Consider the following 110915-nt stretch of genomic DNA (forward strand, 5'->3'; position numbering starts at 1 on the left):
GGCGGCAACGACGGCGGCGGCGAGGGCGATGCGGGCGGCTTTCATGGTGCGACGAAGTTTACGGCAGCCCCCGCGGCAGCGGCCGGTCTGTGCCGGGGAAGCCCGGCTGTTCGTGCGGCCGCCGTGCCGCGTGGGCCCGGACAATGAACCGATCCGTTCCCGTGGGTGCCGTCCCGTCCTGCCATGTCCTGCGCCGTTCCTGCTGCTTCCCGCCCGCCCGTTTTCTCCTTGTCGTCCACCGGGCTGATGCTGTCGCTGTCCCTGCTGCTGTCGCTGCCATCGGTCGCGGCGGCGCCCGAGCCCCAGGGCCTGGTGGCGGTCTCGAAGGACGGCCAGACGGTGGTCGATGTCGAGAGCGGCCTGGCCTGGTCGCGCTGTGTCGAGGGCATGCGCTGGAGCGGCGGGCGCTGCGTCGGCCAGGCGCTGCGGGTGATGCAGTCGCAGGGGCCGGATCTGGCCGCAGCACGGCGCCAGGCCGACGGCCGGCCGTGGCGGGTGCCGCGTGCGATCGAGATGCGCCGGGTGCTGCAGCGCGCCGCAGGTTCGCCCGGCGGCATCGACAAGCTGTTTCCCGACACGCCCGAGGGCTGGCTGTGGAGCGCCTCGGCCACCATCGAGGCCGGTCCGGTCAACATTCACAGCTATGACAGCGTGATGCGCGGGCGCACCTCGGAGAACGAGGAGCGGCTCGACGGCCTGCACGGCTGGGTGATCGACGGCCACACCGGCCGGGCGCGCTCCGACATGAGCCGCGACACGCCGCTGCCGGTGCGGCTGGTGCGGCCGCGCGACTGAGGGCGGCGCAGGGCGGCCGGGGCGGCTGCGGCTTGCGGTTTTCCCGAGGGGCGCGGCGATGCCGTAGCATTTCCGCTTTGCGTCCGCGCTGCAGCAAACCGCCCGCCCCATGACCGCCTCCCTTCTCGTGCGTGGCTACGAAGTCGTCATCGGCTTCGAGACCCATGCCCAGCTCTCGACCCAGTCGAAGATCTTCTCCGGTGCCTCGACCCGTTTCGGCGCCGAGCCCAACACCCAGGCCTGCGCGGTCGATCTGGCGCTGCCCGGCGTGCTGCCGGTGATGAACCGCGGCGCGGTCGAGCGCGCGATCCAGTTCGGCCTGGCCGTCGACGCGACCATCGCGCCGATGTCGATCTTCGCCCGCAAGAACTACTTCTACCCGGATCTGCCCAAGGGCTACCAGATCAGCCAGTACGAGATCCCGGTGGTGCAGGGCGGTCACATCGACTTCCTGGTCGACGGCGTGAAGCACCGGGTCAACCTGACCCGCGCCCACCTCGAGGAGGACGCCGGCAAGTCGGTGCACGAGAACCTGCACGGCATGACCGGCATCGACCTGAACCGCGCCGGCACCCCGCTGCTGGAGATCGTCACCGAGCCGGAGCTGCGCTCGTCGAAGCAGGCGGTCGAGTACGCCCGCGCGCTGCACACGCTGGTGGTGTGGCTGGGCCTGTGCGACGGCAACATGCAGGAAGGCTCGTTCCGCTGCGACGCCAACGTCTCGGTGCGCCGCCCCGGCCAGCCCTTCGGCACCCGGCGCGAGATCAAGAACCTCAACAGCTTCCGCTTCCTGCAGCAGGCGATCGACTTCGAGGTCAACTGGCAGATCGACCAGATCGAGGACGGCTTCGACATCGTCCAGGCCACCGTGCTGTTCGATCCGGACACCGGCGAGACGCGCATGATGCGCACCAAGGAAGACGCGCACGACTACCGCTACTTTCCCGATCCGGACCTGCCGCCGCTGGTGATCGCGCCCGAGTGGGTCGAGCGGGTGCGCGGCGAGATGCCCGAGCTGCCCGCCGCGCTGGCCGAGCGCCTGCAGGCCGAGCACGGCCTGCCGGCCTACGACGCGGCCATGATGACCGCCAGCCGAGCCACCGCCGACTATTTCCTGGCCGCGGTCGCCGCCTGCGGCGCGCCCAAGCCGGTGGCCAACTGGGTGATGGGCGAGATCAGCAAGCGCCTGAACGCCGACGGCGGCGACATCGCCGACGCGCCGGTGGGCCCGGCGCTGCTGGGCGCGCTGATCCGCCGCATCCAGGACGGCACCATCTCGAACAACGCCGCCCGCCAGGTCTTCGAGGCGCTCTGGAGCGGCGAGGCCACCGAGGTCGACGCCGTCATCGAGGCCAAGGGCCTGAAGCAGATGAACGACACCAGCGCACTCGAGGCCATCCTCGACGAGGTGCTGGCCGCCAACGCCAAGTCGGTCGAGGACTACCGCGCCGGCAAGGAAAAGGCCTTCGGCGCGCTGGTCGGCCAGGCGATGAAGGCGACCAAGGGCAAGGCGAACCCGGCCCAGGTCAACGAGCTGCTGAAGAAGAAGCTGGCCGGCTGATCCGGCCGCGCCAGCGACATCCCCGGCCTGCGCCGCGACCCGGCGCAGGTCGTTTTTTCATTCATCCCACCAGGATCGAAAAATGACGAGTTCCCGCAGGATTCTGCTGAACGCGCTGGCGCTGGCCGGCCTCGGGCTGGCCGCCGCCGGCCCGCTGCACGCCCAGGAGCGTGTGCGCATCGGCTTCATGAGCCCGCTGACCGGCCCGCAGGCCGCCAGCGGCATCGACAACCGCGACGGCGCGCAGCTGGCGATCAAGGCGCTCAACGCGCGCGCGATCAAGGTCGGCGGCAAGCCGGTCCAGTTCGAGCTGGACGTCCAGGACGACGGCGCCGATCCGCGCCAGGGCGTGCAGGTCGCGCAGGCGCTGGTCGACAAGGGCCTGAAGTTCGTGCTCGGCCCCTACAACTCGGGCGTGACGCTGCCGGCCTCGCGCGTCTTCGCCGATGCCGGCGTGCTGGTGCTGACGGTGGCCTCGAACCCGAAGGTCACGCAGCCGGCCCAGGCCAACCTCTTTCGCATCGGCGCGACCGACAACCAGCTCGGTGCCAAGATGGCGACCTACGCGGCGCAGGACCTGAAGGTGGCCACGGTCGCGGTGATCGACGATCGCACCGCCTACGGCCAGGGTGTGGCGCAGGAGTTCATCGCGCAGGCGCAGAAGCTCGGCCTCAAGGTGGTCGCCAAGGAATTCACCAGCGACAAGGCGACCGACTTCAGCGCCATCCTGACCGGCATCCGCGGCCTCAAGCCCGATGCGGTCTTCTACGGCGGCTACTCGGCGCAGGCCGGCCCGATGCTGCGCCAGATGCGCTCGCTGGGGCTGAAGGCGCCGCTGCTGGGCGGTGACGGCATCTGCTCGTCGGAAACCGCGACGCTGGCGCAGATGAGCGCCGACCTGAATGTCTACTGCACCCAGGGCGGCGCGCTGATGGACCGCAGCGACAGGAGCCGCGCCTTCGTCGAGCGCTACCGCGCCGAGTACAAGCGCGATCCGCTGACCTATGCTGCCGCCTTCCACGACGGCGCCAACCTGCTGGCCGCGGCGATCGAGGCCACGCAGTCGCTGGATCCGAAGAAGCTCGCCGAGCACATCGCCAAGGGCAGCCATGCCGGCGTGGCCGGCGACTATGCCTACGACAGCCGCCACGACCTGCGCTCGTCGGCGGTGACCGTCTTCACCTTCAAGGGCAAGGATGTCGTGGCGCTGAAGAGCCTCTGAGGCGCTGCTGATCAGCGCGCGGCGGTGGGCGCGGTCAGGCTGCCTGGCGCCGCGCCGTTCCAGAGCTGGCGCAGCCGCGCCAGCTCCTGGTCGAAGCTGGCGTTGATGCGCCGGTTCTCGGCCTGGTGGCTCTGCATCGCGTCCTTCTGCGCCTGGGTCGCCACCTGGTTCTGCTCGATCTTGTGCTTGAGCGCACGCGGCAGCTCGCGGCCCTTGTAGAACTCGGCCTCCTCGCGCAGCTGGTGGCGCTCGCGCTCGAGCTCCTCCATGCGCTTGCCGGTGCTCTGCATGGCCGAGCGCACCGGCTCCAGCGCGGCCTCGCGGGCCTCGTTGTGGCGTTCGATGTCCGGATAGCGGCTCAGCAGGTTGCGGTCATGGCGGATCGCGTCGCGGCGGGTGCGCTCCTCGAGCTGCTCGCGCCGGCGTTTCTCCTCGGCGGCGGCGCGCTCCTCGGCGGTCATCGACGGCGGCAGGATGCGCCGCACCGAGCCGTCGGCGCCGCGCACCTGCTGCTCGCGGTCCATGCACTCGGCGATCGGGCGATCGGCGGTCAGGCGCTGGCCGCGGGCGTTGACGCAGGAATAGATGTCGGCCTGCGCCGGCAGCGCGACCGCGCCCAGCGCGGCGGCCAGCACCAGCCCGACGGGAACGCGAGCCGCCGCGCGGCTCACATCTGCACCCCGTAGCGGTCGCGGTAGGCCTGCACCGCCGGCAGGTTGCCGGCCAGGCGGGCATCCTGCTGCGCACGCAGGTAGGCCAGCAGGTCGGCCAGCGTGGCGATCGCCACCACCGACAGGCCCAGGTCGCGCTCGACGAACTGCACCGCCGAATGCTCGGCGTCGACGCCGTTCTCGCTGGCCTTCTCCTGGCGGTCCAGCGCGATGGTCACGCCGCAGGGCGTGGCGCCGGCGGCGCGGATCATCGCGATCGACTCGCGCACCGAGGTGCCGGCCGAGATCACGTCGTCGATGATCAGCACCCGGCCCTTGACCGGCGCGCCCACCAGCGTGCCGCCCTCGCCGTGGTCCTTGGCTTCCTTGCGGTTGTAGGCGTAGGGCACGTTGCGTCCCAGGCGCGCCAGCTCGATGGCCACCGCCGCCGCCAGCGTGATGCCCTTGTAGGCCGGGCCGAACAGCATGTCGAACTCCAGCCCCGAGTCGATCAGCCGGCGTGCATAGAATTCGGCCAGGCGGCCCAGCCGGGCGCCATCATCGAACAGGCCGGCGTTGAAGAAATAGGGCGACATCCGCCCCGCCTTGGTCTTGAACTCGCCGAAGCGCAGCACGCCGGCGTCGACTGCAAAAGCCACGAAATCCTGGGCGAGGGCATCGGTGCGGGGGGTGCTTGCGTCTGGGGTCGTCATCTCGGAAGGTCTTTGCACGTGCGTCTGGTCAGCCTCAATCTCAACGGCATCCGCTCAGCGGCCACCAAGGGCCTTCATGCGTGGGTCGAGTCGGTACGCGCCGATTGTATGGGGGTGCAGGAACTCAAGGCACAGGCTCCGGACCTGAGCCCGGCGCTGTCCGTCATCGACGGGATGCAGGGTTTCTTCCATCACGCGCAGAAAAAAGGCTACTCGGGCGTGGGCGTCTACAGCCGTGTCACGCCGAGCGAGGTCATCGTCGGGCTCGGCGACGAGGAGTTCGACGCCGAGGGCCGCTACCTGGAGGCGCGTTACGACTCGCCACATCGGCGGCTGTCCATCATCAGCTGTTACTTCCCGAGCGGCTCGTCCTCGGAGGAGCGCCAGCAGGCCAAGTACCGCTTCCTGGCCCGCATCGCGCCGCACCTGCGCGCGCTGCGCCAGAGCGGGCGCGAGTTCGTGCTGATGGGCGACGTCAACATCGCCCACCGCGAGGCCGACCTGAAGAACTGGAAGGGCAACCTGAAGAACTCCGGCTTCCTGCCCGAGGAGCGCGCCTGGATGACGACGCTGCTGACGCCGCTCGACCAGGGCGGCGGCGGCCTGGTCGACGTCTACCGCCATCTGCACCCCGACAGCACCGACGCCAGCTACACCTGGTGGAGCAACCGCGGCCAGGCCCGCGCGAAGAACGTCGGCTGGCGCATCGACTACCACCTGGCCACGCCCGGCCTGGCCGAGACCGCGCGCGCCGCCTCGATCTACAAGGACAGCTGGTTCAGCGACCACGCGCCGCTGACCATCGACTACGGATACGCGCTGTGAACCCCGGGCGCGATCGCGCCCGGCCATGCCGCTTCAGCGCCAGGCGTCGCCCGGCATCGTTCGCTTCATGAACTCGTCGAACATCGGGACCGTGAAGGCGGTGTCGCCGTGATTCGGGCTCCAGACCATGCCCTTGGTGATGAGCGCGCTTCGCACCGGCGCCAGCGACGTGACGATGGCGCCGTAGCAGGCCGCGATGTCGCCTGACCGGTGCGGGCCCGGGCCGATCTCGGCCATGGCGCGCAGGTATTTCTTCTCCTTCGGCGTCAGCCGATCGAAGCGGACCCGGAAGAAGCTCTCGTCCAGCGCGGCCACGGCCGTGGTCGACGCGGTGGCGACATCGTCCGCCGTGATGGGGGACACGCTGGCCGCACGCCAGGTATGGCTGCCCCACTGCTGCAGGAAATAGGCATAGCCCTGTGTCACCGCGAGGATCTGCTCCAGGGCCTCGGGCGCGATGCGGACGCCCTCGTCCGCAAGCGGCTTCTCGATGGCGCGCCGGGCGGCCTGCGGGGCCAGGGGGCCGATCGTCGGAAAGTCGAACAGGCGCTCGGCATAGGACTTGGCATTGCCCAGGCGGCCGCGCAGCTGAGGCAGCCCGGCGCCGACCAGGACCACGGGCAGCTGCCTCTGCTCGGTCCGGTGCATGGCCGTGATCAGGGCCGCCAGCTGGGCTTCCTCGACATACTGCAGTTCGTCGATGAAGACGGCCAGCGCCGTGCCGGCGGCCTTGGCCGCCAGTCCGACCTGCTCGAACAGGGCCTGCAGGTCATGTTCCAGATCGCCGTTGTCGGCCAGGCCGGGCTCCGGGGCGTAGTCCATGCCGACCTCGATGTCGCCGAAGGTGACCTTGAGCTTGCTGGCGAAGCCGGCCAGCGCCCGCAGGCCACGCACGGCGAGGTCTCGGGCGGCGGCCACCTGGCTCAGCCGCAGCAGGGCCTGGCGCAGCTGCGGGGCCAGCAGGGCGGGCAGGGAGCGCCCCTCCGGCGCCTCGATCCGGACCGTGTGGATGCCCGCGGCTTCCGCGTCGCCCCGGATCCGGTCCAGCAGCACGGTCTTGCCGACGCCACGCAGCCCGACCAGCATCGCGCTCTTTGCCGGCCGGCCGATCCGGGCTCGCTCAAGGGCCACCTGGATCGAGGTCCGCAGATCGTCGCGGCCCGCCAGTTCGGGTGGCGGTGTGCCCGCTCCGGGCGCGAAGGGGTTGCGTATGGCGTCCATGCCGATGAGTTTATTGCAATCTTTGAAAAGTTATCAAGATTGAATAAGATCTTGGGAGGGGCGCAAGCCAAGGTGGCGGCGCGGTGGTGATAGATTGCCGGCCCGGGTGCCTCTCGAGCGCAGCCCGACTCGCCTGATCTGGCCGCCTCTGCGGTGGCCGTGTCGCTTCCGAGAACACCGTGAGCCGTGCCGCATGGCGGCCGCAGCTCCTGCATGAAGAGCACCCCTGCACTGTGAAGGCCCTCCTTGACGCGATCGCCGCGATGCCCCGCCCGACCGGGGCGGTGCGGATCTTCCACGGCCGCGGCGGCCTGCATCCGGGCTGCGAGCCCTGGACGCTGGATGCCTGGCCGCCGGTCTGGGTGCTGACCTGCTTCCGCGCGCCCGCCGCCGATCCGGCCGAGGACGAGGCCGAGCTGGCCACGATCGGCGCCGCGCTGGCCGCGCGCTGGGCCGAGATCGCGCCGGGCGAGCCGCTGGACTGGGTCTTCCAGCGCCGCCACGAGGGCCGCAGCGAGACGCGCCTGATGGCCGGCGCGGTGCCCGAGCCGCATGTCGTCGAGGAAGACGGCCTGAAGTTCCTCGTCCATGTGCTGCGCGGCCAGAACCACGGCCTGTTCCTGGACATGGCCGAGGGCCGGCGCTGGGTGCGCGAGCAGGCGCGCCGGCAGCCCGGCCTGAGGGTGCTCAATCTCTTCGCCTACACCTGCGGCTTCTCGGTGGCGGCGCTGGCCGGTGGGGCAGGCCGGGTGGTCAATCTCGACATGAGCCGTGGCGCGATCTCGATCGGCCAGCAGAACCACCGCCTCAACGCGCTGGATGCGGGCGCCACCTTCCTGCCGCATGACCTCTTCACCACCTGGGGCAAGATCGGCCGCGGCGGCCCCTACGACCTGATCGTGGTCGATCCGCCCAGCTACCAGAAGGGCAGCTTCGTCGCCACCAAGGACTACGCGCGGCTGCTGCGCCGCCTGCCCGATCTGCTGATGCCCGGCGGCCAGGTGCTGCTGTGCCTGAACGCGCCCGAGCTGGGCAGCGCCTTCCTGCACGACGCGATGCGCGAGCACGCGCCCGAGCTGGCCTTCGTGCGCCGCCTGGACAACCCGCCGGTCTTCGCCGATGTCGATCCGGAGCGCGCGCTGAAGGTTCTTGTCTACGTCCTGCCCCGCCCATGAGCCTGCTGAGCATTCACCACGTCGCCATCATCTGCGCCGACTACGCCCGGTCGCGCCGCTTCTATGTCGAGCTGCTGGGCCTGCGGGTGCTGGCCGAGAACTTCCGCGAGGCACGCCAGTCCTGGAAGCTCGACCTGGCGCTGCCCGACGGCGGGCAGATCGAGCTGTTCTCGTTTCCCGCGCCGCCGCCGCGTCCCTCGCGGCCCGAGGCGCAGGGGCTGCGCCATCTGGCCTTCCGGGTCGAGGATGTGGCGGGCTGGAAGGCGCGGCTGGAGGCCGCCGGCATCGCGGTCGAGCCGATCCGCGTCGACGAGTACACCGGCCGGCGCTTCACCTTCTTCGCCGATCCGGACGGCTTGCCGCTCGAGCTGTACGAAAGTGGCGGGAAAGCAGCATGTACGCCGGAGAACCAGGGGAATGGCGCCTGAATGAGCGATCGATGTGCCCATTCGGTCACGACATCGGCCGTGTGGCCGATGCCGTGCCGGCCGGGCGGGCCTAGTCTGGAAACCAGAGGGCCGGCACAGGGCCGGTCCGGCAGACGACCCCACCCAGGAGTTCGCCATGAGCACCTCTCGTTCCACGCCGTTCCCGGTTTCCGTCCGTCCTCGGTCTGGCCGCCGCTTTGCCGCCGTGCTGGCGCTGGCGGCCACCGGTCTGCTGCCCCAGGCACAGGCCGGCGAGGTCTACGCCAATGTCGGCCTGCCCGGCATCGGCCTGGGCTATGCCCATCCGATCGACAGCCGCTTCACGGTGCGCGCCGACTTCATGACGCTGGGCAGCCGCTCGAAGTCGACCACCGAGGAGGGCATTCGCTACGACGGCCGCTACAAGCTGCAGCGTCTGGCGGTACTGGGCGACTGGTTTCCCTTCGGCGGCAGCTTCCGGCTGACCGGCGGCCTGAGCTCGAACCAGTACAAGGTCACGCTGGATGCCACCGGCGAGAACGGTTCGCTCACCATCGGCGATCGCACCTACACCACCACCGCCGCCGACGGCCTGAAGGTCGAGGTCAAGTTCCCCAGCGTCACGCCCTATCTGGGCATCGGCTGGGGCCACCAGAGCGCCTCGGGCTGGCGCTTCGGCGCCGACATCGGCGCGCTGGTCGGCCGCGCCAAGGTCAATGCGACGGTGCGCGGTGCGCTGGCCAGCGAGCCGGACATCCAGGCCAACCTCGACAAGGAACTGGCCGAGCTGCGCGACGGCGTCGGCAAGGTGCGCGCGATTCCGCAGCTGTCGGTGGCGATCGGCTACAGCTTCTGAGCTCAGGTGGTCGCCAGATCGGCCGAGCACTGCGCCAGCCGGGTGACCCGCAGCTTCAGCGGCAGCATCAGCCGCTCGGCCTCGTCGAGCCGGCCTTCGCGGGCCAGATGGCTGATGCGGCGTGACAGCCGCTCCAGCGCCTCGGCCGAGCAGTTGCCGGCCGCACCGGCGATCTGGTGGGCCAGCAGGTCGATGCGGGCGGTATCGCGCGCGAGGAAGGCCCGGTCCAGCTCGTCCAGGCGCGGCAGGGTGTCCTCCACCAGCATCGCGACCAGCTCGCCCATCAGCGCCTGATCGCCACCCAGGCGCTCCAGCAGTTCATTCGAATCGAGGTCGCGCCAGGCGCGGTTGTCGCCCTCGGCCGGCTCGAGCGTGGGGATGACCGCTGCGGTCGCGGACTCCGGCACGGCCGACGGGGCGCAGTCCGGCAGCCGCAGGCGCACATGGAAGAGGCTGCCCCGGCCGGGCTCGCTGTCGACCGCGATGCTGCCGCCCATCAGCCGGGCCAGCCGCGCGCAGATCGCCAGGCCCAGGCCGGTGCCGCCATGGCGGCGGGTGGCCGGATCGGCCGCCTGCGAAAAGGCCTCGAAGATGCGCTGCTGCTGGGCCGGCGCAATGCCCACGCCGCTGTCCTCGACCGACAGGTGCAGCTCGTGCACGCCTTCGGCCTGGGGCTGGCTGGACAGGCCGACCGCGATGCCGCCCTGCTCGGTGAACTTGATCGCATTGCCGAGCAGGTTGTCGACGATCTGCGCCAGCCGGGCCGCGTCGCCCAGCAGCCAGGACGGCACGCTGGCATCGATCGAGAGAGACAGCGCCAGCCCGCGCGCGCGGGCTGCCGGCCGGCGCATCTCCACCTCCTGCTCGAGAAGCTGCCGCGGCGAGAGCGGCGCGCTGTCGAAGCGCAGGTCGGCCGACTCGATGCGGCTGTAGTCGAGCACATCATTGATCACCAGCTCGAGCGCCCGGGCCGACTCGCGCAGCAGCTGCAGGTGTTCGCGCTGCTCTGCGTCCAGAGGGGACGATGCCTGGGCTTGCGCATCCATCAGCAGGTCGCTCATGCCCAGGATGCCGTTGAGCGGGGTGCGGATCTCATGGCTCATGACCGTCAGGAAGCGGGTCTTGGCCTCGGAGGCCGCCTCGGCACGACGGGCCTCGGCGGTGCGCTCCTCGACCAGCTGGTTCATCAGCGCCATGGTCTGCTCGACGGTGCAGTCGCGGCTGCGGATCTGGTCGAGCATCGACTGGAAGGCGGCCACGGTGCGGCCGATCTCGTCGCTGCCGGGCTCGGGCAGCCGGGCCTGCTCGATGCGGCCTTCGGCGATCGCGGTGGCTGCCGCGGAGAGTTCGTCCAGCGGCTGGCTGATGCGCTGCGCCAGCGGCCGGGCCAGCCGGCGCAGCAGCAGCCCGGACAGCAGCGCGGCCAGCACCATCGCGCCGCTCTGGGCCAGCAGGCTGCCGAGCAGGTCGTGCTGGTCGATCTGCACCGTCACGCTGCCGACCCGCTCGCGCAGGTGGTCGACCACCGGCACGCTGCGCACCAGCCGGCCGCTGAGCAGCTGGCCCTCGCGGCTCCACAGCCCCGGCGTCGGTGCGCTGCCCCAGGAGGCCAGCGGCGTGGTCTGCCCTGCGGCATAGACCCAGATGCCGCTGATGCGTGGCTGGGATTCCGCGATCGAAAGATGCCGGGAAATGCTCGCCGGGTCACCCGCAGCCAGCGGCTCGGCGATCAGCGCGGCCAGAGCGCGGGTCACGTCGGCGGCTTCCGTCTCGGCATGATGGAGCGCGAAGCGCCAGCCCACCAGCAGCGTGACCAGCACCGACAGCAGCAGCGTCAGCGCGGTGCACAGGCCGATGAGCCGGCGCAGCTGCTGGCGCAGCGGCCGGCGCTGCGCGCCCAGGCCGACCTGCCGGATCCATCGCTCGATCATGGCTTCAGACGGCGGTCGGCGCCGGGGTCGTGGCCTGGCCGGGTTCTTCCGGCAAGGTGTCCTGATGGCGATCATGGATCGCGGTGACTTCGTCCCAGGCCGACAGCAGCGCCTCGACGCAGTCCGGGTCGAAATGGCTGCCGGCGTTGTCGACCAGGAAGCTGCGCGCCTGCTCGAGCGGCCAGGCCTTCTTGTAGGGCCGCTTGGAGGTCAGCGCGTCGAAGACATCGGCCACCGCGACGATGCGCCCGACCAGCGGAATCGCCTCGCCGCGCAGGCCCTGCGGATAGCCGCTGCCGTCGAACTTCTCGTGATGGCTGTGCGCGATGACCGCGGCCATGCGCAGCAGCGGCGAGGGGCTGTCGCGCAGGATCTGGTAGCCGATGGCGGCGTGCTCGCGCATGATGGCCATTTCCCGCTCGTCGAGCCGGCCGGGTTTGAGCAGGATGTGGTCGGGCGTGCCGACCTTGCCGATGTCGTGCATCGGCGCGGCGCGGTGCAGCATGTCGAGCATGGCCTCGGGCAGGCCGAGCTGATGCCCGATCAGCCGCGAGTACAGCGCCATGCGCACCAGATGCAGGCCGGTCTCGGGGTCGCGGTATTCGGCCGCGCGCGACAGCCGCAGGATGGTGTCGTACTCGCGCTCGGCGATGACGCGGGTGGCGCGCTCGACCTCCTCGGCCAGCGTCGCGGCCCGCTCGGCCAGCGCCTTCTGGCTGCGCCGCAGCGCAAGCATGTTCTTGGCCCGCGCCAGGAACTCGGGCCGGTCGACCGGCTTGGTCAGGAAGTCGCTGGCCCCGCGCGCCAGCGCGTCGTAGCGCACCTGGGCCTCGTGGCTGGCGGTGATCATCAGGATCGGCACGTCGGCCTTGCCCGGATGCAGGCGCAGCTGCTCGATGAAGGACAGGCCGTCGACCACCGGCATCATGTAGTCGAGCAGCAGCAGGTCGAAGTCGTGGGTCAGGCACCACTGCAGCGCCGGCACCGGGTCGGTGAAATCGACGCTGGGCACCTCCGAGAGCTGGCGTGCCAGCGCCTTCAGCAGCGCGACGTTGACCCGGTTGTCATCGACGATGACGATCTGCATGCTTCCTCCGGCGGACGACGCCGGCGGGACGACACGATCCGCCGGACCGGAGAAAGATCGGTCGCCGCGGGCGCCGACTTGAGCGTCACTGCGGCTGGAAGCCGCTGGCGCGGATGATGCGCGCCCAGGTCGCGCGGTAGGCCTGCTCGCGCGCGGCCAGCTTCGCGCCGTCGCTGAAGCCCACGCTCAGGCCCATCGCGGTCAGCCGCGCATGCACCTCGCGCTGCGAGATCACCCGCGCCAGCGCCGCGGCGAAGCGCTCGCGCACGTCCGCGGGCGTGCCCGCCGGCGCGAACACGCCGTAGTAGGGCATGTCCTCGAAGCCCGCCAGGCCGAGCTCGGCGAAGGTCGGCACCTCCGGCATCGCCGCCTGGCGCCGCCCGCCCAGCACCGCGACCACCTTCAGCCGGCCGGCGCGGTGGTTCTCGATGAAGTCGGGAATCGAGCCGACACCGGCGGCGATCTGGCGGCCGAGCAGGTCGGTGATCATCGGCGCGCTGCCGCGGTAGGGCGCGGCCACCAGATCCAGGCCGTGCTTGTCGCCGATCACCTTGACCAGGAATTCCGGCACCGAGGCCGGCGCCGGCACGCCGATCGCGCCCTTGCCCTGGCCGGCGCCGCGCACCCAGTCGACATACTCGCGCAGGCTTCTGGCCGGCGTGGCGTCCGACAGCGCCAGCGCGTTGACGAAGTCGGCAAAGCCGGCCACCGGCACGAAGTCCCTGGCCGGATCGAAGCCGGGCTGGCGCGCGACCAGCGGCAGGATCGAGATGGTGTGGTCGTGGCTGATGAAGAAGGTGGTGCCGTCGGGCGCGGCGGCCTTGAGCGCCTGCGCGGCGAGCTGGCCGCCGGCGCCGGGCTTGTTCTCGACGATGACCGGCTGGCCGAGCACCTCGCGCAGCCGCTCGGCCAGCAGCCGGGCGATGGCATCGGTGCCGCCGCCGGCGGGGAAGCCGACCAGCAGCCGGATCGTGCGGCTGTCGGCGCGGGCCGCCGGCAAGGCGGTGGCGGCCAGTGCGGCGGCCCCGGTGGCCAGGACGGCGCGGCGGGAAAGGCGGACTTGCGGGTCGGTCATGGGGTCGGGATCCTTGGCAGAGGGTGAAAGGACAGGCTGGTCGTCATGGTAGTCCCGTGCCCCGGTCGAGGGTCTGACGCCGCGCACACGCTAAAGTCACCCGCCATGGACGAGACGAACGCCCGCCAGGTGCTGCTGCTGCGCGCCTTCGAGACCGCCCGCCCCGCGCATCCGCTGTGGGGCGAGGATGACCGCCGCTGGGCCTCGCGCGTCGCGCTCGAGGAGGCGCCCGCCGACGACACGCCCGAGCGCTTCCTGGCGCGCCGTGCCGCGGCGGCGCTGCGCCGCCTCGGGCCGCGCGAATCGCATGTGCGCGACTGGCTGGCGCATCCGCTGTGGCATGGGCGCTGGATGCCGGCCGCGCTCGGTCTGGGTCTGATGCTCGGGCTGGTGGCCGACGCGCTCGGGCCCGCGCACCGCATCAGCCTGCTGGCGCCGCCGGTCTGGGCGCTGGTGCTGTGGAATCTCGGGGTGATCGTGCTGGTGCTGCTGCGCGGGCTGCTGGCGCTGCGGCCCTCGGCCTCGCCGCAGCCGGGCGGCCTGCGCGGCTGGCTGGCCCGGCGCACGCTCGACCTGCGCAGCCTGCGGCGCACCCGCCGCGATGAACGCCGCCCGCCGCCGGACGCCCCCGATGCGCCCAGCCTGGCCAGCCTGCTCGACACGCTGGCCGTCCAGTGGCTGAGCCTGAGCGCCCCGCTGGCCGGCGCACGCGCCGCGCTGCTGCTGCATCTGGGTGCGATCGGGGTGGCGCTGGGCGTGATCGCCTCGCTCTATCTGCGCGGGCTGGTGCTCGACTACCGCGTCGGCTGGTCCAGCACTTTCCTGGACACCGGCACGGTGCACCAGGCGCTGTCGCTGCTGCTCGAGCCGGCGGCGCGGCTGTCCGGCCTGAGCCTGCCGGATGCCGCGACGCTGGCGGCGCTGCGCCTCACCGAAGGTGCACCGGTGCTGCCCGCGCCCGGCGGCATCGACACCGCCGCGCCGTGGATCCATCTGTGGTCGATCACGCTGGTCCTGGCGGTGGTGCTGCCGCGCGCGCTGCTGGCGCTGCTGGCGGCGCTGCAGGCCGGCTGGCTGGCGCGGCGCTTTCCGCTGCCGCTGACCGAGCCCTATTTCCGCGAACTGCTCGGCCAGCAGCGCCGCGAGGCCGCGCGGCCGGTGCTGCTGCCCTACGCGCAGCCGGCCGAGCCGGCCCGGGTCGCGGCGCTGACCGACCTGCTGCGCCGGCAGCTGGGCGAGACGCTGGCGCTGCAGGTCGCGCCGGTGCGCGCCTACGGCAGCGAGGACGAGACGGCGCTGCAGGCTTCGGTGGCGGGATCGCCCTCGCTGCTGCTGCCGCTGTTCGATCTGTCGGCCACGCCCGAGGCGGAGATCCACGGCCGCTGGCTGCGGGCGCTGATGAATGCCTCGGCGCCAGGCGGGCGGCCGGGGCCGCGCATCGTCATGCTGGTCGAGGACAGCAGCTTCGCGGCCCGCTTCGCCGCCAGCGCGCCCGAGCGGCTGGCGCAGCGGCTGCAGGCCTGGCAGGCGCTGGCCGACAGCCTGGGGCTGGGCTGCGTGCGCCTGCATGAGGGCCGACCGGCGGCGGACGACACGGCGGCCCAGGCGGTGCTGGCCGGTCTGCAGCCTGCGGGAGCTGGCGCATGAAGGTCAGTCTGGATCTGGACATGGGCGCCGCACCCGGCACGCCGCCCGGCGCGCGCGCCGACACGCTGGCGCTGACCCTGGTCTCGCACACCAACATCGGCAAGACCACGCTGGCGCGCACGCTGCTCGGCCGCGATGTCGGCGTGGTGCGCGACGCCACCCATGTGACCGAGTTCGCCGATGCGCATCCGATGATCGAGACGCCCGACGGCGCGCGGCTGATGCTGTGGGACACGCCCGGCTTCGGCGACAGCGTGCGGCTGGTGCGGCGCATGCGCCAGTCCGGCACGCCGCTGGGCTGGGTGCTCAGCCAGGTCTGGGACCGCTGGCGCGACCGCGCCTTCTGGGCCAGCCAGCAGGCGCTGCGCAATGTGCGCGACGAGGCCGATGTCGCGCTCTATCTGGTCAGCGCCGCCGAGTCGCCCGAGGCGGCCGGCTATGTCGATCCGGAAATGGAGCTGCTGGCCTGGACCGGCCTGCCGGTGATCGTGCTGCTCAACCAGCTCGGCGGCCCGGACGCGCCCGAGCGCCTGCAGGCCGAGCTCGACCGCTGGCGCACCCGGCTGCAGGGCGTCGCCGCGGTGCGGGCGGTGCTGCCGCTGGACGCCTTCTCGCGCTGCTGGGTGCAGGAGCTGGTGCTGCTGCGCGAGATCGAGCAGGTGCTGCCTGAGGCGCGCCGGCCGCTGATGGCGCGGCTGCGCGCGGCCGGCCGCCAGGAGCGGCTCGAGCGGCTGGGTCGCGCCGCGCAGCTGCTGGCCGCCAGTCTGGCGCGGGTGGCGGCGATGGTGCAGCCGGTCGAGGACAGTGGCGCGCTGCGCGGGCTGGTACGCCAGGTCGGCAGCGCGCTGGGCCTGGCTCGCGACGAGGAAACGCCGCTGGCGCGCGCCGGGCGCGAGCTGCTGGCGCGGCTCGACGGCGAGATCCGCTCCAGCACCTCGGACCTGCTGCATTTGCATGCGCTCGAAGGGCAGGCCGGCGCCGACGAGATTCTCGAGCAGGTGGGCGCCGCCTTCGATCACCAGGCGCGGGTGGCGCCCGCGCCGGCGGCGATCGTCGGCGGGCTGGTCTCGGGCGCGCTGGCCGGGCTGGGCGCCGATCTGGCCAGCGGCGGGCTGACGCTGGGCGGCGGCCTGATCGCCGGCAGCGTGCTGGGCGCGCTCGGCGCGGCTGGCCTGGCGCACGGACTGAACCTGGTGCGCGGACGCGACGGCAGCCGGCTGCTGCTGCAGGACAGCGCGCTGGAGGCGCTGCTGACGCATGCGCTGCTGCGCTATCTGGCGATCGCGCATTTCGGGCGCGGGCGCGGCGAGTGGAGCGGCAGCGCCTCGCCGGCGCACTGGCGCGAACGCATCGAGGCGGCGCTGCAGGCGCGGCGCGCCCTGCTGGACGAGGCCTGGAGCGAGCGCGCCGACCTGCCGGCCACCGAGGCCCGGCTGCGCGAGCTGATCGAGGCCCTGCTGCGCGAGGTGCTGGCCGCGCTGCATCCTGCCGCCGCCGCCGAACTGGCGGTGCCGATCCGGCCTTCTTGACGCTTCGGTCCGGGCCGGCCGCGGGCACGATGCGCCGTCGTGTCGCGCGTCACGGTCGGCCGCTGCCTGTCGCGCTCCTTCCAACCCGTTCGTGGCGGCCGCTGTCCTGGAGCCAAGATGAATCCCAGCCGACTCGGCCTGTCGCGACGCCTCGCGCTGGCTTTTGCGGTGCTGACCGCCCTGATGCTGGCCATCGCCGCCACCGCGGTGGTGCAGATGCGTGCGATGGACGGCCGTCGCGCTGACATCACCGACAACTGGCTGCCCAGTGTCGAGAGCGTCAACCAGATGCGGGCGCTGCTGGCCGAGCTGCGCATCGTCGACACCCTGCATGTGCTCAATACCGACGAGGTGGCGATGCAGGCGCTCGAGAAGCGCATGGCCGATCTCCAGCAGCGTTTCGAGCGCACCCATGTCAGCTACGAGGCGCTGATCAGCAGCGACGAGGAGCGGCGCCTGCACGACGGCTTCCAGTCCGATCTGGCGCAAAACATGGGCGGACGCCAGCGCATGCTCGAGCTGTCGCGTCGCAATGCCAATGACGAGGCCCGCCAGCTGCTCGAAGGCGAGGGCCAGAAGAGCTTTTCGGCCAGCATGGCCTCGCTCGAGAAGCTGATCGCGCTCAACAGCCAGGGCGCGGCGACCGCGGCACGGGCCAGCGACGAGGCCAAGCAGCAGGGCCTGCTGATCGTCGGCGTCGGGGCGCTGCTGGCGCTGATCGCCTCGGTGGCGATGGCCTGGCGCCTGACCCTTTCGATCACCGCGCCGCTGCGCGAGGCGGTCGAGATCGCCGATCGGGTCGCCTCGGGCGATCTGACGGTGCCGATCCGCACCGGATCGGATGACGAGACCGGCCAGCTGCTGGCCTCGCTGTCGCGCATGCAGGCCCGCCTGGTCGAGATCGTCGGCTCGGTGCGCGGCAATGCCGAGCTGGTCTCCTCGGCCAGCCAGGAGATCGCCCAGGGCAACCAGGACCTGAGCCGCCGCACCGAGGACCAGGCCAGCGCGCTGGAGCAGACCGCCGCGACCATGGAGCAGCTCGGCTCGACGGTGCGCCACAACGCCGAGAATGCCCGCGAGGCCAGCGTGCTGGCCAGCCAGGCCAACCAGGCCGCGCAGCGCGGCGGCGAGGTCACCACCCAGGTGGTCGACACGATGCGCGCGATCAACGAGAGTTCGCGCAAGATCGCCGACATCATCGGCGTGATCGACGGCATCGCCTTCCAGACCAACATCCTGGCGCTGAACGCGGCGGTGGAAGCCGCACGCGCCGGCGAGCAGGGCCGGGGCTTCGCGGTGGTGGCCACCGAGGTGCGCAACCTGGCGCAGCGCTCGGCCTCGGCCGCCCGCGAGATCAAGACGCTGATCACCGACAGCGTCGCCCGTGTCGACCAGGGCTCGCAGCTGGTCGACCAGGCCGGCGCGACGATGACCCAGATCGTCGACCACATCCGCCATGTCGGCGAGATGATCGAGCGGGTCAGCCTGGCCAGCCAGGAGCAGAGCACCGGTGTCGGCCAGGTCGGTCAGGCGGTGACGCAGATGGACCAGACCACGCAGCAGAACGCCGCGCTGGTCGAGCAGTCGGCCGCGGCCGCCGACAGCCTGCGCCAGCAGGCGCAGCAGATGGTGCAGGCGATGGCGGTGTTCCGCCTGGCCCGCGACGGTCTGCACGCCTGACCGGCGACCCGGCCGGCGGGCTCAGCCCGGCGACACAGGCACGCCGGGCACCGCCGGGGCTGCATGGCCGGCCTCGTGGCGCAGCACCGGCAGCGGCGACAGCCCGTGCGCCAGTAGCAGCGAGGCGCGGAAGCGGTGATGGCCGTGCTGATGGCGCGCGCGCAGCCGCGCCGCGCGGCCCATCGCCAGACGCAGCGCATCCGACTCGAGCAGCCGGGCCAGCGACTGCAGCAGATCGGCGCGGCGCGCATGCAGCTCGCCCGACAGCGCATCGATGATCTGCAGCCGGTAGGACGGTGCCGGCGCAGCCACGCAGGCCAGCCCGACCGCCATCGCCTCGGCCAGCCGGTCCGCACCGCGACCGGCCCCATCCGGCGCCAGATAGATCCAGGCCTGGGCCAGCGCCCGGGCACGTGCCGGCGCCTCCGCCAGTGCAATCTCCTGAAGCTTCACCTGCGCGGCCAGCAGCAGCGCACGCACCGAGCCGGGAACCGGGCCGATCCAGGCGAAGGCCGGCTGGCGTGCAGCCTGAATGCCCGACAGCATGACCGCCAGTTCGGCGAAGGCCTGCGCGATCTCCTCGTCGGCCTGCGGGTCGCCGGTGGCCGCGGTCACGATGCGCGGCGCGGTGTCCGCCATGAGCGGCTGGCTGAAGAAGACCGCATCGACCGCGCCGGGCAGCGGCGCCGCGGCCAGCGGATCGACCCGGTCCGGACCGACGAGAAAGACGCTGCGCTCCGGCATGCCCTGCAGCAGCCTCTGGGCCAGCACCCGGCTGCACTGGTGCAGGAACAGCGGCATGTGTGCCCGGGGTCGGCCCTGCAGCACATGGCGAGCGCTCAGCAGCGCCGGCAGGCCGTGCAGATGCAGCGCCTGCGGCGGCGCCGGCGCATCGAGCGCGCGCCTCAGCGCGGTGGCCACCGCCCGCATCGCAGGCACCGGCAGCAGCTGCACCGATTCCGGACTCAGCAGCCGTGCCGCCTGCAGCGCGCCGGCGCCGGCCGCCAGCGGCAGCACCTGCTGCATCAGCTGGCCGTCGGCCAGCGCCATCAGCGTGGGCCACAGCGTGCCGCCGTGGCCGCCCGGCCGCAGCCGGGTCACCAGATGCAGGATCGCGCTCATCGGGCGCCGCTGCCCCGGATGACCACCCGCAGCGTGCGCAGCAGGATGCTCAGCCGCAGCCTCAGGCTGTGCTGCTCGACGAACTCGCGGTCGAGCTCGACGCGCTCGTCGTAGGTGGTGTCGTTGCGGCCGCTGACCTGCCACAGGCCGGTCATGCCCGGGCGCACGCTCAGGTAGTGCCAGCGCACCTGGCCGTAGCGCGGCAGCTCGGCCAGCGTGATCGGGCGCGGGCCCACCAGGCTCATCTCGCCGCGCAGCACGTTGAAGAGCTGCGGCAGCTCGTCGAGGCTGGTGCGGCGCAGGAAATGGCCGATCGGGGTGATGCGCGGATCGTCGGTCAGCTTGTGGTCGCGTTCCCATTCGGCGCGCGCGGCCGGGTCGCGCTCGAGCAGCTCGCGCAGCATCGCCTCCGAGTCGAGGTACATGCTGCGGAACTTCAGGCAGCGAAAGGGGCGGCCGTGCTGGCCGATGCGGTAGTGGCCGAACAGCACCGGCGCGCCGTCGCGGCGCCACACCAGCAGCGCGATCACCGCCATCAGCGGCGCGAACAGCAGCAGCAGCAGCAGTGCGGCGAACTGGTCGAGCCGGAGCTGCAGCCGGGCCAGCCGGCTGCCCGATCGGGCCTGGCTGCGGCGCCTGAAGCGGCGGGCGCCGCCGACGAATTCCTGCAGCGTCCGGTCCGATCGCGGGTCTGCCGATTGTTTCGATTTCATACAAAAATCTCTCGGAGACGGTGGGATTGGAGGGCTTGACGTTGTTTTCGTGCATTATTGACCCGAAATCTTGAGCGGCAGATGAATGGCCCTTGGGGGTCCTCCAGTCATGTGGCGATCCCCTCCGGAAGTCGGGGCCGGAAATGTGAAAGTCAAAAGATCGATGCGTTCGCGCCATGAAGTGCAAAAGATGGGCGCAGATGTGCTGAATTGACCCGTGCTGACCCGTGCCTGCAGGATGGCATCGACGCGCCTGATCGGGTCCATTCGCTGATGCAGATCATCTGAAGCCAATGGTCTGAATGAGCTCATGAGTTTCAATTCGTAATACAGACACTGCTCCTCCATGTCGCTTGCCCGTTTCCTGATGGCCCTGCGTGCGCGCTGGCGCCTCGCGCTGTCGGTCCTGCTGGCCGTGCTCGGACTGACCCTCGCGGTCAGCCTGCTGCTGCCCACCCGCTACACCGCGACGGCCATGGTGCTGGTCGATGCCCGGGCGGCCGATCCGGTGGCGCCGGGTGGCGCCCAGCCGCCACAGGCCAGCACCTACATGGCGATGCAGGTCGACCTGATCCAGAGCGAGCGGGTGGCGCGGGCGGTCATCGCCGCCACCGGCCTGGGCCGCGCGGACGGTCCGGCGCGGGCGAAGTGGCAGGAAGAGACCGGCGGCGCCGGCGACTTCGAGGCCTGGCTGGCCGCCGCGATGCGCAAGCGCCTGGAGGTGCGGCCGGCCAAGGAGTCCGGCGTGATCTCGATCGCCTACACCGCCGACAGCCGCGAGGAGGCCGCGCGCATCGCCAATGCCTTCGTGCAGGCCTTCGTCGACACCAGCCTGGCGCTGCGGCTCGATCCGGCGCGCGGCAGCAGCGAGTTCTTCGACGAGCGCGCGCGCCAGCTGCGGGCGGCGCTGGAAGAGGCGCAGCAGCGCCTGTCGGCCTTTCAGCGCGAGCACGGCCTGCTGGCGGTCGGCAGCGACGAGCGGGTCGACATCGAGACCGCACGCCTGTCCGAGCTCTCCAGCCAGCTGGTGGCGCTGCAGGCGCAGGCCGGCGAGTCCGGCAGCCGCCGGGCGCAGGCCGCGGCCAGCCCGGACCGCGCGCCGGAGGTGCTGGCGCATCCGGTGGTCGCCGGCCTGTCGGCCGATCTGGCGCGCCAGGAGGCCCGGCTCGACGAGATGGGCGCCCGGCTGGGCGAGCAGCATCCGCAGATGCTCGAGCAGCGCGCCACCGTCGAGCGGCTGCGCCGGCAGCTGGCCACCGAGTCGCGCCGCATCGCCTCCAGCCTGGGGCTGAGCGACAACGTCAACCAGCAGCGCCTGGCGCAGGCGCGGGCCGCGCTGGACGAGCAGCGTGCCCGGGTGCTGGAGCTGACCACCCGCCGCGACGAGGCCCGGGTGCTGCTGCGCGACGTGCAGAACGCCCAGCAGGCCTATGACGCGGTGGCCGGCCGCGCCACCCAGAGCGGCACCGAACGCCAGGCGCGCCTGAGCAATGTCTCGGTGCTGAAGCAGGCCACCGCACCGGCGCAGGCCTCCTCGCCGCTGCTGGGCGTGAACCTGGGCATCGCGGCGGTGCTGGGCAGCGTGCTGGCGCTGGGCGCGACGCTGCTGGCCGAGCTGCGCGACCGCCGGCTGCGCTGCGCCGACGATGTGCCCGAACTGCTCGGCCTGCCCCTGCTGGTCGAGATCCCGTCGCCGCGCCAGGGCGCCCGCACGCCGGTGGCGGCCTTTCCGGCCTTGCGCGGGCCGGGCCGGGCCGGCCGGACATGAGCACAGGTCAGCCGATGAGCCCGCGCGACGGACATGAGCAGCTGCTGCAGGTGGCGGTGCCGCCGGGCGAGCGGCCGCTGGGCGAGCTGCTGCGCGATGTCTGCGCGCTCGGCGATGCCGACATCGCCCGCATCGTCGCGCTGCAGGCCGAGCGCGAGCTGCGCTTCGGCGAGGCGGCGCTGCAGCTCGGTCTGGTGCAGCCCGCCCAGCTGCAGCAGGCGCTGGCGCGCCAGTTCGGCTATGCCTGCATCGATCCGGCCACGCATCCGCATCTGGCCGAGCTGAGCGTCGCCGCCGATCCGCAGGGCCTGGCCGCCGAGCTGTGGCGCGATCTGCGCGCGCAGCTGATGCTGCGGGTGCCGGCGCCGATGCCGGGGCCGGCACGTGCGCATCCGCCTGGCCGGGTGCTGGCGATCGTCAGCCCGCGCCGGGGCGATGGCCGCAGCCATGCCGCGGCCAATCTGGCGGCCGCCTTCAGCCAGCTGGGCGAGCGCACGGTGCTGGTCGATGCCGACCTGCGCGCGCCGCGGCTGCACCGGCTGTTCGACCTGGCCGACCGGCCGGACCGGCCCGGACTGAGCGTGCTGCTGGCCGACCCGACGCGGGTACCCGAACCGCAGCGCATCGATGCGCTGCCCTGCCTGGCGCTGCTGCCGGTCGGCGCGCCCCCGCCCAATCCGCTCGAGCTGCTCGAGCGCGGCCGCTTCGCCGCGCTGCTGCAGGATCTGGCGACCCGCTTCGATCGCGTCATCGTCGACACCCCGGCCTCGGCCGACGGCGCCGACGCCCGGGTGATCGCCGCGGCCTGCGGCGAGGCGCTGGTGCTGGCGCGGCGCCATCACGCCCGCGCCGCCGAGCTCGGCGTGCTGGTCGAGTCGCTGCGGCGCGAGTCGGTCGATCTGGCCGGCGTGGTGATGCGCGGGGACTGAGGGTGCCTGTGCCTGTGCCGGTGCGCCTGCAGCTGCTCGAGCTGACGCTGACCCAGATCGCCACCTTCGCCTTTCCGCTGGTGTTCGCGGTGGTGTGCGGGCGCACGCTGGGCATGCACGACTACGGCGTGGTGTCCTTCTACGCGGCGCTGGGCGGCTTCCTGGGCATGATCATCGAGTTCGGCTTCGACTGGTACGGCACCCGCGAGGTCGCGCGCCGCCGCGACGATGCCGACCATGCGCACCGCACGCTGTGGAACATCACCGCGGCCAAGCTGCTGCTGTGCGCGACGGTGGCCAGCGGCTGCGGTGCGCTGCTGCTGCTGCTGCGTCCGCCCGGCGAGGAGGCGCTGATGCTGGCCTCGCTGGCCTATCTGGTCGGCTTCGCGCTGGATGCCGGCTGGTATGCCCGCGCACTTGAGCAGACCCGGCTGCTGCTGCTGGTCACCACCGGCGTGCGGCTGCTGGGCATCGCGCTGCTGCTGGCGCTGGTGCCGCGCCTGGCGACGATGGAGAGCGCGCTGGCGGTCTACGCGCTGGTGTCGCTGGCCACCAGCGCGTTCACCTGGTGCCTGCTGCTGCGCCGGGGGCTGGCGCGCCGCGCTCGCCTGGACGCCGACCGCATCGGCCAGCTGTTGCGCGGCGCCTCGGCCATCGTCTCGGGCAATGTCAACGGCGCGATGCTGACCAATGGCGGCATCGCGCTGCTGGGCCTGCAGGCCGATGCCGCCACCGTCGGCGCGGCCAGCCTGGCGCTGCGGGTGCGCATGGCCGGGCAGGCGGTGCAGCTGCCGCTGCAGCAGTTCGGCTTCGTGCGCTTCGCGCGGCTGGCGGCCAGCGCGCCGGACGAGGCGCTGCGCTTCGGCCGGCGCCTGCTGGTGGCGATGCTGGCCATCGGCCTGACGGTGGGCACGCTGGCGATGCTGGCCGCGCCGCACATCGTCGGCTATGTGTTTCACCGCGAGGAGCCGCTGGCGGTGGCGCTGGTGCTGCTGCTGGCGCTGAGCGTGCCGCTGCAGGCGGTGGCGGCGCTGTTCGGCCAGCAGTCGCTGATCGCCTTCGGGCTGGAGCGTCACTATGCGCTGGTGCAGACCGCCGCGACGCTGCTGTTCTGCGCGCTGCTGGCGCTGCTGCCGGCGTGGGTGGGCGGCAGCGCCTACGGCTGGGCCCTGCTGGGTGCCGATCTGCTGGTGCTGCTGCTGTCGGGCACGGTGCTGGCGTGCTGCCGGCCGGGGCGGGCGCGATGAGGACCGCCCGCACCGCATCGATGCCGTGGTGGAGCTCGCCGGCGGGCATCGCCTGCGGCTTCCTGCTGCCGCTGATGTTCCTGATCGCCTGGGCCGGCGAGGTGCGCCATCCGGCGCTGACGATCCGTGGCGTGCAGGTGCTCGACCTGGGCTGGCTGATGCTCGGCGGCCTGCTGCTGGCGGCGTTGGCGCTGGGCGGCGCGCTGGGCGCGCAGCTGCAGCCGCGTGCCGGCGCACCGCGCCCGCTGGGCGTCGGCGCGGACCGCGCCGCGCTGGCCATCGGCCTGGTGGCGGTGCTGGCCTTCTCGGTCTGGTTCCGGGATTTCCTGCTCGACCCGGCGCTGCTGTGGGCCACGCTCAGCGGCGCCTACAAGCCCGAGCGCGACAGCATCGAGCTGACGCCGGGGCTGACCTCGCTGGCCAATGTCACGCCGGTGTTCTTCTCGCTCTACCTGTTCCGCCGGCTGGATCCGGGGGGGGCGGGCCGGGGCCCTGCGCTGCCGCTGCCGCGTGCGCTGCATGTGCTGGCGATCGTGCTGGCGCTGCTGACCGCCTTCCGGGTCTATGTCTGGTCGGAGCGGCTGGCGCTGATCGAGTCGCTGGTGCCGCTGGGCCTGGCGGTCGGCCGCTGGGCGGCGGCACGTCCGGGCGCGGCCGGCACGCTGCTGCGGGTGGCCGGGCCGTTCGCCGCCATTCCGCTGGTGATCCTCTACTTCGGCGCGGCCGAGTACGCGCGCTCCTGGGCGTCCGACACCTATCAGGGCCGGCTGGACTTCTGGGAGTTCGCGCTCGGGCGCTTCGCCAGCTACTACTACACCTCGCTGAACAATGGCGCGAGCCTGCTGGCGAACTCTGCCTGGCCGACCTGGACCTTCGAGTTCACGCTCGAGTGGCTGCACCGCGCGCCGCTCGGCCTGGGCCAGCCCTTCTCGACGCTGACCGGCTATGCCGGCCGCACCTTCGAGCAGCACCTGTTCACCTACCAGGACCCGGAGTTCAACAGCCCCTCCGGCCTGTACGCGGTGGTGTCGGACCTCGGCCTGACCGGCGCGGTGGTCTACATGTGCGCGGTCGGCCTGCTCAGCGGCATGGCCTTCCGTGCCTACCGCGAGGGCCGGCTTGCCGGGGTGCTGCTCTATCCGATCTTCTTCATCAGCTTCATGGAGATGTACCGCTATCCCTACCTCGGCACCGCGCGCGCCTTCACCTGGACCTGCGGCATCGTGCTGGCGCTGCTGCTGGCGCGGGTGCTGGCCCCTGCTCCAGCTCCCGCGTCCGCGTCTGCGTCTGCGTCTGCGTCCACGCTGGAAGGCCGCCAGCCATGAACGCGGTGCAGCGGCCGCGCCTGAGCATCGTCGTGCTGAACCGCCAGCGCGAGCGCTTCGTCGCGCATGCGATCGAGTCGGCCTGCGCGCAGACCCTCGAGCGCGAGCAGCCGGGCGCGGTCGAGGTCATCGTCGTCGACGACGGCTCGCGTGACGGCTCGCGCACCGTGATCCGGCGCGTCGCGCCGCAGCTGCGCTGCATCGAGCTCGACGAGGCGGGCCAGGCGGCGGCCATCAATGCCGGCTTCGCCGCTGCCCGCGGCGAGCTGCTGCTTTTCCTGGAGTCGGAAGACTGGCTCTATCCGCAGGCGGCCGCGCAGGTGCTGGCCGCCTGGACGCCGGGCGTGAGCAAGCTGCAGTTCCGTCTGGATCTGGTCGATGCGGATGACCGGCCGCTGGGCCGCCAGCTGCCGCGCCGGCTGCACGAGGGCGCGCAGGCGCTGGCGCTGCTGCGCGAGTTCGGCGCCTATGGCTCGCCGCCGTGCTCGGGCAATGTCTTCCACCGCGACTTCCTGGCACGGGTGCTGCCGCTGGACGAGTCGCCCTGGCAGGCCGGCGCCGATACCGTGCCGATCCTGCTGGCGCCGGCCTGCGGCGCGGTGCGCTCGCTGCCCCAGGCGCTGGGCGCCTACCGCGGCGCCGGGCCGGACGACTGGCTGCCTTCGGCCCGCCACGGCGCGCTGTCCGAGGCCTGCCGTCGCGTCCTGCAGGGCAAGCAGGCGCTGGCCGCCGCGCTGGACCATCTGGTGATCCCGCGCCGGCGCGAGCTGGCGCTGGCGCCCTGGGAGGCGCGCACGCTGGTCATGGGCCTGCGCCTGGGCCCGGCCGATCCGGCGCTGCCACGTGCGCGCACCGCCGGCCGCGCGCTGCGGGCGGTGCTGCGCTGGCCCGATCTGCGCCTGGGCGAGCGTCTGCTGATGCTCGGCTGGATGGCCGGCGTGCTGCTGCTGCCGCGCGCTCTGGCGGGCCGGCTGGCCCGCCAGCATCGCCGCCTGAGCGGCCGGGAAACACCGACATGCTGATCAACGCCCGCTTCCTGACCCGCCCGGCCACCGGCGTGGACCGCTTCGCCATCGAGCTGCTGGGCGCGGGCGCCCGGCTGGGTCTGCTGCCGCAGGCGCGCGCGATCGTGCCGCAGGCTGCCCGGCTGGTCACGCCGCTGCCGCCGGGCCTGGCGCTGGCGCGCGCCGGCCGCCATCAGGGCCACCGCTGGGAGCAGACCGAGCTGCCGGCGCTGGCCGGCGACGAGCCGCTGGTCAATCTGTGCAACACCGCGCCCTGGCGCCACCAGCGCCAGATGGTGGTGATCCACGACGCGGCGGCGGTGGCCAATCCGCGCAACTACGGCTTTGCCTTCCGCCACTGGTACCGGGTCATGCTGGACTCGGTGATGCACCGCGCGCGGGTGGTCACCACGGTGTCGCGCTTCAGCGCCGACGAGCTGGTGCGCCATTTCGGCCGGCCCTTTCTCGACATCGAGGTGCTGCCCGAGGGCGGCGAGCACATCCTGCGCCTGCCGGCCGATCCGACGGTGTTCGAGCGCCTGGACCTGCAGGGCCGGCGCTATGTGCTGGCGGTCGGCAGCCTGTCGCACAACAAGAACTTCGCCGCGGTGCTGAAGGCGATGGCGCTGCTGGACGATCCCGGCATCGTGCTGGTGGCCGCCGGCGGCGGCAATGCGCGCATCTATGCCGGTGCCGCAGGCCTGGATCTGGACGACCGCCGGCTGCAGCGCACCGGCTATGTCAGCGACCAGCAGCTGCGTGCGCTCTACGAGGGTGCGGCCTGCTTCGTCTTCCCGTCCTTCTACGAGGGCTTCGGTCTGCCGCCGCTGGAGGCGATGTGCTGCGGCTGCCCGGTGATCTCCTCCGACCGCGCCTCGCTGCCGGAGGTCTGCGGTGACGCCGCGCTCTACTGCGACCCGGACGATCCGGCCACGCTGGCGGCGCAGCTGCGCCGGCTGCTGGACTCCGACGCGCTGGCGGCCGAGCTGCGCCAGGCCGGCCGCCAGCGTGCCGCCGGCTTCACCTGGGACCGGGCCGCGCACGAGTTCGCCGACCTGATGGACCTGCATTTCGCCTGAGGGATTTCCGATGTTCTCCCCGCCCCGCCCCGAGCGCGTCGCCATCGTCCATGAGTGGCTGGTCAACCATGCCGGCAGCGAGAAGGTGGTCGAGCAGCTGCTGCAGATCTATCCGCAGGCCGACCTGTATGCGGTGGTCGACTTTCTCGGCCCCGGCGAGCGCGGCTTCCTGGGCGGGCGGGTGGCGCGCACCACCTTCATCCAGCGCCTGCCGGGCGCGCGCAGGCGCTTCCGCCACTACCTGCCGCTGATGCCGCTGGCGGTCGAGCAGCATGACCTGTCGGGCTATGACCTGATCGTCTCGTCGAGCCACGCGGTGGCCAAGGGCGTGCTGACCGGGCCGGACCAGCTCCATGTCTGCTACATCCATTCGCCGATCCGCTACGCCTGGGACATGCAGCACCAGTACCTGCGCGAGTCCGGCATGGCGCGTGGCCTGAAGGGCGCCTTCGCCCGCGCGATGCTGCACTACATGCGGCTGTGGGACAGCCGCACCGCCGCCGGCGTCGACCGCTTCGTCGCCAACTCGGCCTTCATCGGCCGGCGGGTGCGCAAGGTCTACCGGCGCGAGGCCGGCGTGGTGCATCCGCCGGTGGATGTGGCGCGCTTCGCGCTGCGCGCCGACAAGGAGGACTTCTACCTGACCGCCTCGCGCATGGTGCCGTACAAGCGCATGCCGATGATCGTCGAGGCCTTCGCGCGCATGCCGCAGCGCCGGCTGGTGGTCATCGGCGACGGTCCCGACATGGACAAGGTGCGCGCCGCCGCCGGCCCGAACGTGACGGTGCTCGGCTTCCAGGACGACGCCACGCTGATCGACCACATGCAGCGCGCGCGCGCCTTCGTCTTCGCCGCCGAGGAGGACTTCGGCATCACCCCGGTCGAGGCCCAGGCCTGCGGCACGCCGGTGATCGCCTACGGCCGCGGCGGCTCGCTGGAGACGGTGCGCGGCCGCGGCGACCCGGCACGGCGCACCGGCGTGTTCTTCGACGCGCAGACGCCCGAGGCGCTGATCGGCGCGGTCGAGGCCTTCGAGGCGCTGCCCGTGCCGATCGCGCCCGAGACCTGCCGCCGCCATGCCGAGGACTTCGCGCCGGAGCGCTTCCGCGAGCGCTTCGCCGCCGAGGTCGAGCGCGCCTGGGCCGCCTTTCACGGCGAGCCTGGCGCGACGACCGTGCCGGTGACCGCCCCGGAGCCCGTCCCGCGCGCGATCTCCCGCCCCGACCCGAACCTGATCTCGATGCCCGACGTTCCTGCCCCTTCTCCTGCCGCTGCCGCGGCCGCCCCCGCGTCGACACCGCCAGCGCCGACCGCACCCGCCGAGCCCGACATCGTGCCGGCGGTGCTGGCCGCCTGGCAGCCGCGGCCCGACCCGATGGCCTTGCCGCCGCAGCCCGCGCCGGCCGCGGCGGTGGTGCCGGCGCATCCGGCCCGGCCGATCGGCGAGCTGCTGCGCACGCTGCGGCCGCTGTCCGACGGCGACATCGCCCACATCCTGGTGGTGCAGCGGCGCATGGGGCTGCGCTTCGGCGAGGCGGCGGTCGCGCTCGATCTGGCCAGCCAGGCCGATGTGCTGCGGGCGCTGTCGATGCAGTTCAACTACCCGTGCGCGCTGGACCTGAGCCGCTTCGGCGCCGGCGGGCTGGTGGTGGCCACCGATCCGCACGGTGCACAGGCCGAGGCCTTTCGCGAGCTGCGCAGCCGCATCCTGGCGGGCCCTCGGGTGCCGCTGGCGGTGCTCAGCCCGGACCGGGGCGACGGCCGCACCCATGTTGCGGCCAATCTGGCCATCACCTTCAGCCAGCTCGGCGAGCGCACCGTGCTGGTCGACGGCAATCTGCGTGCGCCGGCGCTGCACCGCGTCTTCGGCCTGAAGGAGCGCGCCAGCCTGTCGGACCTGCTCAACGGCCGCCGGCCCGCCCGTCCCTTCGATCGCTCGGCCGAGCTGCCGGGGCTGTTCGTCATGCAGGTGGGCGCGCCGCCGCCCAATCCGCTCGAGCTGCTGCAGCAGCCGCTGTTCGCGGTGCTGCTGCGCGAGCTGCAGCGCGAGTTCGACCGCGTCATCGTCGACACCCCACCGGCGCGGGACAGCGCCGACGCGCGTGTCATCGCCGCGACCTGCGGCCAGGCGGTGCTGGTCGGTCGCAACGGCCGCACCGACGCCCGCGCGATGAACCTGCTGGTCGAGCGGCTGCGCCGCACCCGGGCCGACATCGCCGGCGTGGTGCTCAACGCGTACTGAGGGCCGGGCAGTCGAGCCGGGCGCCGCTGGCGCCGGCATCGAGGCGGCCGTCGCGCAGCCGCAGTGCCGGCACGCCGCTGTCCTCGACCGGGTTGTGCCCGATGTGCAGCCGGCCGATGCCGGCCGCGCCGGGCGGCGTCTCATGGCGATGCACCTCGATCGCCGCATGGCCGGTCGGCGCGCCCGCGGCCCGCGCCGCATCCTGCGGCCGGCCGATGCGCATCAGCCGGTTGCGCTCGATGCGCACCTGATCGACGCTCCGGGTGCGCCACGGGCCCTCCTGCGCCACCAGGATGCCGGCGGCGCGCAGCACATCGCTGACGGTGTTGTCCTCCAGCGTGATGCGCTCGCCGCCGACCACCGCCAGTCCGCGCCCCCATCGCCCGCCCGCGACCCGGTTGCCGCGCACCAGAATGTCCTGCACCGGCGCGGGATCGCGCTCGTAGGACACCACCGCGATCAGGTCGTCGCCGGCATCGTTCACCTGGTTGTTCTCGATGCGGCCCTGCCGGCTGCCACCGCTGACATGAATGCCGTCGGCCAGCGTGGCGCTGATCCGGTTGCCGCTCAGCAGGAAGCCGCGGGCGCCGAGCACCAGGATGCCGGCCGCACCGGCGCCCTCGATGCGCACCTGCTGCACCACCTGGCCGGCGCCCTGCAGCACCAGTCTTGACTGCGCCGGCGCGTCGCGGCGCCGGTCGGTGCGCGCCGTGAGCGTCAGCCCGGCCAGCCGCACGCCGTCGGCCTGCAGCAGCAGCGCATGGTCGGCCGGATCGAGCGCCTGCAGCGTCGCGCCCGGCCCCCACAGCGTCAGGCCGGCGCGGTCGATCGCCACGCTGCCGGCCTGCAGATAGCGTCCGGGCGGAAAGACCAGCCAGTCGCCGGGGCGCAACGTGGCCTGCGCGCGACGCAGCGCCTCGTCATCGGGCAGATCGTCATCGGGAACGGCGCCGAAGTCGCTGATGCGCCACACCTGCACGGTGGCGGGCGGCTGCGCCGGCACCGCGGCGGGACAGAGGGACGGGGGAAGGGGGAGCGAGGCGGCCTGCGCATCGCAGGGCAGCAGGCTGCAGCACAGCAGCAGCGCAGCGGCCAGGCCGGGAGAGGCCTCCCCACGCCGGGGCGGGCCGGTGCTGATCGGGTGATTCCGGGTCTGCGACACACTGCCGCGCATCAGGTCCCTTGCATCCATGATGACCGGAGGCTCACCGGATCGGCCCGCGCTGCCCGCGCCCGACGTGAGGATTCAGTGGTATCTTAGACACGGACGCGGTCGTTCCTGTGACTTGGATTAAGCAAAGGTTCAAAAAGAATCAAGCTGTTAAAGCTGGCTTCAGCTTGTGCTGAAACGAGACAGTTTCAGGCCTGGGCCGGCGCCGAGGCTGCGGTGCGCGGTGCGGTGATCGAGGCATCGAAATAGGCCAGGGTGTTCGGATGTACCGCGGGATCGGACCGCAGCTCGGCGGGCGTGAACCAGCGCAGCTCGCGGTGCTGGGCATCGGCGGCCTGCAGCTCGCCCGCGGGCAGGTCCAGCGTCCAGCCGAGCACGACATAGTGGGTCGTCAGCGCGTCGATGCCGGCGAAGTTGTCCGGATACAGATGCTGGTAGACGCCGAGCGGGCGGGCCTGCGCGGCCAGCGCCGCCGGCAGGCCGAGCTCGGCCGCGGCGATGCGCACGATCGCCTGCTCGATGCGTTCGTCCTTCAGGATGCGCCCGCCCGGCACGAACCAGCTCGCCTGCGCCGGGCGGTTGCTGCGCCAGCCCAGCAGCACCCGGCCCTGCGGATCGCGGCAGATCAGGTCGATCGAGACCAGGGGCGTGTGGCGAACCACCTCGACCAGCGTCTCGCGGGGCAGGTGGGTGCGGGGCTGTGGACAACTCATGATGACCTCTTCATTCAGGGTTCAGCGCAGCAGCGGGCGCGACATCACCCGCTGTTCGATCTCGGCCATCATGCGGCGGTAGGGTGCGGCGCCGATGCCGCCGTAGCGGGCCTGGAACTCGGCCTGCGGCATGAACTCGGGCAGGCCGTCGACCGGCGGCATGAAGTCGGCCTCCTTCAGGGTGGCATCCGCGTCCTGCAGCGCCGCGGCGCGCAGCCGGCCGGGGTCCTGCACCGCGATCTGGCCGAAGCGGGTGCCGGCGCGGTCGGCGGCGATGTCGTTGAAGCTGAAGCCGCTGCCGTCGCGCGAGTCGATCACTTCCTTGTAGATGCCGATCGCATCGGCCAGGCGCCCGCCGCCCTCGGCGGCCAGCACCGCCGAGACCAGGAAATGCATCGCGAAGTCCGGCCGGCCGAGCAGCGTGACGGTGCGCGCCGGCGGCCGCGGCCAGTCGCGCGCCTGCGGCACGATGCGCGACAGCGGCTGGCCGGCCGCATGCAGCGCCAGCACCACCAGCGCGGCGCGGTGCTCGGCGGCCAGATCCTGCGGCGGGCAGTCCAGGCCGCAGCGGCCGGCGGCGAAGCCCAGCATCGGCTGCAGCAGCGTCGCCAGCGGGGCGGGCTCCGGCGCCTTGCGCGCCAGCCGCGCCAGCTCTCCAGCATGGGCCTGCAGGCGCTGCTGCAGCGCCTGCGGCACCAGCGAGGCGCGCAGGCGGTCGGGCGTGTCCTCGCGCCACACATAGGCGATCTCGACCTCCTGGGGCTGCAGGCTGACGCGGCGCACCATGTCGATCAGCAGCTCGGCCTGCTCGATCAGGCCGCGGCGGCTCAGCTCATGGCGCAGCAGCGCCTCGGCCAGCGCCGGCGGCACCGGCACCCCGCCCAGGCGCAGCCGCTCCAGCACCGGCAGGCCGGCGGTCTCGCGCAGGTCGGCCTCGATGTTGAGCCAGCGGCCGAAGGGGCTGGCCGGCATCTCCAGACTGGCCTGCAGCCGTGCGCTGCCGGCGCCGGGCACCAGCCGGCTGGGCAGGCGCAGCAGCCGCTGTGTCGCGTCGTTGAGCAGCAGGTCGATGTCGCGGCTGTCGGCGCGCAGCACCCGCAGCGCCGTGCCGTCCGCACCGCGGCCGGCCGCCTGCGGCGCGGGGTGGCGCGGATCGGCCGCGCGCAGCAGCAGCTTGACCCGCAGCAGATCCTCGGCCGACATCGACGCGGCCTCGCGCCGCACCAGCGGCTGGTCGTGCAAGGCCAGCGCCAGCAGCACCAGCGCGGCGACGAGGCCCGACAGCAGCAGCACGCCCAGGCCTTGCAGCAGCCGGCGCAGCACCCGGGAGGAGGAGGGGGATGCGGTTTCTTTCATCTGCGGCGCATCTTAGGCGGGCCGCGCTCGCCCGATCCGGGAAAACCCCTCGTTTTTCCGGCCCGCCTCAGCGGGGCGGCGGCTCGTCGGGCGGGGGGCGCAGGTAGAGCCGGTCGGAATAGGTCGCCAGCCAGTGCGGCCGGAACGCGACGAAGATCGCCACCAGCATGCCGACCAGGAAGGCGTCGCCCCAGGCGGCCAGCCAGCGGCCGATCATCTGCTCGTCCGGATCCAGGCCGGGTGTGGCGCCATGCAGCGCCATCGACAGCGCGCCCGACAGCACGCAGCTCAGCGCGGTCGCGGCGAAGCCCCGTCCGAGGATGTAGACGAAGAGCTGGTTCGGCAGCCAGCGCCGCACCGCCGCGCCCAGCAGCAGCGCGATCGTCGCCGGCATCTGGCCGAGCCAGACCAGCCGGTGCAGCGCCTCGGCCGCATCCAGCCCGGCCATCGCCCAGGTCAGCAGCGTCACCGGCACCAGCGCGAGCATCGCCAGCGGCCAGCCGGTCATCATCAGCAGCATCACCGCGCCCGACAGCGGCTGCACCACCGACATGCCGACATAGCGGTCGGTGCCCCACAGCAGCGGCATCAGCGCGCACCAGGCCAGCCAGATCCACGGCGGCCCCGCCGGGCCGACCAGCCGCCACGGGCGCAGCCACAGCGCCACCGCCAGCGGCCCGGCCGCCAGGAGAAGATCGAGTTCCATGCGCGAATGCTAGAGGCCTTGCGGACCGGCTTTCCTGACCGATCTCCTGACCGGTCGCGCGCTCCTGAAAAACCCGCACTCCTGCCTGTTCCCGAGGGGGCTTGTCGCCTGATTGCGGTGATGGATCGGGAGTGGGGTCGCCATACCGGCTACAGTGCCGCCCAACGCAAAAGACTTCGCACACCGATCGGCCGGCTCTGCCGGCCCAGCCACCATGGCGTCTACCTCATCCCGCAAGACCTCCTCCCCCCGTGCCCGCACTGCGCGCGCCACTTCCACTCCGGCCACTGCGACCACTTCGGCCGTCCCGGTCGACGACACGCCGGCCCTGCCGGTGACGGCGTCCGAGCCGGTGGCCGTCGCCGCTGAGCCGACCGCCGCGGTCCCGGCCAAGCCGGCGCGCAAGCGCGCCGCGCCGCGCCGCAAGGCTGCCGCGTCCGAGCCGGCGGTGATCGAGCCGGTCGAGGCTCCTGTCGCCGAGCCGATCGCCGAGCCGGTCGCCGAAGCCGAACCGCCCGCACCTGAGCCGGCACCGACGCCGGCCAAGCCCGCCCGCAAGCGCGCCGCGCCCCGCGCCCGCAAGACCGCCGCCCAGGCGGAGGTGACGCCGGCCGTGGCCGCCGAACCGGCTGTGGCGCCAGCGCCCGAGCCGGTGCCCGAGCCTGTGGCTGCACCCGTCGAAGAGACGTCTGTCGAGGCGGTGGCCGCTGCCGCACCGGAGCCGGCCGCGAAGACGCCCCGCAAGCGCGCCCCGCGCCGTCGCGCGGCGCCCGAGGCCGCGGTCGAAGGGGCTGCCGAGCCCACGGCCGAACCCGTTGTCGAACCCGTCGTCGAGGCGGCCGCCGAACCTGTCACGGAGCCTGCCGCGGAACCGGCTGTCGCACCGGTGGCCGAGGCCGATGCGCTGCCGCCGGCTGTGGACAACTCCTGTGGACAAGCTGTGGATAACATCGATGATCCGATGCCGCAGCCTGACCCGGAAAAGGAACCCGAGCCGGAAACTGAACCCGAGCCGGAACCCCAGCCGCTGGCGCCGCCCTTCAGCCAGGTCGTGCTCGAGGCGCAGGGCCCGGTGCGTCGTCTGGCCTGGACCCCGGGCCGCGACTGCCCGGCCGAGCTGCTGGCACTGGCCGCGCAGCTGGATCAGCCCACGGCCGCCGCCCCGCTGGTCAATGACCTGGCGCTGCTGGAGATGGTGCGCATCGCCCGCGAGCGCCGCCATGCGCTGCGTGTCGACGAGGCGGTCTGGCTGTGGCTGGCGCCGGCGCGCGACATGCGCGAGCGTGTCCATCTGCTCGAGACCCGCATGCCGGAAGGCCCCGCCAGCCCGCTGCTGACCGCGCTGGTCACGCTGCCGCTGCGCACCTACCAGGGCGAGGGCGCGCTCTACGCCGCCTGCGCTGGCCGCAGCGTGCTGGCCGATGATGCCGGCCTGGGTCGCACGGTGCAGGCGGTGGCCGCGCTGCGCCTGCTGGCGGCCCAGTTCGGCGCCGAGCGTGCGCTGGTGCTGGCCCCGGCCGAGCGCCTGGCGCACTGGGCCGAGCAGTGGCAGACCCTGACCGGCCTGACCGCGCTGCAGGCCGGCTCGGTGGCGGAGATCGGTGCGGCGGCGCAGGCCGAGGCCTCGCCGCAGGCGCCGCTGCTGCTGCTGGCGGATGCCGCGCTGGCGGTGCAGGACGACACGCTGGCCGCGCTCCAGGCCTTTGCGCCCGACAGCGTGGTCGTCGACGAGAGCGACGACGCCAATCTCAGCCCCTGGCTGGACACCGCCTTTGCGGCGGCGCTCGCGACCCTGGACGGCCCGTTTGCGCTGGCGATCGCCCGCACGCCGGTCGAGGTGCGCCCGCGTGCGCTGCGCGCGATGCTGGAATGGATCGACGCGCCGCGCCTGGGCGCGATCGGCCGGCTCGAGGCGCTGGCCGAGGCCCCGGTGGCCGAGCGCCTCGAGGCGCTCGGGCCGTGGCTGCTGCGCCGCACCAAGACCCTGGTGCTGCGCCAGCTGCCCGAGACGGTCGAGGCGATCTGCCCGGTCGAGCTCGATGCGGCCGAGCGGCCGCTGCATGACGCCCGGCTGGCGCAGATCGTCCGTGCGGTGCAGCGCTGGCAGCGCAGCCGCTATCTGTCCGATGCCGACCAGCGCCGCCTGCTGTCGACGCTGCATGCGCTGCGCCTGGGCTGCAATGCCGGCAAGATCGGCACCACGATCGAGGGCATCGAGACGCTGCTGGCCGAGCCGGACATGCGCGTGGTGGTGTTCAGCCAGTGGACCGACAGCCTGGAGGCGCTGTCGGCGGCGCTGTCCGAACGGGGCATCGCGCACCTGGCGCTGCCGGTCGATGCGGCCGGCGAGGCGCGCCGTGCGCTGGTCAGCGCCTTCCAGCAGGACCCGCAGCAGCGGGTGCTGCTGTGCTGCGACGACAGCCCCGGCGGCCAGCTCGGCCTGCGTCATGCCGCCACCGCGATCCTGCATCTGGACCGGCCCTGGAATCCGGCGCTGCTGGCCCAGCGCTTCAGCCGCGTGCACCGCGCCGACCGGGTCCGCCAGGTGCCGGTCTGCCATCTGGTGGCCAGCCACACGCTGGAGGAGCGCCTGGTCCAGGCTCAGGACGATGCCGCCTCGCGCGAGCATTTTGTCGGGCTGATCGACGGCGCCCAGGCCGAGGCCTTCCTCGGCGGCGCCCGTCTGGAGCGCTTCATGGCCGCGCTGGCGGTGCTGGCCGGCCTGCCGGCGTGAAGCGCCGCTGAAGGCCCTCGCCCGGGCCCACCGAAGGTCCGGGCGCACCCGCAGCCGGGCGCGCTAGGATGGATGGCATGTCTGTCTCCTTCGGTACGGCTGAGCTGATGTCGGTCGCCGCGACGCTCGGCTGGGCCAGCGGCCTGCGTCTGTATGCGGTGCTTTTCCTGACCGGGCTGGCCGGCCGCTGCGCTGGCATCGGCCTGCCCGAGGGGCTGCACTGGCTGATGCATCCGCTGGTGCTCGGTGCCAGCGGCCTGATGCTGCTGGTCGAGTTCCTGGCCGACAAGATCCCGGGACTCGACTCCTTCTGGGACATGATCAGCACGCTGGTGCGCGTGCCGGCCGGCGCGGCACTGGCCGCGGCGGTCTTCGGCGGCGACGAGGCGGGCTGGGCGGCGGCGGCGGCCGTGCTGGGCGGCTCGCTGGCGGCCACCGCGCATGCGGCCAAGTCGGCCACCCGTGCGGCGGTCAATGCCTCGCCCGAGCCCTTCAGCAACTGGGGGCTGTCGCTGGCGGGTGATGCGCTGGTGCCGTCGATGCTGTGGCTGGTCTGGCGTGATCCGGTGCTGGCGGCCCTCGTGCTGGGTCTGCTGACGCTGGCGATGCTGCTGCTGCTGTGGCGGCTGGCCTGGCATCTGCGCGCGCTGGCGGCGCGGCTGCGCCGGGCGCTCAGCGGCGCAGCGAGCGATCCGGTGTCGCCGCCCTGAGCGGCGGGCGCAGCAGAGCCGCGAACTGGTCGGCCAGCAGCGCGAGCTCGGCATGGCCGCAGGCGCGGCACAGGCTCAGCACCGCGCGGGCATATTCCGGCGGACCGAGCATCAGCGCGGTGTCGATCTCCTGGCCGGTCTCGCGCCTGAGCAGATCGTGAATGCGGCTGGCGATCTGGTGGCGTGCGGCGGCGGGATCGTCGGTGTTCATCGGGGGCTCCTGAGTGCCCGATGGCCTTTGCATGTGGCGTGCCGGCACAAATCCGGAAAAACCGCCCCGGCGGTGGGCACCTGCACCAGTGCCACTCGGGGTCATCCCGGATTCATTTCACGCCGCGGCGGCCGGGCATGGCGGGGGTGCACCTTGGTGGTGCGCCAGCCCGCGCCCGAGCCCGGGCATCCCGGACGCGGTACCGGATCGCTCAGATCGCCTTGCGCAGGTTGGCTGGCGCGATCTTCAGCGCCTCGCGGTATTTCGCGACCGTGCGGCGCGCGACCTGGATGCCCTGCTCCTCCAGCATCGTGCTGAGCTGGCTGTCGGAGAGCGGCTTCTTCTGGTCCTCCGCGGCGACGAACTGCTTGATCAGCGCGCGCACCGCGGTGCTGGAGGCGTTGCCGCCGGCCTCGGTGTTCAGGCTCGAGCCGAAGAAGTACTTCAGCTCGAAGGTGCCGAAGGGCGTGGCCATGTACTTGGCGGTGGTCACGCGGCTGATGGTCGACTCGTGCAGGCCCAGCTCGTCGGCGATCTCGCGCAGCACCAGCGGCTTCATCGCGATCTCGCCGTGGGTGAAGAAGCCCTTCTGGCGCTCGACGATCGCCTGGCTGACGCGCTGGATGGTGTCGAAGCGCTGCAGGATGTTCTTGACGAACCAGCGCGCCTCCTGGAGCCGCGCCGAGAGCGTCGCGCCGCTGCCGGCGTCGTCGGCGCCGCGCTGGCCGCGGTGCTGGCGCAGCGCCTGTGCGTACATGTCGTTGATGCGCAGCCTGGGCATCACGTCCGGATTGAGCACGACCCGCCAGCCGCGGCCGGCCTTCTGCACGATGACGTCGGGCACGACGATGTTGGCCTCGGCGCGCGCGAAGCGCCGGCCCGGCTTGGGCTCGAGCGTGACGATCAGCGACTGCGCGTCGCGGATGTCGTCCTCGTCGGCGCCGGTGGCGGCCACCAGCTTCTTCATGTCGCGCCGCGCCAGCAGCTCCAGATGGCCCTGGCAGATCAGGATCGCGACCCGGCGCGCCTCGGTGGCGTCATGCTCGCGCAGCTGCAGCACCAGGCATTCGCCCAGGTCGCGCGCGCCCACGCCGCAGGGCTCGAGGTTCTGCAGCCAGCCCAGCGCGCAGCGCAGCCGGCCGAGCAGCTCTTCGCGCAGCTCGGCGGCGGCCTGTGCCTCCTCCGGCGTCGGGGCCTCGGGCAGCTCGGCCTGGTCGAGGTCGACCGCGGTGACCTCGCCCGGCGCGACATCGCGGCCGAGCGCCTCGCCCAGCTCCAGGCCCACGGCCAGGCGCTCGGCGATCTCCTCGAGCGGATCGGCCAGATAGCCGTCCTCGGTCAGCGAGTCGATCAGCGCCTCGACCAGCAGCTGGTCCTCGGGCGCCAGGCGCATGCCGCGCAGCTGGCTGCGCAGGTGGTCGGGCAGGCTCTCGGCGACGCTGGAGCGCTCGCTCCAGTCGCTGTCCTCGTCGTCGGGTGCGCCGTTGCGGGTGCCGCCGACGTCCAACAGGCTCTGGTAGTCGTCCTGGCCGCTGTCCCAGTCGCTGCCGGCGTCGCCGCCTTCGAAGTCGAGCTGGTCGACGCCGGCGCTCTCGCCGTCGCCGCTGCTGCCGCTGTCGGCTGGCGCCTCGCCGGCGGAGTCGGTGCCGGGCGCGCTCCAGTCCTCGCGCTCGGCGGCCGTGCTGGTGCCGCCCTCGACGGTGACCGCCTCCGGGCCGCCGCCGCTGTCCTCGTCGGCTTCGAGGAAGGGGTTCTGCTCGAGCATCTGCTCGACTTCCTGATGCAGCTCCAGCGTCGAGAGCTGCAGCAGCCGGATCGACTGCTGGAGCTGCGGCGTGAGCGCCAGATGCTGCGACAGGCGGACCTGGAGGGAAGGTTTCATGGGGCGGTCACATCCGGAAGTGTTCGCCGAGGTAGACCTTGCGGACCTGCGGGTTCTCGACGATCGCCGCCGGCTCCCCTTCGGCCAGCACGCGGCCCTCGCTGATGATGTAGGCGCGGTCGCAGATGCCCAGCGTCTCGCGCACGTTGTGGTCGGTGATCAGCACGCCGATCTGCCGCGCCTTCAGGAAGCCGATGATGCGCTGGATCTCGATCACCGCGATCGGATCGACCCCGGCGAAGGGCTCGTCGAGCAGGATGAAGCGCGGCTGCGTGGCCAGCGCCCGCGCGATCTCGACACGCCGGCGCTCGCCGCCGGACAGCGCCGGCGCCGGGCTGTCGCGCAGCCGCTCGATCGACAGGTCGGCCAGCAGCGCGCCGAGCTGCTCGTCGATGGCCCGGCGGCCCAGCGGCCGGCCGTCGGCATCCTGCTGCAGCTCCAGCACCGCACGAATGTTCTCCTCGACCGTCAGGCGGCGGAAGATCGAGGCCTCCTGGGGCAGGTAGGACAGGCCGAGGCGGGCGCGCTGGTGGATCGGCAACTGCTCGACCCGCTCGCCGTCGATGCGGATCTGGCCGGCATCGGCCCGGACCAGGCCGACGAGCATGTAGAAGCTGGTGGTCTTGCCGGCGCCGTTCGGTCCGAGCAGGCCGACGACCTCGCCGCTGTGCACCGCCAGATGCACATCCTTGACGACCAGGCGAGCGCCGTAGCGCTTCTGCAGGCCCTCGGCCTCGAGGCGCTGGCGGGGCGGGGCGCTCAACGTGCACCCTCTGCCGCAGCGTCGGCACCGGCCGGGCGCGAGGCGGCGCCGGTCGGCCGGGGCGTCAGCACGCCGCGCACCCGGCCGCTGGCGGCGCCGGGCGCCGCGGGCTGCGCGCTGGCCGACGTGCCGCCCTGCACCTCGAAGACATCGCGGCCGTGGTCGTAGACGATGGTCTGGCCGCTGACCTGGTCGGCCGGCGCGCCGGCGCGCAGCACCCGCACCTGCGCCTGGCCGATGAAGCGCACCGTCTCGCTGACGCTGTCGTACTCGATGCGGCGCGACTGGCCCTCGACCGTCTCGTCGACGCCTTCGCGCTTCTGGCGGAAGGTGACGAACTGGCCGTCGGTCGCGGTGGCGATCGCGAACTGGCCGCCCTGCGGGGTTTCCTTCAATTCGACCTGGGCCGCCTTCAGCAGCAGCGTGCCGCGGCTGATCTCGACCCCGCCGCTGAGCACCCGGACCTTGCGCTTGCCGTCGAGCACCATGCGTCCGGCGTCGAAGGCCAGCGGCTGCGAGCTGTCAGCGCGCTCGGCCCGGGCGGGCGCGATGCTGGCGATCATCAGCAGGGCCGCCGCCAGCAGGGCCGGGGCCGAACGCAGGCAGCGGTGTGAAAACCAGCACGGAACAGCGACAGCAGCCATCAGTGGCAATCGAAGGCATGAAAATTGCATTGTAGCCTTCGATCCGCCCGGTGTCACCGGGCGGGCGGCCGCAGCAGGCGGCCGGTTCCAGGTCCGCCGGGCCTCAGCCCTTGCGCAGGCTGGCGACGAGCTGGTCGGTCAGCGCCAGCGCGCGGGTCTGGCCCTGGATCTCGGAGGCGCCTTCGCCGCCGGCCAGCGCCGGCGAGGTGTAGAAGCGGCCGTGAATGCCCAGGGCCGGCACGCCGTCGATCTTGTAGGCCTCGGAGAGCTGCTTGCCCTGGCGCACCTTGCTCTGCACGCCGAAGGAGTTGTACATCTCGGTGAACTTGGTGCGATCGACGCCGTTGGCGACGACGAAGTCGATGACCGCCTCGGGCTTGTCCAGCCGCGCGCCCTGCTGGTGGACCGCGTAGAACACCTTGCGGTGCAGCGCCTCGACCAGGTTCATGTTCTCCAGCGTGGCATAGAGCCGCTGCAGCGGCTCGAAGCTCGGACGGAAGGCGACATGCACGCGGCGGAAGGCGACATCGGCCGGCAGCTTCTTGACCCAGGCCTCGAGCGTCGGCTCGAAGGCGTTGCAGTGCGGGCAGCCGTACCAGAAGAACTCGAGCACCTCGATCCTGCCGGCGGGAGCGGAGACCGGCACCGGCTGCTGCAGCCGCACATAGTGGCGGCCTTCCTGGAAACCGGCCTGGGCCGAGGCCGGTGCGCTGACCAGACCGCCCAGTGCCAGCGCGGCACTGCTTCCGGCGACGAACTCGCGACGCTTCATTCGATGGTTCCTTTCGATGGTTCTGTGCAGGCCGTTCGGATCCGATCCGGGCCCGAAGGTTCAGCGCGGCACGCGCACCAGCGCGGCATCGCCCTGGCCCGAGGCCGAGAGCTGGTCGCGCATGCGTTCCGCGTCTTCCCGGCTGTCGTAGGGGCCCAGGCGGACACGGTGCATCACGCGGCCGTTCTGCTCGCGCTCGGTGATGCGGGCCTTGAGCCCGTTCATCGCCAGCCGCGCGCGCTGCTGCTCGGCCTCGTCGGCGCTGCCATACGCACCGACCTGCACGAAGTAGGTGAACGGATCAGCCCCGGTCTTGGCTGACGTCTCGCCACCTGCCGGGGCCGGTGCCGAGGCGCCGGCCTCGGCCCGTGCGGGCGGCTTCGAGGCCGGGCGGGCCGGCGGCGGGGCGCTGGCGGCCTCTGGCGGGCGGCTCTGGCGCTCGGCGATCGCGCCGATCGGGTCGGGCTCCTGGGCCGGCGGTGCGGCGGGCGGCGGCTCGGCGGGGCGGCCGGGCGGACGGCCGTGCAGCGGCGCGTTCGGATCCCACTGGCGGTTCTTCTCCGCCTCGGCGGCATCCTGCTCCGCGGTGCGGCCCGGCACCTTGTCGACGAACGGCACCGGCGCCTTGGTGACGAAGACCGCCACCCCCAGCGCCAGCACCAGACCGCCCAGCAGGCCCACCACCACGCCGACGCCGAAGCCGCCGCGCTGAGTCTTCGCTTTCGATGCCATCACCGTTGTTCTCGTCATCGCGCCGCCGGGCGGCTCACATGCGCTCGGGCGCGCTCACGCCCAGCACCGCCAGCGCGTTGCGCAGCACCTGTGCGGTGGCCTGCAGCAGCGCCATGCGCGCGGCCATCGCGGCGGCCGAGCCGTCGAGGAAGCGCACCGCGGCGTAGTAGCTGTGGTAGGCCGAGGCCAGGTCGCGCAGGTAGAAGGCGACATCGTGCGGCGCCAGCCCTTCGGCGGCGCGCGCCAGCATCTCGGGGTACTCGGCCAGCCTGTTCATCAGCGCAAACTCGGTCGGCGCGTCCAGCACCGCCAGGTCGGCGGTGGCCAGCACGGCCGGGTCGCCGCCGTGCTCGGCCTTCCACTTCTCCAGCACCGAGCAGATGCGCGCATGCGCGTACTGCACGTAGAACACCGGGTTCTCGTCGTTGGCCTTCAGCGCCAGGTCGACGTCGAAGACGAACTCGGTGTCTGCCTTGCGGCTGATCAGGAAGAAGCGCACCGCGTCGCGGCTGGTCCACTCGATCAGGTCGCGCAGCGTCACGTACGAGCCGGCGCGCTTGGAGATCTTCACCTCCTCGCCGCCCTTCATGACGGTGACCATCTTGTGCAGCACATAGTCGGGCCAGCCGGTCGGGATGCCGACGCCGGCCGCCTGCAGGCCGGCGCGCACCCGCGCGATCGTGCCGTGGTGGTCCGAGCCCTGCACGTTGACGACCTTGTCGAAGCCGCGCTGCCACTTGTGGACGTGGTAGGCCACGTCGGGCACGAAGTAGGTGTAGCCGCCGTCGGACTTGCGCATCACGCGGTCCTTGTCGTCGCCGTAGTCGGTCGAGCGCAGCCAGAGGGCCCCGCCGTCCTCGAAGGTCTTGCCGGCGGCCACCAGCTTCGCCACCGCCTCCTCGACCCGGCCCGAGGTGTACAGGCTCGACTCGAGGTAGTAGTGGTCGAAGCGCACGCCGAAGGCGCGCAGGTCCAGATCCTGCTCGTGGCGCAGGTAGGCCACCGCGAACTGGCGGATGCCGTCGAGGTCGTCCGGGTCGCCCGAGCCGGTGAACTCGCGGTCGTCGGCCTGGACGGTGGCGCGCGCCATGAAGGCGTCGGCGATGTCCTGGATGTAGTCGCCGTTGTAGGCCGATTCGGGCCACTCGGCGTCGCCGGGCTTCAGGCCCTTCAGGCGGCACTGGGTCGAGTTGGCCAGCGTGGCGATCTGCACGCCCGCATCGTTGTAGTAGAACTCGCGGTGCACCTGCCAGCCCTGCGAGGCGTAGAGGTTGCACAGCGCGTCGCCCAGGGCGCCCTGGCGGCCGTGGCCGACATGCAGCGGCCCGGTCGGGTTGGCCGAGACGAACTCGACCATCACCTTGCGGCCGTTGGCCGCGGCCTGGCCGAAGCCGGCGCCTTCGGCCAGCACCTGCGCCACGACCTGCTGGCGCGCGGCGGGCTTCAGGCGGATGTTGATGAAGCCGGGGCCGGCGATCTCCAGCGCCTCGACCCACTGCTGCACCGCCGGGCGGGCCTGCAGCGCGGCGATCAGCGCGCCGGCCAGCTCGCGCGGGTTCTTCTTCTGCGGTCGGGCCAGCTGCATCGCGGCGGTGCAGGCGAGGTCGCCGTGGGCGGCCTGCTTCGGGCTTTCGAAGGCGGGCTCGATCGCCGCACCCGGCGCGATCTCGGCCAGCGCGTCGCCGAGGGCGGCGAGGAGTTGCTCTTTGGCTTGAATCATGGGGCGGATTCTACGGGGCGGGTCAGCCGAGCAATCCGCACTTGTGTCGGGCAGGGGCCGGTGAAAAGATCGCCCACCCTGTCCGAGCCCGCCGCCGATGATCGATCTTTCCGACCCGGACCTCTCCGACCCGCCGCAGCGCATCGGCAAGTACCGCGTGATCCGCCGTCTCGGCGAGGGCACGACCAGCGAGGTCTTCCTCTGTCACGACGAGTTCAACGATCGCCAGGTGGCGGTCAAGCGGGTGCGCGCCAGCGTGCTGGGCGATGCGGCCGATGCGCATGTCTTCGCGCGCTTCTTCGCCTCCGAGGCGGCGCTGGCCGGGCGGCTGCACCATCCGAACGTGGTCGACATCCTGGATGCGATGCCCGATCCGCGTGCGCCCTGCGTGGTGATGGAGTACGTGCCCGGCACGACGCTGCGGGCCTTCTGCGCGCCCGACCACCTGCTGCCGCTCGACCAGATCGTCGAAATCGGCTTCAAGTGCGCGATGGCGCTGGGCTACTGCTACCGCCAGGGGCTGATCCACCGCGACGTCAAGCCGGCCAACATCCTGACCGTGGGCAGCGACCGCGAGGTGCGCGACATCAAGCTGACCGACTTCGGCAGCGCGCTGAACCTGCGCTCGGACGAGACGCAGGTCCACCGCGTCGGCTCGCTGGCCTACATGTCGCCGGAGCAGCTCGACGGCGCCGAGCTCGACGCGCGTGCCGACATCTACGGCCTGGGCGCGGTGCTCTATCACCTGATCGCCGGCCACGCGCCCTTCGAGGCCTCCAGCCAGGCCAGCCTGATGCACCAGATCTGCCATGTCGAGCCGCCCTCGCTGGTGGGCGTGCGCACCGGGGTCTCGCCGGCGCTCGACCGGGTGGTGCGCCGCTGCCTGGCCAAGCGCGCCGACGACCGCCATCCCTCGTGGGAGGCGCTCGGCGAGGCGCTCTCCGGCCTGATCGCGATGCAGCATGTGCCGCGCGGCGCGGTGCAGGGCGTGCTCGACTCCGAGCGCTTCACGCTGCTGCGCACGCTGGACTTCTTCACCCGCTTCGGCGACATCGCGCTGTGGGAGGTGGTGCACCGCGCGCGCTGGGAGCGCCTGCCCGCCGGCCAGGCGCTGTACCGCCGCGGCGAGGAGGGCCGCACCTTCCACATCATCGCCACCGGCACGCTGGAGGTCTGGCGCGACGGCCGGCGCGTGGCGCTGCTGGGCTCGGGCACCTCGGTCGGCGAGATGGCCTATCTGGCGCCCAATCCGGAGCTGCGGGTGCACAGCACCGACGTGATCGTGACCGACAGCGCCACGACGATCTCGTTCACGCCCGACACCCTGGCCCGGCTGAGCCCGGCCACCCGGCATCTGTTCGACGAGGCCTTCATCCGGGTGCTGGTGCGCCGGCTGCATGCCGCGCACGAGGCGCTGGCCCACCCGCGCCGCATCCTGTAGCAGTGACCTGTCCCGGCCAGGGGCGCTGGTCCGGGCCGTATGATCTGCCCATGGACACGCTCTATCTGGGGACCAAGACCCTGCACATCATCCTCGTGGCCAGCTGGTTCGCGGGGCTGTTCTACCTGCCGCGCATCCTGGTCAACCTGGCGATGGTCGCGCCCGACAGCCATGCCGAGCGCGAGCGCCTGCTGCTGATGGGGCGCAAGCTGCAGCGCTTCGCCACCGTGCTGATGGTGATCGCGCTGGTGACCGGCCTGGCGCTGTGGCTGGGCTGGCCCTTCTGGCGCGGCCCCGGCAACGGCTGGGTGCATGCCAAGCTGACGCTGGTGGTGGCGGTCATCGGATTCCACCACATGAACGCGCGGCTGCTGCGCGGCTTCGAACGCGCCGACAACCGCCGCAGCCATGTCTGGTTCCGTGTCTACAACGAGATTTCGGTGCTGCTGTTCGCCGCGATCGTCGCGCTGGTCGTCTTCAAGCCCTTCTGACCGTCCGGGGCGATGACGACCGCCGCGCTGCCGCCATCGCCTGCGCCGCCTCCTGCGCACCGTTCCTCCTCCTGGCCGCTGGCCTGGCTGTGGGCCGGGCTGATCGCCTATGCCAGCCTGCACCCCTTCGGGCCATGGCGCTGGCCGGTGCTGCTGCCGGGCCAGCTGCCGCACGAGCTGCTGTGGCTGCCGGTGCAGCGCCACAACCGCTTCGATCTCTGGGCCAACTTTGCCGGCTATCTGCCGCTCGGGCTGCTGCTGGCGCTGGCCTGGCTGCGTGCAGGACTGGGGCCACTGCGCACGCTGCTGCAGGCGCTGCTGTTCGGCTCGCTGCTGTCGCTGCTGATGGAGTGGACGCAGAACCTGCTGCCGCTGCGTGTGCCCTCGCGCCATGACTGGCTGCTCAACAGCGCCGGCACGCTGGTCGGCGCGCTGGTGGCGGTGCTGCTGCTGCGCCTGGGCGTGCTGGCGCACTGGCAGCGCCTGCGCGACGTGATCTTCGTGCCCCACGGCACGCTGGGGCTGGCGCTGCTGCTGTCCTGGCCGATCGGGCTGCTCTTTCCGCCACCGGTGCCGCTGGCCACCGGCCAGGCGCTGGAGCGGCTGCTGGTCGCGCTGGATGCCTGGCTGGCCGACACGCCGCTGCACCGCTGGATTCCGCTGCCCGATCCGGTCGGCGCACTCGAGCCCGGCACCGAGGTCTCGGTGATCGCGCTCGGGCTGCTGGCGCCCTGCGTGGTCAGCTTCGTGATGCTGCGGCGGGTGCGCCACCGCATCCTGACGCTGGCGCTGCTGCTGCTGGCCGGCGTCGGCGCGACCGCGCTGTCGACGCTGCTGAACTTCGGGCCGGAGCACGCGATGTCCTGGCTGACGCCGCCGGTGCTGCCGGGCCTGCTGGTCGGGCTGGGCCTGGGGCTGGGCCTGGCCTTCGTGCCGCGCCGGCTGGTCGCCGCGCTGGGTCTGGTGGCGCTGACGCTGCTGATCATGCTGGTGACGCAGGCCGGCACCGATCCCTATTTCTCGCTGAGCCTGACCGGCTGGGAGCGCGGGCGCTTCATCCGCTTCCACGGGCTGGCGCAGTGGATCGGCTGGCTCTGGCCCTTCGCGGCGCTGCTGTTTCTGCTGATCCAGGTGGCCGATCCCCACCGCATCCGAGCCCCCGCGAGTCCGTCGCGATCGGGGTGACTCCTACAATCCGTGCCATGAGCAGCTACTTCCAACGCCACATCTTCTTCTGCCTGAACCAGCGTGACAACGGCGAGTCCTGCTGCGCCGACCACGATGCCCAGGCAGCCTTCGACCACTGCAAGAAGCAGGTCAAGGCCGCCGGTCTGGCCGGGCCGGGCAAGGTGCGCGTCAACAAGGCGGGCTGCCTGGACCGCTGCGCCGGCGGCCCGGTCGCGGTGGTCTACCCGGACGCGACCTGGTACACCTTCGTCGACCGCAGCGACATCGACGAGATCGTCGAGTCGCACCTGAAGAACGGCCAGGTCGTCGCGCGCCTGGTGCTGGGCCAGGACGTCGGCCGATGAACGCGCAGACCGAACGCGCCCGGATCGCCGGTCCGGTCGGCACGATCGAGATCGCGATCGACCACCCGGCCGATCGCGAGGCGCCGGTCGGCGTGGTGGTGCTGTCGCATCCGCACCCGCTGTTCGGCGGCACGATGGACAACAAGGTGGTGCAGACCATGGTCCGCGCCTTCCTGCAGATGGGCTGGCGCACGGTGCGCCACAACTTCCGCGGCGTCGGCGCCAGCGAGGGCACGCACGACGAGGGCCGCGGCGAGAGCGAGGATCTGCTTGCGGTGATCGCCGCGCACCGCCTGCCCGGACGCCCGCTGGCGCTGGGCGGCTTCTCCTTCGGCGCCTATGTCACCACGCTGGCGGCCGCGCAGCTGGAGGGCGACGCGCGCGCCTCGCGCCTGCTGCTGGTCGGCCCGTCGACGCAGCGTGCGCTTCCCGCCGACGTGCCGCCCGACACCGTGGTGATCCACGGCGAGGCCGACGATGTGGTGCCGCTGTCGGCGACGATGGACTGGGCGCGGCCGCAGCAGCTGCCGGTCATCGTCATGCCCGGCACCGGCCATTTCTTCCACGGCCAGCTCACGCAGCTGCGTGACCTGATCGTGCGCAGCTGGCGCTGACCGGCCTGCGCCCCTCCGCCGCCGTGCCGGGGAACCGGCCGGCCGCCCGCGTGTTCCAACGCGCCTGAACGAATCCGACCGCTCCGATGAAACGACTCCTTGCCTCTCTCGCGCTGGCCGCGCTGCTGCCGCAGACCGTGTTCGCCCAGGCGCTGCCCCAGCCGCCCGAGATCGCCGCCCGCGCCTATGTGCTGCTCGACCTGAGCGCCAACCAGCCGCTGGCCTCGCGCGATGCCGACGTGACCGTCGAGCCCGCCTCGCTGACCAAGCTGATGACCGCCTACCTGGTCTTCCAGGCGCTGCGCGACAAGAAGCTCGCGCTCGACCAGGAGCTGACCGTGTCCGAGCGCGCCTGGCGCACCGGCATGACCGATGCGTCGCGCATGTACATCCAGGTCGGCAACAAGGTGAAGGTCGAGGACCTCATCAAGGGCATGATCGTGCAGAGCGGCAACGACGCCACCGTGCTGCTGGCCGAGGCGGTCGGCGGCTCGGTCGAGAACTTCGTCGCCATGATGAACCGCCAGGCCCAGGCCTTCGGCCTGAAGGTGTCGCAGTTCAGGAATCCCGAGGGTCTGCCGGCCCCGGGCCATGTCAGCACGGTGCGCGAGCTGGGCATCATCGCCACCCGGCTGCTGCAGGACTTCCCCGGCGAGGTCAAGTTCTACTCGATCAAGGAATTCACCTTCAACAAGATCACGCAGCAGAACCGCAACCTGCTGCTGTGGCGCGATCCGAGCGTCGACGGCCTGAAGACCGGCTACACCGATGCGGCCGGCTACTGCCTGATCGCCACCGCCAAGCGCGACCTGCCCAACGGGCCGCGCCGGCTGCTGAGCGTCGTCGTCGGGGCCTCGTCGAAGGAGTCGCGTGCGGTCGAGAGCCAGAAGCTGCTGAACTGGGGCTACAGCAGCTGGGATGCGGTCAAGGTCTACGATGCCCGCCAGGTCATCACCTCGGCCGAGGTCTGGAAGGGCGCGGCCGCCACTGCCAAGATCGGCACCCAGGTGCCGGTGAGCGTGGCCGTGCCGCGCGGGGAGGCTGCCCAGGTCAAGACCCAGCTGGTGCGCACCGATCCGCTGATCGCGCCGCTCAGCCAGGGCCAGCAGGTCGGCACGCTGAAGGTGCTGTCGGGCACGCGCGTGCTGGCCGAGGTGCCGGTCACCGTGCTCGAGCCGGTCGCTCAGGCCGGCATGTTCGGGCGCGCCTGGGACCAGCTGCGCCTGTGGCTGCGTTGAAGCAAGGAGAGCCAGAGATGCACACCCCGCCCGTCATTCCGCCCGAGCAGTCGCTGATCGAGTATCCCTGCGCCTTTCCGATCAAGGTCATGGGCCTGCATGTCGAGGGCTTCGCGGCCGCGATCGCGCAGGTGGCTCTGCAGTTCGATCCCGGCTTCGATCCGGCGACGATCGAGCACCGCCCCAGCGCCAAGGGCAACTACCTTGGCCTGACGATCACCATCAACGCCACCAGCCGCGAGCAGCTCGACGAGCTCTACCGCACGCTGACCACCCATCCGATGGTCAAGATGGTGATCTGAGGTCGTGATCTGAGGGGGATCTGCGCTCAGATCCCCATCGCCCAGGCGATGATGTTCTTCGCCACGAAGCCCAGCATGCCGAAGGCCAGCACGATGAACAGGATGAAGGTCCCGAACTTGCCGGCTTTCGACTCGCGCGCGAGCTGCAGCACGATGAAGAGCATGTAGAGAATGAAGGCGCTGACACCGATGGTCAGACCGAACTGGGCGAGCTGTTCCTCGGTGTAGCCGAACATGGGCAGGCGGGCGGGGGGCGAAAGAGGGTGGGGCGCGTCGGGTGCGGCAAGGCGCCGGCATGATACGCGCTGGCGCCGGTCGGGCCGTCATGCCCTTTTGCAGCTCAGGCCTGCCGATTGATGGCGATCAAGTTCTTTCCCGGCGACCGTGACACGCGCCCCTGTGGCGTGTCGTCGGAGAGACACGCGGGTGTCTGCGCTGCCTGCGCTGGCGCGTTGGCTGGCCTTGGGTCAGGCGCCGCTTCGGCTCAGCCCTCGGCTGGCAGCAGGTCGCGGTAGGCATGCCAGCTGGCATGGCCCAGCATCGGCATCACGAAGACCAGGCCCAGCATCAGCGATCCCATGCCGAGCAGCGTGAATCCCATCACCAGCACCGCCCAGACGCCCATCGGCACCGGGTTCTCCAGCACGGTGCGCCAGCTCGCCAGCACCGCGTCGCCCACGCTGATCTGACGGTCGACCAGCATCGGGATCGCGGTCACGCTCGAGGCGAAGACCGGTGCCGCCAGCAGCCCGCCCAGCGCCAGCCAGGCCTCGAACAGCCAGGACTCCCGGTTCAGCACCACATGGGTCAGGAAATCGGCCGGCGTCTGCACCGGCTGCGGCGCCATCAGCGTGATCAGCGCGGCCGAGGTCATCACCCAGCCTGTGCCTGCGGCGGCCAGCAGCAGCCCGAAGCCGACCAGGCGCCGATCCAGCGATCGCCAGATCGTGAAGACCGTCGACCAGCCTGCGGTCTCGCCCCGCTCGAGCGCACGGCTGACCGCATAGAGACCGGTCGCCAGGATGGGGGCTACCAGCAGGAAGCCTGACATCGAGCCGGCCAGCAGCCAGAAACGGTCTCGCGCCAGCAGCATCAGCAGCATGCCGAACAGCGCCATCAGGGCGCCGTGGCCGAACCCGACCTGAGGGGCCATCCGGATATCGTGACAGGCACGCTCCAGCCAGACCATCGGCTGCAGCGGCCGGAGGGTGCGCACGGGCAGGGCGGCGACGGCATGGGCGTTCATGCGGCCCATCCTAGGCCTGTCGACATCACCCTGATACCCGTGCTGTTCCTAGGTCGGGTGTGATTCGTGGGGGCATGGGGTTTCATCGAGGCAGCCGGTCTGGTCAATCCGAGGGTTTCTCCTTGATCCGGAACCTGAAAAATTACCGGGTATCCGACTGATACCCGATTCCATCTTTGGAGGGCTTTCCGGCTGTGGCGCGCATGGCCTAGCATGATCTCGACTGTCAAGACATTTCCGCCGGACATGTCGCAGCAATTCGGAAACTCTCGTGAATCCGATGAAACCCTCATTCACTGGCCCGTCGATTTGCCGAATGACCGTTCCGAGCCTCTCTCCTCCTCGCGATACCTGACCGTTTTTTCGAGCTTGCCACCGCCATGAACACCTCGCTCTCTCTGGCTGCCTCGTCGGCCCCCTCGACCCGCCCCGCCGCTGCGCCACGCTTTCACGCCCTGCGCTCCTGGCTGAGCCTGATGCGATCGCGTCGCGCCCGGCTCGTTGCGGACCTGGACCGTGACCGTGCGGCGCACGAGGCCTGTGCCAGCGAAGGTGTTGCGCTCGAGGTCCGCTCGATCGATCTCGATGGCCGGCGTTTCGAGGCGCTCTATCGCCATGGCGATCTGATCTGCCTGCTGCCGGATTCGCCGCGCAACTGAGGGCGGACTCCTGGACAGTCGACTGAAGGGCTGAACGGCTGATCGTGGCCGTTCTGTGCGCCTGATCGGGGGATTGGCGCATACGCGGTGCTCATAACATCGGCCAGGACATTCCTGTGCCGTCACATCCGCCTGCCGAGGAGCCGGACATGAGCCCGCAGTCCCCCCTTCCGACCGACCCCGATGCCTGGGGTGCCTTTCTCTGTGCCGTGCCGGCGCCGATCCTGGCCGATACCGCCGAGCAGCTGACCGAGCTGGCGCTGCTCGAGGAGCGCTTTGGCAATGTCGACGCGCACATGATCGCCGACGCGGTGCGAGGCGATCCGCTGATGACGATGCGGGTGCTGTCCCACGCCGGCCGGCATCGCGGCGAGCATCAGGTCACCGAGGTCCAGACCGTCACGGCGGCGGTCGTGCTGATGGGCATCGGTCCTTTCTTCCGCGCCTTTCCTCCCGCGGGCCTGCGGGTGCTGGAGGAGGAGCTGCGTACCGGTGCCGACCCGCAGCGGCTCGACGAGGCGATGCGCCTGCTCGAGCGTGCCTGGCGCACCGCGCGGGTGGTCACCGAGTTCGAGCTGCAGCATGGCGATCCGCATGCCGAGGCGATGCAGGGCGCGGCGGTGATGCACAACCTCGCCGAGGTGCTGCTGTGGTGGCGGGCGCCGGAGGTGGCGCGTCGGCTCGGACGCGATCCCGACGAGGACCGCCAGCGCGAGCTGCTCGGCGGCACGCTGGTCGAGCTGCAGCAGGCCCTGATGAGCCACGCCCGGCTGTCGACGCTGCTGCGCCAACTGCTGCCGCGTCCGCATGAGGACGAGCACGATCCCGAGCGTGGCAGTCTGGCGCTGCTGCGCCCGCAGCGCCGGCTGCTGGCGCTGTCGGCCACGCTGGCGCGCCGAGCCGAGCTTGACCCACCGGCCGGGCTGGCCCTGGAGGAACTCGAGGAGCTGGCGCAATGGCTGGCGCTGTCGACACCCGCGGCCGAACGTCTGGCCATCCAGGCCCTGCTCTGACCTGAATGAAGTCGGGGCTTGGCCTGATCGGCCGATCACCCGGCCACCGCAGGGGCTGATCCTCGCCACGGTGCTCGATCGGGCGTCGCTACAATGCGGTCCTCGTGTCCGAGGAGCGTTGCAAGGCCGGTCGATTCAGACGACCGCCCCAGGCTCGGACCCCTTCCCACAGGCAACGGCGCTCACCCGTCCGACCGCATCCGACGCGGCCGGGAATCCCGGGGTGAGCTGCGCGCATCGCACGTCAATCGTGCCTGGTGCCGCGCCCGCCGGCCTTCCTGCCGACGACGACCGCGCGGGCCGGACGGTTCCACTTCTGGAACTTCTGGAGCTTGCTGACATGAACGCTGCCGTCGAATCCGTCTTCCGCGACTTCCACATCGCCGATCTCTCGCTGGCCGACTGGGGCCGCAAGGAGCTGACCATCGCCGAGGGCGAGATGCCCGCGCTGATGGCGATCCGCCGCGAATTCGCCGAGAGCCAGCCGCTCAAGGGCGCGCGCATCACCGGCTCGCTGCACATGACCATCCAGACCGGCGTGCTGGTCGAGACGCTGCAGGCGCTGGGCGCGCAGGTCCGCTGGGCCTCCTGCAACATCTACTCGACCCAGGACCATGCCGCCGCCGCGCTGGTGGCTCGCGGCACGCCGGTCTTCGCCTACAAGGGCGAGACGCTGAAGGACTACTGGGACTACACCCACCGCATCTTCGACTTCGGTCCGGCCGGCACCGAGGGCGAAGGCCCGAACATGATCCTGGACGACGGCGGCGACGCGACGCTGCTGATGCACCTGGGCAAGAAGGCCGAGAAGGACGCGTCGGTCATCGCCAATCCGGGCAGCGAGGAAGAGCGCGAGCTGTTCGCCTCGATCCGGGCCAAGCTGGCGGTCGACCCGACCTGGTACAGCCGCAAGAGCGCGCAGATCCTCGGCGTGACCGAGGAGACCACCACCGGCGTGCACCGCCTGAACGAGATGTCGGCCAAGGGCCAGCTGATGTTCCGCGCGATCAACGTCAACGACTCGGTCACCAAGTCGAAGTTCGACAACCTCTACGGCTGCCGCGAGTCGCTGGTCGACGGCATCAAGCGCGCCACCGACGTGATGATCGCCGGCAAGATCGCCGTGGTCTGCGGCTACGGCGACGTGGGCAAGGGCTCGGCGCAGGCGCTGCGTGCGCTCTCCGCCCAGGTCTGGGTGACCGAGATCGACCCGATCAACGCGCTGCAGGCGGCGATGGAAGGCTACCGCGTCGTGACGATGGAATGGGCGGCGAGCCAGGCCGACATCTTCGTGACGACCACCGGCAACCGCGACGTCATCACCTACGAGCACATGGCGGCGATGAAGAACAACGCCATCGTCTGCAACATCGGCCACTTCGACAACGAGATCCAGGTCGCCCGTCTGGAAGAGAAGTGCCGCTTCGAGGAGATCAAGCCGCAGGTCGATCATGTCGTCTTCGAGGACGGCAAGCGCATCATCCTGCTGGCGCGCGGCCGTCTGGTGAACCTGGGCTGCGGCACGGGCCATCCGAGCTACGTGATGTCGTCGAGCTTCGCCAACCAGACGCTGGCGCAGATCGAGCTGTACGCGCACAAGGACGCCTACGACATCGGCAAGGTCTACGTGCTGCCCAAGCACCTCGACGAGAAGGTCGCCCGCCTGCAGCTGACCACGCTGAACGCCCAGCTGACCGAGCTGACCGAGGAGCAGGCCGCCTACATCGGCGTGCCGGTGCAGGGCCCCTACAAGCCCGACACCTACCGCTACTGATCGGCCCGGAGCGCTTGCCGAGATGCGTGCCGACCAGATGCTGGTGAGCCGCGGCCTGGCGCCGACGCGCTCGGCCGCGCAGCGGCTGATCGCCCAGGGCGCCGTGCGCTGGCTCGGGGCCCGGGGCTGGAGCGTGCCGCGCAAGGCCGGCGACGAGCTGCCCGAGGGCTGCGAGATCGAGATCACCGACGACGCCGAGCTGCGCTGGGTGTCGCGCGGGGGCCTGAAGCTCGACGGCGCGCTGGCGGCGACCGGACTGGCGGTGGCCGGCCGGGTCGCGCTCGACGTCGGCCAGAGCACCGGCGGCTTCACCGACGTGCTGCTGGCGCGCGGCGCCGCGCGGGTGGTCGGCCTCGACGTCGGCCACGGCCAGCTGCACCCGCGGCTGCGCGCGGACGCCCGCGTCACCGCGCTGGAGGGCGTCAACGCGCGCCATCTGGTGGCGGCCGATCTGGGCGCGGCGTGTCCGGCCGAGGGCTTCGGCTTCATCACCGGCGACCTGTCCTTCATCTCGCTCGCGCTGGTGCTGCCGGCGCTGGCGCCGCTGCTGGCTCCGGCCGGCGATCTGCTGATGCTGGTCAAGCCGCAGTTCGAGCTGCAGCCCGGCGACATCGGCAAGGGCGGACTGGTGAAGGACACGGCCGCGCTGGCGCGGGTCGAGCCCAAGCTGCGCGAGGCCGCGGCCGGCTGCGGCCTGGCGGTGGCGGCCTGGCTCGACAGCCCGGTGACCGGCGGCGACGGCAACCGCGAATTCCTGATGCACGCGCGTCGCGCCGGCTGACCGGCCGGTGGCGTCGCGCCGACGACCTCTTCTCCCGCTGGAGACTTCTCCCATGACGACGACCCCCGCAGCCTCGCTGCCGCTGAGTCTCGAATTCTTCCCGCCGAAGACGCCCGAGGGTACGGCCAGGCTGGCGCAGGTGCGCCGCGAGCTCTATGTGCTGGAGCCGCAGTTCTGCTCGGTGACCTACGGCGCCGGCGGCAGCACGCAGGACGGCACGATCGGCGCCGTCCAGGCCATTCTCGACGAGGGCCGCGAGGCGGCTTCGCACTTCACCTGCGTCGGCGCGACGCGCGAGTCGGTGCGCGAGCGTCTGGCGCAGTTCAAGGCGATGGGTCTGAAGCGCATCGTCGCGCTGCGCGGCGACCTGCCCAGCGGCTTCGGCCCGATGGGCGAGTTCCGCCACGCCAGCGACCTGGTGAGCTTCATCCGCGCCGAGACCGGCGACCACTTCCACATCGAGGTGGCGGCCTATCCCGAGATGCATCCGCAGGCGAAGTCGCCGCAGGCCGACCTGCAGGCCTTCGCGGCCAAGGCCCGCGCCGGTGCCGACTCGGCGATCACGCAGTTCTTCTTCAACTCGGATGCCTATTTCCGCTTCGTCGAGGAGGCGCAGGCGCTGGGCGCGGACATTCCGGTGGTGCCCGGCATCATGCCGATCACCAACTCCAGCGGCATCCTGCGCTTCGCCGACAGCTGCGGCGCCGAAGTGCCGCGCTGGATCCGCCTGCGCCTGCAGAGCTTCGGCGACGACAGCGCCTCGATCCGCGCCTTCGGCCTGGACGTGGTGACCGACCTGTGCGAGCAGCTGCGCTGCGCCGGCGTGCCGGCGCTGCACTTCTACACGATGAACGCCAGCGCGACGGTGCTGGAGATCTGCCGCCGGCTCGAGCTGCTGCCGAAGGCCTGAGGCGCCGGTGCGTGGCGTGTGATGCGCAAAAGCGACAGCTTGCAGGCGCACCTCTGACGCAGGTCAAGCCGGCTGCGCCCTGAGGCGCACGCAGGCCGCGACTTGAGCCGCCGCAAGTCGACAGGCGGCGCGTCAGGCTCCAATGGATTCATGCCCGGTGCCAAGGAGGTGCCGGAAACCGAATTCCCTCAGGAGCCCGCCATGAACAAGACCTGCCTCGCCCTCGCTGCCGTTGCTGCCCTCGTCGCCACGCCGCTCGCCTCGGCCCAGAACGCGGCTGGCGATCTGGTGATGCGTGCCCGCGTGGTCCACCTGGATCCGGCCAACAAGGACAGCATTCCCGGCCTCGACGTCGGCATCAACAGCAAGGTGCTGCCGGAAGTCGACTTCACCTACTTCATCTCGCCGAACCTGGCCGCCGAGCTGATCCTGACCTATCCGCAGAAGCAGGATGTCAAGGCGGGTGGCACCAAGGTCGGCACGCTCAAGCACCTGCCGCCGACCCTGACGCTGCAGTACCACTTCACCGACCTGGGCCTGGGCGCGATCAAGCCCTATGTCGGCGCCGGCCTGAACTACACCCGCTTCTCGAACGTCGATCTGCCTGCGGGCCTGTCGATCGACAAGAACAGCTTCGGCGGCGCGCTGCAGATCGGCACCGACTTCGCCATCGACAAGAACTGGTCGGTCAACCTGGACGTCAAGAAGGTCTGGATCCGCACCGACCTGAGCGCTGCCGGCACCACGCTGGGCAAGATCAAGGTCGATCCGGTGCTGGTCGGCGTGGGCGTCGGCTACAAGTTCTGATCCCGGACCCGGATCGGGATCCGATTGCGGGGTGACCGGGCGGCCTCAAGCGCCCGGGGGGAGAGCGTCGGGGAGAGAGACCGCGGCCGTGGCAGGCAACTGCCACGGCCGCTCCCCTTTCCGGGGCGCCTTTGTCCGTTCGGTGTCCGTTCGGTGCAGGCTCAGGCGTCGCGCTGCCAGACCGTGCCTTCCTCGGTCAGCATCGCGTCGAGCGGCACGTCGTGCGGTTCGGCCTCGAGCCAGGGAATGAAGCCGTGGCCGTAGCCGATGCCGGCGGTGTAGGGCATCGGGTCGAGCGAGGCCAGCGTGCGGTCGTAGAAGCCGCCGCCGTAGCCCAGGCGCACGCCCTTCGGCCCGAAGCCGACGCAGGGCACCAGCAGCAGCTCGGGGTGGAACTCCTCGGTGTCCTTGGGCTTGAGAATGCCGTAGGCATCCTCCTCCATCGGGCAGCCCGGGTACCAGACATGGAAGCGCAGCTGGCGTGTCTTCTTGTCGATGACCGGCAGGCCGATGCGGCGCGAGGGGTCGGATTCGCTCCAGCGGTAGAGCGCCGGCAGCGCGTCGAACTCGCCCTTGATCGACCAGAACGCGCCGATGGTGCGCTCGCGCCGGGTCAGCAGCCAGACCATCAGCACCTCCTGCAGATGCACCGAGCGCTGGTGGCGGTCGCTCATCGACATGCGCTCGGCCTGCAGCTGCTTGCGCAGCACGGCCTTGTCGCGGGGCGGATCGGGCAGCTTGAAGGTCGGCATGGTGCTTGAAGGCGGCAGGATGATCGCCTGATTGTGCGTGGCTTTGACGCACCGCGGCAACCCGGCACGGGCCTCGTGTTTGGGGCCTGGCCTACACTGGATTTCCTTCCTGCCGACCCGGCCCCCATGACACGACCGACCCTTTCCCGCCGCGGCCCGGCGGGCGCGATCCTGGCGCTGCTGGCCGCGGTCAGCCTGCCGCTGCTGCCGCAATCCTGTTCCGCCCAGAGCGTCGACGCCGCCGGCATCGTCGAGAGCTCCCTGTCGACCCGCACCGCGCCGATGCGCCAGCTCGACGAGCGCCTGGCGCAGGCGCGCGAGGCCTGGCGAAAGCGTGACCGGGCCCGGCTGCGTGCGCACCGCGACGCGCTGGTCGAGGCCGGCCATCCGCTGGCGATGTGGGCCGACTACTGGGATCTGAACCTGCGCCTGGCCGAGGCCGCGCAGCCCGAGCTGGAGGCCTTCTATGCCCGCTGGCCGGGCAGCTATGTGGAAGACCGGCTGCGCAACGACTGGCTGCTCGAGCTGGGCCGGCGGCGCGACTGGCGCAACTTCGCTGTCGATCATCCGCGCTTCCGGATGAACGATGATCGCGAGGTGAGCTGCTATGCGCTGCTGCTGCGCCACCAGGCCGGCGAGGATGTGCGCGCGGCGGCCCGCAGCGCCTGGTTCGCGCAGCGCGACGGTGGCGACGGCTGCACGCTGCTGGTGGCCGCGCTGCTGGAGGCCCGCCAGTTCGCGCCGGCCGATGTGTGGCTCAAGGCCCGCCAGGCGGCCGAGGCCAGGCGCACGGCCGCCGCGCGCCAGGCGCTGAGCCTGCTCGATCAGGACAGCTCGGCGCTCGGCGAGATTCTCGAGCAGCCGCAGCGCTTCCTGGCCCGGCGCGCCGATGTCGGCACCCGTCCGGGTCTGGAGCTGACGCTGATGGCGCTGGCGCGGCTGGCCGCGACCGATCCGGCGCTGGCCGCCACCGAGCTGCAGGCGCGCTGGCAGGCGCAGCTGCCGGCCGAGGCGCAGTCCTGGGCCTGGGGTGCGGTCGCGCGCCAGGCCGCGATGAAGCTGATGCCCGAGGCCGACGGCTGGTTCCGCCGTGCCGGTCTGGCCGAGCGCGAGGTCGAGTGGAATGACGAATCCCTGGCCTGGCGGGTGCGCGCCGCGCTGCGCAGCGAGGATGCGGGCCGCTGGAGCCGCATCCTCGAGGCGATCGACGCGATGAGCCGCACCGCGCAGGCCGACGAGGCCTGGATCTACTGGAAGGCGCGTGCGCTGCAGGCCACCGCCCAGCCGGGCGCGGCCGCGCTGCTTGAGCGCATCGCCGGCCAGTACAGCTTCTACGGCAAGCTCGCCGCCGAGGATCTGGGCCGGCCGCAGCAGCTTCCCGCCCGCCCGGCACCGCTGTCCGCCGCGGAGCGGGCGCAGGCGGTGCGCCATCCCGGCCTGGACCGGGCGCTGGCGATGATCGGCCTGGGCCTGCGCAGCGAGGGCGTGCGCGAGTGGAACTTCTCGCTGCGCGACATGAGCGACCGCCAGCTGCTGGCCGCCGCGCAGCACGCCTGCGACAACGCGGTCTGGGACCGCTGCATCAACACCAGCGAGCGCACCCGCCAGGAAGTCGACATGGCGCAGCGCTTTCCCACGCCCTTCCGCGAGGATGTGCTGGCCGCCGCCCGGGAGGTCGGGGTCGATCCGGCCTATGTCTACGGCCTGATCCGCCAGGAGTCGCGCTTCGTGACCGATGCGCGCTCCGGCGCCGGCGCCTCCGGCCTGATGCAGGTCATGCCGGCCACCGCGCGCTGGACCGCCCGCCGCCTGGGCATGCCCTACACCGATGCGCAGATCGCCGACAAGTCGACCAACCTGAAGCTCGGCACCGGCTACCTGAAGCTGGTGCTCGACGACTTCGGCGGCTCGCAGGCGCTGGCGGCGGCCGGCTACAACGCCGGCCCGAACCGGCCGCGGCGCTGGCGCGAAGGCCCGGTCATGGAAGTGGCCGCCTGGGCCGAGAACATTCCCTTCACCGAAACCCGCGACTATGTGAAGAAGGTGCTGTCGAACGCCAGCTACTACGGCGCGCTGATGGCCGGGCGCGCGCAGGTCACGCTCAAGCCGCGCCTGCAGCCGGCCATCGGCCCGCGTCCGACCGAGGCGCCGGCGGAGAACCGCCAGCTGCCCTGACCGATGCTTTCCGAGGATTCTTCACCATGGCTTTTCGCAAGCTGCTGATCCTGGGCGGAACCGGTTTTGTCGGCCGCTCGCTGGCGGCCCGCTGGGCGGCCGAGCCGGCCGCCGCCGGCTGCGCCATTGTCGTGCCGAGCCGTCGCCCGAGTCGGGGCGTCGCGCTCGCGACGCTGCCGACGGTGCAGCGCATCGCCGCCGATGTGCATGATCCGGCCACGCTCGAGCGCCTGATGCAGGGCGCCGATGCGGTGGTCAATCTGGTGGCCATCCTGCACGGCAGCGCCGCGCAGTTCGAGGCGGCGCATGTCGTGCTGCCGCAGCGCATCGCCGCGGCCTGCCTGCGTGCGGGTGTGCCGCGGCTCGTCCATGTCAGCGCGCTGGGCGTGCCCGAGGGCGATCCGCAGTCGGCCCCGTCGCGCTATCTGCGCAGCAAGGCCGCCGGCGAGCAGGTGCTGCGCAGCGCGGCCGGCCTGGAGCTGACGATCCTGCGTCCGAGCGTGATCTTCGGGGCCGACGACCGCTTCATCCGCCTGTTCGCGCGGCTGCAGGCGCTGGCGCCGGTGATGGCGCTGGCCGGGGCCGGCGCGCGTTTCCAGCCGGTCTGGGTCGAGGATGTGGCTGCGGCCCTGGTGCGCTGCCTGCTCGACCGGGCGACGGTCGGCCAGGTGATCGAGTGCGCCGGCCCGGAGGTCTGCACGCTGGCGCAGCTGGTGCGCCTGTCCGGGCGCTGGAGCGGTCATGAGCGTGCGGTGCTGCCGCTGCCCGACTGGGCTGGCCGGCTGCAGGCGGCCGCGCTCGGCCTGCTGCCGGGCGAGCCGCTGATGTCGGGTGACAACATCGACTCGATGAAGGTGCCCAATGTCGCCACCGGCCGGCGGCCGGGGCTGGAGTCGCTGGGCATCCGGCCCGCCGGCGTGGGCGCGGTGATGGCGCCGATCCTGCAGGCCGGCCTGACGGACGCCGACCGGCGCCGCTCGGCCCGGCGCTGAAGCCGAGGGCTGCGCCAACGGCGCGTCCCGCCTCTCTCCACCGTCATCCTCGCGAAGGCGAGGATCCACGCTCACCTTGGCCTCCTGCCCCTCGTGGGTGCCCGCCTTCGCGGGCATGACGGTGAAGTGGGGGGGGGGCCAGGGGAGCCGGGCCGGATCAGGCCGCGCTGCGGCGCCGGCGGCTGGCCAGGCCGAGCAGGCCCAGGCCGGCCACCATCATCGCCAGCGTCGAGGCTTCCGGCACCGGTGCGGCCGGCGTCCAGCCGCTCAGCTTCAGGCGGTAGTCCCAGCCGGCATCGCCGCCGCCGTCGAAGTCCCACCAGTGCGCGCGGTAGCCCATGACCGCGGTGTAGTAGGTGCCGGCCGACAGCTTCATGTTGAAGGTCAGACGGCTGACGCTGTCGCCGGCGTCGTCATCGGTCGCCGAGGCCAGCGTGCCGGTGGCCACCGAGCTGCCCTGGAACAGGCCCAGCACCGGCATGGCGCTGGCGCTGTCCGGGGTCAGCGTGAAGGTGACCCACATCTGCTCGGCCAGCGTGAAGCTGTAGAAGTCGGAGGAGCTGCCGCCGCCGGTGGTGGTCAGGCGCGAGCCGTCGACCTGCAGCAGGCCGCCATTGGTCAGCGTGCCCAGATCCTGCGGGATCGAGATCGCGTCGTTCGGATCGCCGCCCAGGGCTTCCTGCTCGGTGTAGGCCGCCTGCGCGGCGGCGCCGGCGCAGGCCAGCGCCGCACCGGCCAGGGCGGTGCGCCAGCGCTGCGGTTTCGAGGTTGCGGACATGACTGCTTCTCCCATCACGCTGCGCCGACCCGGCAATCGACTGACGCTCACAATTGGTACGGCGAAGTGTTTGGTGATTATTGAAGCATCTCGCTACAGCTACGTACCATCCCCGGGTCATGGGTGCGCCTTGTGTGATGCTTGATACACCCTGCACTCCCGGGTATGGAAATCCCGCGTTTCTGACCCGCTTCAAATGATCAATTCGCGCATCGCCTCGGGTCTCGCCTCGGATGGCGGCGGCGGCGAGAATGGGCCCATGAAAGTGTTTCTGGTTGGAGGGGCGGTGCGCGACCGCCTGCTGGGCCGCCCGTCGGGCGATCGGGACTGGGTGGTGGTCGGCGCCACGCCCGAGGCCATGGGCGCGGCCGGCTACCTGCCGGTAGGGCGCGACTTCCCGGTCTTCCTGCATCCGCGCACCCATGAGGAATACGCGCTGGCGCGCACCGAGCGCAAGACCGGCCCCGGCTACCACGGCTTCGTCTTCCGCACCGGGCCGGAGGTGACGCTGAAGGACGACCTCTCGCGCCGCGATCTGACGATCAACGCGATGGCGCAGGCCGAAGACGGCACGCTGGTCGATCCCTGGGGTGGCCAGGCCGACCTCGCGGCGCGGGTGCTGCGCCATGTCGGATCGGCCTTTGCCGAGGATCCGGTGCGCATCCTGCGGCTGGCGCGCTTCGCGGCACGGTTCACCGATTTCTCGGTCGCGCCGGAGACGCTGGCGCTGTGCCGTGTGATGGTCGAGGCCGGCGAGGTCGACGCGCTGGTCCCGGAGCGGGTCTGGCAGGAGCTGTCGCGCGGGCTGATGGAGGCGCGGCCCTCGCGCATGATCGAGGTGCTGCGCGACTGCGGCGCGCTGGCGCGGCTGCTGCCGGAGGTGGATGCGCTGTTCGGCGTGCCGCAGCGCGCCGACTACCACCCGGAGATCGACACCGGCGTGCACCTGATGATGGTGCTCGACATGGCCGAGCGGCTGGGCACCGCGCTGCCGGTGCGCTTCGCCTGCCTGGTGCACGACCTGGGCAAGGCCACGACGCCGGCCGACATCCTGCCGCGCCACCTCGGCCATGAGGGCCGCAGCGTGAAGCTGCTCGGGCCGCTGGCGGCGCGGCTGCGCGTGCCGGTCGAGTGCCGCGAGCTGGCCGAGCTGGTCGCGCGCGAGCACGGCAATCTGCACGCCAGCGCCGGCTTCGGTGCGGAGGCGCTGGTGCGGCTCTTCGACCGCTGCGACGCCTGGCGCCGGCCCGAGCGCTTCGAGCAGGCGCTGCAGGCCTGCGAGTGCGACGCGCGTGGCCGGCTCGGCTTCGAGGAGCGGCCCTATCCGCAGGCCGACCGGCTGCGCGGCGCGCTGGCCGCGGCGCGCGCGGTCGACTCCGGCGCGGTCAGCGCCGAGGCGCTGGCGCGCGGCCTGAAGGGCCCGGCGATCGGTCAGGCGCTGCAGCAGGCGCGCATCGCGGCGGTGGCGGCGGCGGTGCCCGGCTGATTCGGCGCCGGTTCAGAGCCAGCGCATCAGCGCCAGCCCGACCAGCGTGATCAGCAGGCTCGAGCCGAGCGGGAAGTGCCAGCGCCGGCGGCCGATGCGCACGCTGAAGTCGCCCGGCACCCGGCCCAGGCCGATGCGCTCCAGCCAGGGCTGCAGGCCGTTCCAGACCAGGCAGGTCAGCACGAAGACGATCAGCCAGCGCATCGTTGGGCTCCGATCAGAGCGTGTGGCTGCGGTCGCCCGCGGCGAAGCCGATCGGGTCGAACAGCTCGGCCGGCGTCACGAAGCCGACCACCTTGAACAGCTCGCCCATCTCATGCTCGGTGACGAGCTTCTGCGCCATCGCGCGCTCGCGCAGGTCGGCGCCCTCCAGGTCGGCGAGCAGGCCGCAGTTGAAGAGAAAGCGCGCCTGCGAGGTGTAGCCCAGCACCTCCAGCCCGGCGTCCTGCCCGGCCAGCGCCACCGCGGTGAAGTCGACATGCGCGGTCAGGTCCTTGCGGCCGACATCGACCAGCGGATCGGCGTCGGCCTGGTGGCCGCGGTGGCACATCAGCGTGCCGCCGGTGCGCTGCGGGTGATAGAACTCGTGCTCCGGGAAGCCGTAGTCGACGAAGAAGGCCGCGCCGCGCGCGAGCTGCGCCGCCAGCGTGCGGATGAAGCCGCTGGCCTGGCGCGGCAGCTCGGTGACGGTGCCGGGCAGGAAGGGGCCTTCCACCGGCGGGCGTTCCGCCGTCGGCCGGTCGGCCCAGGCGAAGCCGCCCTGCGCGTCCAGCGTCACGCCGCGCTCCAGCCACTGCGCGCCGTCCCAGTGCAGCAGCATGACCGGCATCGCGTCGAGCACCTCGTTGCCGACGACCACGCCCTCGAAGCGCTCGGGCAGCGCATCGGCCCAGTGCAGCTTGTCGAGATGCTGCGGCACCCGCGCGGCGCAGGTCTGGCGCTGGCGCTCGCGCAGCGTGCCCGAGAGGTCGACGATGGTGTAGCGGCGGATCCGGTCGCCCAGCGCCCCCAGCAGCTGCGCGGCCAGCGCGCCCGAGCCGGCGCCGAATTCCCACAGCTCGGCGGTGCCGGTGGCATCGAGCGCCTGCGCGAGCTGGCGCGCCACCGCGCGGCCGAACAGCCCGGAGAGCTCCGGCGCGGTCACGAAGTCGCTGCCCGAGGCGGGCAGGGCGCCGAACTGGCGGTCGCCGCCGCTGTAGTAGCCCAGGCCCGGCTGGTACAGCGCCAGCGCCATGAAGCGCTCGAAGCCGATCCAGCCGCCGTTCTGGCGGATCTCGTCGGCGATGAGGAGGGCCAGCGCGTCGCTGGCTACACTGGGGGAAGAGGCGGCATTCACCCGCCGATTGTAGGAACTCGAGCCTTTTCCATGTCCACCACCCGCGGCACCCAGATCCTGACGCTCACCGGCCTGCGCTTCGACGCCAACCTGGGCGTGCTCGAGCACGAGAAGGAGGCGCCCCAGCCGATCGCGGTCGATGTCGAGCTCAACCTCGGCAGCCAGCCGCTGCATCCGCGCGACGACGATCTCACCCATGTGCTCGACTACCGCCGGGTGCGCTCCATCGTCATCGAGGAATGCACCGCCCGGCATGTCAACCTGCTCGAGAGCCTGATCGGCAAGGTCGCTGCGCGGCTGATGGACCTGCCCGGCGTGCTGGGCGTGCGGGTGAAGATCGCCAAGCTGGAGATCTTCGACGACTGCGAGGTCGCGATCCGCATCGAGACCGGGCAGTGGTGAGCCGCCGCGCCCGGCCCGCTCAGTAGACCTCGGGCACGAACAGCTCCGGCGCGACCGGATTGCGGGTGTAGTCCTCGTGGTGCTCGCGCTCGGGCAGCGCGATCAGCGGCTGCTCGACCTCCTGGTAGGGCATCTGGCCGAGCAGATGGTGGATGCAGTTCAGGCGCGCGCGCTTCTTGTCGTCGGCGGCCACGATCCACCACGGCGCCTCCGGAATGTGGGTGCGCTCGAGCATCACCTCCTTGGCCTTGGTGTAGTCCTCCCAGCGCCGGCGCGATTCCAGGTCCATCGGGCTGAGCTTCCACTGCTTCAGCGGGTCGTGGATGCGCGCCAGGAAGCGCACGCGCTGCTCGTCGTCCGAGATCGAGAACCAGTACTTGATGACCTGGATGCCGGAGCGCACCAGCATGCGCTCGAACTCCGGCGCGGAGCGGAAGAACTCCTCGTACTGGTCGTCGGTGCAGAAGCCCATGACCCGCTCGACGCCGGCGCGGTTGTACCAGGAGCGGTCGAACAGCACGATCTCGCCGCCGGCGGGCAGGTGCGAGACATAGCGCTGGAAATACCACTGGGTGCGCTCGCGGTCGTTGGGCGCCGGCAGCGCGGCGACCCGGCAGACACGCGGATTCAGGCGCTGGGTGATGCGCTTGATCACGCCGCCCTTGCCGGCGGCGTCGCGGCCCTCGAACAGGATGACGACCTTGTGCTTCGTCGCCACCACCCAGTCCTGCAGCCGCACCAGCTCGGCCTGCAGGCGCAGCAGCTCGCGGAAGTAGAGCTGGCGCGACTGCGCGTCGCCATCGGTGCTCGGCCGGCCCTCGGCAGCGGCCAGCGCGTCGAGATGGCGGTCCTCGAACTCCAGCTCGATCTCCTCGTCCAGATCGTCGCGCAGGTCGCGGTGCAGGCGGCGCATCAGCTCGTCATCGGTCGGGGTCTGGCTCATCGGTCGGGCTCGTGGGGGGAAGGATGCGCAGCACGCTAGCGCGCCGCCGTGGCGGGCCTGTGACAGCCGCTCGCCATCGGCCTGTCCGGGGTGATGCGCTTGGACCGACAATTCCGCCCATCCAATTCCGCCCATCATGCAGACCTCCGAATCCACCTCCGTCCCGACTTCGGCCGCGCCGCCCACCGAGGCCGAACGCCGCGCCGCCCACGAGATCAACAAGCTGTCCAAGCGCCTGCACCGCCAGGTCGGTCAGGCGATCACCGACTACAACATGATCGAGGAGGGCGACCGGGTCATGGTCTGCCTCTCGGGCGGCAAGGACAGCTACTCGCTGCTCGACATCCTGCTGAACCTGCAGCAGCGCGCGCCGATCAACTTCTCGATCGTCGCGGTCAACCTCGACCAGAAGCAGCCGGGCTTCCCGGCCGAGGTGCTGCCGGCCTACCTGAAGAGCCGCGGCGTCGACTTCCACATCGAGAACCAGGACACCTACTCGGTGGTCAAGCGCGTGATTCCCGAGGGCGACACGATGTGCAGCCTGTGCTCGCGGCTGCGCCGGGGCATCCTGTACCGGGTCGCCGGCGAGCTGGGCGCCAACAAGATCGCGCTTGGCCACCACCGCGACGACTTCCTCGGCACCGTCTTCCTGAACCTGTTCTTCCAGGGCCGCCTGAAGGGCATGCCGCCGAAGCTGGTCAGCGACGACGGCCGCCACACCGTGATCCGTCCGCTGGCCTATGTCGCCGAGACCGACATCGAGCGCTGGGCCGCGCACCGCCAGTTCCCGATCATCCCGTGCACGCTGTGCGGCAGCCAGGAGAACCTGCAGCGCGTGCAGGTCAGGAAGATGCTGCGCGAGTGGGACCAGAAGTTCCCGGGCCGCATCGACAACATGCACCGCGCCTTCAGCCATGTGGTCCCGTCGCACCTGATGGACCGCAAGCTCTTTCCCTTCGAGACCATCCGCCCGACCGGCCAGGCCGACCCGATGGGCGACAAGGCCTTCGACCATGACGATGACGAGGACGACGACGCCTGCGCGACGCCGGCCGCCGCCGAGGCGGGACTGCCGGCCGAGGCCGCGATCTCGCTGGAGGCGCTGCGCCGCACGCTGAGCCCGTCGTCGCCCTTCCTGCCCGCTCAGGACTGATCCGAGGAGACTGCCGATGTCTGCCCCTTCGAACGACGCGGGCGCCCGGCCCGGACGCCGACGCCTGCTGGCGCTGGGTGCGCTGGCGCCGCTGGCCGCGCTGCTGCCCGGCTGCGCGCTGCTGAAGCAGAGCGTCGTCGATGTGGCGAGCTTCGGCGCGTGGCCGAGCGGCCGCCGCGCCGGTGCCTATGCCTTCGATCGGCTGCCCTCGCAGCAGGCCGATCCGGCCGCGCAGCAGCGGCTGGAGCAGGCGGCGGCGCAGGCGCTGGAGCGGGTCGGCTTCGTGGCCGCAGCCACGCCGGCCCAGGTCGAGGTGCTGGTGCAGCTCGACAGCCGCTTCAGCCGGGTGCTGTCGCCGTTTGCCGATCCCTGGCCGGGGCCCTTCGCGCCGGTGCGCCGCGCGCCGCCGCCACCGGACCGCCGCATTCACGGCTCGGTCGTGATCGGCTCGGGCGTGGGCTTCGGGGCCGGCTTCGGCTGGCAGGATGTGCACGAGCGCCAGCAGCTGCTGATGCTGCTGGTCGACCGCGCCAGCCGCGAGCGTCTGGTCGAGATCCGCATCGAGCATGAGGCGCGCCACACCAGCCCCGATCTGCTGCCGCTGATGTTCGAGGCCGGCCTGCAGGGCTTTCCGGACCTGCCGCCGGGCACGCGCCGCGTCACGATCCAGCTGCCGTAGCGGTGGCGGCGCCGGCCGCGCGCAGGTCGCGGGCCCAGCCCTGCAGCCGTGTGGCGGCCTCGCGGCGCTGGCTGGCGTCGGTGCGGTTGTGCAGCTCGGCGATCAGCTCGCACTGGAAGCGCTGCAGCTGTTCGCGGTACTGGCGCGCCTGCGGATCGTCCGGCTCGAGCGTGCGCCGGGCCCAGGCCTGCAGCAGCGCGGTGCGGCGCTCGCGCTCCGGCGCCTGCAGCGTGCGCAGCGCCTGCAGGGTCTCGATCAGGTCGCGCTGCTGGCGCTCGCGCTCGAGCTGCCAGCGCGCCGCATCCCAGGGCGAGGCGCGCAGCCTTTCGGCGACCAGCCGGCGCTGCGCCGCATCCAGCCGGCCGTAGAAGGTCTCGGCGCGCTCGATCAGCCGCTCGCGCGAGGCGCGCTGGCGCTGGTCGGCATCGCCGCGCACGAAGCGCTCGCGCCAGTCGCGGTTGTCCTCGTCGAGCGCCTGCTGCAGGTGGCGCAGCTGCGCCTCGCTCAGCCCGGCCAGCACATCGGCCATCGCGCCGCCGGCCAGCGTCTGCAGATGCAGCTGCTGGCGCTCGCGCAGCTGCTGCCACCAGCGGCACAGCCGCTCCGGGCGGGTGTCGGCGCCGGCCTCGCGCGCGATCTCCTCGATCAGCGCGACATCCTCGGCCAGCGCCAGCGGGTGGCGGCGATGCCAGTCCAGCCACTGCGTCAGCGCCTGGCGCACCCGCGGCGCCTGCGCGTCGTCGAAGTCGAGGCGCCGGTCCAGCCACCACCAGGCCAGCGTGTCGGCCTGCCGGTAGGCCAGACCGACGCTGCTGCAGGCGCCCAGCAGCATCGTCAGCGCCAAAACCGGCAGGAGTCGCGACCACTTGACGCACTTAAGGCGCGGAAGTCGTGCCAGTGCCATGCCAATCCGGATAATCCGCGATTCCACACCGTCCGGAACACACGGAACACGCTTGAGAGAGGATCTGCGCATGTCGCTCGATGTTGTGATCATGGCCGCTGGCAAGGGCACGCGGATGAAGTCTGCCCGCCCGAAGGTGCTGCACCCGCTTGCCGGTCGGCCCCTATTGCAGCATGTCCTCGAGACCGGCATCGGTCTGGGGGCGGAGCGGCTGATCACCGTGACCGGTCACGGGGCCGAACAGGTCGAGCAGGCGATGCGCCGCGCGCTGCCTGAGGCGCCGCTGGCCTTCGTGCGCCAGGAGCCGCAGCTCGGCACCGGCCACGCGGTGCAGCAGGCGGTGCCGGAGCTTCCCGAGTCGGGGACCACGCTGATCCTGAACGGCGACGTGCCGCTGGTCAAGGCGGAAACCGCCAAGGCGCTGATCCAGGCCTGCGCCGGCGAGCGTCTGGTGCTGCTGACGGTCGTGCTGGCCGATCCGACCGGCTACGGCCGCATCGTGCGCGAAGGCGAGGCGGTTCGCGCCATCGTCGAGCACAAGGACGCCACCCCTGAGCAGCGCCAGATCCGCGAGGGCTACACCGGCATGATGGCCGCGCCCACCGCGCACCTGAAGCGCTGGCTGGCCCGGCTGAGCAACGACAACGCCCAGAAGGAGTACTACCTGACCGACATCGTCGCGATGGCGGTGGCCGACGGCGTGCCGGTCGTCGCGACCCAGGCCACCGGCGAGACCGAGGTGCTGGGCGTCAACAGCCCGGTGCAGCTCGCCGACCTGGAGCGCCGCTTCCAGCGCGAGCAGGCCGAGAGGCTGATGGAGGCCGGCGTGCGGCTGATGGACCCGGCGCGCTTCGACCTGCGCGGCACGCTGCGCACCGGCCGCGATGTCGCCATCGATGTCAACTGCGTCTTCGAGGGCTCGGTCGAGCTGGGCGACGATGTGCAGATCGGCGCCAACTGCGTGATCCGCAACGCCCGCATCGCCGCCGGCGCGGTCATCCACCCCTTCACCTGCATCGACGGCGAGGCCGCTGGCGCCGAGGTCGGCGAGGGCGCGCTGGTCGGGCCGTTCGCGCGGCTGCGCCCGGGCGCCAGGCTGGGCCGCGAGGTGCACATCGGCAACTTCGTCGAGGTCAAGAACTCGACGCTGGCCGATGGCGCCAAGGCCAATCACCTGGCCTACCTGGGCGACGCCACCGTGGGCGAGCGCGTCAACTACGGCGCCGGCAGCATCACCGCCAACTACGACGGCGCCAACAAGCACCGCACCGTCATCGAGAACGATGTGCACATCGGCTCGAACTGCGTGCTGGTCGCGCCGATCACCGTCGGCGCCGGTGCCACCGTCGGCGGCGGCTCGACGATCACGAAGAACGTCGGCGCCGGCGAGCTGGCGGTCGCGCGCGGCAAGCAGATCGGCATCGGCGGCTGGGCCCGCCCGGTCAAGGCGAAGAAATGAACCCGTCGGCCGGCAGCGGACTGAGCGGGCTGTGGCACAGCCTGACCGGCAAGGCGACCGTGCCGGCCGCGTCGGCCTCCAGCGCGCCGGCTGCGGCGATCGCCACCGGTGCCGGCCTGCCGTTCGAGCCGACCCACTATCAGCGCCTCGGTCTGGCCGAGGACTGCACCGAGGCGGAGATCGAGATCGCCTGGCACCGGGTCTCGGCCGATCTGCTGCCGCCGCTTCCTCCTGCCGAGCGTCTCAAGCCGCAGGCCGCCCGTGCGGGCGCGGCCGACGAGACCCGCTCCGCGCAGCGGCGCGCCGACGACCGCCGGCTGGCGCATGCGGTGCTGAGCGATCCGGCCCGGCGTGCGGTCTACGACGCCTGGCTGGCGCGCGAGCGCGCCGCCCGCCCGCCGCAGGGCTGGCTGACGCGGCTGCGCGGGCGCTGATCGCACGCTGATCGGACGGCTTTCAGTCGCGCGGCTTCGCGGGCAATGTGAGCTGCAGGCCGCTCTTGGCGCGGTGCACGCTGAAGAAGCAGCGCACATTGCGCACGTTCACGTCGCTGGTGAACAGGCGCTGCGCCAGCGCCTGGTAGGCCGGCATGTCGGCGACCTGCGCGATCAGCACGAAGTCCGGGCCGCCCTGGGTGCGGTAGCACTGCTGCACGCCGGGCTCGGCCACCGCCCGGGCCTCGAAGGCCTCGATGCGGTCGATGGCCTGGCGGTCGAGCGTGATCTCGACGATCGCGGTCAGGCCGTGGCCGAGCGCTTCGGGCGACAGGATGGCCACCGTGCGCTCGATGACGCCCGCATCGGTCAGCCGCTTGACGCGGCGCAGGCTGGTCGCGGCCGAGACATGGACCGCCTCGGCGATCGCCTGGTTCGAGCGTGAGGCGTCACGCTGCAGCTCGTCGAGCAGCTTCAGGTCGATGGCGTCCACCGGGATGAGGGTCGACATGAAAAAAATCCTCAAGAAATGCTTTTGAGTGGCATCTTATTGCGTTGCATTTGCAATGGGATGTTTTCGGGCAAAAAAGATAATTTTTTGCTCATTCATTTCACGAATCTCTGCCTACCATGCGGGCCTGCTTCCACTTTCCAAGGGAAACCACCCATGTGCGGCATCGTCGGCGCGGTCAGTCAGCGCAACATTGTTCCCATCCTGATCCAGGGTCTGCAGCGGCTCGAGTACCGCGGCTATGACTCCTGCGGCGTCGCGGTGCATCAGGGCGGCGGCCTGCGCCGCACCCGCAGCACCTCGCGGGTGGCCGAGCTGGATGCCCAGGTCGCGCAGGAAGGCGTCGAGGGCCTGATCGGCATCGCGCACACCCGCTGGGCCACGCATGGTGCGCCGGCGGTGCACAACGCCCACCCGCATTTCTCGCATGGCCCGGGCCTGGAGGCCAAGAGCGCGCGCGCCGGCCGCATCGCGCTGGTGCACAACGGCATCATCGAGAACCACGACGAGCTGCGCGCCGAACTCAGGGGCCGTGGCTACGAGTTCCTCAGCCAGACCGACACCGAGGTCATCGCGCACCTGGTCGACTCGCTGTACGACGGCGATCTGTTCGCCGCGGTCGAGGCCGCGCTGCCGCGCCTGAAGGGCGCCTACGCGATCGCGGTCTTCTGCCAGGACGAGCCGCAGCGCGTCGTCGGCGCCCGCGAGGGCTCGCCGCTGGTGCTGGGCGTCGGCCAGGGCGAGACCTTCCTCGCCTCCGACGCGATGGCGCTGGCCGGCGTGACCGACCAGATCATCTACCTGGAAGAGGGCGACGCGGTCGACCTGCAGCAGGGCAAGTACTGGATCACCGCCCGCGGCGAAGGCGGCGCGCGCTTGCGCGTCGAGCGTCCGGTCAAGACGGTCAACGCCCACAGCGGCGCGGCCGAGCTGGGCCCGTACCGCCACTACATGCAGAAGGAGATCTTCGAGCAGCCGCGCGCCATCGCCGACACGCTCGAGGGCATCGAGGCGATCACGCCGGACCTGTTCGGCGACGGCGCCGCCGAGGTGTTCTCGCAGATCGACAAGGTGCTGATCCTGGCCTGCGGCACCAGCTCCTACAGCGGCCTGACCGCCAAGTACTGGCTGGAGTCGATCGCCAAGATCCCGTGCGCGGTCGAGATCGCCAGCGAGTACCGCTACCGCGAGAGCGTGCCCGACCCGAAGACGCTGGTGGTCACCATCAGCCAGAGCGGCGAGACCGCCGACACGCTGGCCGCGCTCAAGCATGCGCGCTCGCTGGGCATGGAGCACACGCTGACCGTCTGCAACGTCGGCACCAGCGCGATGGTGCGCGAGTGCAAGCTGGCCTTCATCACGCACGCCGGCGCCGAGATCGGCGTGGCCTCGACCAAGGCCTTCACGACGCAGCTGGTCGCGCTGTTCCTGCTGACGCTGGTGCTGGCCAAGCAGCGCGGCTCCATCCCCGAGACCGGCGTGGAAGCCGGCCTGCGCAACCTGCGCCACCTGCCGGCCGCCGTGCAGTCGGTGCTGGCGCTGGAGCCGCAGATCATCGCCTGGGCCGAGCTGTTCACGCCCAAGCAGAACGCGCTGTTCCTGGGCCGCGGCCGCCACTACCCGATCGCGCTGGAAGGCGCGCTCAAGCTCAAGGAAATCAGCTACATCCACGCCGAGGCCTATCCCGCAGGCGAGCTCAAGCACGGCCCGCTGGCGCTGGTCGACGCCTCGATGCCGGTGGTCACGGTCGCGCCGAACGACCAGCTGCTGGAAAAGCTCAAGAGCAACATGCAGGAAGTGCGCGCGCGCGGCGGCGAGCTGTTCGTCTTCGCCGACGCCGACACGCGCATCGAGAACGAGCCGGGCGTGCACGTCATCCGCATGCCCGAGCACTACGGCGCGCTCAGCCCGATCCTGCACGTCGTGCCGCTGCAGATGCTGGCGTATCACACCGCCTGCGCTCGCGGGACGGATGTGGACAAGCCGCGCAATCTGGCGAAGTCGGTGACGGTGGAGTGACGCGGGTTGCGTCGGCAGAGGAAGGGCCTTCGGGCCCTTTTTTGTTGGCTGGGGAATCTTGATCGTTGATCGGACAGTACCGGCTTACACGATGTTTTGGGACATTGTTGCGCTGATGTACCGATCTACGCCTTGTGTGAGCACCTGTCCCGGCTCACCCTGGGTCAAGCGCATCACACAAGTAGATTCAGACGGCCTAGAGGCTGGCCTGTGCGACCGGAGATACTCCTAGTCAGCCAGCATGAAGCTATGCTAGCGCAAAGCTACAACCCCGTCCACCCGATACGTCCGCCATGCCCATTGTGAAAAAGCCGTTGAAGACGCTGTTTGAAGCCATGTTCCATGGCAAGCGCTCCTTTGCGGATTTCATGCGCGAAGCGTCTGAGGACGACCTTGGGCGCACTCACATCCGGCAGGGTGCCAAGCGACGTGAACTGGTCAGCCCGAGCGAACGCCTCCGGGCTTATCACAGCTTCCTGCGCCTATTTCTGGTTGACTTCCTGCCGGTTCATGAGAAGTCCGTGTTCTCGTACCGAAAGGGAGTCAGTGCCCGTGCCGCTGTCGAGCAGCATGCACCGAGTCGCCATTTTTTCGTCACAGACATCGAGTCGTTCTTCCCTAGTCTCACGCGCGGCATCGTGCGCGAGACGATCACCAACGCGATGGCGGAGATCCCCATCGCAGATTTGTCAGACCATCTGGAGCATGTGCTGGACCTGCTATGCGTGGATGACGCTGTGCCGATCGGGTTCTCGACTTCTCCGGGTCTCAGCAACGCTGCGCTGTATCCCTTCGATGCTGCCTTTCACGCACGTTGTCAGCAGCTTGGTGTGATCTACACACGCTACGCCGATGACATAGTTCTGTCGTCGGGCGAGCGCTCTGCAGTGCAAGAGGGAGAGGTTGCTCTCAATGAGCTGCTCGATCGGATGTTCCGGGGTGAGCTGCGGTTGCACCGTGGTAAATCGAAGTACCTGCACGTCGGTGGAAAGATCAAGTTGCTGGGCATGGTGCTCCTCCCGAACAGGACGATCTCCGTTGACACCTCTGTCAAGGATGAGATTGAAACCATGCTTCACCTGTACCTTCGGGACCGCGAACGGTTCAATAAAATGCTGGAGGTCGGGTCCGCCAAGACCGAGGCTCGGCTTGCTGGCCTGCTGAACTATGTCAACACCGTGGACCAGTCATACCTAGAGAAGCTGCGGCGCAAGTACGGAGCCGCAGTGGTGGACATGTTTTTGCACCGATCTTTTGGTTGATGTGATATGAGGTTTCAAGTAGATATCCACGATGTCCGGCCGATCAAGACACTGACGTTTTGCTTGGACCTCGACCGCAACGCACCACTTTGTATTGTTGGTCGCAACGGCGCAGGTAAAACTACCTTGGCTAAGGCGGTCATGAACTTCGCGCTGGCTGACACATTTCGGCGTACCACTTCTGATGGCGCGCTGCGCCAAAGCAGTTTTGTTCGCTACACAGTGGACGGTGTCTCGTTCGAATTTACCTACGACCCGGCGGTGGGCACGCTAAGCACTCGTCAGTCGGTGCCGAAGTCGCTGCGGTCGCTGATCGCAGTTGAACTACCGATTCCCCATGGCCAGCGCTTTAGCTATTTTCATGCGCTCTCCGAGGCGGATAATGAGATCCGCCGCGCCATTATCCTTGATAACCATACTCGGCCTGGAGCCCTGATCGAATTCCTGACGCGCATCTACGGCGATGCGCGATTCGAGGACTTGCGTGAAGTGAGGTTCTCACGAGGAGCCTGCTGTTTCTACCATGTCGAGGACGAACGCTACGTTCGAGAGGACTACTTCAGCTCGGGCGAATTTTTCCTCGTCAACCTTTTCAGACGATTGCAGTCAGGGCCTAGGCTCATCTTCATTGACGAGATCGATATCTCTCTTGACGCCGCCGCTCAGGCCCGATTGGTCAATGAATTGCGTGCTCTGTGTATGGAATTCTCTGTCAACGTTGTGTTCACCAGCCACTCGCTTGCGCTCATGCAGACGCTGCGAGAAGGTGAGTTGCTCTACATGGAGGCTGTTGGCGAGCAGTCGATACTGGAGGAACGTTCGTTTGCGTATGTCAAGAGTCTGCTGTTCGGTTTCCACGGCTGGGATCGATACATCTTGGTGGAGGATGAATCCGCCAAAATGGTCATTCAGCACCACATTGATCTGCATTGCAGGCCAACTTACTACAGCTATCTCATCATCCCGGTTGGTGGTGTTACGCAGGTCACTGGTCTCCTGCAGCGCAACCGAGACCATGGATTTCTTGCGCCAGCGGATGCAGTCATCGCTATCCTAGATGGAGATCAGGCAGAAACTGGCAACGTCACCAAGGCAGATACCTACTGTATGCCTCTGAGGTCGCTCGAAAGCGCATTCGAGGCATTGTACGATCAACCTGGTTTCTCTCCCAAGCTGCCGGACGGTGAGAAAATTCCCGATAAGGGCAGGGGCAAGCACATATATAAGGCATACCGACGCTACCGGCTTCTGTCCGATGCGGAGATCGTCGAAAGGGTATGCGTTCCCCAAGCTGAGAAAATTCAGAGTTTCTCCGAACAGATTCTCCGTCCCTTCCTGTCTTCTCGATTGGACGCGTCGGATGTTGCTGCTGCACCAGTGCCGATCTAGATATCGATACGCCCATCGTACCCATGGATAAATTCTTGCTGCAGCAGCAGGTCCTGCAACGGCTCTCCGAAGACCTGCTGCAGGCCGAAGAGGCCGTGCGGGAGGCCCATGCAACGGCGACCCACGAAGAAAACATCGCCGAGAACAAGTACGACACCCTGGGGCTCGAAGCCGCCTACCTGGCCACCGGCCAAGCCCGTCGCGCCGCAGCCATCCGCCAGGCACTGGCCCGCTGGCGCCAGTTCCGCCCGCTGCCCTACGACGCCGGCAAAGGCATCCAGCTCGGTGCGCTGGTCTGCCTGGTCGATGCCGAAGACAGGCAGCAGCAGCTCTTTCTCGGCCCCGATGGCGGCAGCATGCAACTGGTCAGCGGCGCTCAGATCGTCCAGGTCATCAGCACCGATGCCCCGTTGGGCAGGGCCCTGCTGGGCAGATGCGAGGGTGACGAGGTGTCGGTACAGGTCGCCCCCAAGCGACTCCAGTTCGAGGTGCTGCGGGTGCTTTGAGCCGCAAGCAAGGATCAGCATGCCATTGCCCCACGCCTTTTCGATGTTGTCGGCCCTCGCGCTGACGCTGTTCGCCGGCTCCGCGTCGGGCGCACCCGCCTCCGCCGCCATGAGCTACCGCGGTCCATGCGATGCGTCGGCCGCTGTCGCCCTGGATGCCGATCATTTTGTCGTCGCGGGCGACGAGGACAACACCTTGCGCATCTACCGGCGCGGCCGGCCGGAGCCCGTGGGCGAGGCGCCGCTTGCCGCCTTCCTCGACAGCGGCAACAAGGAGTCGGATCTCGAAGCGGCGGCGGCTGTCGGCCAGCGCATCTACTGGATCGCCTCGCACGGCCGCAACAGCAAGGGCAAGGTGCGGCCCGACCGGCAGCGTTTCTTCGCCACCGACATCGTTCCGGGTGCGCAGCCGGGCGTCACCCCGGCAGGAACGCCCTACCGCGGCCTGCTCGACGACCTGGCCGCCGCGCCGACGTTGGCGGGCCTGCGTCTCGGCGATGCAGCGCGGCTCGCACCCGAGGCGCCCGGCGGGCTCAACATCGAAGGGCTGGCGGCGATGCCCGATGGCAGCCTGCTGGTCGGATTCCGCAACCCGGTGCCCAACGGCCGGGCGCTGCTGGTGCCCTTGCTCAACCCCGCGGAGCTGGTGACGGCCGCGCCTGGGCGCAAGGCACGCTTCGGCGAGCCCATCCTGCTCGAACTGCGCGGCCGTGGTGTTCGCAGCATCGAGCGCGCCCTGGACGGCCGCGGTTACTGGATCGTCGCCGGGCCGGCTGCCGACGCCGGTGCGTTCACGCTGTACCGCTGGTCGGGCCAGAAGCACGACGCGCCGCGGATCGTCGACAGCAGCGAGCTTGTCGGCTTCCGGCCGGAGGTGCTGTTCGAGCCGCTGGGAGGTGGCGGCACCTTGCAGCTCCTGAGCGACGACGGCGGCGTCGTGACCAACGGCGTGGCGTGCAAGGACCGGCCGATGGCGGCGCAGGCGTTCCGCAGCATCACGCTGCAACCCTGATGTCGCTCGGGTGGTGTTTGCGGCTCATGGATTCAGCTTTTCAGCGCCATCAAACGGCGGGCGGGAAGTTCATGACACGCGCTGGGCCCGCCGATCAAGTCCCCCGCCCGCCCGTCGATAGCCCTGACGCGCCCGTCCCGCCCCACGGGAGCCCCTGACAGCCGGTCGACAGCGGGCTGCATGGAAAATCGAGGGTTTTCCCGAAAAGAACCGGACTCCCGCATGACCACCAAGCATCCCATCGGCCTGATCGGCCTGGGGGTGATGGGCCGCAGCCTGGCCCTGAACCTCGCCGACCACGGCTTCGACGTCAGCCTGCATGACCGCTCGCCACAGGCGGTGGCGCGCAGCGTGGCCGATGACACCACCGGGCGGCTGCACGGCTTCGAGTCGCTGGCCGACTTCGTGGACAGTCTGGCCGCGCCGCGCAAGGTGCTGATGATGGTCAACGCCGGCGCGCCGGTGGACGACGTGATCGCGAAGATCGCGCCGCTGCTGTCGCCCGGCGACATCCTGGTCGACGGCGGCAACAGCCTGTTCGCCGACACCGAGCGCCGCTCGGCCGAGCTGGCCGCCAGCGGCCTGTGCTTCGTCGGCGCCGGCGTCTCCGGCGGCGAGGAGGGCGCGCGCAAGGGCCCGGCCATCATGCCCGGCGGTCCGGTCGAGGCCTGGACCGCGCTGCGGCCGATGTTCGAGGCGATCAGCGCGAAGGTCGACGGCGAGCCCTGCGTCTCGCACATCGGCCCGGGCGGCGCGGGCCACTACGTCAAGATGGTCCACAACGGCATCGAGTACGGCGACATGCAGCTGATCTGCGAGGCCTACGCGCTGATGCGCGCCGCCGGCCTCGACACCGACGCGATGGCTGCCGTCTTCGACGAGTGGAACCGCGGCGAGCTGCGCAGCTACCTGATCGAGATCACCGCGCGCATCCTGGCGCAGCGCGACCCGGACACCGGCGCGCCGATCGTCGATGTCATTCTCGACAAGGCCGGCCAGAAGGGCACCGGCCAGTGGACGCTGATGAACGCGGCGCAGAACGCGGTGGTGGTCAGCACGATGGGCGCGGCGGTGGACGCGCGCGTGCTGTCGTCGATGAAGGCGACGCGGCTGGTGGCCAGCACCCGGCTGCAGGGCCCCGAGGCGCGCATCGACCTGCCGGTGGCCGAGTGGGTCGAGCTGCTGCGCCAGGCGCTCTATGCCAGCAAGATCGTCAGCTATGCGCAGGGCCTGGACCTGATGCGCACGATGAGCGCGCAGCGCGGCTGGAACCTCGACCTGGGCGCGATCGCGCGGCTGTGGCGCGGCGGCTGCATCATCCGCGCGCAGTTCCTCAACCGCATCGCCGAGGCCCATGCCGACGGCCAGGCGCCCGCCAGCCTGATGCTGGCGCCGTACTTCGAGACGGCGCTCAACGGCGCGCAGCCGGCCTGGCGCCGGGTGGTCGCGCAGGCGATGCTGGCCGGCGTGCCGGTGCCGGCGATGTCGGCCTCGCTGGCCTTCTTCGATGCCTTCCGCAGCGCGCGTCTGCCCGCCGACCTGCTGCAGGCGCAGCGCGACTTCTTCGGCGCGCACACCTACGAGCGCATCGACCGCCCGGCCGGCCAGTTCTTCCACACCGTCTGGCCGGAAGTGCAGGGCTGAGCAGCGTTCGTCCTGAACGGCGCGCGGCGCGCAGGCACATCGCTTGCAGTTCCCGTCGGCCTGTCTGACGGCGTGGGCCGCTGCACCGCCCTGGTGCGGCGCGCCCGGCCCCGGGCGGCATCCGACTGAATCCGACTGAACCGCGACCCTGATGGAGGCATGCGCCATGAGCCGACTCGACGTGACCGAAAAGATCATCGCCACCAAGGTGGCCAAGGGCCTGAAGTGGTCTGACGTGGCCCGCGAGGTGGGGCTCAGCAAGGAGTGGGTCACCGCCGCCTGCCTGGGCCAGATGACGCTCGACGCCGGGCAGGCCGCGGTCATCGCCCGCCTGTTCGACCTCAGCGAGGCCGAGGCGCGCTGGCTGCAGGTGGTGCCGTACAAGGGCTCGCTGCCGACCTCGGTGCCGACCGATCCGCTGATCTACCGCTTCCACGAGCTGGTCAGCGTCTACGGCACCACCTTCAAGGAACTGATCCACGAGGAGTTCGGCGACGGCATCATGAGCGCGATCGACTTCCGCATGGACCTGCAGCGCGAGCCCGACCCCAAGGGCGACCGGGTCAGCATCACGATGAGCGGCAAGTTCCTGCCGTACAAGACCTACTGATCGCCTGCGGATCGGCTGTGCATCGGGCCGCATCAGGCCGGGTCGGGGAGGGCTGGCTATGATCGCCGCCCGCAGTCCCTGCCGCTGCGTCCCCGGAGCCCCGCCATGGCCGACGCCCCCTCGACCCTCAATCCCGCCCAGCTCGAAGCCGTCCACCACCTGCACAGCCCCTGCCTGGTGCTGGCGGGCGCCGGCTCGGGCAAGACGCGGGTGATCACCCACAAGATCGCCCGGCTGCTGCAGGCCGGGCTCGCGCCGAAGCAGATCGGTGCCATCACCTTCACCAACAAGGCGGCGCAGGAAATGCGCGAGCGGGCGCGCTCGCTGGTGGGCGCGCGGGCGTCGAAGGATCTGGTGATCGCCACCTTCCACTCCCTGGGCGTGCGCATGCTGCGCGAGGACGGCGAGATGCTCGGCCTGAAGCCGAAGTTCTCGATCCTGGATGCCGACGACGTGCTGGGCGTGCTGAAGGACGCCGGCGGCACCACCGACGCGGCGGTGGCGCGGCGCTGGCAGTGGACCATCAGCCTGTGGAAGAACAACGGCCTGAGCTGCGAGCAGGCCGAGGCCGCCGCGCAGGACGACGACGAGCGCGTCGCCGCCCGGGTGATGAAGCTCTACGAGGAGCGGCTCGCGGCCTATTCGGCGGTGGACTTCGACGACCTGATCGGCCTGCCGCTGAAGCTGCTGCAGCAGCACGAGGAAGCGCGCGAGAAATGGCGCCGCACGCTGCGCCATGTGCTGGTCGACGAATACCAGGACACCAACGCGACCCAGTACGAGCTGCTCAAGGCGCTGGTGGGCGAGCAGGGCCTCTTCACCGCGGTGGGCGACGACGACCAGAGCATCTACGGCTGGCGCGGCGCCACCATCGAGAACCTCAAGCGCCTGCCGCAGGACTATCCGAACCTCAAGGTCATCCCGCTGGAGCAGAACTACCGCTCCACCGGCGCGATCCTGACCGCTGCGAACAACGTCATCGCGCTGAACCCGAAGATCTTCCAGAAGAAGCTCTGGAGCGAGTTCGGCCAGGGCGAGCCGGTCAAGGTCATCGAGTGCGACCAGGAGGAGCACGAGGCCGAGCGGGCGGCCGCGCGCATCCTGGCGATCCGCGCCAACACCGCGGGCGAGCACACCGGCTCGACCGAGTGGCGCGACTTCGCCATCCTCTACCGCGCCAACCACCAGAGCCGCAAGCTGGAAGAGGCGCTGCGCAAGGCGCAGATCCCGTACAAGGTCTCCGGCGGCCAGAGCTTCTTCGACCGCGCCGAGATCAAGGACCTGTGCGCCTGGCTGCGGCTGCTGGTCAACCAGGACGACGACCCGGCCTTCCTGCGCGCGATCACCACCCCGAAGCGCGGCATCGGCCACACGACGCTGGCGGCCCTGAGCGACTTCGCCGGCAAGTGGCGCGTGAGCCTGTTCGAGGCGCTGTTCCAGGAGTCGATCGGCACGGCGCTCTCGGCCAAGGCGGTGGGCTCGCTGCACGAGTTCGGCCGCTACGTGAACGACCTCGAGTACCGCGCCCGCCACACCGTGGGCGCCGAGGCGGCGCGGCCGATGCTGATGGAATGGCTGGGCGAGCTGGGCTTCGAGCAGCACCTGCTCGACAGCGAGGAGAACCCCAAGGTCGCGGCGGCGCGCTGGTCCAATGTGCTCGACTTCATCGACTGGATCGCGCGGCGCTGCGGCGGCGAGATCGCCGAGGACGGCAGCGGCCAGGTGCAGTCCGAGACGAAGAGCGTGCTCGACGTCGCGCAGACCATCAGCGTGATCCTGAGCCTGGCCGAGCGCGGCGAGGCCGACCAGAACGTCGTCACGCTGTCGACGCTGCACGCCAGCAAGGGCCTGGAGTGGCCGCATGTCGTGCTGGTGGGTGTCAACGAGGGCACGCTGCCCTTCAAGCGCGAGGAGGAAGAGATGACCGTGGAACGGCTGGAGGAGGAGCGCCGGCTGATGTACGTGGGCATCACGCGGGCGCGGCGCACGCTGCTGGTGACGACGCTGCTGCGCCAGAAGCGTGGGCGCGAGATCCGTCGCGCCTTCCCGAGCCGCTTCATCAAGGAGATGCGCCTGGACGAGCAGGTCGCCAAGGTCAACCCGCGCGACCGGATCGCGGCGCAGCGCGCGGCCTTCGCGGCGCGGGCCGCGGCGCAGGGAGGGGCTTCCGGCTGAGGTGCATCCTCGAGACAACAGGCGGAAAGTTCACTTTTTCGCGTTTGTGTTGAAGTGTGAATTTATGCATGCAACTCTCTGGGGCGGAAACAATCCCTGGACGCCTGTTGCACACGATGCGAACTCCCAGGAGGAGAAACCCCATGTCGTATCGTGTCCTGCCTTTCCCGCCCGTCCGGTGGATGACTGCGGTGCTGCTGGCTGCGGCCGGCGTGTCTGCCCAGGCCAGCGCGGCCGCTCCAAGCGCGCCGAAGATGACCGACCAGTTCATCGTGCATTACCGCGCCACCTCGTTCTCGGCGGCCGCTGCCGCCCGCTCGCCCGATCGCCGCGAGCGTGATCGCCAGCGTGCCGAGCGGGTGGTCAGCCGCTTCGGCGCGACGGTGGCCTTCCGGCGCGACGGCCATGACGGCAGCAGCGTCTTTCGCGCCAGCCGCGCGCTGACGCCGGAGCAGATCCGCACCCTGTCGAGCGAGATGGCTGCGGCGGATGCCGAGGTGCTGTCGGTCGAGCCCGATCTGGTGATGCTGCCGCAGTGGGTGCCGTCGGACAGCCAGTTCGCCAGCCAGTGGCACTACTACGAGGCGGTGGGCGGCATCAATCTGCCGGCCGCCTGGGACCGCTCGCTGGGCGCGGGCGTGCGGGTTGCGGTGATCGACACCGGCTACCGGCCGCATGCCGACCTGGCGGCCAACATCGTCGGCGGCTACGACTTCATCGCCGACACCGCCACCGCCAACGACGGCAATGGCCGTGATGCCGATGCCCGCGACCCGGGCGACTGGTGCTCGAGTTCGAGCAGCTGGCACGGCACCCATGTGGCCGGCACCATCGCCGCAGTCACCAACAACGGTCTGGGGGTCGCGGGTGTGGCTCCTTCGGCCAGGATCGTGCCGGTGCGGGTGCTGGGCACCTGCGGCGGCTACACCTCCGACATTGCCGCCGGCGTGGTCTGGGCCTCGGGCGGCACCGTGTCCGGGGTTCCGGCCAATGCCTATCCGGCGCGGGTGCTCAACCTGTCGCTGGGCGGCTCGGGCGCCTGCGGCACGACGATGCAGAACGCGATCAATTCCGCCCGCTCGCGCAGCGCGATGCTGGTGATCGCGGCCGGCAACTCGAACATCAATGCGTCCAACGCCAGCCCGGCCAACTGCGCCGGCGTGATCACCGTCGGTGCGACCACCCGCACCGGTGCGCGGGCCTCGTTCTCGAACTACGGCTCGGTCGTCGATGTGGCCGCACCGGGCGCGGGCATCCTGTCGACCCTCAATGCCGGCAGCACCGTGCCTGGCGCTGACAGCTATGCCTCCTACAACGGCACCTCGATGGCCACGCCGCATGTGGCCGGCGTGGCGGCGCTGATGCTGGCGAAGAATGCCGCGCTGACGCCCGACCAGGTCGAGAGCATGCTCAAGAGTTCCGCGCGTGCCTTCCCGGTCAGCCCGGGCACGACGACGACGATCGGCACCGGCATCGTCGACGCGAAGAAGGCGGTCGACACCGCGATGGGCTCGCAGCCGACCGCGCTGGCCGAAGGCGAGTCGAACAACACGGTTGCCACCGCACGCGCGGTCACCGTGGCCCATGCGCGCATCGCCGGCACGGTGGCCTCGACCACCGACACCGACTATTTCCGGGTGAGCGTCGCGGCGGGCCGCACGCTGTCGGCGACGCTGAACCACACGGCCAGCACGCAGAACTACCAGCTCTATCTGTACAACGCCGCGGGCACCTCCGCGCTGGCCTCGAGCACGCGGGCAGCAGGCCAGCCGGAGACGGTCACGGTGCGCAACGGCACGACCGCGGCGGTCAACTATCTGGTGCGGGTGGTCTATGCCAGCGGCGGCACCGGCAGCACCAGCGGCCGATACGTGCTCAACCTGCTGCAGCAGTGATCGAGACCCGGCCGGTCCGGTGAGCCGGGCCGCGGGTCGATTCCGCGCCGGTGGCCGTGCCGGGGCCGGGGGCGGTCCCGGTCGAGCTGTCCAGCACCACCCGGTGCTGGACCCGGGCATGCATCAGCACCTGGGTCATCGTCGTGGCGCCGACCGGCAGCGACAGCAGCGGGCCCTGGAACTCGTCGCAGTGGCGGGCGCGCAGGACATCGAGCTGCTCCTCGCTGCGCACGCCCTCGGCGACCACCCGCAGTCCCAGCGCCCGGCCCAGGCCGATCAGCGCGGCGGCCATGCGGGTGCCGTCACGCTGGCCGAGGCGCTCCAGCACCCGGGCGTCGAGCGTCAGCTCGTCGAGCGGCAGGCGCCCGAGCGTGTCCAGCGAGACCGGGCCGGCGTCCCCGAGACGCGCCAGCCCGACCCGCACGCCGGTGGCGCGCAGCGAGCGCAGCGTGCCGCGCAGCAGGTCCGCGTCGCCCGACAGCGCCGCGCCGGGCATCAGCAGCGTCAGCGTGCCGCCGGGCAGGCCCTGGTCGACCAGCGCGTCGAGCACCATCGACACCAGCGCGCGGTCCTGCCAGAGCCCGGCCGGCAGATCGACCGACAGGCTGGGCACATCCAGCCCCTGATCGCGCCACTGCCGCACCTGGCGGCAGATGCCGTGCAGCAGCATCAGGGTCAGCCGGTGCATCAGCCCGGCGTCGGCGGCCACCGCGGCCCAGCCGCGACCGCCGTCGGCGAGGCCCGCGCCCAGCGCCGGGGTCCAGCGTGGCAGGACCACCGCACCGGTCAGCGCGCCGGTGCACATGTCGGCCTGGATCTCGAACAGCAGGTCGAGCCGGATCTGGTCGATGCCGCGGTGCAGGGTGTCCTCGGCGCGCAGCCGGCGCATCGCGACCATCGTGGTGGCGGCCTCATGCCGGACGCACTGGCCGCGACCGAGCCGGCGGGCCTCCAGGCTGGCCAGATCGGCCTGGCGCAGCAGCGTGGCGACCTCGTGCCCGCTCTGCGCATCGAAGTCGACCCGGCCGGCGCAGCCGCCCAGGCAGAAGCGCTGGCCGGCGACCTCCATCGGCTGCTCCAGCGCATCCAGCAGCAGGTGCGCCGCGGTGTCGACATGCTCGGGCGAGGCGTCGCCCAGCACCACCAGGAAGCCGTCGCCGCGGCGGTGCAGGGCTTCGGCCCCGGTGGCGGGCTGCTGCAGCGCGTGCAGCGCCGTCTCGAGCTGCCGGGCCGCCGCCTGCAGCACCGTCTCGCGCAGGGCGGCGCCCAGCAGCGCGGCCATCTCGTCGAGCCGCATCGGCACGACCAGCAGCAGCGTGCCGCAGGCGCTGGCGCTCAGCGCGCGTGACAGGCGGGAATCGGCGACAGGGGGCGCAAGAGGGCGGTCCATGGCGTCGATATCGGTTGCCGCTTTTGCCGCCTTGACCCCCGGCCCGGGCGGGTGGGGTCACCTGGGGTCCGGCCGGTTTCCGGACACCCCTACAATCGTGCGCTTTGTCCCTTATTCCCCTTTGCAGGAGCCGAACGTGTTCATTTCCAATGCCTACGCCCAGGCGGCTGGCGCCGCACCCGCAGGCGGCTCGTCCCTGATGCAGCTGCTGCCGCTGGTGCTGATGTTCGTGGTGCTGTACTTCATCATGATCCGGCCCCAGATGAAGAAGCAGAAGGAGCACAAGGCGATGATCGACGCGCTGGCCAAGGGCGACGAGATCGTCACCGCCGGCGGCCTGCTGGGCCGGGTCACCAAGGTGGCCGAGTCCTTCGTGTCGCTGGAAGTGTCCTCGGGCGTCGAGGTCCAGTGCCAGCGCAGCGCGGTGGTGCAGGTCCTGCCCAAGGGCTCGATCAAGTAAGCCGGGCCGTCGCCCCGATTCCTTGCTGAACTCTTGCTCTCAGGCTGAACGATGAACCGCTACCCCTGGTGGAAGTACCTGATCCTGGCCATCGCGGTGGTGGCGGGGCTGCTCTACACGCTGCCCAACTTCTTCGGCGAGGCGCCGGCCGTCCAGGTCTCCAGCGGCAAGGCCACGCTGAAGGTCGACGCCGGTCTGGTGCCCCGGGTCGAGCAGGCCCTGCAGGCCGCCGGCCTGAAGCCCGACTTCGTCCAGCTCGAGGGCAACTCGGTGCGCGCCCGCTTCGGCGACACCGACACCCAGCTCAAGGCGCGCGACGCGATCGTTCGCGCGCTCAATCCCGATCCGGCCGATCCGGCCTACATCGTCGCGCTGAACCTGGTGTCGCGCTCGCCGCAATGGCTGACCGGGCTGGGCGCGCAGCCGATGTACCTGGGTCTGGACCTGCGCGGCGGCGTGCATTTCCTGATGCAGGTCGACATGGCCGCAGCGCTGACCAAGAAGACCGAGTCGCTGTCCACCGACGTGCGCACGCTGCTGCGCGACAAGTCGATCCGCCACGCCGGCATCCAGCGCAGCGGCGACAGCATCGAGGTGCGCCTGCGGGACCGCGAGGCCCAGGCCAAGGCGCGCGAGGCGCTGACGCTGGCCCAGGCCGACATGCTCTGGACCGAGGCCGGTGACGCCGCCGAGCCCCGGCTGATCGGCCGCATCAAGCCCGAGGCGGTCCGCAACGTCCAGCAGCAGGCGCTGACGCAGAACATCAACACGCTGCACAACCGCATCAACGAGCTGGGCGTGGCCGAGCCGGTGATCCAGCAGCAGGGCGCCGACCGCGTGGTCGTGCAGCTGCCCGGCGTGCAGGACGTGGCCAAGGCCAAGGACATCATCGGCCGCACCGCCACGCTGGAAGTGCGCATGGTCGACGACGGCCCCGAGGCGCAGGCCGCGCTGGGCGGCGGCGCCCCGGTGCCCTTCGGCACCGAGCGCTTCCTGGAGCGAGGCGGCGTGCCCATCATCGTCAAGCGCCAGGTGGTGCTGACCGGCGAGAACCTGACCGACGCGCAGGCCGGCTTCGACGACAACCAGCAGCCGGCGGTGCACCTGACGCTCGACGCCCGCGGCGCGCGCATCTTCCGCGACGTCACCCGCGAGAACATCAACAAGCGCATGGCCATCCTGCTGTTCGAGAAGGGCCGGGGCGAGGTCGTGACGGCCCCCGTGATCCGCTCGGAGATCGGTGGCGGCCGGGTGCAGATCTCCGGCTCGATGACGCCGGTCGAGGCGGCCGACACCGCGCTGCTGCTGCGTGCCGGTTCGCTGGCTGCACCGATGGAGATCATCGAGGAACGCCTGATCGGCCCCAGCCTGGGCGCCGAGAACATCGCCAAGGGCTTCGACAGCGTGCTGTACGGCTTCCTCGCCATCGCGGTCTTCATGTGCGCGTACTACATGCTGTTCGGCGTGTTCTCGACGCTGGCGCTGGGCGTGAACCTGCTGCTGCTGGTGGCGATCCTGTCGATGATGCAGGCCACGCTGACGCTGCCGGGCATCGCCGCGATCGCGCTGGTGCTGGGCATGGCGATCGACGCCAACGTGCTGATCAACGAGCGGGTGCGCGAGGAGCTGCGTGCCGGCGCCTCGCCGCAGATGGCGATCCACAAGGGCTACGAAGCCGCCTGGGGCACCATCCTGGACTCGAACGTGACCACGCTGATCGCCGGCGTGGCGCTGCTGGCCTTCGGCTCGGGTCCGGTGCGCGGCTTCGCGGTGGTGCACTGCCTGGGCATTCTCACCTCGATGTTCTCGGCGGTGCTCTTCTCGCGCGGTCTGGTCAACCTCTGGTACGGCCGCAAGAAGAAGCTGCAGGGCGTCTCGATCGGCCAGGTCTGGAAGCCGGCCGCGCAGCCGGGATCGGCCGACGCCGCCCCGGCCGTCACCTCGCCCAAGGCCTGAAGGGAGTCACCTCATGGAATTCTTCCGCCTGCGCCGCGACATCCCGTTCATGCGGCATGCGCTGGTGTTCAACATCATCTCCTTCGCCACGTTCGCGCTGGCGGTGTTCTTCCTGCTGACCCGCGGGCTGCACCTGTCGATCGAGTTCACCGGCGGCACGGTCATCGAGACCGAGTACGCCCAGAGCGCCGACATCGCCAAGGTCCGCACCACCGTCGAGGCGATGAACTTCGGCGAAGTGCAGGTGCAGAAGTTCGGCACCTCGCGCGATGTGCTGATCCGCCTGCCGCTGCGCGAGGGCGTCAAGCAGAACGAGGTGGTCGGCCGCGTCTTCGCCCAGCTGTGCGCCGCCGAGGGCGGCCTGGTCAAGCCGGTGCAGATCACCACCGACAAGGGCGAGAGCATCAGCCGCCAGGTCTGCGAGGCCGGCAGCAACGGCAGCATCACCGAGCCGCTCAAGCTCACCCGCAGCGAGTTCGTCGGCCCGCAGGTCGGCAAGGAGCTGGCCGAGGACGGCCTGAAGGCGCTGGCCTTCGTGGTCGTCGGCATCATGATCTACTTGGCGATCCGCTTCGAGTGGAAGTTCGCGGTGGCCGCGATCATCGCCAACCTGCATGACGTGATCATCATCCTGGGCTTCTTCGCCTTCTTCCAGTGGGAGTTCTCGCTGGCGGTGCTGGCGGCGGTGCTGGCGGTGCTGGGCTACTCGGTCAACGAGTCGGTGGTGATCTTCGACCGGATCCGCGAGGCCTTCCGCAAGTTCCGCAAGATGAGCACGCCCGAGGTCATCGACCACGCGATCACCAGCACGATGAGCCGCACCATCATCACGCACGGCTCGACGCAGATGATGGTGCTGTCGATGCTGCTGTTCGGCGGCCCGACGCTGCACTACTTCGCGGTGGCGCTGACGATCGGCATCTGCTTCGGCATCTATTCGTCGGTGTTCGTCGCGGCGGCCATCGCGATGTGGCTGGGTGTCCGGCGCGAGGATCTGGTCAGCGCAGGCGCCAAGAAGGACCAGGATCCGAACGATCCGAACGCCGGCGCGGTCGTGTGAGGCATCGGCCTGCTGGTGTAAAGTAGTACACACTATTTTTCCAGATTTCGACGGTCGATTCCTCCTCCCCCACCTCTCCCATGGCTGCCGCAACCCCCTCCTCGCTGCTGGCCGCACAGGCGCGGCGACTCTACTGCGAGCAGCTCCAGCGGCTGATGCCCCGGGTGGCCGGCACGCTGACCGAGCGGGTGCGTGACCGCATCGCCGAGCAGGCCCGCACGCCGTCGGCACATCACGCGGTCTACCGCGATCTGCTGGTGGACCTGCCGCTGCAGTCCGGCCGCTGGGCCACCGCCTTCGGGCAGCAGCTCCAGCAGGCGGCAGCCGGTCGTCAGGTTGCTCCGCAGGGCGCGGGGCGCAATGCCACCCGCGCCGACGAGCTCGCGATCGTCGACGACGCCTCGGTCGACCAGGAGATCGTCGTCTCGCACATGGCGATGGCGCTGCTGGACAAGGCCAACTGGGAGTTCTCGGATCTGCGCTACCGGATGGCGGCGCTCGATCACCGCGACGAACTCGACGCGCTGGATGTGCTGCGCCCGCACGCGCTGGCCCGGGCGGTGTCGGAGAGCTGGTTCACCGCCGGCTTCAGTGCCGAGGCCTGGCGGGTCCTGCAGCCGATGCTGCACGAGGAGTTCGCGGCGCTCATCCATGAGGCCTATCACGAGGTCAATCGCTGGCTGATCGGGCAGGGCGTCTGTCCCGAGGTCAATCTGCGCCATTTCATTCGCCGCAGCAAGGACGACGGCCGCGTGTCGCGCGCGGGCGGCTTCTCGCCGGATCCGGCGGTGGGGGCTGCGCCCGCGGCGGCCCGGCCCGGGGGCCTGTCCCAGCCGCCTCAGGAGCGCTTTCCCTCTCCTGCCCATCTGAACCGCAGCGAGAGTCGCCCCGATTCGTCGACGCCGTCCCGCTGGGCTTCGGGCGGCGGTCCTGGTGCTGGCTCAGGCGCTGGTGGCGGGGCTGGCGGCTCGGGCGCTGGAGGCGGGAGTGCAGGCGGCACGGGGGGCGGCGCGGGCGGGGCGAGTGGCTCGGCCTGGGGCGGTGGCGGCGGGTCGGGCGGCGCAGCCCGTGCTGGCCAGCCTGGCGGCACGGCGGCGCCAGACAGCCGCGATGCCCATCTCTACGCGCCGACGATGATGGCGGATGTGTCGCCGCCGTCTTCCGCCGGTGCGGCCACCGTGCCGGTGCCGCTGCGCGACGTGCATGACGAGACGCGCATGATGACGCACTCGCCGGGCCTGCTGCGCAGCATCGAGCAGGCCGAGGCGGTGCTGGGCCGGCTCAATCGCCTGGTCGCGCGACAGGTGCCCGACTTCTACAGCTCGACCATCGCGCATCCGCATGTTCAGCCCTCGCCCGGGCTGAGCGCCGCGATCAGCGATGCCGAGCAGGCGGTGCGTCGCCGCTTCGACGGCGGTGCCTCCGCGGCCGGTGCGGCTTCGGGCGTGCCGGTGCTGTCGCAGGCGGTCGCGGTGTCGACGCCGGGACTGCTGCAGGAACTGCAGAGCCGCAAGGTCGCGCTCAAGCAGGCCGCGACCACGCCGGTCGAGCGCGCCACCATCGAGATCGTCGCGCTGATGTTCCAGAGCCTGCTGACCGAGGAGCGCATTCCGGCCAGCGTGCGGGTGTGGTTCGCGCGGCTGCAGATGCCGGTGCTGCGGGTGGCGATCGCCGAGCCCGACTTCTTCGCCACCATCGACCATCCGGCGCGCAAGCTGATCGACCGCATGGGCGGCTGCGTGATGGGCTTCGAGGTGGGTGCGGCCGGTGTCAGCGAGCCGATGGAGCGCGAGATCAAGCGTGTCGTCCAGGTCGTCGAGGCCTATCCGGACACCGGCCGGCGGGTCTTCCAGACGGTGCTGACCGAGTTCGAGCGCTTCATCGAGGAGTATTTCAAGACCGAGCATGTCGCCGCGAGCAAGGGCGTGTCGCTGGCGCAGCAGATCGAGCAGCGCGAGACGATGGCGATCCAGTACACCATCGAGATGCGCAAGATGCTCGACAAGGTGCCGGTGCACGACAGCGTGCGCCAGTTCCTCTTCCATGTCTGGGCCGACGTGCTGGCGACCACCGCGGTCAAGACCAGCGCCAGCAGCGAGCAGACCCGGGCGATGAGCAAGGTCGCCTCCGACCTGATCTGGCTGGCCAGCGCCAAGGTCTCGCGCGAGGAGCGGGCCGAGGCGATCCGCCGGCTGCCGCCGCTGCTCAAGCGGCTGCGCGAGGGCATGGGCTCGGCCGGCGTGCCGATGCCGCGGCAGGACGAGTATGTGCAGTCGCTCAACAATGCGCTGCAGGCGGCGTTCTCGGCGCGCACTGCCACCATTCCGACCGAGCGCCTCGACGAGCTGATGATGCAGCTCGAGGCGCTGGAGGATCTGCTGCCCGAGGCCGGCGACATCGAGATCGACGAGTCGATGGTGCGCGATCTCTCGGGCCACGAGACCCAGGATCTGGAGGTGGTCGCCGAGGGCGGCTCGATGCCGACGCCGGCGATGGTGGCCTGGGTGGCTGACCTGACGGTCGGCAACTGGTTCCGGCTCGACTACCGCGACCGCATCGAGCCGGTGCAGCTGGCCTGGCAGGGCAGTCGCAAGCAGTTCAGCCTGTTCGTGTCGGTGCAGGGGCGCGGCATCATGTTCCAGAAGCACCGCCTGGCCTCCTTCCTGCAGGCCGGCCTGCTGGTGCCCTTCGAGGAGGAGTCGCTGACGGTGCGCGCCACCCGCAACGCGCTGGCCAAGCTCGACGCCGATCCGGCGCGGCTGCTGCACTGAGGCGCTGCGGTCACGCCCGGCCTGGGCTTGTCAGTGGATGAGGCGGTCGGCGTCGTCGACGAAGAGCTCGTCGAGGATCAGCGCGTCGGGCTCCTCGCCCATGCTCCAGAAGACCATCAGCACGATGATCTTCAGGTCCTCGAGCGCCAGCGATCCGCCCGGTGCGGCCATCGCCCGGTCGACCGCGATCTCGCGCATGTGCGCCGGCAGCACGCCGGCCGATTCCAGGAAGCTCAGGAAGGCGATCGAGGCGGTGCCGAGCCGGTCCTGCTCCGAGGCGGTGTAGATGCGCATCGACAGCGCGCTCTGCATCTGCGCCTGGGTCTCGGCCACGCTGGTCAGGCCGTCGAGCCAGCTCAGCGCCTCCTCGATCTCGTCGCTCTCGAAGCCGACCGAGGTCAGCTTGCGCGACAGCTGGTCATGCTCCGGACAGGAGTCCGGGCGCCAGTAGTTTTCGTAGAGGTAGACGAGCACGTCGAACATGGATTCACTATACCCGAGGGCATGGTGACCCGGAGAACCCGTGCCGGCCGGCCCCCGTGAGCGGGGTCACGCACGATTCTGGCGTTGAAAGATCTGTCCGGGCAGCCGGACGATCTGCTCCAGCATTTCCAGCTCGAGCAGCCGGGCCTGCAGCTGCGGCGTGGCCCAGCCGGTGCGCGCCTGCAGCGCGTCCAGCGTGGCCGGACTCCAGCCCAGGGCCTGGAGGATCGGGTCGGAGACGTCGTCCTGCACATCGGGCGCAGTGGCCGCTGCCGCAGCCGTCCTCGGCATCTCGTCGGTGGCGGACGAGGAGGGGGCGGGCACCCGGCGCAGCGGCCGCAGGTCCTCCAGGATGTCCTCGACCGACTCGACCAGCCGCGCGCCATCGCGGATCAGCCGGTGGCAGCCGCGCGACTGCGGGCTGCGGATCGGGCCCGGGATCGCGAACACCTCGCGGTTGCTCTCCAGCGCCAGCCGCGCGGTGATCAGCGAGCCCGACTGCAGCGCGGCCTCCACCACCAGCGTGCCCAGCGACAGCCCGGCGATCAGCCGGTTGCGCTGAGGGAAATGCGGTGCCAGCGGTCCGGTGCCGAGCGCATGCTCGCTGACGATCAGGCCGCCTGCAGCGACGATGCGAGCGGCCAGCGCCTCATGCTGGCGCGGATAGCAGCGGTCGATGCCGGTGCCGATGACCGCCACCGTCGGCGCGCCGGCATCCAGCGCGCCCAGATGGGCGGCCGCGTCGATGCCCTGCGCCAGTCCGGAGACGATGCCCAGGCCGTCGCGACCCAGTCCGGCGGCGAACTCGCGCGCCAGCGCGGCGCCGCTGGCGGTCGGATGACGGCTGCCGACCAGCGCGATCAGATCGCGGTCGTTCAGGCGCTGCGGTGCGCCGTGCAGGTGCAGCAGCAGCGGCGAGTCGGGCATGTGCATCCAGCCCGGCGGGTAGCCCTCGTCGCCGAGGATCAGCAGATGGTGGTCGGGATGCGCGAGCCAGTCCAGCGTGGCGTCGACCAGCGCATCCAGTCCGTCGGGCGGCGAGCGCAGCGCCTGCACCAGCGCCTCGCCGACGATCTGGCGCTGTGCCACCGACGAGGCGGCGAACACGCCCTCGGGCGAGCCGAAGGCCGCGAGCAGCTGGCGCGCGCGCTGGCGGCCGCAGCCCGGCGTCTGCAGCAGCCGCAGCCAGGCGGCGATCTCGTCGGGCGCGTGTCCGGCCAGCGGCATCGTCGCGCTCCCGGCCCGGCTCAGGGCTGGGTGAAGCGGTCGCCGGGGCGCACCGCGGTCTGTGCGTCGAGGATCAGCGCGTAGGCCACCCGCTCGAAGACGCGGAACACGAACAGGTGTCCGTGCGTCTCGTCGGGCAGCTGCAGCGCGGCCCGCTGCGGGTCGGTGCGATCGGCGATGCGCTCGCCGGCGCGCTGGATCGCCAGCACATGGCCGCGCTCGATGCCGTCGACCCGGCCGCGGTTCAGCGCGACGATCTGGTTCTGGCCGGCCGACATGCCGTCGCCGTAGATCGAGACGATGCGTCCGGCGATCGGCGCCGAGGGCGCATGCGGGACGAAGTTGGTGGTGTCGCGGGTCGGGGCCTGCGCCAGGCGGTCGCCGGCGCCGGCTTCCTGGCGCAGCGTCGTCAGCACCACCGTGCCGGGCACGATCTCCTGGGTCTTGCCATCGGCGCTCGGAGTCACGCTGCCCGGACGGACATATTCGGCCGAGCCGACGAAGGCCGCCTCGTAGCCGAGCAGCGCCCGGGTGTCGGGATCGAGCAGCGGCCGGGCCTGGCGGAAGACGCGCCAGTTGCGCAGCGGCGGCATCTCGCCGCGCACATAGGCGGTGTCGCCACGGCCGAGCAGCACCCGGCCCTCGCGGCCGGCGACGATGCGCGGCGCCTTGTCCAGCTCGTCGGCCTCGAGCACGATCGCGTCGTTCAGGAAGGGCTCGATCAGATGCAGCGAGATCGAGGCGAGCGGCCCGTTGTCGACATCGCCCGCGCGCACCCGCGGCGAGAGCTTCACGGTGCCCGAGCCGGCGCGGCCGAACTGCAGCCGCGCGCGGCCGCCCTCGCGCACCAGCACCAGCTCCTGGCCCGGATAGATCAGGTGCGGATTGCGGATCTGCTCGAGGTTCATGCCCCAGAGTTCCGGCCAGCGCCAGGGGCTGCGCAGGAAGAGCTTCGAGATGTCCCAGAGCGTGTCGCCGCGGCGCACGACATGGCTTTCGGGCGCGTTGGGCGCCAGCTCGGAAAGCGGCACGCCGGCCTCGGCGACCTGTCGGGCCGTGCTGCGCTGCGCGGCAGTGACCGGATAATCGGGGGCTGCGTGAGTCGCCTGGAGCGACAGGCCCAGCAGCGTCGCCGCCAGCAGCCTTGAGGGGCTGGCGAGGGCGCGCCGGGTTCGAGCGTGCTCGCCGTGGCACAGGATCATGGAGTTCTTCTCCGTGCGCCGACCCGGCAGGCCCGCGCGAAACACTTCATTCAGACTCGTCGATTCTGCCCCCGAAGCCCTGAGGCTGCAATGAAATCGGCTGTTTTGCCACTTCTGCCGCTTCGGGCCTGCCCTTCACTGTCGCGTCGCGACCGATCGTCATCGTCATCGCCATGAGCCTGCTGACCATTCTTCGCTATCCCGATCCCCGCCTGAACAAGGTCGCCAAGCCGGTGGCGGCCGTCGATGCGCGCATCCGCACGCTGATCGACGACATGTTCGAGACGATGTACAAGTCGCGCGGCATCGGCCTGGCCGCGACCCAGGTCGATGTGCACGAGCGCCTGATCGTCATCGATGTCTCCGAAGACCGCACGGAGCAGCTGGTGCTGATCAACCCGGAGCTGATCGTGCGCAGCCCGGAGCGTGTGGTCGGCGACGAGGGCTGCCTGTCGGTGCCGACGATCTACGACAAGGTCGAGCGCCATGAGCGCGTCACGGTGCGCGCGCTCGACCGCGAGGGCCGCTCCTTCGACCTCGAGGCCGATGGCCTGCTGGCGATCTGCATCCAGCACGAGATGGACCACCTGATGGGCCGGGTCTTCGTCGAGTACCTCTCGCCGCTCAAGCGCAACCGCATCCGCACCAAGCTGCTCAAGCGCGGCCGCGACGACGAGGCGACGGAATGAGTGCGACGCCTGCCGCTGTCGCGCCGCTGCGCGTCGGCTTTGCCGGCACGCCGGAGTTCGCCCGCGAGGCGCTGGCGGCGATGCTGGCCGCCGGCATCTCGGTGCCGCTGGTGCTGACCCAGCCCGACCGCCCGGCCGGGCGCGGCATGAAGCTGCAGCCCTCGCCGGTCAAGCAGCTCGCGCTGGAGCACGGCATCGCGGTGGCGCAGCCGACCAGCCTGAAGCTCGACGGCCGCTTCCCCGACGAGGCGGCGGCCGCGCGCGAGGCGCTGCTGGCCGCGCGTCTGGATGTGCTGGTGGTCGCCGCCTACGGCCTGATCCTGCCGCGCTGGGTGCTGGCGCTGCCGCGCCTGGGCTGCCTGAACATTCACGGCTCGATCCTGCCGCGCTGGCGCGGTGCCGCGCCGATCCACCGCGCGATCGAGGCCGGCGACGCCGAGACCGGCATCACCATCATGCAGATGGACGAAGGGCTGGACACCGGCGACATGCTCTCGGTCGCGCGCGAGCCGATCGGCCCGGACGACACCACCGCGCTGCTGCATGACCGGCTGGCGCTGCTGGGCGGGCGCATGATCGTCGCGGCGCTGGCCGATGCGGCGGCCGGGCGCCTGCAGCCGGTGCCGCAGCCGCTGGAGGGCGTGAACTACGCGCACAAGATCGACAAGAAGGAGGCGGCGATCGACTGGACGCTGCCGGCGGCGGTGATCGCGCGGCGGGTGCGCGCCTTCGATCCCTTTCCCGGCGCGAGCTTCGTGCGCGGCGCCGAGACGATCAAGGTCTGGCAGGCCCGGCCGACGCCAGGGCAGGGCGCGCCCGGCGAGGTGCTGCCCGGCGATGCCGGCCTGCTGCGGGTGGCCTGCGGCGAGGGCGCGCTGGAGATCGAGCGGGTGCAGCGCCCGGGCGGGCGGCGCCAGCCGGTGCGCGAATGGCTGGCCGGCTGTGACATCCGCCCTGGCGAGCGGCTGGGCTGAAACGGGGCACCTCGCCCGGACTGCTCAAGTCGCTCCGGGCGACAGACGATAAGCGAGGCAGCCCCCGCCCTCCGCTTGCCCTTCCCCCGCCATGAGACTGCCGAGACTTTCCGTCATCGCCCTGCTCGCCGCGCTGCCCCTGCTGGCCAGCTGCGACCTGCTCGGCATCGAGTCCGGCGAAGCCGTCGCCGCCCGCAACGAGGCCGAGGGCAAGGCCATCGGCAGCGCCTGCCGCCACGCGATGCGTGCGATCGAGGACTGCTACACCCTCAATCCGAAGGCGGTCAAGGCCTCCGTCTACACCGGCTGGCGCGAGATGGATGAGTACATGCGCGAGAACAAGCTCGAGGGCATCGCGCCGGTCGTGCCGCGCCCGGTCGAGCCGTCGAAGAAGAAGAAGCCCAAGCCGGCCGAGGACGAGGAAATCATCGACGAGCCCAAGGCCAAGGCCGACGACAAGGCCCACGGCAAGTCGACGCACTGATCGATCCGCCGCACCCGGTCGACGCACCGGCCGCCATCGCGGCGCAATCCCTGAGGTCCGCGTGCCGGACCTGATCCGCAGGACCGCTCCCGATGTGACAATCGAGGGATGTCTTCCCCCGGCTCTCCTGCGGCCGCACTGAAGCGGCATGTGCAGTCCCTCTGTCGCCATCCGGAATTCCGGCGTGGCCTGCGGGACATGGCGCCGATGGTGCCGGGTCTGGCCGCCTGGGGCCTGGTCACCGGCGTGGCCATGGTGCGCAGCGGGCTCGATCCCTGGCTGGCGCTGCTGATGTCGCTGACCGTCTATGCCGGCTCGTCGCAGCTGGCCTCGCTGCCGCTGATCGCCGCCGGTGCGCCGATCTGGGTGGTGCTGCTGACCGGCTTCGTCGTCAATCTGCGCTTCGTCATCTACAGCGCGCAGTGGCGCTTCTATTTCGGCCACCTGCCGCGCTGGCAGCGCATGTCGCTGGGCTATCTGGGTGCGGATGTCAGCTACGCGATGTTCATGCGCCGCTGGCCCGAGCCCGAGCCGCAGTCGGGCCAGATCGCGTATTTTCTTGGCGGGGCACTGCTGCTGTGGCTGGGCTGGCAGATTCCGTCGATCCTGGGCATCGTGCTGGCCGATGGCGTGCCGGCGCAGTGGGGCCTGGGATTCGCCGGCACGCTGGCGCTGATCGGTCTGACCTGTTCGCTGCTGGTCGACCGCGCGACCTGGGTCTGCGCGGGCGTGGCGGCCGCCGCCGCGGTGGCGGCCTTCGCGCTGCCCTACAAGCTCAACATCGTCGTCGCGGTGGCCGCAGCGGTGGCCGCCGGCCTGATGATGGAGATGCCCGGCGGCGGGGGCGGGCGCCCGATCGGCGCGGTGCAGCCCGCCCGGCGTCCTTCCTGACCGATCCGTCCGCGGAGCACGAACGCACGATGTCCAGCCTCGAAGCCTTCTTCACCATTCTCGGCCTGGCGCTGGTCACCGTGCTGACCCGCGGCTTCCTGATGCTGCCCGAGCGCGAGCTGCCGATGCCGCCGTGGGCGCGGCGCGCGCTGAAGTACGCACCGCTGGCCGCGCTGGTGGCGATCATCGCGCCCGAGGTGCTGATGAAGAACGGCGCGCTGATCGCCACGCCGCTCGACGCCCGGCTGATCGGCGCGGCGGTGGCGGTGGCCTGGTTCTTCTTCCGCCGCGGCATTCTCGGCACCATCGTCGTCGGCATGGCGGTCTTCCTGCCGCTGCGCATCGGGCTGGGCTGGTAGCCCGGACCGCGCCCGCCCCGCCCGCCCCGGCTTGTCCTCTTCCTTTCCCTGTTTCATCAACTCCGCAACAGCGACCCACCATGAAAGTTCTCCGCCTCCAGGACCTGATCGCCGACGGCCAGATCGCCGGCAAGCGCGTCTTCATCCGCGCCGACCTGAACGTGCCGCAGGATGACGCCGGCAACATCACCGAGGACACCCGCATCCGTGCGTCCGTGCCGTGCGTGAAGATGGCGCTCGACGCCGGTGCCGCCGTGATGGTCACCAGCCACCTCGGCCGCCCGACCGAAGGTGAATTCAAGCCCGAAGACACCCTGGCGCCGGTCGCCGCCCGCATGAGCGAGCTGCTCGGCCGCGAGGTCCGGCTGGTCTCGAACTGGGTCGACGGCGTGGACGTCGCCCCGGGCGAGGTGGTGATGCTCGAGAACTGCCGCCTGAACAAGGGCGAGAAGAAGAACAAGGAGGATCTCGCGCAGAAGATGGCCGCGCTGTGCGATGTCTTCGTGCATGACGCCTTCGGCACCGCGCACCGCGCCGAGGCCTCGACCTACGGCATCGCCCAGTTCGCCCCGGTCGCCTGCGCCGGCCCGCTGCTGGCCGCCGAGATCGACGCCATCTCCAAGGCCCTGGCCAACCCGAAGCGCCCGCTGGTGGCGATCGTCGCGGGCTCGAAGGTCTCGACCAAGCTGACCATCCTGAAGGCCCTCTCCAACAACGTCGACGGCCTGATCGTCGGCGGCGGCATCGCCAACACCTTCATGCTGGCTGCAGGTCTCAAGATCGGCAAGAGCCTGGCCGAGCCGGATCTGGTCGGCGAGGCCAAGGCGGTGATCGAGGCGATGGCCGCGCGCGGCGCCGCCGTGCCGATTCCGGTCGACGTGGTCTGCGCCAAGACCTTCTCGGCCGACGCCGAGGCGACCGTCAAGGCCGCCACCGATGTCGCCGACGACGACCTGATCCTGGACATCGGCCCGAAGACCGCCGAGATCCTGGCCGCCCAGCTCAAGGCCGCCGGCACCATCGTCTGGAACGGCCCGGTGGGCGTGTTCGAGTTCGACGCCTTCGCCAAGGGCACCGAGACGCTGGCGCGCGCGATCGCCGAGTCGGAGGCCTTCTCGATCGCCGGCGGCGGCGACACGCTGGCCGCGATCGCCAAGTACGGCATCGACAAGGACGTCGGCTACATCTCCACCGGCGGCGGCGCCTTCCTGGAAGTGCTGGAAGGCAAGACCCTGCCGGCGTTTGAGATTCTGAGCCAGCGCGCCGCGGGCTGATCCCGCGCGCTCACGCCGGGCCGCGCGCCCGGCCTCGGCAGACGCAGGCCCGTCACCGCAAGGTGGCGGGCCTGTGCCGTTCTGGCACAGGCGGGTGTTCCGGTGCATCTTCATGCCTTTTCTGCATGAGCACTGCGGCTGGCGGCATGAACCCCGCTTTCAGGCCCTTGCGCACGGGAAGTACCCATGCGGGCCGCTTTCGTCGGCAGTAATCTGCGCTCCCCTTGTTGATTTGTGTGCTTCAGGAGCGCCCTCGATGACCCAACCCTTGTCGCCCGCCGAACAGGCTCTGCATGATGCCGCGCTCGAATATCACCGCGCGCCGGTCCGGGGCAAGATCGCCGTCACCCCGCTCAAGCCGCTGATGAACCAGCGCGACCTGTCGCTGGCCTACTCCCCCGGCGTGGCCTATCCCTGCCTGGCCATCGAGCAGGATCCGTCCAAGGCGGCCGAGTACACCTCGCGCGGCAATCTGGTGGCCGTGGTCACCAACGGCACCGCGGTGCTGGGCCTGGGCGACATCGGCCCGCTGGCGTCCAAGCCGGTGATGGAGGGCAAGGGCTGCCTCTTCAAGAAGTTCGCCGGCATCGATGTCTTCGACATCGAGCTGGCCGAGCGCGATCCGGACAAGCTGGTCGAGATCATCGCCTCGCTGGAGCCGACGCTGGGCGGCATCAACCTCGAGGACATCAAGGCGCCCGAGTGCTTCTACATCGAGAAGAAGCTGCGCGAGCGCATGAAGATTCCGGTCTTCCACGACGACCAGCACGGCACCGCGATCATCTCGGGCGCGGCGCTGCTCAACGGCCTGGAGCTGGTCGGCAAGAAGATCGGCGAGGTCAAGATGGCGGTGTCGGGCGCCGGCGCGGCGGCGATCGCCTGCTTGGACCTGATGGTCGGCCTGGGCGTGAAGGTCGAGAACATCTTCGTCTGCGACTCCAAGGGCGTGATCCGCGAAGGCCGCGGCGACCGCCTCGACGAGTCCAAGCAGCGCTACTGCCAGAAGACCGACGCGAAGACGCTGGCCGACGTGGTGCGCGACGCCGACGTCTTCCTGGGCTGCTCGGCCGCCGGCGTGCTGACCGCCGACATGGTCGCGACGATGGCCGACAAGCCGATCATCCTGGCGCTGGCCAACCCCGAGCCGGAGATCCGCCCCGAGATCGCCAAGGCGGCGCGGCCCGACTGCATCATCGCCACCGGCCGCTCGGACTATCCGAACCAGGTCAACAACGTCCTGTGCTTCCCCTACATCTTCCGCGGCGCGCTGGACTGCGGCGCCACGAAGATCACCGAGGCGATGAAGCTGGCCTGCGTGCGCGAGATCGCCGCGCTGGCCAAGGAAGAGACCAGCGACGAGGTCGCGGCCGCCTATGCCGGCCAGGACCTGAAGTTCGGCCCCGACTACCTGATCCCGAAGCCCTTCGACGCGCGCCTGATCCTGCGCATCGCGCCGGCGGTGGCCGCGGCCGCGGTCGAGTCGGGTGTCGCCGAGCGCCCGATCGCCGACCTGGACGCCTACCGCGACTCGCTGACCCGCTATGTCTACCAGACCGGCATGTTCATGCGCCCGGTCTTCGCCGCGGCCAAGCGCAACCCGGCGCGTGTCGTCTACGCCGAGGGCGAGGACGAGCGGGTGCTGCGTGCGGTGCAGGCGGTGCTGGCCGAAGGCATGGCCCGGCCGATCCTGGTGGGCCGCCCGGGCGTGATCGCCTCGCGCATCGAGCGCGCCGGCCTGCGCCTGAAGCCGGGCGTCGACTTCGAGGTGGTCAATCCCGAGGAGGACAGCCGCTTCCGCGCCTGCTGGGAGGAGTACCACCGCATCATGAAGCGCGACGGCGTCTCGGTCGAGGCCGCCAAGGCGGCGGTGCGCCGCTCGACCACGCTGATCGCCACCATGCTGCTGAAGCTGGGTCACGCCGACGCGATGCTCTGCGGCCTGCACGGCCGCTACGACACCCACTTCGAGTATGTGAAGAGCGTCATCGGCCAGAAGCCCGGTGCCAAGGTCTTCGCGACGATGAACGCGCTGATGCTGGAGGAGCACAACCTCTTCATCACCGACACCTTCATCAACGAGCAGCCCACCGCCGAGGAACTGGCCGAGATCGCGCTGATGGCCGCCGACGAGGTGCGCCGCTTCGGCCTGCCGCCGAAGGTGGCCTTCCTGTCGCACTCGATGTTCGGCACCTCGCACCGTCCGTCGGCGAAGCGGGTGCGGGCCGCACGCGATCTGTTCGTCGAGCGTGCGCCTGACATCGAGTGCGACGGCGAGATGCACGGCGACGCGGCGCTGTCGGAGGCGATCCGCCGCAACATCCTGCCGGACTCGAGCCTCAACGGCGCGGCCAACCTGCTGGTGCTGCCCAACATCGACGCCGCCAACATCCTGTTCAATGTGCTGAAGGTGACCGCCGGCAAGGGCGTGACCGTCGGACCGATCCTGCTGGGCTCGGCCGCGCCGGTGCATATCCTGACCCCGTCGGCCTCGATGCGCCGGGTGGTCAACATGACCGCGCTGGCGGTGGCGGATGCGGCAGAAGCACGGCGTTCTTCGTAACCACCTTGTTCTGAACGGCGGTCGATAATCCCTGGCACTGCGTTTTTTCGACACCCAGGAGACTGCCCGATGCCTCGCCACACCAAGATCGTCGCCACCCTCGGCCCCGCCTCGTCCGACCCGGCGGTGCTGGAGCGGATCATCCGCGCCGGGGTGGACGTCGTGCGGCTGAACTTCAGCCATGGCAAGGCGCAGGACCACATCGACCGCGCCACGCTGGTGCGCGAGGTCGCCGCCCGCGTCGGCAAGCCGGTGGCGATCATGGCCGACCTGCAGGGGCCGAAGATCCGCGTCGGCAAGTTCGCCGAAGGCAAGGTGATGCTGGAGCCGGGCGCGCCCTTCGTGCTGGATGCCAGCCGCACCACGCCGGGTGACCTCGAGGGCGTGGGCCTCGACTACAAGGAACTGCCGCGCGATGTGCGGCCCGGCGACACGCTGCTGCTCAACGATGGCCTGATCGTGCTGGTCGTCGAGCTGGTGCGCGGCGACAAGGTCCACACCGTCGTGAAGATCGGCGGCGAGCTGTCCAACAACAAGGGCATCAACAAGCAGGGCGGCGGCCTGACCGCCCCGGCGCTGACCTCCAAGGACATGGAGGACATCAAGACCGCGATGTCCTTCCAGTGCGAGTACCTGGCGGTGAGCTTCCCGAAGAGCGCCATCGACATGGAGATGGCGCGCCAGCTGGCCAATGTCGCCGGCGAGCCGTGGCGCCACAAGCCGGGCATGATCGCCAAGATCGAGCGCACCGAGGCCATCCCGCAGCTCGAGGCCATCCTGAAGGCCTCCGACGGCATCATGGTCGCGCGCGGCGATCTGGCGGTCGAGGTCGGCAACGCCGCGGTGCCGGCGCTGCAGAAGAAGATGATCCGCATGGCGCGCGAGATGGACAAGGTCGTCATCACCGCCACGCAGATGATGGAGTCGATGATCCAGAACCCGGTGCCGACCCGCGCCGAGGTCTCGGACGTCGCCAACGCGGTGCTCGATGGCACCGATGCGGTGATGCTCTCGGCCGAGACGGCCGCCGGCAAGTACCCGGTCGAGACAGTCGAGCAGATGGTGGCGATCGCCGAGGCGGCCGAGGCGGCCGAGGAAGTCCGCTTCGAGGCCGACATGGGCAGCCGCACCGTCGGCCGCATCGACCAGTCGATCGCGATGGGCGCGCTGTTCACCGCGCATCACCTGGGCTGCAAGGCCATCCTGGCGCTGACCGAGTCGGGCTCGACCGCGCTGTGGATGAGCCGCCACCGCATCGACGTGCCGATCTACGCGCTGACGACGCAGTCGCTGTCCGAGCGCAAGATGGCGCTCTACCGCAACGTGCGTCCGATCCTGATGCCCAAGTTCGAGGACCGCGACACCGCGCTGGCCGCAGCCGAGCAGCTGCTGGTCGAGCGCGGCGTGCTGCGTCCGGGCGACACCTACGCGATCACCTGCGGCGAACCGATGGGGTACCCGGGTGGAACCAACATGCTGAAGGTCTGCCGCGTCGGCTGAGGCCGCGGACTCGCCCGCGGTCTGCGGGCCGGCGATGTAACCCGACGGGGGTGGCGTGTAACTCGCCACCCCCGTTGTGCAAAATTGGCACGCATCGGGCCCCGGCCAAGGGGCTGCTTCAGCGGAAATCGCGCATCTGCACGATGGCGTGCCCGTAGAATCTCGGAAGTTTCAGGGTGGTTTCAGGGGTGTTCGACCCATCGGGTGCCCGGCCAGCCGCCCGCGCCGGTTTCCAGTCACTTCTGAGGTTCTTCCCATGCCCCTCGTTTCCATGCGCCAGCTGCTGGACCATGCCGCCGAAAACGGCTATGGCATTCCGGCGTTCAACGTCAACAACCTCGAGCAGGTCCAGGCGGTGATGGCCGCCGCCGACGAGGTCGGCGCCCCGGTGATCCTGCAGGCCTCGGCGGGTGCGCGCAAGTACGCCGGCGAAGCCTTCATCAAGCACCTGATCCTGGCCGCGTCCGAAGCCTATCCGCACATCCCGATGGTGATGCACCAGGACCACGGCACCAGCCCGAAGGTCTGCGCCGGCGCGCTGGAGCTGGGCTTCGGCTCGGTGATGATGGATGGCTCGCTGCGCGAGGACGGCAAGACCCCGGCCGACTTCGGCTACAACGTCGACGTGACCCGCCAGGTCGTAGCGATGGCGCACCGGATCGGCGCCACCGTCGAGGGCGAGCTGGGCTGCCTGGGCAACCTCGAGACCGGTGACGCCGGCGAGGAAGACGGCATCGGCGCCGAAGGCAAGCTGGACCACAGCCAGATGCTGACCGACCCGGAAGAGGCCGCCCGCTTCGTGCAGGAAACCCAGCTCGACGCGCTGGCCATCGCCATCGGCACCAGCCACGGCGCCTACAAGTTCAGCCGCCCGCCCACCGGCGACATCCTGGCGATCTCCCGCGTCAAGGAGATCAACGCCCGCATTCCGAACACCCACCTGGTGATGCACGGCTCCTCGTCGGTGCCGCAGGACCTGCGCGCGATCATCAACCAGTACGGCGGCGCGATGAAGGAGACCTACGGCGTGCCGGTCTCCGAGATCCAGGAAGCCATCAAGTACGGCGTGCGCAAGATCAACATCGACACCGACATCCGCATGGCGATGACCGGCGCGGTGCGCAAGTTCCTGACCGAGAACCCGGAGAAGTTCGACGCGCGCGAATGGCTCAAGCCCGCCCGCGAGGCGGCCAAGGCGATCTGCAAGCAGCGCTACATGGAGTTCGGCTGCGAAGGCCAGGGCTCGCGCATCCAGGGCGTCTCGCTGGCCGTGATGGCCCAGAAGTACGCTGCCGGCGAGCTGGCGCAGAAGGTGCTCTGATCCCCGGAATCCGCGCGGCCCGCTGCCGGGCGCCTGCGCGTTTTTCCTGATCCGACGGCCCGCCCCTGGCGGGCCGTTCTTCTTGGTACCCGGGGTTGCGCCCCTACAATCGGCCGGTTCCAAGACAGCCTCAGCCGAGTCCACGCCGTGACCACCGCCCTGCACAACTCCAGCCTCCACTCCCTGCCGCTGCTCGCGCGCGGCAAGGTGCGCGACAACTACGCCGTCGGCGAGGACCGCATCCTGATGGTCGCCACCGACCGGCTGTCGGCCTTCGACGTCATCATGGAAGAGCCGATTCCCGGCAAGGGCGCGCTGCTGACCCAGGTCGCGCTGTTCTGGTTCGATCGACTCGGCCACATCGTGCCGAACCACCTGACCGGCGAGGATCCGCTGTCGGTCGTGGCCGACGACGAGCGTGACCAGGTCCGCGACCGCTCGATGCTGGTCAAGCGCCTGAAGCCGCTGCCGGTCGAGGCGGTGGTGCGCGGCTACCTGGCCGGCTCGGGCTGGAAGGAATACCAGGACAGCCGCTCGGTCTGCGGCGTGGCGCTGCCCGAGGGCCTGACCAACGCGGCCAAGCTGCCCGCGCCGATCTTCACGCCGGCCACCAAGGCCGACGTCGGCGACCATGACGAGAACATCAGCTTCGACCGCATGGTCGAGATCATCGGCCGCGAGCTGGCCGAGCAGGTGCGCGACATCTCGATCCGCCTGTACACCACCGCCGCCGAGCATGCGCTGACCCGCGGCATCATCATCGCCGACACCAAGTTCGAGTTCGGCCTCGACGAGAACGGCGCGCTGGTGCTGATGGACGAGGTGCTGACGCCCGACTCCTCGCGCTACTGGCCGGTCGAGAGCTATGCCGCGGCGCTGGCCGCCGGCGAGAACCCGCCGAGCTTCGACAAGCAGTACCTGCGCGACTGGCTCGAGGCGGTGCGCATCGACGGCCGGCCGTGGGGCAAGGTCAAGCCGGCGCCGGCGCTGCCCGCCGAGGTGATCGAGCACACCGCGGCCAAGTACCGCGAGGCCCTCGAGCGCCTGATGGGCTGAGCCGGCACACCGGACGGATCCCGATCGCCCGCCGGCAGGTGAAGCGATGATGAACCGGCTGCTGTCCCGGCTCGATGATGCGATCGCCGCCTCGCGCCTGCCGCGCGAGGTGCCTCTGCTGCGCGCCGAGCGTGCGGTGGTGCTGGCGCGGCTCGGCGAGCTGGACCGCATGCGCCAGGAGGTGGCCACGCTCAGGGCCTCGCCCGAGATGCTGACGATGCCGGTGCTCAACGCCTGGCTGCTGCTGGCCGAGGGGCTGGGCGACTTCTACGCCGACCTGTCGCTGCGTTCGCACGAGCGGGTGCGCCGCTCGCTGGCGCTGGGCAAGGCCGCGCGCAATGCGCGGGTGCAGTCGCTGGCGGCGGCCTGGCTGGCGCATCTGGACTTCTATGTGCGCGACGATGCGTCCGCGCTCGAGCATGTCGCGCTGGCGCTCAAGCTGGCACGGCCCGATCACCACGGCGCACGCTCGCGCGCCAGCCTGGTGGTGGCGGGCATGCTGCACTACGCGCGCCGGGACGAGGAATCCCAGGCCTGGTACGCCCTGGCGCGTCGCCACGCCACCACCGAGGGTGACGGCGCCGCGCTCAGCTCCATCATGTACAACATGGCCTTCCTGCGGGTGCTCGACGCCCGGGTGGCCGATCTGCGCGATCCCGGCGGCTGCCCGGAGGGCGTGCTGCGCCGCGCGGTGCTGGGCACCGAGTCCTCGGTGCATCTGGACCGCAGCGTGCAGACCCGCGCGCTCAGCAACCATCCGCCGATGCGCCGGGCGCAGATCCTGCTGCTGACCGGCGAGATCGAGGCCGCGCTGGCGCTCTACGAGGAGCACACCCGCAAGGCGATCGAGGAGGGGCTCGGCGTCTCGGAAAGCGTGTTCCGTGCCGACCAGGCCTGGTGCCTGGCGATGCTCGGCCGCAGCGATGCGGCGCTGCGCACCGCCCGCGATGCCGAGGCCGCGCTCCATGGTGCGGTCGAGCCCGAGGATCTGGTCATCGCCCACGGCATGCTCGAGCGGGTCTTCCGCCGGCTCGGTCTCGACGAGGTGGCCGCGATCCATGAGGACCGCGGCGCGGCGCACTACCGCGTCTACAGCGACCGCATTGCGGCGCTGCTGGCCGGGCTGGACCGGCTGGGGCTCAGAACAGCGCCATGCTGAGCTTGCGGCGGTAGCTGTCGATCACCGGGTCGCCCGGCACGACCACCGCCTTGCCGGCGATCTCGACGGCGCCCTTCTTGGCTTCCGGCGTCGCGGCCTTCGGGGCCGGCTTGCTCATCAGCTCCAGGATGGCGACATAGGTCTTGCGCGCCAGGCCGTCGCTCCAGCCCTTGTCGCGCATCAGGATCTCGAGCAGCTCGTCCATCGCCTCGGTCATCGCGCCGGCGGCGAACAGGTGGCGTGCCAGCTCCAGCCGGGCAGCGAAGTCGCGCGGCGCGGCGGCGATGGCCGCGCGCAGCGCCTCGGGCGTGCGGCCGGCGGCGCGGGCGTCGCGCACCGCCTCGGCCGCCAGCAGCCCGTGCTCGAGCGCGGCGAAGCGCGCATCGGCCAGCGCGCGCGGCGCGACCTGCGCGTAGGCCTGGCGGGCCTCGGCCAGCGCCGCGTCGTCATGGCGCGCCACGCCCAGCAGCACCTTCAGGTAGTCGATCCAGGCGACGTCGCTGGCCGGATCGGTCTCGACCGCGGCGCGCAGCCGCTCCAGCACCGCCTGGATGTCCGGCTTGTCGCTGGCGAGCATCTGCTCGGCCTCCTCGACGTCCTCCTCGGCCTCGACCTGCTCGGGCGTGGCCACATGCTTGGCGAGGAACTCGCGGATCTGCGCCTCGGGGATGGCGCCGACGAAGCCGTCGACCGGCTGGCCCTGCGCGAACATCACGCAGAAGGGAATCGAGCGCACGCCGAACATCTGGCTGAGCTGGCCGGCGATCTCCGGCACCTCGTCGGCGTTGAGCTTGGCCAGCACGAAGCCGCCGGCGTATTCGGTCTCGAGCTTCTCGAGCACCGGGCCGAGCTGCTTGCACGGGCCGCACCACGGCGCCCAGATGTCGAGCAGCACCGGCTGCTGCATCGAGGCCTGGATCAGTTCGGATTCGAAGTTCTGGAGGGTGATGTCGATCATCGCGGCACCTGGTGGGCGGCATGCGCGCGGCGCATGCGCAGGGGTCTGGTCGGACGGGTCTGGCCGGTTCATCTGAGGGCGGCGCGGGGGAAAAGCAAGTCCGGTGCGGCCGGCGCGCCTAAAATCCCTCCTTTGCCCAAGCCCGGAGCCCCGCCTTGAACAGCGCCTCGCCCGTGGTCGGCATCGTCATGGGGTCCAACAGCGACTGGGACACCATGAAGAACGCCGCCCAGATTCTCGCCGACTTCGGCGTGCCCTTCGAAGCCCAGGTCGTCTCGGCGCACCGCATGCCCGACGACATGTTCCGCTACGCCGAGCGCGCGCGCGAGCGCGGCCTGCAGGCGATCATCGCCGGTGCCGGCGGCGCGGCCCACCTGCCGGGCATGCTCGCGGCCAAGACGCCGGTGCCGGTGCTCGGCGTGCCGGTGGCCAGCCGCCATCTGCAGGGCGTGGACTCGCTGCATTCGATCGTGCAGATGCCCAAGGGCGTGCCGGTGGCGACCTTCGCGATCGGCGTGGCTGGCGCGGCCAACGCGGCGCTGTTCGCGGTCGCGCTGCTGGCCAACCACGACGAGCGGCTGCGCGCCGAACTCGATGCCTTCCGCGCCCGCCAGACCGAGGCGGCCCGCGCGATGGAGCTGACGCCGCTGGAGGGCCAGGGCTGATGACGATCCGACTGCTGCCCGGCGACCGCGCCGCGGCCGATCCCGAGCGCGCACTGACGCTGGGCGTCATGGGCGGCGGCCAGCTCGGCCGCATGTTCGTCCACGCCGCGCAGCAGCTCGGCTTCCGCACCGCGGTGCTCGATCCGGACGCGACCAGCCCGGCCGGGCTGGTGGCGCACGCGCATGTGCAGGCCGAGTACCTCGACGAGGCCGGCCTGCAGGCGCTGGCCGACACCGCCGACGCGATCACCACCGAGTTCGAGAACGTGCCGGCCGAGGCGCTGCGCCGGCTGGCCGAGCGCCGCCCGGTCGCGCCCTCGGGCGATGCGGTGGCGGTCTGCCAGGACCGCGCCGCCGAGAAGGCCCATTTCGTCGGCTGCGGCGTGCCGGTGGCGCCGCATGCGGTGATCGCCGACGAGGCCGCGCTGGCCGCGGTCTCCGACGATCTGCTGCCCGGCATCCTGAAGACCGCGCGGCTCGGCTACGACGGCAAGGGCCAGATCCGGGTGGCCGACCGCGCCGCGCTGGAGGCCGGCTGGGCGGAGCTGGGGCGGGTGACCTGCGTGCTGGAGAAGCGCCTGCCGCTGGCCTTCGAGGTCAGCGTGATCGTGGCACGCGGGCGCGACGGCCGCGTCGTCGCCTTCCCGCTGCAGCAGAACCTGCACCGCGACGGCATCCTGGCGGTCACCACGGTGCCGGCGCCGGCCGGCACGCCCGCGCTGGAGGCCGAGGCCATCGGCTGCGCCGCGCGCATCGCCGCCGACCTGGGCTATGTCGGCGTGCTGTGCATCGAGTTCTTCCTCCTGGAGGACGGCTCGCTGGTCGCCAACGAGATGGCGCCGCGCCCGCACAACTCCGGCCACCACACGATCGATTCCTGCGACCTGTCGCAGTTCGACCTGCAGGTGCGCGCGATGGCCGGCCTGCCGCTGGCCAAGCCGCGGCTGCATTCGCCCACCGTGATGCTGAACCTCCTGGGCGACCTGTGGTTCGACGCGGCCGGTCAGGAGCGCACGCCCGACTGGGCCGCGGTGCTGGCGCTGCCCGGGGCGAACCTGCACCTGTACGGCAAGGAGTCCGCGCGGCGTGGCCGCAAGATGGGCCACCTGACGATCACCGGTGCGACGCCGGCGGCCGCGCGCGAGACCGCGCTGCAGGCCGCGGCGCTGCTGGGCATCGAGCCGTTCTGAGCCGCGCCATGCCGCGCCTGCTCGATGCCACGACGCCCGCAGCGCTGACCGCCGCGGTGACCGAAGCCGCCGCGCGCCTGGCCGCCGGCGAGCTGGTCGCATTGCCGACCGAGACGGTCTACGGCCTGGGCGCGCGTGCCGACCGGGCCGAGGCGGTCGCGAAGATCTTCGCCGCCAAGGGCCGGCCGAGCGATCACCCGCTGATCGTGCATGTCGCCGACGCGGCCGGCGCCGAGGTGTTCGCGGAGGGCGGCGCGCTGCCCGAGGTGGCGCGGCGGCTGGTCGCGGCCTTCTGGCCGGGGCCGCTGACGGTCATCGTGCCGCGCCGCGAGGGGCTGGCCGCCGAGGCCGCCGGCGGCCAGGACACCGTCGGTCTGCGCTGCCCCGATCATCCGGTCGCGCTGGCGCTGCTGCGCGAGGCGGCCCGCCTGGGCGTGCCCGGCGTGGCCGCGCCGAGCGCCAACCGCTTCGGCCGCGTCAGCCCGACGCAGGCCGCGCATGTGGTGTCGGAGTTCGAAGGCATCGCCGGCCAGGAAGACCTGCGGGTGCTCGACGGCGGCGACTGCGAGGTCGGCATCGAGTCGACCATCATCGACTGCAGCCGCGAGCATGGCCGGCCGGTGCTGCTGCGCCCCGGGCGGCTGACGGTGGCCGAGATCGAGGCCGCCGCCGGCCAGGCGCTGGTGGCCCGGGACGGCTCGGCGCCGCGCGCCTCGGGCACGCTGGAGGCGCACTACGCGCCGACCGCCAAGGTGCGGCTGATGACGGCCGCGCAGATCGACGCGGCGCTGACGGTCTGGGGCGCGAGCACGCCGGCGCAGGCAAAGGGCGCGACATCTTCCGCACCGGCGCTGGCGGTATATTCCCGCAGCGCCCGCGCCGCGGTCGCCGGCACGGTGCTGTGCCGGATGCCGGCGGATGCGGCCGCGGCCGCGCACGCGCTGTTCGCCGACCTGCGCGCGCTCGATGCCAGCGGCGTGCCGCTGATCTGGGTCGAGATGCCGCCGGACGATGCCGCCTGGGATGGCGTGCGCGACCGGCTGCAGCGCGCCGCCGCGGCCTGAGCGCTGAGAACCCCTCGCTGGAGATTGCATGAGAGTCCTGAAGTCCATCCTCGTCCCGGCGGCCCTGGCCGCGCTGCTGGCCGCCTGCGGCGGCTCCGAGCGGGTCGAGGACTATGTGCCGACGAAGCTGGTCGCCTTTGGCGACGAGCTCAGCGTCATCAACAGCGACGGCAGCAAGTACGGCGTCAACGCGCTGAAGACCAATTCGACCGAACTGGACTGCGCGACCTACCCGGTCTGGCCGCAGGCGGTGGCCTCGGGCTATGGCCTGGTCTTCCCGCAGTGCAACAGCTCCGGCGTGCTGACCACCTCGGCCGAGATGAAGGCGGTGGCGGGCGCCAAGGTCGCCGATGTGGTCGCTGCGGTGCAGGCCTATCAGGGCACGACCGGCTTCACCCGCTCCACGCTGGTCACGCTGATGGCCGGCCAGAACGACATCCTGGCGGCCTATGCCGACTGGAAGTCCGGTGCGCTGACCTCCGCCCAGGCCACGGCGCAGGTCGCGGCCGCCGGCAAGACGCTGGGCACGCTGGTCAACACCATCACCGCCTCGGGCAACGGGGGCCGGGTGCTCTACGCCACGCCGCCCGACATCGGCTACTCGCCGTTCGCTGCGTCCGAGGTGGCCAGCGCCGGCTCGGAGGACCGCCGCACGATGCTGCGCGATCTGACGGCCGCCTTCGTCGAGGCGATGCGCCTGGCGGTCACCAATGACGGCGCCTACGCCGCGCTGGTCACCGCCGACCAGCTCACCGTCAGCATGGCCACGAACACCAACCTTTCCGCCTACTCGCTGACCAACAACACCGAGGCGGCCTGCACCGTCACGCCGCTGACCTCGTGCACCGTGGCGACGCTGGTGTCGGGTGCCGCGTCCAGCGGCACCACCTACCTGTGGGCCGACGCCAAGGTGCCGGGCCCGAACTGGCAGGCCCGTGTCGGCAGCGCCGCGCTGAGCCGCGCCCGCAACAACCCGTTCTG

102 protein-coding genes, 1 pseudogene and 1 riboswitch (2 of these 104 running past the window's edge) are annotated in these 110915 nt (G+C 70.9%); of the genes and pseudogenes, 68 read left to right on the forward strand and 35 right to left on the reverse strand.

The window, feature by feature from the left end:
- Positions 1-45 carry the 5' portion of a TlpA disulfide reductase family protein gene (locus HZU84_RS04895; RefSeq protein WP_149504961.1) on the reverse strand. The gene continues 462 nt to the left of window position 1, outside the view, so the window shows 45 of its 507 coding nt (coding positions 1-45); the start codon lies at positions 43-45; its stop codon lies beyond the left edge, outside the window.
- Positions 46-246: 201 nt separating this feature from the next.
- Here HZU84_RS04895 and HZU84_RS04900 point away from each other — a divergent pair, with 201 nt between their 5' ends.
- The 3 genes from HZU84_RS04900 to HZU84_RS04910 all read left to right on the forward strand — a co-directional run bounded on the left by HZU84_RS04900 (position 247) and on the right by HZU84_RS04910 (position 3578).
- Positions 247-795: an Lcl domain-containing protein gene (locus HZU84_RS04900; protein WP_180692797.1), complete on the forward strand. Its 549-nt coding sequence runs from the start codon at positions 247-249 to the stop codon at positions 793-795.
- 109 nt (positions 796-904) lie between these two features.
- On the forward strand, positions 905-2356 hold the full coding sequence (gatB, locus tag HZU84_RS04905) for an Asp-tRNA(Asn)/Glu-tRNA(Gln) amidotransferase subunit GatB (protein ID WP_149504959.1): 1452 nt from the start codon (positions 905-907) through the stop codon (positions 2354-2356).
- A gap of 82 nt (positions 2357-2438) precedes the next feature.
- A complete protein-coding gene (locus tag HZU84_RS04910; RefSeq protein ID WP_149504958.1) occupies positions 2439-3578 on the forward strand; it encodes a branched-chain amino acid ABC transporter substrate-binding protein in 1140 nt (379 codons plus the stop codon).
- 11 nt (positions 3579-3589) lie between these two features.
- Here the strand turns inward: HZU84_RS04910 and HZU84_RS04915 are convergent, their stop codons facing one another.
- Both HZU84_RS04915 and pyrE read right to left on the reverse strand, forming a co-directional pair.
- Positions 3590-4249 carry a DUF4124 domain-containing protein gene (locus HZU84_RS04915; protein WP_149504957.1) on the reverse strand — a complete coding sequence of 220 codons (660 nt, stop codon included), beginning with the start codon at positions 4247-4249 and terminating at the stop codon, positions 3590-3592.
- Positions 4246-4941, reverse strand: coding sequence for an orotate phosphoribosyltransferase (gene pyrE, locus HZU84_RS04920; RefSeq protein WP_149504956.1), 696 nt, complete (start codon positions 4939-4941; stop codon positions 4246-4248). Before pyrE ends, HZU84_RS04915 begins: the two co-directional genes overlap by 4 nt.
- Before the next feature lie 18 nt (positions 4942-4959).
- Here pyrE and HZU84_RS04925 point away from each other — a divergent pair, with 18 nt between their 5' ends.
- The gene (locus HZU84_RS04925; RefSeq protein ID WP_149504955.1) at positions 4960-5766 is read left to right on the forward strand and encodes an exodeoxyribonuclease III; all 807 of its coding nucleotides are present in this window, start codon (positions 4960-4962) and stop codon (positions 5764-5766) included.
- 33 nt (positions 5767-5799) lie between these two features.
- Here HZU84_RS04925 and HZU84_RS04930 read toward each other — a convergent pair whose 3' ends face one another.
- Positions 5800-6987: an ATP-binding protein gene (locus tag HZU84_RS04930; protein WP_149504954.1), complete on the reverse strand. Its 1188-nt coding sequence runs from the start codon at positions 6985-6987 to the stop codon at positions 5800-5802.
- Positions 6988-7220: 233 nt separating this feature from the next.
- Here HZU84_RS04930 and HZU84_RS04935 point away from each other — a divergent pair, with 233 nt between their 5' ends.
- The 3 genes from HZU84_RS04935 (at position 7221) to HZU84_RS04945 (ending at position 9425) form a co-directional block, all read left to right on the forward strand.
- Positions 7221-8162: a class I SAM-dependent methyltransferase gene (locus HZU84_RS04935; protein ID WP_149504953.1), complete on the forward strand. Its 942-nt coding sequence runs from the start codon at positions 7221-7223 to the stop codon at positions 8160-8162.
- Positions 8159-8590, forward strand: coding sequence for an SMU1112c/YaeR family gloxylase I-like metalloprotein (gene gloA2, locus HZU84_RS04940; protein WP_149504952.1), 432 nt, complete (start codon positions 8159-8161; stop codon positions 8588-8590). Before HZU84_RS04935 ends, gloA2 begins: the two co-directional genes overlap by 4 nt.
- Before the next feature lie 136 nt (positions 8591-8726).
- A complete protein-coding gene (locus tag HZU84_RS04945; RefSeq protein ID WP_244954362.1) occupies positions 8727-9425 on the forward strand; it encodes a hypothetical protein in 699 nt (232 codons plus the stop codon).
- A 2-nt stretch (positions 9426-9427) separates the two neighbouring features.
- Here the strand turns inward: HZU84_RS04945 and HZU84_RS04950 are convergent, their stop codons facing one another.
- From HZU84_RS04950 to HZU84_RS04960, 3 genes are all read right to left on the reverse strand, one after another.
- Positions 9428-11356 carry an ATP-binding protein gene (locus HZU84_RS04950; protein ID WP_180692798.1) on the reverse strand — a complete coding sequence of 643 codons (1929 nt, stop codon included), beginning with the start codon at positions 11354-11356 and terminating at the stop codon, positions 9428-9430.
- Positions 11357-11360: 4 nt separating this feature from the next.
- Positions 11361-12443 carry an HD domain-containing phosphohydrolase gene (locus HZU84_RS04955; RefSeq protein WP_149504950.1) on the reverse strand — a complete coding sequence of 361 codons (1083 nt, stop codon included), beginning with the start codon at positions 12441-12443 and terminating at the stop codon, positions 11361-11363.
- A gap of 85 nt (positions 12444-12528) precedes the next feature.
- On the reverse strand, positions 12529-13518 hold the full coding sequence (locus tag HZU84_RS04960; protein ID WP_149504949.1) for a Bug family tripartite tricarboxylate transporter substrate binding protein: 990 nt from the start codon (positions 13516-13518) through the stop codon (positions 12529-12531).
- A gap of 105 nt (positions 13519-13623) precedes the next feature.
- Between HZU84_RS04960 and HZU84_RS04965 the strand changes: the two genes are divergently transcribed.
- The 3 genes from HZU84_RS04965 (at position 13624) to HZU84_RS20910 (ending at position 18374) form a co-directional block, all read left to right on the forward strand.
- Positions 13624-15165 carry a DUF2868 domain-containing protein gene (locus HZU84_RS04965; RefSeq protein WP_180692799.1) on the forward strand — a complete coding sequence of 514 codons (1542 nt, stop codon included), beginning with the start codon at positions 13624-13626 and terminating at the stop codon, positions 15163-15165.
- Positions 15162-16694 carry a GTPase domain-containing protein gene (locus tag HZU84_RS04970; RefSeq protein ID WP_244954361.1) on the forward strand — a complete coding sequence of 511 codons (1533 nt, stop codon included), beginning with the start codon at positions 15162-15164 and terminating at the stop codon, positions 16692-16694. Before HZU84_RS04965 ends, HZU84_RS04970 begins: the two co-directional genes overlap by 4 nt.
- A gap of 117 nt (positions 16695-16811) precedes the next feature.
- On the forward strand, positions 16812-18374 hold the full coding sequence (locus HZU84_RS20910) for a methyl-accepting chemotaxis protein (RefSeq protein WP_149504947.1): 1563 nt from the start codon (positions 16812-16814) through the stop codon (positions 18372-18374).
- Between the two features lie 21 nt (positions 18375-18395).
- Here the strand turns inward: HZU84_RS20910 and HZU84_RS04980 are convergent, their stop codons facing one another.
- On the reverse strand, positions 18396-19496 hold the full coding sequence (locus tag HZU84_RS04980) for a glycosyltransferase family protein (RefSeq protein WP_149504946.1): 1101 nt from the start codon (positions 19494-19496) through the stop codon (positions 18396-18398).
- Positions 19493-20077 (reverse strand): annotated as a pseudogene (locus HZU84_RS04985) (sugar transferase); the annotation flags it as partial. The pseudogene HZU84_RS04985 and the gene HZU84_RS04980, both read right to left, overlap by 4 nt.
- A gap of 478 nt (positions 20078-20555) precedes the next feature.
- On the opposite strand from HZU84_RS04985, the gene epsF reads away from it, so the two are divergent.
- The 7 genes from epsF to HZU84_RS05020 are packed head-to-tail and all read left to right on the forward strand — an operon-like array spanning position 20556 to position 29803.
- Complete coding sequence (gene epsF / locus HZU84_RS04990; RefSeq protein ID WP_149504944.1) at positions 20556-21977, forward strand: chain length determinant protein EpsF; 1422 nt, start codon at positions 20556-20558, stop codon at positions 21975-21977.
- Positions 21978-21991: 14 nt separating this feature from the next.
- On the forward strand, positions 21992-22906 hold the full coding sequence (locus HZU84_RS04995) for a cellulose synthase operon protein YhjQ/BcsQ (RefSeq protein WP_149505401.1): 915 nt from the start codon (positions 21992-21994) through the stop codon (positions 22904-22906).
- Between the two features lie 2 nt (positions 22907-22908).
- On the forward strand, positions 22909-24153 hold the full coding sequence (locus tag HZU84_RS05000) for an oligosaccharide flippase family protein (protein WP_180692800.1): 1245 nt from the start codon (positions 22909-22911) through the stop codon (positions 24151-24153).
- Positions 24150-25478 (forward strand): O-antigen polymerase, encoded by a 1329-nt coding sequence (locus HZU84_RS05005; RefSeq protein WP_149504942.1) that lies wholly within the window; start codon positions 24150-24152, stop codon positions 25476-25478. The genes HZU84_RS05000 and HZU84_RS05005 overlap by 4 nt, the downstream gene beginning before the upstream one ends.
- A complete protein-coding gene (locus HZU84_RS05010) occupies positions 25475-26500 on the forward strand; it encodes a glycosyltransferase family 2 protein (RefSeq protein ID WP_149504941.1) in 1026 nt (341 codons plus the stop codon). Before HZU84_RS05005 ends, HZU84_RS05010 begins: the two co-directional genes overlap by 4 nt.
- Entirely contained in the window at positions 26494-27561 is a 1068-nt protein-coding gene (locus HZU84_RS05015) for a glycosyltransferase family 4 protein (RefSeq protein ID WP_149504940.1), read from the forward strand. Before HZU84_RS05010 ends, HZU84_RS05015 begins: the two co-directional genes overlap by 7 nt.
- A gap of 10 nt (positions 27562-27571) precedes the next feature.
- Entirely contained in the window at positions 27572-29803 is a 2232-nt protein-coding gene (locus HZU84_RS05020) for a polysaccharide biosynthesis tyrosine autokinase (protein ID WP_149504939.1), read from the forward strand.
- Here the strand turns inward: HZU84_RS05020 and HZU84_RS05025 are convergent.
- From HZU84_RS05025 to HZU84_RS05040, 4 genes are all read right to left on the reverse strand, one after another.
- A complete protein-coding gene (locus HZU84_RS05025) occupies positions 29790-30995 on the reverse strand; it encodes a right-handed parallel beta-helix repeat-containing protein (RefSeq protein WP_149504938.1) in 1206 nt (401 codons plus the stop codon). The two genes, HZU84_RS05020 and HZU84_RS05025, sit on opposite strands and share 14 nt — an antisense overlap.
- Before the next feature lie 167 nt (positions 30996-31162).
- Entirely contained in the window at positions 31163-31687 is a 525-nt protein-coding gene (locus HZU84_RS05030) for a GDP-mannose mannosyl hydrolase (protein WP_149504937.1), read from the reverse strand.
- Between the two features lie 21 nt (positions 31688-31708).
- Positions 31709-33043 carry a YfiM family lipoprotein gene (locus HZU84_RS05035; RefSeq protein WP_149504936.1) on the reverse strand — a complete coding sequence of 445 codons (1335 nt, stop codon included), beginning with the start codon at positions 33041-33043 and terminating at the stop codon, positions 31709-31711.
- Positions 33044-33110: 67 nt separating this feature from the next.
- On the reverse strand, positions 33111-33749 hold the full coding sequence (locus tag HZU84_RS05040) for a hypothetical protein (RefSeq protein WP_149504935.1): 639 nt from the start codon (positions 33747-33749) through the stop codon (positions 33111-33113).
- Between the two features lie 334 nt (positions 33750-34083).
- Here HZU84_RS05040 and HZU84_RS20915 point away from each other — a divergent pair, with 334 nt between their 5' ends.
- Both HZU84_RS20915 and HZU84_RS05050 read left to right on the forward strand, forming a co-directional pair.
- Complete coding sequence (locus HZU84_RS20915; RefSeq protein WP_149504934.1) at positions 34084-36483, forward strand: SNF2-related protein; 2400 nt, start codon at positions 34084-34086, stop codon at positions 36481-36483.
- Positions 36484-36560: 77 nt separating this feature from the next.
- Complete coding sequence (locus HZU84_RS05050; protein ID WP_220784786.1) at positions 36561-37193, forward strand: DUF4126 domain-containing protein; 633 nt, start codon at positions 36561-36563, stop codon at positions 37191-37193.
- On the opposite strand, the gene HZU84_RS05055 is transcribed toward HZU84_RS05050, so the two are convergent.
- From HZU84_RS05055 to argS, 7 genes are all read right to left on the reverse strand, one after another.
- Positions 37156-37404, reverse strand: coding sequence for a hypothetical protein (locus tag HZU84_RS05055; RefSeq protein ID WP_149504932.1), 249 nt, complete (start codon positions 37402-37404; stop codon positions 37156-37158). The two genes, HZU84_RS05050 and HZU84_RS05055, sit on opposite strands and share 38 nt — an antisense overlap.
- Positions 37405-37615: 211 nt before the next feature.
- Positions 37616-39286, reverse strand: coding sequence for an RNA polymerase factor sigma-54 (gene rpoN / locus HZU84_RS05060; protein WP_149504931.1), 1671 nt, complete (start codon positions 39284-39286; stop codon positions 37616-37618).
- Between the two features lie 7 nt (positions 39287-39293).
- Positions 39294-40049 carry an LPS export ABC transporter ATP-binding protein gene (gene lptB, locus HZU84_RS05065; RefSeq protein WP_149504930.1) on the reverse strand — a complete coding sequence of 252 codons (756 nt, stop codon included), beginning with the start codon at positions 40047-40049 and terminating at the stop codon, positions 39294-39296.
- Positions 40046-40693 (reverse strand): lipopolysaccharide transport periplasmic protein LptA, encoded by a 648-nt coding sequence (gene lptA, locus HZU84_RS05070; protein ID WP_244954360.1) that lies wholly within the window; start codon positions 40691-40693, stop codon positions 40046-40048. Before lptA ends, lptB begins: the two co-directional genes overlap by 4 nt.
- A 103-nt stretch (positions 40694-40796) precedes the next feature.
- The gene (locus tag HZU84_RS05075; RefSeq protein ID WP_149504929.1) at positions 40797-41465 is read right to left on the reverse strand and encodes a thiol:disulfide interchange protein DsbA/DsbL; all 669 of its coding nucleotides are present in this window, start codon (positions 41463-41465) and stop codon (positions 40797-40799) included.
- Positions 41466-41525: 60 nt separating this feature from the next.
- The gene (locus tag HZU84_RS05080) at positions 41526-42197 is read right to left on the reverse strand and encodes an SPOR domain-containing protein (RefSeq protein ID WP_180692801.1); all 672 of its coding nucleotides are present in this window, start codon (positions 42195-42197) and stop codon (positions 41526-41528) included.
- Positions 42198-42231: 34 nt separating this feature from the next.
- Positions 42232-43917: an arginine--tRNA ligase gene (argS, locus tag HZU84_RS05085; protein ID WP_149504927.1), complete on the reverse strand. Its 1686-nt coding sequence runs from the start codon at positions 43915-43917 to the stop codon at positions 42232-42234.
- Between the two features lie 97 nt (positions 43918-44014).
- On the opposite strand from argS, the gene HZU84_RS05090 reads away from it, so the two are divergent.
- From HZU84_RS05090 to HZU84_RS05120, 7 genes are all read left to right on the forward strand, one after another.
- Complete coding sequence (locus tag HZU84_RS05090; protein WP_149504926.1) at positions 44015-45358, forward strand: serine/threonine-protein kinase; 1344 nt, start codon at positions 44015-44017, stop codon at positions 45356-45358.
- A gap of 50 nt (positions 45359-45408) precedes the next feature.
- Positions 45409-45849 (forward strand): CopD family protein, encoded by a 441-nt coding sequence (locus tag HZU84_RS05095; protein WP_149504925.1) that lies wholly within the window; start codon positions 45409-45411, stop codon positions 45847-45849.
- A 12-nt stretch (positions 45850-45861) separates the two neighbouring features.
- On the forward strand, positions 45862-47034 hold the full coding sequence (locus tag HZU84_RS05100; RefSeq protein WP_149504924.1) for a VanZ family protein: 1173 nt from the start codon (positions 45862-45864) through the stop codon (positions 47032-47034).
- 17 nt (positions 47035-47051) lie between these two features.
- Positions 47052-47381: a (2Fe-2S) ferredoxin domain-containing protein gene (locus HZU84_RS05105; RefSeq protein ID WP_149504923.1), complete on the forward strand. Its 330-nt coding sequence runs from the start codon at positions 47052-47054 to the stop codon at positions 47379-47381.
- The gene (locus HZU84_RS05110; protein ID WP_149504922.1) at positions 47378-47995 is read left to right on the forward strand and encodes an alpha/beta hydrolase; all 618 of its coding nucleotides are present in this window, start codon (positions 47378-47380) and stop codon (positions 47993-47995) included. Before HZU84_RS05105 ends, HZU84_RS05110 begins: the two co-directional genes overlap by 4 nt.
- 86 nt (positions 47996-48081) lie before the next feature.
- The gene (locus HZU84_RS05115) at positions 48082-49233 is read left to right on the forward strand and encodes a D-alanyl-D-alanine carboxypeptidase family protein (protein ID WP_149504921.1); all 1152 of its coding nucleotides are present in this window, start codon (positions 48082-48084) and stop codon (positions 49231-49233) included.
- Positions 49234-49250: 17 nt separating this feature from the next.
- Positions 49251-49535: a YbeD family protein gene (locus tag HZU84_RS05120; RefSeq protein WP_149504920.1), complete on the forward strand. Its 285-nt coding sequence runs from the start codon at positions 49251-49253 to the stop codon at positions 49533-49535.
- Positions 49536-49561: 26 nt separating this feature from the next.
- Here HZU84_RS05120 and HZU84_RS05125 read toward each other — a convergent pair whose 3' ends face one another.
- Both HZU84_RS05125 and HZU84_RS05130 read right to left on the reverse strand, forming a co-directional pair.
- Positions 49562-49771, reverse strand: a complete 210-nt coding sequence (locus tag HZU84_RS05125) for a DUF2788 domain-containing protein (RefSeq protein WP_149504919.1) — start codon at positions 49769-49771, stop codon at positions 49562-49564.
- A 248-nt stretch (positions 49772-50019) separates the two neighbouring features.
- Positions 50020-50781, reverse strand: coding sequence for a DUF2189 domain-containing protein (locus tag HZU84_RS05130; RefSeq protein ID WP_180692802.1), 762 nt, complete (start codon positions 50779-50781; stop codon positions 50020-50022).
- Positions 50782-51161: 380 nt separating this feature from the next.
- On the opposite strand from HZU84_RS05130, the gene HZU84_RS05135 reads away from it, so the two are divergent.
- The 6 genes from HZU84_RS05135 (at position 51162) to HZU84_RS05160 (ending at position 56725) form a co-directional block, all read left to right on the forward strand.
- Entirely contained in the window at positions 51162-51440 is a 279-nt protein-coding gene (locus HZU84_RS05135) for a hypothetical protein (RefSeq protein ID WP_149504917.1), read from the forward strand.
- 149 nt (positions 51441-51589) lie between these two features.
- The gene (locus tag HZU84_RS05140; RefSeq protein WP_149504916.1) at positions 51590-52453 is read left to right on the forward strand and encodes an HDOD domain-containing protein; all 864 of its coding nucleotides are present in this window, start codon (positions 51590-51592) and stop codon (positions 52451-52453) included.
- A gap of 104 nt (positions 52454-52557) precedes the next feature.
- Positions 52558-52644, forward strand: a riboswitch (S-adenosyl-L-homocysteine riboswitch).
- Positions 52645-52793: 149 nt separating this feature from the next.
- Positions 52794-54227: an adenosylhomocysteinase gene (gene ahcY, locus HZU84_RS05145; protein ID WP_149504915.1), complete on the forward strand. Its 1434-nt coding sequence runs from the start codon at positions 52794-52796 to the stop codon at positions 54225-54227.
- A gap of 22 nt (positions 54228-54249) precedes the next feature.
- Positions 54250-55008: a TlyA family RNA methyltransferase gene (locus HZU84_RS05150; protein WP_149504914.1), complete on the forward strand. Its 759-nt coding sequence runs from the start codon at positions 54250-54252 to the stop codon at positions 55006-55008.
- 52 nt (positions 55009-55060) lie between these two features.
- Positions 55061-55918 carry a methylenetetrahydrofolate reductase [NAD(P)H] gene (gene metF, locus HZU84_RS05155; protein ID WP_149504913.1) on the forward strand — a complete coding sequence of 286 codons (858 nt, stop codon included), beginning with the start codon at positions 55061-55063 and terminating at the stop codon, positions 55916-55918.
- Between the two features lie 201 nt (positions 55919-56119).
- Complete coding sequence (locus HZU84_RS05160) at positions 56120-56725, forward strand: OmpW/AlkL family protein (protein ID WP_149504912.1); 606 nt, start codon at positions 56120-56122, stop codon at positions 56723-56725.
- A gap of 161 nt (positions 56726-56886) precedes the next feature.
- Here HZU84_RS05160 and HZU84_RS05165 read toward each other — a convergent pair whose 3' ends face one another.
- The gene (locus tag HZU84_RS05165) at positions 56887-57477 is read right to left on the reverse strand and encodes a 5-formyltetrahydrofolate cyclo-ligase (protein ID WP_149504911.1); all 591 of its coding nucleotides are present in this window, start codon (positions 57475-57477) and stop codon (positions 56887-56889) included.
- 126 nt (positions 57478-57603) lie between these two features.
- Between HZU84_RS05165 and HZU84_RS05170 the strand changes: the two genes are divergently transcribed.
- Both HZU84_RS05170 and HZU84_RS05175 read left to right on the forward strand, forming a co-directional pair.
- Positions 57604-59652 (forward strand): lytic transglycosylase domain-containing protein, encoded by a 2049-nt coding sequence (locus tag HZU84_RS05170; protein WP_149504910.1) that lies wholly within the window; start codon positions 57604-57606, stop codon positions 59650-59652.
- A gap of 26 nt (positions 59653-59678) precedes the next feature.
- Entirely contained in the window at positions 59679-60644 is a 966-nt protein-coding gene (locus HZU84_RS05175; protein WP_149504909.1) for a complex I NDUFA9 subunit family protein, read from the forward strand.
- A 157-nt stretch (positions 60645-60801) separates the two neighbouring features.
- On the opposite strand, the gene HZU84_RS20465 is transcribed toward HZU84_RS05175, so the two are convergent.
- Positions 60802-61422: a PEP-CTERM sorting domain-containing protein gene (locus HZU84_RS20465; RefSeq protein ID WP_244954359.1), complete on the reverse strand. Its 621-nt coding sequence runs from the start codon at positions 61420-61422 to the stop codon at positions 60802-60804.
- A gap of 259 nt (positions 61423-61681) precedes the next feature.
- Between HZU84_RS20465 and HZU84_RS05185 the strand changes: the two genes are divergently transcribed.
- Entirely contained in the window at positions 61682-62908 is a 1227-nt protein-coding gene (locus tag HZU84_RS05185) for a multifunctional CCA addition/repair protein (protein ID WP_149504908.1), read from the forward strand.
- Between the two features lie 12 nt (positions 62909-62920).
- Here the strand turns inward: HZU84_RS05185 and HZU84_RS05190 are convergent, their stop codons facing one another.
- Positions 62921-63112, reverse strand: coding sequence for a DUF2905 domain-containing protein (locus HZU84_RS05190; protein WP_149504907.1), 192 nt, complete (start codon positions 63110-63112; stop codon positions 62921-62923).
- A gap of 13 nt (positions 63113-63125) precedes the next feature.
- Positions 63126-64244, reverse strand: a complete 1119-nt coding sequence (locus tag HZU84_RS05195; protein WP_149504906.1) for a class I SAM-dependent methyltransferase — start codon at positions 64242-64244, stop codon at positions 63126-63128.
- Between the two features lie 30 nt (positions 64245-64274).
- On the opposite strand from HZU84_RS05195, the gene HZU84_RS05200 reads away from it, so the two are divergent.
- Positions 64275-64646 carry a dihydroneopterin aldolase gene (locus tag HZU84_RS05200; protein ID WP_149504905.1) on the forward strand — a complete coding sequence of 124 codons (372 nt, stop codon included), beginning with the start codon at positions 64275-64277 and terminating at the stop codon, positions 64644-64646.
- A 19-nt stretch (positions 64647-64665) separates the two neighbouring features.
- Here HZU84_RS05200 and ppk2 read toward each other — a convergent pair whose 3' ends face one another.
- The gene (gene ppk2 / locus HZU84_RS05205; protein ID WP_149504904.1) at positions 64666-65589 is read right to left on the reverse strand and encodes a polyphosphate kinase 2; all 924 of its coding nucleotides are present in this window, start codon (positions 65587-65589) and stop codon (positions 64666-64668) included.
- Positions 65590-65725: 136 nt separating this feature from the next.
- On the opposite strand from ppk2, the gene ttcA reads away from it, so the two are divergent.
- Both ttcA and HZU84_RS05215 read left to right on the forward strand, forming a co-directional pair.
- Positions 65726-66742, forward strand: a complete 1017-nt coding sequence (gene ttcA / locus HZU84_RS05210) for a tRNA 2-thiocytidine(32) synthetase TtcA (protein WP_149504903.1) — start codon at positions 65726-65728, stop codon at positions 66740-66742.
- Between the two features lie 16 nt (positions 66743-66758).
- Entirely contained in the window at positions 66759-67421 is a 663-nt protein-coding gene (locus HZU84_RS05215; protein WP_149504902.1) for a DUF4136 domain-containing protein, read from the forward strand.
- On the opposite strand, the gene HZU84_RS05220 is transcribed toward HZU84_RS05215, so the two are convergent.
- Entirely contained in the window at positions 67402-68253 is an 852-nt protein-coding gene (locus tag HZU84_RS05220; protein WP_149504901.1) for a DUF6279 family lipoprotein, read from the reverse strand. The two genes, HZU84_RS05215 and HZU84_RS05220, sit on opposite strands and share 20 nt — an antisense overlap.
- Before the next feature lie 142 nt (positions 68254-68395).
- On the opposite strand from HZU84_RS05220, the gene glmU reads away from it, so the two are divergent.
- Both glmU and HZU84_RS05230 read left to right on the forward strand, forming a co-directional pair.
- Positions 68396-69784: a bifunctional UDP-N-acetylglucosamine diphosphorylase/glucosamine-1-phosphate N-acetyltransferase GlmU gene (gene glmU, locus HZU84_RS05225; protein ID WP_149504900.1), complete on the forward strand. Its 1389-nt coding sequence runs from the start codon at positions 68396-68398 to the stop codon at positions 69782-69784.
- Positions 69781-70218 (forward strand): hypothetical protein, encoded by a 438-nt coding sequence (locus HZU84_RS05230; protein WP_149504899.1) that lies wholly within the window; start codon positions 69781-69783, stop codon positions 70216-70218. Before glmU ends, HZU84_RS05230 begins: the two co-directional genes overlap by 4 nt.
- Before the next feature lie 22 nt (positions 70219-70240).
- On the opposite strand, the gene HZU84_RS05235 is transcribed toward HZU84_RS05230, so the two are convergent.
- On the reverse strand, positions 70241-70729 hold the full coding sequence (locus tag HZU84_RS05235) for an Lrp/AsnC family transcriptional regulator (protein ID WP_149504898.1): 489 nt from the start codon (positions 70727-70729) through the stop codon (positions 70241-70243).
- Positions 70730-70885: 156 nt separating this feature from the next.
- On the opposite strand from HZU84_RS05235, the gene glmS reads away from it, so the two are divergent.
- The 9 genes from glmS (at position 70886) to HZU84_RS05280 (ending at position 83241) form a co-directional block, all read left to right on the forward strand.
- Positions 70886-72748 carry a glutamine--fructose-6-phosphate transaminase (isomerizing) gene (gene glmS / locus HZU84_RS05240; RefSeq protein ID WP_149504897.1) on the forward strand — a complete coding sequence of 621 codons (1863 nt, stop codon included), beginning with the start codon at positions 70886-70888 and terminating at the stop codon, positions 72746-72748.
- Positions 72749-73041: 293 nt separating this feature from the next.
- Positions 73042-74010 (forward strand): reverse transcriptase domain-containing protein, encoded by a 969-nt coding sequence (locus HZU84_RS05245; protein ID WP_149504896.1) that lies wholly within the window; start codon positions 73042-73044, stop codon positions 74008-74010.
- 63 nt (positions 74011-74073) lie between these two features.
- Positions 74074-75399, forward strand: coding sequence for an AAA family ATPase (locus HZU84_RS05250; RefSeq protein WP_244954358.1), 1326 nt, complete (start codon positions 74074-74076; stop codon positions 75397-75399).
- A gap of 23 nt (positions 75400-75422) precedes the next feature.
- On the forward strand, positions 75423-75905 hold the full coding sequence (locus tag HZU84_RS05255) for a GreA/GreB family elongation factor (RefSeq protein ID WP_149504894.1): 483 nt from the start codon (positions 75423-75425) through the stop codon (positions 75903-75905).
- A 19-nt stretch (positions 75906-75924) separates the two neighbouring features.
- The gene (locus HZU84_RS05260) at positions 75925-76917 is read left to right on the forward strand and encodes a DUF3616 domain-containing protein (protein WP_180692803.1); all 993 of its coding nucleotides are present in this window, start codon (positions 75925-75927) and stop codon (positions 76915-76917) included.
- 222 nt (positions 76918-77139) lie between these two features.
- A complete protein-coding gene (gndA, locus tag HZU84_RS05265) occupies positions 77140-78561 on the forward strand; it encodes an NADP-dependent phosphogluconate dehydrogenase (protein ID WP_149504892.1) in 1422 nt (473 codons plus the stop codon).
- A 166-nt stretch (positions 78562-78727) separates the two neighbouring features.
- Entirely contained in the window at positions 78728-79171 is a 444-nt protein-coding gene (cynS, locus tag HZU84_RS05270; protein ID WP_149504891.1) for a cyanase, read from the forward strand.
- Between the two features lie 105 nt (positions 79172-79276).
- Positions 79277-81346, forward strand: coding sequence for an ATP-dependent helicase (locus HZU84_RS05275; RefSeq protein ID WP_149504890.1), 2070 nt, complete (start codon positions 79277-79279; stop codon positions 81344-81346).
- A 143-nt stretch (positions 81347-81489) separates the two neighbouring features.
- Entirely contained in the window at positions 81490-83241 is a 1752-nt protein-coding gene (locus HZU84_RS05280) for a S8 family peptidase (protein ID WP_149504889.1), read from the forward strand.
- Here HZU84_RS05280 and HZU84_RS05285 read toward each other — a convergent pair.
- Positions 83222-84631, reverse strand: a complete 1410-nt coding sequence (locus HZU84_RS05285; RefSeq protein ID WP_149504888.1) for a bifunctional diguanylate cyclase/phosphodiesterase — start codon at positions 84629-84631, stop codon at positions 83222-83224. The two genes, HZU84_RS05280 and HZU84_RS05285, sit on opposite strands and share 20 nt — an antisense overlap.
- Before the next feature lie 136 nt (positions 84632-84767).
- Between HZU84_RS05285 and yajC the strand changes: the two genes are divergently transcribed.
- The 4 genes from yajC (at position 84768) to HZU84_RS05305 (ending at position 90878) form a co-directional block, all read left to right on the forward strand.
- The gene (gene yajC, locus HZU84_RS05290) at positions 84768-85091 is read left to right on the forward strand and encodes a preprotein translocase subunit YajC (protein ID WP_149504887.1); all 324 of its coding nucleotides are present in this window, start codon (positions 84768-84770) and stop codon (positions 85089-85091) included.
- A 51-nt stretch (positions 85092-85142) separates the two neighbouring features.
- Entirely contained in the window at positions 85143-87047 is a 1905-nt protein-coding gene (gene secD / locus HZU84_RS05295; protein ID WP_149504886.1) for a protein translocase subunit SecD, read from the forward strand.
- 13 nt (positions 87048-87060) lie between these two features.
- Positions 87061-88107: a protein translocase subunit SecF gene (gene secF / locus HZU84_RS05300; protein WP_149504885.1), complete on the forward strand. Its 1047-nt coding sequence runs from the start codon at positions 87061-87063 to the stop codon at positions 88105-88107.
- 80 nt (positions 88108-88187) lie between these two features.
- Positions 88188-90878, forward strand: coding sequence for a DUF1631 family protein (locus HZU84_RS05305; protein ID WP_149504884.1), 2691 nt, complete (start codon positions 88188-88190; stop codon positions 90876-90878).
- Positions 90879-90908: 30 nt separating this feature from the next.
- Here HZU84_RS05305 and HZU84_RS05310 read toward each other — a convergent pair whose 3' ends face one another.
- The 4 genes from HZU84_RS05310 to HZU84_RS20470 form a co-directional block, all read right to left on the reverse strand.
- Positions 90909-91361, reverse strand: a complete 453-nt coding sequence (locus HZU84_RS05310) for a Smg family protein (RefSeq protein ID WP_149504883.1) — start codon at positions 91359-91361, stop codon at positions 90909-90911.
- 66 nt (positions 91362-91427) lie between these two features.
- Positions 91428-92588, reverse strand: a complete 1161-nt coding sequence (dprA, locus tag HZU84_RS05315; protein ID WP_149504882.1) for a DNA-processing protein DprA — start codon at positions 92586-92588, stop codon at positions 91428-91430.
- 20 nt (positions 92589-92608) lie between these two features.
- Positions 92609-93790, reverse strand: coding sequence for a LysM peptidoglycan-binding domain-containing protein (locus HZU84_RS05320; protein WP_149504881.1), 1182 nt, complete (start codon positions 93788-93790; stop codon positions 92609-92611).
- Positions 93791-93836: 46 nt separating this feature from the next.
- A complete protein-coding gene (locus HZU84_RS20470) occupies positions 93837-93959 on the reverse strand; it encodes a hypothetical protein (RefSeq protein ID WP_256365860.1) in 123 nt (40 codons plus the stop codon).
- A gap of 4 nt (positions 93960-93963) precedes the next feature.
- Here HZU84_RS20470 and def point away from each other — a divergent pair, with 4 nt between their 5' ends.
- The 11 genes from def to HZU84_RS05375 all read left to right on the forward strand — a co-directional run bounded on the left by def (position 93964) and on the right by HZU84_RS05375 (position 106057).
- Positions 93964-94479, forward strand: a complete 516-nt coding sequence (gene def / locus HZU84_RS05325; RefSeq protein ID WP_149504880.1) for a peptide deformylase — start codon at positions 93964-93966, stop codon at positions 94477-94479.
- 26 nt (positions 94480-94505) lie between these two features.
- Positions 94506-95453: a methionyl-tRNA formyltransferase gene (fmt, locus tag HZU84_RS05330; RefSeq protein ID WP_149505398.1), complete on the forward strand. Its 948-nt coding sequence runs from the start codon at positions 94506-94508 to the stop codon at positions 95451-95453.
- Between the two features lie 91 nt (positions 95454-95544).
- Positions 95545-95937, forward strand: coding sequence for a hypothetical protein (locus HZU84_RS05335; RefSeq protein ID WP_149504879.1), 393 nt, complete (start codon positions 95545-95547; stop codon positions 95935-95937).
- Between the two features lie 108 nt (positions 95938-96045).
- Positions 96046-96828, forward strand: coding sequence for an AzlC family ABC transporter permease (locus tag HZU84_RS05340; RefSeq protein ID WP_149504878.1), 783 nt, complete (start codon positions 96046-96048; stop codon positions 96826-96828).
- Between the two features lie 29 nt (positions 96829-96857).
- Positions 96858-97187 carry an AzlD domain-containing protein gene (locus HZU84_RS05345; protein ID WP_149504877.1) on the forward strand — a complete coding sequence of 110 codons (330 nt, stop codon included), beginning with the start codon at positions 96858-96860 and terminating at the stop codon, positions 97185-97187.
- 80 nt (positions 97188-97267) lie between these two features.
- Positions 97268-98461, forward strand: a complete 1194-nt coding sequence (locus HZU84_RS05350; RefSeq protein ID WP_149504876.1) for a phosphoglycerate kinase — start codon at positions 97268-97270, stop codon at positions 98459-98461.
- A gap of 256 nt (positions 98462-98717) precedes the next feature.
- Positions 98718-101021: an NADP-dependent malic enzyme gene (locus tag HZU84_RS05355; RefSeq protein WP_149504875.1), complete on the forward strand. Its 2304-nt coding sequence runs from the start codon at positions 98718-98720 to the stop codon at positions 101019-101021.
- Positions 101022-101090: 69 nt separating this feature from the next.
- A complete protein-coding gene (gene pyk / locus HZU84_RS05360; RefSeq protein WP_149504874.1) occupies positions 101091-102521 on the forward strand; it encodes a pyruvate kinase in 1431 nt (476 codons plus the stop codon).
- A gap of 256 nt (positions 102522-102777) precedes the next feature.
- Entirely contained in the window at positions 102778-103842 is a 1065-nt protein-coding gene (gene fba, locus HZU84_RS05365) for a class II fructose-bisphosphate aldolase (RefSeq protein WP_149504873.1), read from the forward strand.
- Positions 103843-103989: 147 nt separating this feature from the next.
- Positions 103990-104898 (forward strand): phosphoribosylaminoimidazolesuccinocarboxamide synthase, encoded by a 909-nt coding sequence (locus HZU84_RS05370; RefSeq protein ID WP_149504872.1) that lies wholly within the window; start codon positions 103990-103992, stop codon positions 104896-104898.
- 49 nt (positions 104899-104947) lie between these two features.
- A complete protein-coding gene (locus HZU84_RS05375; protein WP_149504871.1) occupies positions 104948-106057 on the forward strand; it encodes a hypothetical protein in 1110 nt (369 codons plus the stop codon).
- Here HZU84_RS05375 and HZU84_RS05380 read toward each other — a convergent pair.
- Positions 106038-107015 (reverse strand): tetratricopeptide repeat protein, encoded by a 978-nt coding sequence (locus HZU84_RS05380; protein WP_149504870.1) that lies wholly within the window; start codon positions 107013-107015, stop codon positions 106038-106040. The genes HZU84_RS05375 and HZU84_RS05380 overlap by 20 nt on opposite strands.
- A 188-nt stretch (positions 107016-107203) precedes the next feature.
- Between HZU84_RS05380 and purE the strand changes: the two genes are divergently transcribed.
- The 4 genes in view from purE to HZU84_RS05400 are tightly spaced (at most 28 nt apart) and all read left to right on the forward strand, a layout consistent with a single transcriptional unit that may run on beyond the window.
- Positions 107204-107680: a 5-(carboxyamino)imidazole ribonucleotide mutase gene (gene purE / locus HZU84_RS05385; RefSeq protein WP_149505397.1), complete on the forward strand. Its 477-nt coding sequence runs from the start codon at positions 107204-107206 to the stop codon at positions 107678-107680.
- On the forward strand, positions 107680-108870 hold the full coding sequence (locus HZU84_RS05390) for a 5-(carboxyamino)imidazole ribonucleotide synthase (RefSeq protein ID WP_149504869.1): 1191 nt from the start codon (positions 107680-107682) through the stop codon (positions 108868-108870). Before purE ends, HZU84_RS05390 begins: the two co-directional genes overlap by 1 nt.
- Before the next feature lie 8 nt (positions 108871-108878).
- A complete protein-coding gene (locus HZU84_RS05395) occupies positions 108879-109934 on the forward strand; it encodes an L-threonylcarbamoyladenylate synthase (protein ID WP_149504868.1) in 1056 nt (351 codons plus the stop codon).
- 28 nt (positions 109935-109962) lie between these two features.
- Positions 109963-110915: the 5' portion of an SGNH/GDSL hydrolase family protein gene (locus HZU84_RS05400; RefSeq protein ID WP_149504867.1), read on the forward strand. Its footprint extends 1 nt past the window's final position; 953 of the gene's 954 nt are visible here — the first part of the coding sequence; its start codon is at positions 109963-109965; the stop codon is cut by the window's right edge — 2 of its three bases fall inside, at positions 110914-110915.

Origin of the sequence: Sphaerotilus sulfidivorans, from assembly GCF_013426975.1 — a bacterium.
In the GTDB taxonomy this organism is placed as follows: Bacteria; Pseudomonadota; Gammaproteobacteria; order Burkholderiales; family Burkholderiaceae_C; genus Sphaerotilus; species Sphaerotilus sulfidivorans.

Bases quoted from the DNA above. Each gene is read 5' to 3' on its own strand.
- HZU84_RS05190 (WP_149504907.1), bottom strand. From the start codon at position 63,112: ATGCGCTGGCTGATCGTCTTCGTGCTGACCTGCCTGGTCTGGAACGGC.
- HZU84_RS04960 (WP_149504949.1), bottom strand. From the start codon at position 13,518: ATGACCGACCCGCAAGTCCGCCTTTCCCGCCGCGCCGTCCTGGCCACC.
- HZU84_RS05285 (WP_149504888.1), bottom strand. From the start codon at position 84,631: ATGGACCGCCCTCTTGCGCCCCCTGTCGCCGATTCCCGCCTGTCACGC.
- HZU84_RS05150 (WP_149504914.1), top strand. From the start codon at position 54,250: ATGCGTGCCGACCAGATGCTGGTGAGCCGCGGCCTGGCGCCGACGCGC.
- glmS (WP_149504897.1), top strand. From the start codon at position 70,886: ATGTGCGGCATCGTCGGCGCGGTCAGTCAGCGCAACATTGTTCCCATC.
- HZU84_RS05160 (WP_149504912.1), top strand. From the start codon at position 56,120: ATGAACAAGACCTGCCTCGCCCTCGCTGCCGTTGCTGCCCTCGTCGCC.
- HZU84_RS05030 (WP_149504937.1), bottom strand. From the start codon at position 31,687: ATGAGTTGTCCACAGCCCCGCACCCACCTGCCCCGCGAGACGCTGGTC.
- HZU84_RS05275 (WP_149504890.1), top strand. From the start codon at position 79,277: ATGGCCGACGCCCCCTCGACCCTCAATCCCGCCCAGCTCGAAGCCGTC.
- HZU84_RS05390 (WP_149504869.1), top strand. From the start codon at position 107,680: ATGACGATCCGACTGCTGCCCGGCGACCGCGCCGCGGCCGATCCCGAG.
- HZU84_RS05025 (WP_149504938.1), bottom strand. From the start codon at position 30,995: ATGGATGCAAGGGACCTGATGCGCGGCAGTGTGTCGCAGACCCGGAAT.
- gatB (WP_149504959.1), top strand. From the start codon at position 905: ATGACCGCCTCCCTTCTCGTGCGTGGCTACGAAGTCGTCATCGGCTTC.
- HZU84_RS05335 (WP_149504879.1), top strand. From the start codon at position 95,545: ATGAGACTGCCGAGACTTTCCGTCATCGCCCTGCTCGCCGCGCTGCCC.
- HZU84_RS05090 (WP_149504926.1), top strand. From the start codon at position 44,015: ATGATCGATCTTTCCGACCCGGACCTCTCCGACCCGCCGCAGCGCATC.
- HZU84_RS05075 (WP_149504929.1), bottom strand. From the start codon at position 41,465: ATGAAGCGTCGCGAGTTCGTCGCCGGAAGCAGTGCCGCGCTGGCACTG.
- ttcA (WP_149504903.1), top strand. From the start codon at position 65,726: ATGCAGACCTCCGAATCCACCTCCGTCCCGACTTCGGCCGCGCCGCCC.
- HZU84_RS05115 (WP_149504921.1), top strand. From the start codon at position 48,082: ATGAAACGACTCCTTGCCTCTCTCGCGCTGGCCGCGCTGCTGCCGCAG.
- HZU84_RS05260 (WP_180692803.1), top strand. From the start codon at position 75,925: ATGCCATTGCCCCACGCCTTTTCGATGTTGTCGGCCCTCGCGCTGACG.
- lptA (WP_244954360.1), bottom strand. From the start codon at position 40,693: ATGGCTGCTGTCGCTGTTCCGTGCTGGTTTTCACACCGCTGCCTGCGT.
- ahcY (WP_149504915.1), top strand. From the start codon at position 52,794: ATGAACGCTGCCGTCGAATCCGTCTTCCGCGACTTCCACATCGCCGAT.
- ppk2 (WP_149504904.1), bottom strand. From the start codon at position 65,589: ATGAGCCAGACCCCGACCGATGACGAGCTGATGCGCCGCCTGCACCGC.
- HZU84_RS05165 (WP_149504911.1), bottom strand. From the start codon at position 57,477: ATGCCGACCTTCAAGCTGCCCGATCCGCCCCGCGACAAGGCCGTGCTG.
- HZU84_RS05055 (WP_149504932.1), bottom strand. From the start codon at position 37,404: ATGAACACCGACGATCCCGCCGCCGCACGCCACCAGATCGCCAGCCGC.
- argS (WP_149504927.1), bottom strand. From the start codon at position 43,917: ATGATTCAAGCCAAAGAGCAACTCCTCGCCGCCCTCGGCGACGCGCTG.
- HZU84_RS05345 (WP_149504877.1), top strand. From the start codon at position 96,858: ATGTCCAGCCTCGAAGCCTTCTTCACCATTCTCGGCCTGGCGCTGGTC.
- HZU84_RS04950 (WP_180692798.1), bottom strand. From the start codon at position 11,356: ATGATCGAGCGATGGATCCGGCAGGTCGGCCTGGGCGCGCAGCGCCGG.
- HZU84_RS05395 (WP_149504868.1), top strand. From the start codon at position 108,879: ATGCCGCGCCTGCTCGATGCCACGACGCCCGCAGCGCTGACCGCCGCG.
- HZU84_RS04980 (WP_149504946.1), bottom strand. From the start codon at position 19,496: ATGAGCGCGATCCTGCATCTGGTGACCCGGCTGCGGCCGGGCGGCCAC.
- HZU84_RS05255 (WP_149504894.1), top strand. From the start codon at position 75,423: ATGGATAAATTCTTGCTGCAGCAGCAGGTCCTGCAACGGCTCTCCGAA.
- HZU84_RS05170 (WP_149504910.1), top strand. From the start codon at position 57,604: ATGACACGACCGACCCTTTCCCGCCGCGGCCCGGCGGGCGCGATCCTG.
- HZU84_RS05230 (WP_149504899.1), top strand. From the start codon at position 69,781: ATGAACCCGTCGGCCGGCAGCGGACTGAGCGGGCTGTGGCACAGCCTG.
- HZU84_RS04995 (WP_149505401.1), top strand. From the start codon at position 21,992: ATGAGCCCGCGCGACGGACATGAGCAGCTGCTGCAGGTGGCGGTGCCG.
- gndA (WP_149504892.1), top strand. From the start codon at position 77,140: ATGACCACCAAGCATCCCATCGGCCTGATCGGCCTGGGGGTGATGGGC.
- HZU84_RS05140 (WP_149504916.1), top strand. From the start codon at position 51,590: ATGAGCCCGCAGTCCCCCCTTCCGACCGACCCCGATGCCTGGGGTGCC.
- HZU84_RS05310 (WP_149504883.1), bottom strand. From the start codon at position 91,361: ATGTTCGACGTGCTCGTCTACCTCTACGAAAACTACTGGCGCCCGGAC.
- HZU84_RS05095 (WP_149504925.1), top strand. From the start codon at position 45,409: ATGGACACGCTCTATCTGGGGACCAAGACCCTGCACATCATCCTCGTG.
- HZU84_RS20470 (WP_256365860.1), bottom strand. From the start codon at position 93,959: ATGACGATGACGATCGGTCGCGACGCGACAGTGAAGGGCAGGCCCGAA.
- HZU84_RS05175 (WP_149504909.1), top strand. From the start codon at position 59,679: ATGGCTTTTCGCAAGCTGCTGATCCTGGGCGGAACCGGTTTTGTCGGC.
- HZU84_RS05100 (WP_149504924.1), top strand. From the start codon at position 45,862: ATGACGACCGCCGCGCTGCCGCCATCGCCTGCGCCGCCTCCTGCGCAC.
- HZU84_RS05050 (WP_220784786.1), top strand. From the start codon at position 36,561: ATGTCTGTCTCCTTCGGTACGGCTGAGCTGATGTCGGTCGCCGCGACG.
- HZU84_RS04965 (WP_180692799.1), top strand. From the start codon at position 13,624: ATGGACGAGACGAACGCCCGCCAGGTGCTGCTGCTGCGCGCCTTCGAG.
- HZU84_RS04970 (WP_244954361.1), top strand. From the start codon at position 15,162: ATGAAGGTCAGTCTGGATCTGGACATGGGCGCCGCACCCGGCACGCCG.
- HZU84_RS05280 (WP_149504889.1), top strand. From the start codon at position 81,490: ATGTCGTATCGTGTCCTGCCTTTCCCGCCCGTCCGGTGGATGACTGCG.
- epsF (WP_149504944.1), top strand. From the start codon at position 20,556: ATGTCGCTTGCCCGTTTCCTGATGGCCCTGCGTGCGCGCTGGCGCCTC.
- HZU84_RS05130 (WP_180692802.1), bottom strand. From the start codon at position 50,781: ATGAACGCCCATGCCGTCGCCGCCCTGCCCGTGCGCACCCTCCGGCCG.
- HZU84_RS05015 (WP_149504940.1), top strand. From the start codon at position 26,494: ATGCTGATCAACGCCCGCTTCCTGACCCGCCCGGCCACCGGCGTGGAC.
- HZU84_RS05125 (WP_149504919.1), bottom strand. From the start codon at position 49,771: ATGTTCGGCTACACCGAGGAACAGCTCGCCCAGTTCGGTCTGACCATC.
- HZU84_RS04930 (WP_149504954.1), bottom strand. From the start codon at position 6,987: ATGGACGCCATACGCAACCCCTTCGCGCCCGGAGCGGGCACACCGCCA.
- dprA (WP_149504882.1), bottom strand. From the start codon at position 92,588: ATGCCGCTGGCCGGACACGCGCCCGACGAGATCGCCGCCTGGCTGCGG.
- secD (WP_149504886.1), top strand. From the start codon at position 85,143: ATGAACCGCTACCCCTGGTGGAAGTACCTGATCCTGGCCATCGCGGTG.
- HZU84_RS05185 (WP_149504908.1), top strand. From the start codon at position 61,682: ATGAAAGTGTTTCTGGTTGGAGGGGCGGTGCGCGACCGCCTGCTGGGC.
- HZU84_RS05235 (WP_149504898.1), bottom strand. From the start codon at position 70,729: ATGTCGACCCTCATCCCGGTGGACGCCATCGACCTGAAGCTGCTCGAC.
- HZU84_RS04955 (WP_149504950.1), bottom strand. From the start codon at position 12,443: ATGCAGATCGTCATCGTCGATGACAACCGGGTCAACGTCGCGCTGCTG.
- fba (WP_149504873.1), top strand. From the start codon at position 102,778: ATGCCCCTCGTTTCCATGCGCCAGCTGCTGGACCATGCCGCCGAAAAC.
- HZU84_RS20910 (WP_149504947.1), top strand. From the start codon at position 16,812: ATGAATCCCAGCCGACTCGGCCTGTCGCGACGCCTCGCGCTGGCTTTT.
- HZU84_RS05135 (WP_149504917.1), top strand. From the start codon at position 51,162: ATGAACACCTCGCTCTCTCTGGCTGCCTCGTCGGCCCCCTCGACCCGC.
- HZU84_RS05245 (WP_149504896.1), top strand. From the start codon at position 73,042: ATGCCCATTGTGAAAAAGCCGTTGAAGACGCTGTTTGAAGCCATGTTC.
- HZU84_RS04945 (WP_244954362.1), top strand. From the start codon at position 8,727: ATGAGCACCTCTCGTTCCACGCCGTTCCCGGTTTCCGTCCGTCCTCGG.
- HZU84_RS05120 (WP_149504920.1), top strand. From the start codon at position 49,251: ATGCACACCCCGCCCGTCATTCCGCCCGAGCAGTCGCTGATCGAGTAT.
- HZU84_RS05220 (WP_149504901.1), bottom strand. From the start codon at position 68,253: ATGCTGCTGGGCGCCTGCAGCAGCGTCGGTCTGGCCTACCGGCAGGCC.
- HZU84_RS05005 (WP_149504942.1), top strand. From the start codon at position 24,150: ATGAGGACCGCCCGCACCGCATCGATGCCGTGGTGGAGCTCGCCGGCG.
- HZU84_RS05320 (WP_149504881.1), bottom strand. From the start codon at position 93,790: ATGATCCTGTGCCACGGCGAGCACGCTCGAACCCGGCGCGCCCTCGCC.
- HZU84_RS05020 (WP_149504939.1), top strand. From the start codon at position 27,572: ATGTTCTCCCCGCCCCGCCCCGAGCGCGTCGCCATCGTCCATGAGTGG.
- HZU84_RS05380 (WP_149504870.1), bottom strand. From the start codon at position 107,015: ATGATCGACATCACCCTCCAGAACTTCGAATCCGAACTGATCCAGGCC.
- HZU84_RS04910 (WP_149504958.1), top strand. From the start codon at position 2,439: ATGACGAGTTCCCGCAGGATTCTGCTGAACGCGCTGGCGCTGGCCGGC.
- metF (WP_149504913.1), top strand. From the start codon at position 55,061: ATGACGACGACCCCCGCAGCCTCGCTGCCGCTGAGTCTCGAATTCTTC.
- HZU84_RS05200 (WP_149504905.1), top strand. From the start codon at position 64,275: ATGTCCACCACCCGCGGCACCCAGATCCTGACGCTCACCGGCCTGCGC.
- def (WP_149504880.1), top strand. From the start codon at position 93,964: ATGAGCCTGCTGACCATTCTTCGCTATCCCGATCCCCGCCTGAACAAG.
- secF (WP_149504885.1), top strand. From the start codon at position 87,061: ATGGAATTCTTCCGCCTGCGCCGCGACATCCCGTTCATGCGGCATGCG.
- HZU84_RS05080 (WP_180692801.1), bottom strand. From the start codon at position 42,197: ATGGCATCGAAAGCGAAGACTCAGCGCGGCGGCTTCGGCGTCGGCGTG.
- HZU84_RS05340 (WP_149504878.1), top strand. From the start codon at position 96,046: ATGTCTTCCCCCGGCTCTCCTGCGGCCGCACTGAAGCGGCATGTGCAG.
- cynS (WP_149504891.1), top strand. From the start codon at position 78,728: ATGAGCCGACTCGACGTGACCGAAAAGATCATCGCCACCAAGGTGGCC.
- HZU84_RS20465 (WP_244954359.1), bottom strand. From the start codon at position 61,422: ATGTCCGCAACCTCGAAACCGCAGCGCTGGCGCACCGCCCTGGCCGGT.
- HZU84_RS05215 (WP_149504902.1), top strand. From the start codon at position 66,759: ATGTCTGCCCCTTCGAACGACGCGGGCGCCCGGCCCGGACGCCGACGC.
- HZU84_RS05035 (WP_149504936.1), bottom strand. From the start codon at position 33,043: ATGAAAGAAACCGCATCCCCCTCCTCCTCCCGGGTGCTGCGCCGGCTG.
- pyk (WP_149504874.1), top strand. From the start codon at position 101,091: ATGCCTCGCCACACCAAGATCGTCGCCACCCTCGGCCCCGCCTCGTCC.
- gloA2 (WP_149504952.1), top strand. From the start codon at position 8,159: ATGAGCCTGCTGAGCATTCACCACGTCGCCATCATCTGCGCCGACTAC.
- HZU84_RS05110 (WP_149504922.1), top strand. From the start codon at position 47,378: ATGAACGCGCAGACCGAACGCGCCCGGATCGCCGGTCCGGTCGGCACG.
- rpoN (WP_149504931.1), bottom strand. From the start codon at position 39,286: ATGAAACCTTCCCTCCAGGTCCGCCTGTCGCAGCATCTGGCGCTCACG.
- HZU84_RS05375 (WP_149504871.1), top strand. From the start codon at position 104,948: ATGAACCGGCTGCTGTCCCGGCTCGATGATGCGATCGCCGCCTCGCGC.
- HZU84_RS05010 (WP_149504941.1), top strand. From the start codon at position 25,475: ATGAACGCGGTGCAGCGGCCGCGCCTGAGCATCGTCGTGCTGAACCGC.
- glmU (WP_149504900.1), top strand. From the start codon at position 68,396: ATGTCGCTCGATGTTGTGATCATGGCCGCTGGCAAGGGCACGCGGATG.
- HZU84_RS05105 (WP_149504923.1), top strand. From the start codon at position 47,052: ATGAGCAGCTACTTCCAACGCCACATCTTCTTCTGCCTGAACCAGCGT.
- HZU84_RS05305 (WP_149504884.1), top strand. From the start codon at position 88,188: ATGGCTGCCGCAACCCCCTCCTCGCTGCTGGCCGCACAGGCGCGGCGA.
- HZU84_RS04900 (WP_180692797.1), top strand. From the start codon at position 247: ATGCTGTCGCTGTCCCTGCTGCTGTCGCTGCCATCGGTCGCGGCGGCG.
- purE (WP_149505397.1), top strand. From the start codon at position 107,204: ATGGGGTCCAACAGCGACTGGGACACCATGAAGAACGCCGCCCAGATT.
- HZU84_RS05350 (WP_149504876.1), top strand. From the start codon at position 97,268: ATGAAAGTTCTCCGCCTCCAGGACCTGATCGCCGACGGCCAGATCGCC.
- pyrE (WP_149504956.1), bottom strand. From the start codon at position 4,941: ATGACGACCCCAGACGCAAGCACCCCCCGCACCGATGCCCTCGCCCAG.
- HZU84_RS05355 (WP_149504875.1), top strand. From the start codon at position 98,718: ATGACCCAACCCTTGTCGCCCGCCGAACAGGCTCTGCATGATGCCGCG.
- HZU84_RS05040 (WP_149504935.1), bottom strand. From the start codon at position 33,749: ATGGAACTCGATCTTCTCCTGGCGGCCGGGCCGCTGGCGGTGGCGCTG.